General features: G+C 71.5%; 107 protein-coding genes, 2 pseudogenes and 1 riboswitch (2 of these 110 running past the window's edge). Of the genes and pseudogenes, 66 read left to right on the top strand and 43 right to left on the bottom strand.

Annotated features, from left to right (window positions below):
• The 4 genes from ftsR to CP983_RS36425 all read left to right on the top strand — a co-directional run.
• On the top strand, positions 1-135 hold the 3' end of the coding sequence (gene ftsR, locus CP983_RS36410) for a transcriptional regulator FtsR (protein WP_107912200.1). The gene continues 603 nt to the left of window position 1, outside the view; only the last 135 of its 738 coding nucleotides appear in the window; the start codon falls outside the window, past its left edge; it ends in the stop codon at positions 133-135.
• An 85-nt stretch (positions 136-220) separates the two neighbouring features.
• Positions 221-694, top strand: a complete 474-nt coding sequence (locus CP983_RS36415) for a bifunctional nuclease family protein (RefSeq protein WP_004002801.1) — start codon at positions 221-223, stop codon at positions 692-694.
• Between the two features lie 265 nt (positions 695-959).
• Positions 960-1,622, top strand: a complete 663-nt coding sequence (locus tag CP983_RS36420) for a MerR family transcriptional regulator (RefSeq protein WP_107912199.1) — start codon at positions 960-962, stop codon at positions 1,620-1,622.
• Positions 1,623-1,765: 143 nt separating this feature from the next.
• Complete coding sequence (locus tag CP983_RS36425; RefSeq protein WP_189748860.1) at positions 1,766-3,211, top strand: DNA polymerase IV; 1,446 nt, start codon at positions 1,766-1,768, stop codon at positions 3,209-3,211.
• A gap of 5 nt (positions 3,212-3,216) precedes the next feature.
• Here the strand turns inward: CP983_RS36425 and CP983_RS36430 are convergent.
• Positions 3,217-3,617: pseudogene (locus tag CP983_RS36430) on the bottom strand (PRC-barrel domain-containing protein).
• Positions 3,618-3,731: 114 nt separating this feature from the next.
• A riboswitch (glycine riboswitch) is annotated at positions 3,732-3,827 on the top strand.
• Between the two features lie 175 nt (positions 3,828-4,002).
• Between CP983_RS36430 and gcvP the strand changes: the two are divergent.
• Positions 4,003-6,888 (top strand): aminomethyl-transferring glycine dehydrogenase, encoded by a 2,886-nt coding sequence (gene gcvP, locus CP983_RS36435; RefSeq protein WP_150504308.1) that lies wholly within the window; start codon positions 4,003-4,005, stop codon positions 6,886-6,888.
• Between the two features lie 101 nt (positions 6,889-6,989).
• On the opposite strand, the gene CP983_RS36440 is transcribed toward gcvP, so the two are convergent.
• Together CP983_RS36440 and CP983_RS36445 are read right to left on the bottom strand one after the other, a co-directional pair.
• A complete protein-coding gene (locus CP983_RS36440) occupies positions 6,990-7,511 on the bottom strand; it encodes a hypothetical protein (protein ID WP_107912197.1) in 522 nt (173 codons plus the stop codon).
• A 121-nt stretch (positions 7,512-7,632) separates the two neighbouring features.
• Entirely contained in the window at positions 7,633-9,588 is a 1,956-nt protein-coding gene (locus CP983_RS36445; RefSeq protein ID WP_150504310.1) for an APC family permease, read from the bottom strand.
• Between the two features lie 405 nt (positions 9,589-9,993).
• Here CP983_RS36445 and CP983_RS36450 point away from each other — a divergent pair, with 405 nt between their 5' ends.
• The 9 genes from CP983_RS36450 (at position 9,994) to CP983_RS36485 (ending at position 22,645) form a co-directional block, all read left to right on the top strand.
• On the top strand, positions 9,994-12,459 hold the full coding sequence (locus tag CP983_RS36450) for a sensor histidine kinase (protein ID WP_150504312.1): 2,466 nt from the start codon (positions 9,994-9,996) through the stop codon (positions 12,457-12,459).
• Positions 12,460-12,650: 191 nt separating this feature from the next.
• Positions 12,651-14,492, top strand: a complete 1,842-nt coding sequence (locus tag CP983_RS36455; protein WP_150504314.1) for an APC family permease — start codon at positions 12,651-12,653, stop codon at positions 14,490-14,492.
• A 71-nt stretch (positions 14,493-14,563) separates the two neighbouring features.
• Positions 14,564-14,737, top strand: a complete 174-nt coding sequence (locus CP983_RS44170; RefSeq protein WP_167537618.1) for a hypothetical protein — start codon at positions 14,564-14,566, stop codon at positions 14,735-14,737.
• The gene (gene kdpF, locus CP983_RS36460; RefSeq protein ID WP_016434100.1) at positions 14,734-14,823 is read left to right on the top strand and encodes a K(+)-transporting ATPase subunit F; all 90 of its coding nucleotides are present in this window, start codon (positions 14,734-14,736) and stop codon (positions 14,821-14,823) included. Before CP983_RS44170 ends, kdpF begins: the two co-directional genes overlap by 4 nt.
• Positions 14,824-14,831: 8 nt before the next feature.
• Positions 14,832-16,493: a potassium-transporting ATPase subunit KdpA gene (kdpA, locus tag CP983_RS36465; protein WP_150504316.1), complete on the top strand. Its 1,662-nt coding sequence runs from the start codon at positions 14,832-14,834 to the stop codon at positions 16,491-16,493.
• Positions 16,494-16,525: 32 nt separating this feature from the next.
• Complete coding sequence (gene kdpB / locus CP983_RS36470) at positions 16,526-18,625, top strand: potassium-transporting ATPase subunit KdpB (RefSeq protein ID WP_150504318.1); 2,100 nt, start codon at positions 16,526-16,528, stop codon at positions 18,623-18,625.
• Between the two features lie 6 nt (positions 18,626-18,631).
• The gene (locus CP983_RS36475; protein WP_150504320.1) at positions 18,632-19,300 is read left to right on the top strand and encodes a potassium-transporting ATPase subunit C; all 669 of its coding nucleotides are present in this window, start codon (positions 18,632-18,634) and stop codon (positions 19,298-19,300) included.
• A 109-nt stretch (positions 19,301-19,409) separates the two neighbouring features.
• Positions 19,410-20,093 (top strand): response regulator, encoded by a 684-nt coding sequence (locus CP983_RS36480; RefSeq protein ID WP_150504322.1) that lies wholly within the window; start codon positions 19,410-19,412, stop codon positions 20,091-20,093.
• A gap of 2 nt (positions 20,094-20,095) precedes the next feature.
• The gene (locus CP983_RS36485) at positions 20,096-22,645 is read left to right on the top strand and encodes a sensor histidine kinase (protein WP_150504324.1); all 2,550 of its coding nucleotides are present in this window, start codon (positions 20,096-20,098) and stop codon (positions 22,643-22,645) included.
• 10 nt (positions 22,646-22,655) lie between these two features.
• Here the strand turns inward: CP983_RS36485 and CP983_RS36490 are convergent, their stop codons facing one another.
• Entirely contained in the window at positions 22,656-23,219 is a 564-nt protein-coding gene (locus CP983_RS36490; RefSeq protein WP_150504326.1) for a universal stress protein, read from the bottom strand.
• Positions 23,220-23,600: 381 nt separating this feature from the next.
• On the opposite strand from CP983_RS36490, the gene CP983_RS36495 reads away from it, so the two are divergent.
• The 6 genes from CP983_RS36495 (at position 23,601) to CP983_RS36520 (ending at position 29,909) form a co-directional block, all read left to right on the top strand.
• Positions 23,601-24,050: an SAV_915 family protein gene (locus CP983_RS36495; protein WP_150504328.1), complete on the top strand. Its 450-nt coding sequence runs from the start codon at positions 23,601-23,603 to the stop codon at positions 24,048-24,050.
• A 13-nt stretch (positions 24,051-24,063) separates the two neighbouring features.
• Entirely contained in the window at positions 24,064-25,398 is a 1,335-nt protein-coding gene (lysA, locus tag CP983_RS36500) for a diaminopimelate decarboxylase (RefSeq protein ID WP_150504330.1), read from the top strand.
• 287 nt (positions 25,399-25,685) lie between these two features.
• Positions 25,686-26,981 carry an extracellular solute-binding protein gene (locus CP983_RS36505; RefSeq protein WP_125528287.1) on the top strand — a complete coding sequence of 432 codons (1,296 nt, stop codon included), beginning with the start codon at positions 25,686-25,688 and terminating at the stop codon, positions 26,979-26,981.
• Positions 26,982-26,987: 6 nt separating this feature from the next.
• Positions 26,988-27,986 (top strand): carbohydrate ABC transporter permease, encoded by a 999-nt coding sequence (locus CP983_RS36510; protein WP_150504332.1) that lies wholly within the window; start codon positions 26,988-26,990, stop codon positions 27,984-27,986.
• Positions 27,983-28,813: a carbohydrate ABC transporter permease gene (locus CP983_RS36515; RefSeq protein ID WP_125529711.1), complete on the top strand. Its 831-nt coding sequence runs from the start codon at positions 27,983-27,985 to the stop codon at positions 28,811-28,813. Before CP983_RS36510 ends, CP983_RS36515 begins: the two co-directional genes overlap by 4 nt.
• 58 nt (positions 28,814-28,871) lie before the next feature.
• Positions 28,872-29,909, top strand: a complete 1,038-nt coding sequence (locus CP983_RS36520) for an endo-1,4-beta-xylanase (protein ID WP_150504334.1) — start codon at positions 28,872-28,874, stop codon at positions 29,907-29,909.
• 203 nt (positions 29,910-30,112) lie between these two features.
• On the opposite strand, the gene CP983_RS36525 is transcribed toward CP983_RS36520, so the two are convergent.
• Both CP983_RS36525 and CP983_RS36530 read right to left on the bottom strand, forming a co-directional pair.
• Positions 30,113-30,319: a DUF5999 family protein gene (locus tag CP983_RS36525; protein ID WP_030053671.1), complete on the bottom strand. Its 207-nt coding sequence runs from the start codon at positions 30,317-30,319 to the stop codon at positions 30,113-30,115.
• Between the two features lie 440 nt (positions 30,320-30,759).
• Positions 30,760-31,362 carry a hypothetical protein gene (locus CP983_RS36530; RefSeq protein ID WP_150504336.1) on the bottom strand — a complete coding sequence of 201 codons (603 nt, stop codon included), beginning with the start codon at positions 31,360-31,362 and terminating at the stop codon, positions 30,760-30,762.
• Between the two features lie 556 nt (positions 31,363-31,918).
• On the opposite strand from CP983_RS36530, the gene CP983_RS36535 reads away from it, so the two are divergent.
• Positions 31,919-33,436: a glutamate-cysteine ligase family protein gene (locus CP983_RS36535; protein WP_125529006.1), complete on the top strand. Its 1,518-nt coding sequence runs from the start codon at positions 31,919-31,921 to the stop codon at positions 33,434-33,436.
• Between the two features lie 40 nt (positions 33,437-33,476).
• Here the strand turns inward: CP983_RS36535 and CP983_RS36540 are convergent, their stop codons facing one another.
• Positions 33,477-35,252 (bottom strand): substrate-binding and VWA domain-containing protein, encoded by a 1,776-nt coding sequence (locus CP983_RS36540; RefSeq protein ID WP_150504338.1) that lies wholly within the window; start codon positions 35,250-35,252, stop codon positions 33,477-33,479.
• Positions 35,253-35,446: 194 nt separating this feature from the next.
• Here CP983_RS36540 and CP983_RS36545 point away from each other — a divergent pair, with 194 nt between their 5' ends.
• A complete protein-coding gene (locus CP983_RS36545) occupies positions 35,447-36,247 on the top strand; it encodes a CPBP family intramembrane glutamic endopeptidase (RefSeq protein ID WP_150504339.1) in 801 nt (266 codons plus the stop codon).
• Between the two features lie 22 nt (positions 36,248-36,269).
• On the opposite strand, the gene CP983_RS36550 is transcribed toward CP983_RS36545, so the two are convergent.
• Positions 36,270-37,280, bottom strand: a complete 1,011-nt coding sequence (locus CP983_RS36550; RefSeq protein ID WP_150504341.1) for a helix-turn-helix transcriptional regulator — start codon at positions 37,278-37,280, stop codon at positions 36,270-36,272.
• A gap of 93 nt (positions 37,281-37,373) precedes the next feature.
• Here CP983_RS36550 and CP983_RS36555 point away from each other — a divergent pair, with 93 nt between their 5' ends.
• Positions 37,374-37,772: a VOC family protein gene (locus tag CP983_RS36555; protein WP_107912180.1), complete on the top strand. Its 399-nt coding sequence runs from the start codon at positions 37,374-37,376 to the stop codon at positions 37,770-37,772.
• A gap of 41 nt (positions 37,773-37,813) precedes the next feature.
• Here the strand turns inward: CP983_RS36555 and CP983_RS36560 are convergent, their stop codons facing one another.
• From CP983_RS36560 to CP983_RS36570, 3 genes are all read right to left on the bottom strand, one after another.
• Positions 37,814-38,623 carry a PhzF family phenazine biosynthesis protein gene (locus CP983_RS36560; protein WP_150504342.1) on the bottom strand — a complete coding sequence of 270 codons (810 nt, stop codon included), beginning with the start codon at positions 38,621-38,623 and terminating at the stop codon, positions 37,814-37,816.
• A 92-nt stretch (positions 38,624-38,715) separates the two neighbouring features.
• Positions 38,716-39,081 carry a darcynin family protein gene (locus tag CP983_RS36565; protein ID WP_150504344.1) on the bottom strand — a complete coding sequence of 122 codons (366 nt, stop codon included), beginning with the start codon at positions 39,079-39,081 and terminating at the stop codon, positions 38,716-38,718.
• Between the two features lie 112 nt (positions 39,082-39,193).
• Positions 39,194-40,096 (bottom strand): NAD(P)H-binding protein, encoded by a 903-nt coding sequence (locus CP983_RS36570; protein WP_150504346.1) that lies wholly within the window; start codon positions 40,094-40,096, stop codon positions 39,194-39,196.
• A gap of 106 nt (positions 40,097-40,202) precedes the next feature.
• Between CP983_RS36570 and CP983_RS36575 the strand changes: the two genes are divergently transcribed.
• Positions 40,203-41,153: a LysR family transcriptional regulator gene (locus CP983_RS36575; RefSeq protein WP_150504348.1), complete on the top strand. Its 951-nt coding sequence runs from the start codon at positions 40,203-40,205 to the stop codon at positions 41,151-41,153.
• Positions 41,154-41,298: 145 nt separating this feature from the next.
• Positions 41,299-41,922, top strand: coding sequence for a PadR family transcriptional regulator (locus CP983_RS36585; protein ID WP_107912176.1), 624 nt, complete (start codon positions 41,299-41,301; stop codon positions 41,920-41,922).
• Positions 41,923-42,007: 85 nt separating this feature from the next.
• On the opposite strand, the gene CP983_RS36590 is transcribed toward CP983_RS36585, so the two are convergent.
• Together CP983_RS36590 and CP983_RS36595 are read right to left on the bottom strand one after the other, a co-directional pair.
• Positions 42,008-42,439 carry a type II toxin-antitoxin system Rv0910 family toxin gene (locus tag CP983_RS36590; protein ID WP_150504350.1) on the bottom strand — a complete coding sequence of 144 codons (432 nt, stop codon included), beginning with the start codon at positions 42,437-42,439 and terminating at the stop codon, positions 42,008-42,010.
• A gap of 127 nt (positions 42,440-42,566) precedes the next feature.
• A complete protein-coding gene (locus CP983_RS36595; protein WP_107912174.1) occupies positions 42,567-42,734 on the bottom strand; it encodes a hypothetical protein in 168 nt (55 codons plus the stop codon).
• A gap of 216 nt (positions 42,735-42,950) precedes the next feature.
• Here CP983_RS36595 and CP983_RS36600 point away from each other — a divergent pair, with 216 nt between their 5' ends.
• The 3 genes from CP983_RS36600 to CP983_RS36610 all read left to right on the top strand — a co-directional run bounded on the left by CP983_RS36600 (position 42,951) and on the right by CP983_RS36610 (position 45,831).
• Positions 42,951-43,511 (top strand): Clp protease N-terminal domain-containing protein, encoded by a 561-nt coding sequence (locus tag CP983_RS36600; RefSeq protein WP_229914859.1) that lies wholly within the window; start codon positions 42,951-42,953, stop codon positions 43,509-43,511.
• A gap of 150 nt (positions 43,512-43,661) precedes the next feature.
• Positions 43,662-44,666 carry an EamA family transporter gene (locus tag CP983_RS36605; protein ID WP_107912172.1) on the top strand — a complete coding sequence of 335 codons (1,005 nt, stop codon included), beginning with the start codon at positions 43,662-43,664 and terminating at the stop codon, positions 44,664-44,666.
• 202 nt (positions 44,667-44,868) lie between these two features.
• Positions 44,869-45,831 (top strand): DMT family transporter, encoded by a 963-nt coding sequence (locus CP983_RS36610; protein ID WP_150504353.1) that lies wholly within the window; start codon positions 44,869-44,871, stop codon positions 45,829-45,831.
• Between the two features lie 63 nt (positions 45,832-45,894).
• Here the strand turns inward: CP983_RS36610 and CP983_RS36615 are convergent, their stop codons facing one another.
• Positions 45,895-46,527, bottom strand: coding sequence for an FMN-binding negative transcriptional regulator (locus CP983_RS36615; RefSeq protein WP_150504355.1), 633 nt, complete (start codon positions 46,525-46,527; stop codon positions 45,895-45,897).
• Entirely contained in the window at positions 46,527-47,210 is a 684-nt protein-coding gene (locus CP983_RS36620) for a pyridoxamine 5'-phosphate oxidase family protein (RefSeq protein WP_107912169.1), read from the bottom strand. The genes CP983_RS36615 and CP983_RS36620 overlap by 1 nt, the downstream gene beginning before the upstream one ends.
• Before the next feature lie 35 nt (positions 47,211-47,245).
• Here CP983_RS36620 and CP983_RS36625 point away from each other — a divergent pair, with 35 nt between their 5' ends.
• A complete protein-coding gene (locus CP983_RS36625) occupies positions 47,246-48,577 on the top strand; it encodes an aminotransferase class I/II-fold pyridoxal phosphate-dependent enzyme (RefSeq protein ID WP_125528209.1) in 1,332 nt (443 codons plus the stop codon).
• A 97-nt stretch (positions 48,578-48,674) separates the two neighbouring features.
• On the opposite strand, the gene CP983_RS36630 is transcribed toward CP983_RS36625, so the two are convergent.
• Entirely contained in the window at positions 48,675-49,622 is a 948-nt protein-coding gene (locus tag CP983_RS36630) for a DMT family transporter (protein ID WP_189748856.1), read from the bottom strand.
• Positions 49,623-49,696: 74 nt separating this feature from the next.
• On the opposite strand from CP983_RS36630, the gene CP983_RS36635 reads away from it, so the two are divergent.
• Entirely contained in the window at positions 49,697-50,599 is a 903-nt protein-coding gene (locus CP983_RS36635; protein WP_150504359.1) for a LysR family transcriptional regulator, read from the top strand.
• A gap of 55 nt (positions 50,600-50,654) precedes the next feature.
• On the opposite strand, the gene CP983_RS36640 is transcribed toward CP983_RS36635, so the two are convergent.
• The gene (locus CP983_RS36640) at positions 50,655-51,119 is read right to left on the bottom strand and encodes a pyridoxamine 5'-phosphate oxidase family protein (RefSeq protein ID WP_125528206.1); all 465 of its coding nucleotides are present in this window, start codon (positions 51,117-51,119) and stop codon (positions 50,655-50,657) included.
• A gap of 160 nt (positions 51,120-51,279) precedes the next feature.
• Between CP983_RS36640 and CP983_RS36645 the strand changes: the two genes are divergently transcribed.
• On the top strand, positions 51,280-51,921 hold the full coding sequence (locus tag CP983_RS36645) for a cysteine hydrolase family protein (protein ID WP_150504361.1): 642 nt from the start codon (positions 51,280-51,282) through the stop codon (positions 51,919-51,921).
• A gap of 19 nt (positions 51,922-51,940) precedes the next feature.
• On the opposite strand, the gene CP983_RS36650 is transcribed toward CP983_RS36645, so the two are convergent.
• Positions 51,941-52,435, bottom strand: a complete 495-nt coding sequence (locus CP983_RS36650; RefSeq protein ID WP_150504363.1) for a Rieske (2Fe-2S) protein — start codon at positions 52,433-52,435, stop codon at positions 51,941-51,943.
• Positions 52,436-52,655: 220 nt separating this feature from the next.
• Between CP983_RS36650 and CP983_RS36655 the strand changes: the two genes are divergently transcribed.
• The 7 genes from CP983_RS36655 to CP983_RS36685 all read left to right on the top strand — a co-directional run bounded on the left by CP983_RS36655 (position 52,656) and on the right by CP983_RS36685 (position 58,729).
• Complete coding sequence (locus tag CP983_RS36655; protein WP_150504365.1) at positions 52,656-53,420, top strand: HipA family kinase; 765 nt, start codon at positions 52,656-52,658, stop codon at positions 53,418-53,420.
• On the top strand, positions 53,417-53,866 hold the full coding sequence (locus CP983_RS36660) for a DUF3037 domain-containing protein (RefSeq protein ID WP_126902061.1): 450 nt from the start codon (positions 53,417-53,419) through the stop codon (positions 53,864-53,866). Before CP983_RS36655 ends, CP983_RS36660 begins: the two co-directional genes overlap by 4 nt.
• 113 nt (positions 53,867-53,979) lie before the next feature.
• Positions 53,980-54,741 carry a 3-oxoacyl-ACP reductase FabG gene (gene fabG, locus CP983_RS36665; protein ID WP_107912163.1) on the top strand — a complete coding sequence of 254 codons (762 nt, stop codon included), beginning with the start codon at positions 53,980-53,982 and terminating at the stop codon, positions 54,739-54,741.
• Positions 54,742-54,769: 28 nt separating this feature from the next.
• On the top strand, positions 54,770-55,531 hold the full coding sequence (locus CP983_RS36670; protein WP_030955013.1) for an SDR family oxidoreductase: 762 nt from the start codon (positions 54,770-54,772) through the stop codon (positions 55,529-55,531).
• 207 nt (positions 55,532-55,738) lie between these two features.
• A complete protein-coding gene (locus tag CP983_RS36675; protein ID WP_107912161.1) occupies positions 55,739-57,319 on the top strand; it encodes an ABC transporter substrate-binding protein in 1,581 nt (526 codons plus the stop codon).
• Positions 57,320-57,460: 141 nt separating this feature from the next.
• The gene (gene ung / locus CP983_RS36680; protein ID WP_030955015.1) at positions 57,461-58,144 is read left to right on the top strand and encodes a uracil-DNA glycosylase; all 684 of its coding nucleotides are present in this window, start codon (positions 57,461-57,463) and stop codon (positions 58,142-58,144) included.
• A 129-nt stretch (positions 58,145-58,273) separates the two neighbouring features.
• Positions 58,274-58,729, top strand: a complete 456-nt coding sequence (locus tag CP983_RS36685; protein WP_150504367.1) for a hypothetical protein — start codon at positions 58,274-58,276, stop codon at positions 58,727-58,729.
• A 22-nt stretch (positions 58,730-58,751) separates the two neighbouring features.
• On the opposite strand, the gene CP983_RS36690 is transcribed toward CP983_RS36685, so the two are convergent.
• The 3 genes from CP983_RS36690 to CP983_RS36700 form a co-directional block, all read right to left on the bottom strand.
• Positions 58,752-59,258: a hypothetical protein gene (locus tag CP983_RS36690; protein ID WP_150504369.1), complete on the bottom strand. Its 507-nt coding sequence runs from the start codon at positions 59,256-59,258 to the stop codon at positions 58,752-58,754.
• A gap of 112 nt (positions 59,259-59,370) precedes the next feature.
• Complete coding sequence (locus CP983_RS36695) at positions 59,371-59,883, bottom strand: DinB family protein (RefSeq protein ID WP_150504371.1); 513 nt, start codon at positions 59,881-59,883, stop codon at positions 59,371-59,373.
• Between the two features lie 19 nt (positions 59,884-59,902).
• On the bottom strand, positions 59,903-60,529 hold the full coding sequence (locus CP983_RS36700) for a TetR/AcrR family transcriptional regulator (RefSeq protein WP_150504373.1): 627 nt from the start codon (positions 60,527-60,529) through the stop codon (positions 59,903-59,905).
• A gap of 84 nt (positions 60,530-60,613) precedes the next feature.
• Between CP983_RS36700 and CP983_RS36705 the strand changes: the two genes are divergently transcribed.
• The gene (locus tag CP983_RS36705; RefSeq protein WP_150504374.1) at positions 60,614-61,816 is read left to right on the top strand and encodes an FAD-dependent monooxygenase; all 1,203 of its coding nucleotides are present in this window, start codon (positions 60,614-60,616) and stop codon (positions 61,814-61,816) included.
• 13 nt (positions 61,817-61,829) lie between these two features.
• The gene (locus CP983_RS36710) at positions 61,830-62,735 is read left to right on the top strand and encodes a Gfo/Idh/MocA family protein (protein WP_107912160.1); all 906 of its coding nucleotides are present in this window, start codon (positions 61,830-61,832) and stop codon (positions 62,733-62,735) included.
• Here the strand turns inward: CP983_RS36710 and lnt are convergent.
• Positions 62,659-64,245, bottom strand: coding sequence for an apolipoprotein N-acyltransferase (lnt, locus tag CP983_RS36715; protein WP_150504377.1), 1,587 nt, complete (start codon positions 64,243-64,245; stop codon positions 62,659-62,661). The genes CP983_RS36710 and lnt overlap by 77 nt on opposite strands.
• Positions 64,246-64,318: 73 nt before the next feature.
• Positions 64,319-64,804 (bottom strand): nuclear transport factor 2 family protein, encoded by a 486-nt coding sequence (locus CP983_RS36720; protein WP_125525652.1) that lies wholly within the window; start codon positions 64,802-64,804, stop codon positions 64,319-64,321.
• A gap of 151 nt (positions 64,805-64,955) precedes the next feature.
• Here CP983_RS36720 and CP983_RS36725 point away from each other — a divergent pair, with 151 nt between their 5' ends.
• A complete protein-coding gene (locus tag CP983_RS36725; protein ID WP_150504379.1) occupies positions 64,956-65,555 on the top strand; it encodes a hypothetical protein in 600 nt (199 codons plus the stop codon).
• 108 nt (positions 65,556-65,663) lie between these two features.
• On the opposite strand, the gene CP983_RS36730 is transcribed toward CP983_RS36725, so the two are convergent.
• A complete protein-coding gene (locus CP983_RS36730) occupies positions 65,664-66,866 on the bottom strand; it encodes a hypothetical protein (protein ID WP_150504381.1) in 1,203 nt (400 codons plus the stop codon).
• Between the two features lie 154 nt (positions 66,867-67,020).
• On the opposite strand from CP983_RS36730, the gene CP983_RS36735 reads away from it, so the two are divergent.
• On the top strand, positions 67,021-68,607 hold the full coding sequence (locus CP983_RS36735) for a PQQ-binding-like beta-propeller repeat protein (RefSeq protein ID WP_150504383.1): 1,587 nt from the start codon (positions 67,021-67,023) through the stop codon (positions 68,605-68,607).
• 175 nt (positions 68,608-68,782) lie between these two features.
• On the opposite strand, the gene CP983_RS36740 is transcribed toward CP983_RS36735, so the two are convergent.
• Both CP983_RS36740 and CP983_RS36745 read right to left on the bottom strand, forming a co-directional pair.
• On the bottom strand, positions 68,783-68,962 hold the full coding sequence (locus CP983_RS36740) for a hypothetical protein (protein ID WP_030949520.1): 180 nt from the start codon (positions 68,960-68,962) through the stop codon (positions 68,783-68,785).
• 160 nt (positions 68,963-69,122) lie between these two features.
• Entirely contained in the window at positions 69,123-69,998 is an 876-nt protein-coding gene (locus CP983_RS36745) for an undecaprenyl-diphosphate phosphatase (protein ID WP_125525660.1), read from the bottom strand.
• Between the two features lie 289 nt (positions 69,999-70,287).
• Between CP983_RS36745 and CP983_RS36750 the strand changes: the two genes are divergently transcribed.
• Together CP983_RS36750 and CP983_RS36755 are read left to right on the top strand one after the other, a co-directional pair.
• A complete protein-coding gene (locus tag CP983_RS36750; protein WP_150504385.1) occupies positions 70,288-71,493 on the top strand; it encodes a Gfo/Idh/MocA family protein in 1,206 nt (401 codons plus the stop codon).
• Positions 71,490-72,416, top strand: coding sequence for a DUF6807 domain-containing protein (locus tag CP983_RS36755; protein WP_150504387.1), 927 nt, complete (start codon positions 71,490-71,492; stop codon positions 72,414-72,416). The genes CP983_RS36750 and CP983_RS36755 overlap by 4 nt, the downstream gene beginning before the upstream one ends.
• A gap of 51 nt (positions 72,417-72,467) precedes the next feature.
• Here the strand turns inward: CP983_RS36755 and CP983_RS36760 are convergent, their stop codons facing one another.
• Positions 72,468-72,938 (bottom strand): winged helix-turn-helix transcriptional regulator, encoded by a 471-nt coding sequence (locus CP983_RS36760; protein WP_107912150.1) that lies wholly within the window; start codon positions 72,936-72,938, stop codon positions 72,468-72,470.
• Positions 72,939-73,102: 164 nt separating this feature from the next.
• Here CP983_RS36760 and CP983_RS36765 point away from each other — a divergent pair, with 164 nt between their 5' ends.
• Complete coding sequence (locus CP983_RS36765; protein WP_150504389.1) at positions 73,103-74,272, top strand: thiolase family protein; 1,170 nt, start codon at positions 73,103-73,105, stop codon at positions 74,270-74,272.
• A gap of 31 nt (positions 74,273-74,303) precedes the next feature.
• Here CP983_RS36765 and CP983_RS36770 read toward each other — a convergent pair whose 3' ends face one another.
• Positions 74,304-75,086: a TVP38/TMEM64 family protein gene (locus tag CP983_RS36770; protein WP_150504391.1), complete on the bottom strand. Its 783-nt coding sequence runs from the start codon at positions 75,084-75,086 to the stop codon at positions 74,304-74,306.
• Between the two features lie 49 nt (positions 75,087-75,135).
• Between CP983_RS36770 and CP983_RS36775 the strand changes: the two genes are divergently transcribed.
• The 3 genes from CP983_RS36775 to CP983_RS36785 all read left to right on the top strand — a co-directional run bounded on the left by CP983_RS36775 (position 75,136) and on the right by CP983_RS36785 (position 78,245).
• On the top strand, positions 75,136-75,858 hold the full coding sequence (locus CP983_RS36775) for a DNA alkylation repair protein (RefSeq protein WP_150504393.1): 723 nt from the start codon (positions 75,136-75,138) through the stop codon (positions 75,856-75,858).
• 272 nt (positions 75,859-76,130) lie between these two features.
• Positions 76,131-77,300, top strand: a complete 1,170-nt coding sequence (gene tuf / locus CP983_RS36780; RefSeq protein WP_125525669.1) for an elongation factor Tu — start codon at positions 76,131-76,133, stop codon at positions 77,298-77,300.
• Positions 77,301-77,399: 99 nt separating this feature from the next.
• On the top strand, positions 77,400-78,245 hold the full coding sequence (locus tag CP983_RS36785) for a spermidine synthase (RefSeq protein ID WP_150504395.1): 846 nt from the start codon (positions 77,400-77,402) through the stop codon (positions 78,243-78,245).
• On the opposite strand, the gene CP983_RS36790 is transcribed toward CP983_RS36785, so the two are convergent.
• The gene (locus tag CP983_RS36790) at positions 78,207-79,508 is read right to left on the bottom strand and encodes an MFS transporter (protein WP_150504397.1); all 1,302 of its coding nucleotides are present in this window, start codon (positions 79,506-79,508) and stop codon (positions 78,207-78,209) included. The genes CP983_RS36785 and CP983_RS36790 overlap by 39 nt on opposite strands.
• 176 nt (positions 79,509-79,684) lie before the next feature.
• Between CP983_RS36790 and CP983_RS36795 the strand changes: the two genes are divergently transcribed.
• Complete coding sequence (locus CP983_RS36795; RefSeq protein WP_107912143.1) at positions 79,685-80,146, top strand: DUF4442 domain-containing protein; 462 nt, start codon at positions 79,685-79,687, stop codon at positions 80,144-80,146.
• Positions 80,147-80,236: 90 nt separating this feature from the next.
• Here the strand turns inward: CP983_RS36795 and galU are convergent, their stop codons facing one another.
• The gene (gene galU, locus CP983_RS36800) at positions 80,237-81,184 is read right to left on the bottom strand and encodes a UTP--glucose-1-phosphate uridylyltransferase GalU (RefSeq protein ID WP_150504399.1); all 948 of its coding nucleotides are present in this window, start codon (positions 81,182-81,184) and stop codon (positions 80,237-80,239) included.
• Positions 81,185-81,544: 360 nt separating this feature from the next.
• Here galU and CP983_RS36805 point away from each other — a divergent pair, with 360 nt between their 5' ends.
• The 3 genes from CP983_RS36805 (at position 81,545) to CP983_RS36815 (ending at position 85,894) form a co-directional block, all read left to right on the top strand.
• The gene (locus CP983_RS36805) at positions 81,545-83,416 is read left to right on the top strand and encodes a ricin-type beta-trefoil lectin domain protein (protein ID WP_229914858.1); all 1,872 of its coding nucleotides are present in this window, start codon (positions 81,545-81,547) and stop codon (positions 83,414-83,416) included.
• A 168-nt stretch (positions 83,417-83,584) separates the two neighbouring features.
• Positions 83,585-85,177, top strand: coding sequence for a carboxylesterase/lipase family protein (locus tag CP983_RS36810; RefSeq protein ID WP_229914857.1), 1,593 nt, complete (start codon positions 83,585-83,587; stop codon positions 85,175-85,177).
• 72 nt (positions 85,178-85,249) lie between these two features.
• On the top strand, positions 85,250-85,894 hold the full coding sequence (locus CP983_RS36815) for a DedA family protein (protein WP_150504401.1): 645 nt from the start codon (positions 85,250-85,252) through the stop codon (positions 85,892-85,894).
• 8 nt (positions 85,895-85,902) lie between these two features.
• Here the strand turns inward: CP983_RS36815 and CP983_RS36820 are convergent, their stop codons facing one another.
• The gene (locus CP983_RS36820) at positions 85,903-86,436 is read right to left on the bottom strand and encodes a gamma carbonic anhydrase family protein (RefSeq protein ID WP_150504403.1); all 534 of its coding nucleotides are present in this window, start codon (positions 86,434-86,436) and stop codon (positions 85,903-85,905) included.
• A 109-nt stretch (positions 86,437-86,545) separates the two neighbouring features.
• On the opposite strand from CP983_RS36820, the gene CP983_RS36825 reads away from it, so the two are divergent.
• Positions 86,546-87,364, top strand: a complete 819-nt coding sequence (locus tag CP983_RS36825) for an acyltransferase (RefSeq protein WP_150504405.1) — start codon at positions 86,546-86,548, stop codon at positions 87,362-87,364.
• 1 nt (position 87,365) lies between these two features.
• Here CP983_RS36825 and CP983_RS36830 read toward each other — a convergent pair whose 3' ends face one another.
• Positions 87,366-88,223: a DMT family transporter gene (locus CP983_RS36830; RefSeq protein WP_150504407.1), complete on the bottom strand. Its 858-nt coding sequence runs from the start codon at positions 88,221-88,223 to the stop codon at positions 87,366-87,368.
• 106 nt (positions 88,224-88,329) lie between these two features.
• On the opposite strand from CP983_RS36830, the gene CP983_RS36835 reads away from it, so the two are divergent.
• Both CP983_RS36835 and CP983_RS36840 read left to right on the top strand, forming a co-directional pair.
• Positions 88,330-88,902, top strand: a complete 573-nt coding sequence (locus CP983_RS36835) for a helix-turn-helix domain-containing protein (protein ID WP_107912139.1) — start codon at positions 88,330-88,332, stop codon at positions 88,900-88,902.
• 43 nt (positions 88,903-88,945) lie between these two features.
• Positions 88,946-89,506: a YbaK/EbsC family protein gene (locus CP983_RS36840; RefSeq protein ID WP_125525679.1), complete on the top strand. Its 561-nt coding sequence runs from the start codon at positions 88,946-88,948 to the stop codon at positions 89,504-89,506.
• Between the two features lie 5 nt (positions 89,507-89,511).
• Here CP983_RS36840 and CP983_RS36845 read toward each other — a convergent pair whose 3' ends face one another.
• The gene (locus CP983_RS36845; RefSeq protein WP_150504409.1) at positions 89,512-90,690 is read right to left on the bottom strand and encodes a cation diffusion facilitator family transporter; all 1,179 of its coding nucleotides are present in this window, start codon (positions 90,688-90,690) and stop codon (positions 89,512-89,514) included.
• A gap of 61 nt (positions 90,691-90,751) precedes the next feature.
• On the opposite strand from CP983_RS36845, the gene CP983_RS36850 reads away from it, so the two are divergent.
• Positions 90,752-91,111, top strand: coding sequence for an ArsR/SmtB family transcription factor (locus CP983_RS36850; RefSeq protein WP_167537810.1), 360 nt, complete (start codon positions 90,752-90,754; stop codon positions 91,109-91,111).
• Positions 91,112-91,142: 31 nt separating this feature from the next.
• Here CP983_RS36850 and CP983_RS36855 read toward each other — a convergent pair whose 3' ends face one another.
• A complete protein-coding gene (locus CP983_RS36855) occupies positions 91,143-92,366 on the bottom strand; it encodes a 4-hydroxybenzoate 3-monooxygenase (protein ID WP_150504413.1) in 1,224 nt (407 codons plus the stop codon).
• Positions 92,367-92,492: 126 nt separating this feature from the next.
• The gene (locus CP983_RS36860) at positions 92,493-92,900 is read right to left on the bottom strand and encodes a CoA-binding protein (RefSeq protein WP_125527233.1); all 408 of its coding nucleotides are present in this window, start codon (positions 92,898-92,900) and stop codon (positions 92,493-92,495) included.
• 314 nt (positions 92,901-93,214) lie between these two features.
• Here CP983_RS36860 and CP983_RS36865 point away from each other — a divergent pair, with 314 nt between their 5' ends.
• From CP983_RS36865 to CP983_RS36885, 5 genes are all read left to right on the top strand, one after another.
• A complete protein-coding gene (locus tag CP983_RS36865) occupies positions 93,215-93,973 on the top strand; it encodes a hypothetical protein (protein ID WP_150507070.1) in 759 nt (252 codons plus the stop codon).
• Positions 93,970-94,512: a SixA phosphatase family protein gene (locus tag CP983_RS36870; RefSeq protein ID WP_150504415.1), complete on the top strand. Its 543-nt coding sequence runs from the start codon at positions 93,970-93,972 to the stop codon at positions 94,510-94,512. Before CP983_RS36865 ends, CP983_RS36870 begins: the two co-directional genes overlap by 4 nt.
• Before the next feature lie 74 nt (positions 94,513-94,586).
• Positions 94,587-95,213 (top strand): YigZ family protein, encoded by a 627-nt coding sequence (locus CP983_RS36875; protein ID WP_150504417.1) that lies wholly within the window; start codon positions 94,587-94,589, stop codon positions 95,211-95,213.
• A 147-nt stretch (positions 95,214-95,360) separates the two neighbouring features.
• Positions 95,361-96,524, top strand: a complete 1,164-nt coding sequence (locus CP983_RS36880) for an exonuclease SbcCD subunit D (protein ID WP_150504418.1) — start codon at positions 95,361-95,363, stop codon at positions 96,522-96,524.
• Positions 96,521-99,559 carry an AAA family ATPase gene (locus CP983_RS36885; RefSeq protein WP_150504420.1) on the top strand — a complete coding sequence of 1,013 codons (3,039 nt, stop codon included), beginning with the start codon at positions 96,521-96,523 and terminating at the stop codon, positions 99,557-99,559. Before CP983_RS36880 ends, CP983_RS36885 begins: the two co-directional genes overlap by 4 nt.
• A 146-nt stretch (positions 99,560-99,705) precedes the next feature.
• On the opposite strand, the gene CP983_RS36890 is transcribed toward CP983_RS36885, so the two are convergent.
• Together CP983_RS36890 and CP983_RS45015 are read right to left on the bottom strand one after the other, a co-directional pair.
• Entirely contained in the window at positions 99,706-100,569 is an 864-nt protein-coding gene (locus CP983_RS36890; RefSeq protein ID WP_150504422.1) for a leishmanolysin-related zinc metalloendopeptidase, read from the bottom strand.
• 611 nt (positions 100,570-101,180) lie between these two features.
• Positions 101,181-101,315, bottom strand: a complete 135-nt coding sequence (locus tag CP983_RS45015; RefSeq protein ID WP_268256252.1) for a hypothetical protein — start codon at positions 101,313-101,315, stop codon at positions 101,181-101,183.
• A gap of 335 nt (positions 101,316-101,650) precedes the next feature.
• Between CP983_RS45015 and CP983_RS45285 the strand changes: the two are divergent.
• Positions 101,651-101,860, top strand: a pseudogene (locus CP983_RS45285) (SbcC/MukB-like Walker B domain-containing protein); the annotation flags it as partial.
• Here CP983_RS45285 and CP983_RS36900 read toward each other — a convergent pair.
• A complete protein-coding gene (locus CP983_RS36900; RefSeq protein ID WP_150504424.1) occupies positions 101,854-102,300 on the bottom strand; it encodes an Lrp/AsnC family transcriptional regulator in 447 nt (148 codons plus the stop codon). The pseudogene CP983_RS45285 and the gene CP983_RS36900 sit on opposite strands and share 7 nt — an antisense overlap.
• A 94-nt stretch (positions 102,301-102,394) precedes the next feature.
• Between CP983_RS36900 and CP983_RS36905 the strand changes: the two genes are divergently transcribed.
• The 3 genes from CP983_RS36905 to CP983_RS36915 all read left to right on the top strand — a co-directional run bounded on the left by CP983_RS36905 (position 102,395) and on the right by CP983_RS36915 (position 104,396).
• Positions 102,395-102,892, top strand: a complete 498-nt coding sequence (locus tag CP983_RS36905) for a rhodanese-like domain-containing protein (protein ID WP_229914856.1) — start codon at positions 102,395-102,397, stop codon at positions 102,890-102,892.
• A gap of 57 nt (positions 102,893-102,949) precedes the next feature.
• A complete protein-coding gene (locus CP983_RS36910) occupies positions 102,950-103,465 on the top strand; it encodes an immunity 21 family protein (protein ID WP_150504426.1) in 516 nt (171 codons plus the stop codon).
• A 97-nt stretch (positions 103,466-103,562) separates the two neighbouring features.
• Positions 103,563-104,396 carry an SDR family oxidoreductase gene (locus CP983_RS36915; protein WP_150504428.1) on the top strand — a complete coding sequence of 278 codons (834 nt, stop codon included), beginning with the start codon at positions 103,563-103,565 and terminating at the stop codon, positions 104,394-104,396.
• A gap of 91 nt (positions 104,397-104,487) precedes the next feature.
• Here the strand turns inward: CP983_RS36915 and CP983_RS36920 are convergent, their stop codons facing one another.
• Together CP983_RS36920 and CP983_RS36925 are read right to left on the bottom strand one after the other, a co-directional pair.
• Positions 104,488-106,176, bottom strand: coding sequence for a DUF885 domain-containing protein (locus CP983_RS36920; RefSeq protein WP_107912127.1), 1,689 nt, complete (start codon positions 106,174-106,176; stop codon positions 104,488-104,490).
• Between the two features lie 64 nt (positions 106,177-106,240).
• On the bottom strand, positions 106,241-106,747 hold the full coding sequence (locus CP983_RS36925) for an Lrp/AsnC family transcriptional regulator (protein ID WP_150504430.1): 507 nt from the start codon (positions 106,745-106,747) through the stop codon (positions 106,241-106,243).
• 60 nt (positions 106,748-106,807) lie between these two features.
• On the opposite strand from CP983_RS36925, the gene CP983_RS36930 reads away from it, so the two are divergent.
• Positions 106,808-108,037, top strand: a complete 1,230-nt coding sequence (locus CP983_RS36930) for a trans-sulfuration enzyme family protein (protein WP_150504432.1) — start codon at positions 106,808-106,810, stop codon at positions 108,035-108,037.
• Positions 108,038-108,049: 12 nt separating this feature from the next.
• Here the strand turns inward: CP983_RS36930 and CP983_RS36935 are convergent, their stop codons facing one another.
• The 3 genes from CP983_RS36935 to CP983_RS36945 form a co-directional block, all read right to left on the bottom strand.
• The gene (locus CP983_RS36935) at positions 108,050-109,480 is read right to left on the bottom strand and encodes a GNAT family N-acetyltransferase (protein ID WP_229914855.1); all 1,431 of its coding nucleotides are present in this window, start codon (positions 109,478-109,480) and stop codon (positions 108,050-108,052) included.
• Positions 109,481-109,611: 131 nt separating this feature from the next.
• Complete coding sequence (locus CP983_RS36940) at positions 109,612-112,272, bottom strand: DUF7824 domain-containing protein (protein WP_150504434.1); 2,661 nt, start codon at positions 112,270-112,272, stop codon at positions 109,612-109,614.
• Positions 112,269-113,256: the 3' portion of an SWIM zinc finger family protein gene (locus CP983_RS36945; RefSeq protein WP_150504436.1), read on the bottom strand. It continues 422 nt past the right edge of the window; 988 of the gene's 1,410 nt are visible here — the last part of the coding sequence; its start codon lies beyond the right edge, outside the window — the gene reads right to left on this strand; it ends in the stop codon at positions 112,269-112,271. The genes CP983_RS36940 and CP983_RS36945 overlap by 4 nt, the downstream gene beginning before the upstream one ends.

A 113,256-nucleotide genomic window follows, 5' to 3' on the forward strand; every position in this document is an offset into this window, starting at 1 on the left:
GTGGCGCCGCTGAAGCGGCACCGCAACCCCCAGACCAGGGCTCACGCCGAGGCGCGCGCCAAGGAACTGGCGGGTCTCACGGTCAAGCTGCACTCCGCGCTGGTGCAGACGGCTCTCGGGGTACGGCTGCCCTGAGCGGGGCAAGCACAGGAAGGCCGGATCGGCCACCCGTTCTCTGCCCGACTACCCAAACGTCCCGAGCACGGCCTAGGGTTGCTGTGTGAACGAGCTCGATGTCGTAGGTGTCCGGGTCGAAATGCCCTCCAACCAACCGATCGTGCTCCTGCGCGAAGTGGGAGGCGACCGCTACCTCCCCATCTGGATCGGGCCTGGGGAGGCGACGGCCATCGCCTTCGCCCAGCAGGGCATGGCCCCCGCGCGACCGCTGACCCACGACCTGTTCAAGGACGTGCTGGAGGCCGTCGGCCAGGAGCTCACCGAAGTACGCATCACGGATCTGCGTGAGGGCGTCTTCTACGCCGAGCTGGTCTTCGCCAGCGGCGTCGAGGTGAGCGCCCGTCCGTCCGATGCCATAGCGCTCGCCCTGCGCACCGGAACGCCGATCTACGGCAGCGACGGAGTGCTCGACGACGCCGGCATCGCGATCCCGGACGAGCAGGAGGACGAGGTGGAGAAATTCCGCGAGTTCCTCGACCAGATCTCGCCCGAGGACTTCGGCACCAGCAGCCAGTGAGACGGCGTGGGCGGGGCCGGGCGGACTTGCGGTCCGTGTCGGCTCGGCCCACAGTCGGTTACAGCTCAAATGCCGGCATTTGCCAGTGGCGAGCGAGAGCGTCCCGAGGCCCGCTCCGAAGGCATTCGGCTAGCCTTTCCCCGCGGTGGGAGACGGGAAACCACTCCTAGGGTGATTATCACTCGGCGTGCCGAGTGTGGCGATCGTTGACGCACCCCTGGTGACTGCCTACCGTCGAGAAGGCAGGTCAAGGACGGAGGTCGGCGTGAGAAGCAGCGGCGACGGTACGGCTGGGGGTGCCCCCGGGCGCAGTCTCGGGGCGAGCGGTCCGTACCCGCTTCACAGCAGCGCTGTTCAGGGCGGTGCTGCCGATCACGCTTCGCATCGGCCGACGGCCGTGCCGAGCACCGGCGGAGGGGCGGCGTCCATGGGGTCGGAAGAGATCGGCTACCGCGGTCCGACGGCATGTGCGGCCGCCGGCATCACATACCGCCAACTGGACTACTGGGCGCGCACCGGGCTCGTCGAGCCGAGCGTGCGGCCCGCGTACGGGTCCGGGACGCAGCGGTTGTACAGCTTCCGGGACGTCGTCGTCCTGAAGATCGTCAAGCGCTTCCTCGACACCGGTGTGTCGCTTCAGAACATCCGCACCGCCGTGCAGCACCTGCGGGAGCAGGGCTTCAGCGACCTGGAGCGCATGACGCTGATGAGCGACGGCGCGACCGTGTACGAGTGCAGCTCGCCGGACGAGGTGCACGCGCTGCTCCAGGGCGGGCAGGGGATCTTCGGGATCGCCGTGGGTGTGGTGTGGCGGGACGTCGAGAGCGCGCTGTCGCAGCTGCACGGGGAGCGGATCGACACCGGGGAGACGCTCGTCGGGCACAACCCGGCGGACGAGCTGGCTCGGCGGCGTAACCGGGCGGTCTGAGCGGGCTTCGGTCCCGGCTTGCGGGGCGCTTCGTGGTGGTCGGGTCGGCGCCTGGTGGGCTGTCGGCCGCTGCCGGTGGCCGGTGGCTGCAAACGTGCGGTTGCAGCGGGGCATTGTCAGTGGCGTGAGGCAGCATCGGAGATGTGAGAAACGCGCCCACGATCCTGCATCTCGACATGGATGCCTTCTACGCCTCGGTGGAGCAGGCATCCAAGCCGAGCCTGCGTGGGAAAGCCGTGATCGTGGGCGGGCTCGGGCCGCGTGGAGTCGTCGCCACCGCGTCCTATGAGGCCCGGGTGTTCGGGGTGCACTCGGCGATGCCGATGGCGCAGGCGCGGAGGCTGGCGCCGAACGCCGCGTATCTCGTGCCGCGGTTCGGGATCTACCGCGACATCAGCGAGCAGGTGATGGCGCTGCTGCGGGAGCTGTCGCCGTTGGTGGAGCCGTTGAGCCTGGACGAGGCGTTCGTGGATCTGGAGGCCGGGGGAGCGGCCTGGGACGACTCGTCGGCGCGGCTGGTGGGGGCCAAGCTGCGCGGCGACATACGGTCCGCCACGGGGCTCGCGGGATCGGTGGGGCTGGCCGCGTCCAAGATGCTCGCGAAGATCGCCTCCGAGCAGGCCAAGCCGGACGGGCTGGTGCTGATCGAGCCGGGGACCGAGCGGGCGATGCTCGGGCCGATGTCGGTGCGCACCCTGCCGGGGGTGGGGCCGGCGACGGGGGACCATCTGCGGCGGGCCGGGATCCATACGGTCGAGGAGATCGCCGAGGCCGGCGAGGACGAGCTCGTACGGCTGCTGGGCAAAGCCCATGGGCATGCGCTGTACGCGATGGCGCTGGCGCACGACGAGCGGCCCGTGGTGGCCGAGCGGGAGACGAAGTCCGTGTCCGTCGAGGACACGTACGACGTGGACATCCACGACCGGGTGCGGGTCGGTCTTGAGGTGCAGCGGCTGGCCGACCGCTGTGTGCGGCGGCTGCGGGGGGCCGGGCTGTCCGGGCGGACCATCGTGCTGAAGGTGCGGCGGTACGACTTCTCGACCCTGACGCGGTCCGAGACCTTGCGGGGGCCGACGGATGATCCGGCGGTGGTGCGGGAGGCCGCTGCTCGGCTGCTGGAGTCCGTGGACACGACGGGTGGGGTGCGGCTGCTGGGGGTCGGGGTCAGCGGGCTTGCCGACTACACGCAGGAGGATCTGTTCGCCCAGGCCGCGGGGGAGCTGGCGGAGCAGCAGCCGGTGGAGGGTGGCGAGGACGGCGCGGATGCTGTGGCCGTGGCGCGGGGGGAGGAGACGCCTAGTGAGCGGAAATGGCTTGCCGGGCAGGATGTGCGGCATGCCGAGTACGGGCACGGGTGGGTGCAGGGGAGTGGGCTCGGGCGGGTGACCGTGCGGTTCGAGACGCCTGGGTCGACGGAGCCGGGGCGGGTGCGGACGTTTCGGGTGGAGGATCCGGGCCTGGAGGCGGTGGAGCCGTTGCCGCTGGTGGAGGAGCGGCCCGGAGGGGGTGGGGGAAGCCGGGGTGCTGCGGGAGACGGGGGATCTGCCACGTCGGGGGCACCTGACGGGGCCGTGGTCGGTGGGGTCTGAGCCGGTCAGGGGTGGGGAGTCGTCGGGTCGTTGTTGTTCGGGGGTTCCGTGGGGGCCAACTTGCCGAAGTCGTGGTCGGGGGGAGGGGCGGGGCCGTCACGTCGAGGCCGTAGTGGTGGTAGAGCTGGAGTTCCTGTTCGGGGGACAGGTGGCGGCCCACTCCGAAGTCGGGGGCGTCCTTGATCAGGGCGCGGTCGAAGGGGATGCGGAGGGTGCCCTCCACCAGCTCGCTGGGCTCCAGAGGGACGAAGGCGTCGCGGGAGAACAGGCCGGTGCGTATGGCCGCCCATTCCGGCACTCCGGTCGCGTCGTCGAGATAGACCTCGTCGATCGTGCCGATCTTGGTGCCGTTGCGGTCGAAGGCCTTGCGGCCGATCAGATTGCGCGGATCGATGTCGGTCTGCACGGGCCCTCCACTGGGTCGCAACTCATCCGTAAGCACTACGAAAAGGCAGAATGGTGAGAGCGGCCACTCGAAGGTCCGTGCGTCGACCTCGCTGGTAGGCTGACTAGCGGCTGCTGACCCCGTGCGGGAGAGTCCTCCGGACAACACCGGAGGCGCCGAAGGAGCAAATCCTCCCCGGAATCTCTCAGGCTCACGTACCGCACGGACGAGGTCACTCTGGAAAGCAGAGCGGGTGTCGACGGCTTCCGCTCTCACCGACGGTGAAAGCCGACGGCCTTCGGGCGGTCCGGTGAAGCTCTCAGGTTGAGATGACAGAGGGGGAGGCCGTCCGGGTACCCGTGCCGTGGTGCCCCTCGAAGGTCGTGTCGACCAGGAGGCCTCCGCAATGACCGCCCATCGCATTCCGCTCTCCGAGCTCGAGCAGGGAATCCCCTTCGAGCAGCGTCATATCGGTCCCGATCATGAGGCCCGGGCCAAAATGCTCGCCCAGGTCGGGTACGGCTCCCTCGACGAGCTCACCGCCGCCGCGGTGCCGGACGTGATCAAGAACGCCGACTCGCTGGACCTGCCCGGGGCCCGCACCGAGGCGGAGGTGCTGGCCGAGCTGCGGTCGCTGGCCGACCGCAACCAGGTGCTGGACTCGATGATCGGGCTCGGGTACTACGGGACCTTCACCCCGCCGGTGATCCTGCGGAACGTCATGGAGAACCCCGCCTGGTACACGGCCTACACGCCGTACCAGCCCGAGATCTCCCAGGGCCGTCTCGAGGCCCTGCTGAACTTCCAGACCATGGTCGCCGAGCTGACCGGGCTGCCGACGTCCGGTGCCTCGCTGCTCGACGAGGGGACGGCCGCCGCCGAGGCCATGGCCCTGTCCCGGCGCATGGGCAAGAACAAGAAGGGCCTGTTCCTGATCGACGCGGACGTGCTTCCGCAGACCATCGCCGTGATCGAGACCCGCGCCGAGCCGACCGGCGTCGACATCGTCGTCGCCGACCTCAGCGAGGGCATTCCGGTCGAGGTCGCCTCGCGTGAGATCACCGGCGTGCTCCTCCAGTACCCGGGCGCCTCCGGTGTCGTACGGGACATCAAGCCGGTCATCGACCAGGCGCACGAGCTCGGCGCCCTCGTCACCGTCGCCGCCGACCTGCTCGCGCTGACGCTGCTGAAGTCGCCGGGTGAGCTCGGGGCGGACATCGCGATCGGTACGACGCAGCGGTTCGGCGTGCCGATGGGCTTCGGCGGGCCGCACGCCGGCTACATGGCCGTCCACGAGAAGTTCGCGCGCAGCCTGCCGGGGCGGCTCGTGGGCGTGTCCGTGGACGCCGACGGCAACAAGGCCTACCGGCTGGCGCTCCAGACCCGTGAGCAGCACATCCGTCGTGAGAAGGCCACCAGCAACATCTGTACGGCCCAGGTGCTGCTCGCCGTGATGGCCGGCATGTACGCCGTGTACCACGGGCCCGACGGGCTGCGGAGCATCGCGCGGCGGACCCACCGGTACGCCTCGATCCTCGCCGCGGGCCTCGCGGCCGGCGGTATCGAGGTCGTGCACGGCTCCTACTTCGACACGCTGACCGTGCGGGTGCCCGGGAAGGCCGCCGAAGTCGTCGCCGCCGCCCGGGAGAACGGCGTCAACCTGCGCCTCGTCGACGCCGACCAGGTCTCCGTCGCCTGCGACGAGACCACGCTGCGGGCCCAGCTGGGCGCCGTATGGACGGCGTTCGGGGTCGAGGGCGACATCGAGGCGCTGGACGCCGGCACCGAGGACGCGCTCACCGACGGGCCGCTGCGCACCGACGACTACCTCGCGCACCCCGTCTTCCACCAGTACCGCTCCGAGACGGCGATGCTGCGCTATCTGCGCCGGCTGGCCGACCGGGACTACGCCCTCGACCGCGGCATGATCCCGCTGGGCTCCTGCACGATGAAGCTCAACGCGACCACCGAGATGGAGCCGGTCACCTGGCCCGAGTTCGGGCAGCTGCACCCCTTCGCGCCCGCCGAGCAGGCGCAGGGCTACCTCACACTCATCCGCGAGCTGGAGGAACGTCTCGCCGAGGTCACCGGCTACGACAAGGTGTCCCTCCAGCCCAACGCCGGCTCCCAGGGTGAGCTGGCCGGTCTGCTCGCCGTGCGCGGCTACCACCGGGCCAACGGCGACGAACAGCGCACCATCTGCCTCATCCCGTCCTCCGCGCACGGCACGAACGCCGCCAGCGCCGTGATGGCCGGCATGAAGGTCGTCGTCGTGAAGACCGCCGAGGACGGCGAGATCGACGTCGAGGACCTGCGGGCCAAGATCGACAAGCACCGGGACGAGCTGTCCGTGCTGATGATCACGTACCCGTCGACGCACGGTGTGTTCGAGGAGCACGTCGCCGACATCTGCGCGCAGGTGCACGAGGCCGGCGGGCAGGTCTACGTCGACGGCGCGAACCTCAACGCGCTGGTGGGGCTGGCCAAGCCGGGCCACTTCGGCGGCGACGTCTCGCACCTGAACCTGCACAAGACCTTCTGCATCCCGCACGGCGGCGGCGGTCCGGGCGTCGGCCCGGTCGGTGTGCGCTCGCACCTGGCGCCGTACCTGCCGAACCACCCGCTCCAGCCGGCCGCCGGTCCGGAGACGGGCGTCGGCCCGATCTCGGCGGCGCCGTGGGGTTCCGCGGGGATCCTGCCCATCTCCTGGGCGTACGTCCGCCTCATGGGCGGCGAAGGGCTGAAGCGGGCCACGCAGGTGGCCGTGCTGTCCGCGAACTACGTCGCCAAGCGGCTGGAGCCGCACTACCCGGTGCTCTACACCGGGCCGGGCGGCCTGGTCGCGCACGAGTGCATCATCGATCTGCGCCCGCTGACCAAGGCGACCGGCGTGAGCGTCGACGACGTGGCCAAGCGCCTCATCGACTACGGCTTCCACGCGCCGACGATGTCGTTCCCCGTGGCCGGCACGCTGATGATCGAGCCGACCGAGTCCGAGGACCTGGCCGAGCTCGACCGGTTCTGCGAGGCGATGATCGCCATCCGCGCGGAGATCGAGAAGGTCGGCTCGGAGGAGTGGCCCGCCGAGGACAACCCGCTGCGCAACGCCCCGCACACCGCCGGTGCGCTGGGCGGCACGTGGGAGCACGCGTACAGCCGTGAGGAGGCCGTGTTCCCGGCCGGGGTGTCGGCCGCCGACAAGTACTGGCCGCCGGTGCGCCGCATCGACCAGGCCTTCGGCGACCGGAACCTCGTCTGCTCCTGCCCGCCGCTGGACGCCTACGACGACTGAGCCGCACCGGGCCGACGCCCACGCGGGCGACGCACACCAGCGGAAAGGGCTCCCCTTCGGCCACGCACGGCCGGAGGGGAGCCCTTTCGTGCGCCCCGACTTCAGGTGATCCCGGACGCCCTGAGCACCGCCCGCGCCTCGGCGTCGTCGATCTCGCGGCGCAGCCGCTCCAGTACGTCGACGCCCTCCAGCAGGGTTCCGCCGGCGCGTGAGCGGCGTACGCCTGTGTCCAGCTCGTGCCACAGCAGTGGGTTGGCGAGAAGGACGCGTGGGTCCAGTTCGAGGCGGCGGCCGTCCGCGTCGCGCAGGGTCAGATGGGTGCAGACGTCGCCGTGCTGCCGCACGGTCACCAGCTCGTCCGTGCGCACCGCCTGGCGGCGTACGAGGCCGCGCACCGCGAGCCAGCCCGGGCCGGCGGTCACGCGCTCGGGGAGCAGGATCGTGAACAGCAGGGAGGTCATGACCAGCCACAGCAGGGTGCGCGGCGGAGTCAGGGTGTGGGCATCCCAGTCGACCAGCAGCGTCATGCCGAAGAAGGTCACGGCGCAGCCCGCGGCGAACCGGGCACTGTTCTGCCAGTGACGGTCACCGGTCGGGGCCGGGCGCGGTCTGCTTCCGTCCACACAGCTGACGGTAGGGGCCGCCGGCGCGGGTGCGAACGGCGCTGACAGCGCTCTGACGTCTTACGGCTCATCGTTGACGCGATCCTGATGTGGCCGCGGCCGGTTCGGGCCGGTGCGGGCGTCAGCCGGTGTGGACGCGCGGTCGGCGGTCGCGGTCCGGCTCGGCCTCGCGAAGGACCTCTCGGGTGACGGGGGCGACCTCGCCCTGGCCGAAGAGGAAGAAGCGCAGGAAGTTGGCGAACGGGGTGCCCTCGGTCCACTCGAAGTAGATGTGCGGGATGCAGCCGGTCGTGTCGCGGACGTTCAGCAGCAGGGCGGCCAGCGCGTTCGGGATGGAGGAGGACTCCAGGGTGAGGACGCGGTAGCGGTTGTGCATGACCTGGCCGCGCACGATCAGGCCGGCCTCGAACTCGGACGGGTCGGTGACCGTGACCTCGACGAAGACGAAGTCCTCCTGCTCCGAGAGGTCGTTGTCGGTGCGGATCTGCTCGATCTTGTCGCGGTACTCGGCCTTGTCCCGGCTGTCGGGCTCGTTGGCGATGAACCGGATCTTGCGGCTCGCGATGTCCCTGACGAATCGTTCCGCCATATCGTCGAGCGTCACGCTCGTGACACGGAGCTCGAAGGCGCGCAGCAGCCGCGACAGCAGGGAGATCAGGATGATGCCGGCGATGAAGCAGGCGCCGATCTTCACGCCGTCGGGGCGCTCGATGACGTTCACGACCGTCGTGTACAGGAACACCACCGAGATGACCGCGAAGCCGATGAACCAGTTGCGCTGGCCTGCCTTGCGGGCCGCGATGGTCACGGCGATGGCGGCGGAGCTGATGAGCACCAGCACGCCGGTGGCGTACGCGCCGCCCTGGGCGTCGACGTCGGCGTCGAAGATCCAGGTCACCAGGAAGGCGACCAGAGTGAAGACGATGACCATCGGGCGCACCGCGCGTGCCCAGTGCGGGGCCATGCCGTAGCGGGGCAGATAGCGCGGCATCAGGTTCAGCAGGCCGGCCATGGCGGAGGCGCCGGCGAACCACAGGATGGCGATCGTCGAGACGTCGTAGACCGTGCCGAAGGCGTTGCCGAGGTACTCGTGGGCGAGGAACGCGAGCGCACGGCCGTTGGCGCTGCCGCCCGGCTCGAAGTCCTTCTCCGGGATGAGCAGGGTGGTGATGAAGCTCGTCGCGATCAGGAAGCAGCTCATGATCACCGCGGCCGTGGTGAGCAGCTTCTTGGTGTCGCGGATCCGGCCCGCGGGGTTCTCCTCGGTCTCACCGGGCTTGCCCTTGACGTGCGGCATCACGGCGACGCCGGTCTCGAAGCCGGAGAGGCCGAGCGCGAGCTTGGGGAAGACGATCAGGGCCACGCCGATCATCACGAAGATGTTGCCGTGCTCGGCGGTGAGGGCGGTGGTCCAGTCGGTGACCACGTGTCCCTCGGTGACGACGTGGTAGAGGCCGGAGACCACGACGACCGCGTTGAGCACGAGGTAGATGCCCACCAGGGCGACCGCGACGCCGATCGCCTCCAGGAAGCCCTTGAGGAACACCGCGCCGAGCAGCGCGACGAGGGCGAGGGTGATCACCATCTGCTTGTCGTGCAGCGCGCTGTTGAGGTGCGGGTTCTCGACCAGGTGGGTCGAGGCGTCGGCCGCCGACAGGGTGATGGTGATCAGGAAGTCCGTGGCCGCGAAGCCCAGCAGGGTCAGGACGAACAGCTTGCCCTTCCAGAAGGTCAGCAGCCGTTCCAGCATGGCGATCGAGCCCTGGCCGTGCGGGCTCTCCTCGGCCACCCGCCGGTAGACGGGCAGGGCGCCCGCGAGGGTGACGATCACCAGCACGATGGTGGCGATGGGCGACAGCAGACCGGCCGCGAGAGCGGCGATGCCGGGCTGGTAGCCGAGGGTCGAGAAGTAGTCGACGCCGGTGAGGCACATGACCCGGTACCAGGGCTGCCCCTCCTCCACCGGCTCCTTCTCGGCCTGCGCGCCCTTCGGAGCATGGCCCTTGCCCATGTCGGACAGGCCCTCCAGCATCCAGGCGCGCAAGCGACCGGGCGGAGGGTGTTCGGTGGTGGCCATCGGCCTGCTCCTGACGTGCGGGTCGGCATGCGATTCCGGCCATCACGCGGACGGCGGCACCAGCGTAAGCAGAGAGTGACGTCAGGGCCCACGGATCAAAGGGCTGTGGGCGTCAAGCTTCCGTTAAGACTGGCCGGGTCGGCGGTGGTCGCGCATCAAGAGGTGTGCTCCGGCACTTGTTCGTGCCCGATTGGGCTGTATGGGCGGCGAGCGGTGGGGTGAGTGAGGGCGACCACTCAGCGTGACCGCTCGGCGTCGCCGTCGAGGCGAGTAGCAGGGAGCGTCGGTGTCGTGCCCGGCCAGGGCACGCCGTTGTCAAGACAGTGTCAACGTCCATATGAGGGGCGCCAGGGATGCGTCAAGGTTCCTGCCGCGCGGGCCCGCGGAGCGGTTCGCTGAGACCTGATGAACGAAGTACCGCGCGGACGGCTGAAGGTCTACCTCGGGGCGGCCCCGGGGGTCGGCAAGTCGTACCGCATGCTCGATGAGGCGCGGCGCCGGGCCGGGCGCGGGGCCGACGTGGTGGTCGCGTTCGCCGAATGCCATGGACGCCCGCGCACGGCAGCGATGCTCGACGGCCTGGAGGTCGTGCCGCCGGTCCGATGCGCCCACCGGGGCGGGGAGTTCGAGGAACTGGACCTCGCCGCGGTGCTCGACCGACGGCCGGAGGTCGCCGTCGTCGACGACCTCGCCCACGGCAACGTCCCCGGCGGCGGGCGCAACGCCGAGCGGTGGCAGGACGTCGAGGCACTGCTCGCCGCGGGCACCGACGTCATCACGGCCGTCAACGTCCAGCAGCTGGAGTCCCTCAAGGACGTGGTCGAGAAGATCACCGGGGTGCCGCAGCACGAGACGGTGCCCGACGAGGTCGTACGCCGGGCCCGGCAGGTCGAGCTCGTCGACATCCCGCCCGAGGGGCTGCGCCGACGCATGGCGCACGGCAACATCTATCCGCCGGAGAAGATCGACGCCGCCCTCGCCAACTACTTCCGGCCCGGGAACCTGGCCGCGCTGCGCCAACTGGCGCTGCTGTGGCTGGCCGACCGGGTCGACGAGGCGCTGAACACCTATCGCGCCGAGCACGCGATCGGCGGGGTGTGGGAGACCCGGGAGCGGGTCGTGGTCGCGCTGACCGGCGGTCCGGAGGGCGACACGATCGTCCGGCGGGCCGCCCGCATCGCCGCCCGGTCGGCCGGCGGGGACCTGCTCGCCGTACACGTCACCCGCAGCGACGGCCTGGCCGCCGGGGCCTCGCACGCCTCGCTGGCCCGTCAGCGCCGGCTCGTGGAGGACCTCGGCGGCAGCTACCACCAGGTCGTCGGCGGCGAGGTCGCGAGCACCCTCGTGGAGTTCGCCCGTGCCGAGAACGCCACCCAGCTGGTGCTGGGCGCCAGTCGGCGCGGGCGGCTGGAGCGGTTCGTGACCGGCCTCGGGACGGGGGAGTCCGTCGTCGCGCTCTCCGGCGACATCGACGTCCACCGCGTCACCCACGAACGGGCCGCCAGCGGCACCCTGCTGCCGTCCCGCCGCCGTACGCTCTCCAGGGCCCGCCTGATCGCCGGACCGGTCGCCGGCCTGGTGCTTCCGGTGCTGCTCACCCTCGGCCTCGCGCAACTGCACGGCACGCTCGACCTGACCAGCGAGGCACTGCTGTTCCTGCTCGCGGTGGTGGGCGTGGCCTGCATAGGCGGCGTGGCCTCCGCGGTGATCGCCTCCGTGACCGCGTCGCTCCTCCTCAACTACTGGTTCATCCCACCGATCGGCGCCTTCACCCTCGACGACCCCAACGCCCTGCTGGCGCTCGCGGTGTTCGCGGTCGTGGCCGCGACCGTGGCCGCCGTCGTCGACCGCTCCCTGCGGCTGTCCCGCCGGGCCGCCCGGGCCACCGCCGAGGCCGAGACCATGTCGTCCCTCGCCGGCAGCATCGTGCGCGGCGGCCAGACGATACCGGCGCTGCTCGAACGCACCCGGGAGACCTTCGCGATGGAGTCGGCGGAACTGGTGGACGAGCCGCCCGACATGGCGGGCGTCACGGCCGTACCGGCGGGCTCCGGCGCCTATCTGGCGCTGCACGGGCGTGACATGTCGTCGTCCGAACGGCGTGTGCTGGCGGCGTTCGCGGCGCATGTGGGCGCGGCGGTCGAGCGGGCCCGGCTCGCCGAGGCCGTGGCCGAGGTCGAGCCGGTCAAGGCCGCCGACCGGATGCGTACGGCGCTGCTGCGGGCCGTCGGCCACGATCTGCGCACCCCGCTCGCCGCGGGCTGGGCCGCCGTGACGTCCCTGCGCAGCCGGGACGTCGAGTTCTCCGTCGAGGACCGCGACGAACTCCTCGCCACCGCCGACGAGTCCATGGCCAAGCTGAACCGGCTGGTGGAGAACCTGCTCGACCTGAGCCGCCTGGAGGCGGGCGTGCTCAGGCTGAACCTGCGGCCCACCACGCTGGAGGAGGTGCTGCCGGCCGCGCTCGCGGACACCCCGGGCATCCAGGTCGGGGACGTGGAGAAGATCCCCGAAGTGCTGGCCGACCCGCCGCTGCTGGAGCGCGTGATCGCCAACCTGGTCGCCAACGCGGCCCGGTACAGCCCGCCCGGCACGCAAGTCCTCGTGACCGCCAGTGCGTTGGGCGGCCGGGCCGAACTGCGCGTCGTCGATCGGGGGCCGGGGCTTCCGGCCACCGGGCGGGAGCGGGTGTTCGAGCCGTTCCAGCGGCTGGGGGACACCGACAACAGCACGGGGCTCGGCCTGGGACTCGCGCTGGCTCGGGGACTGACCGAGGCGATGAGCGGGACGGTCACTCCGGAGGACACGCCGGGGGGTGGGCTGACGATGGTCGTCTCGTTGCCGCTGGCGGGGAGCGCGGCGGCATCGTAGGGGCTGTCGTGGCTGGTCACGGCTCCGGTGCCCGTTGGCCGGCAGGCGCGTCAAGGTGTCGTCAAGGACGGCCGTCCGTGCGCGAAGAACACGCAAGGAGCCGTCAGGAACGGCGGGATCCGGACACAACCTGGGTCAGCCACGTGCGCCCCGTGCGTGGCCACAGGTTCGTACGAAGGAGCCCGCATCCCATGTCCGTCCTGACCACCGCGCCCGGGGCGACCCCCGCCGACGAGGAACCGCCGGACGCCGGCGAACGGCACCGGCTCACCGCCGTCACCGGCCTCGCCGCCCTGTCCCTCGACGCGATGGCGTCGGTGGCCTACGGCCCCGAGGCGATCGTCCTGGTGCTGGCCGCGGCCGGCGCCCACGGGCTCGGTTTCACCCTCCCCGTCACGCTCGCCATCGCCGCCCTGCTCGCGGTGCTGGTCGCCTCCTACCGGCAGGTCATCGCCGCCTTCCCGGACGGCGGCGGCTCCTACGCCGTGGCCAGGACGCACCTGGGGAAGCGGACCAGCCTGGTCGCCGCCGCCTCGCTGGTCCTGGACTACGTCCTCAACGTCGCCGTGGCCGTCACCGCCGGTGTCGCCGCCCTGACCTCGGCCTTCCCGGCGCTCTACGACGACCGGCTGTGGCTGTGCCTGGCCGTGCTCGCGCTCATCACCGCGGTCAACCTGCGCGGGATCGTGGAGTCGGCGAGGGCGTTCATCGTGCCGACGGTGGTGTTCGTCGGTTCGATCCTCGTGCTCATCGCCGTCGGGTTGTTCAGGTCCGAGCCGGTCAGTACTGCGACGGCCGCCGGGCACGCCTCAGCGCTCGCCGACAACGCCACCACCGTGGGCGCCCTGCTCCTGCTGAAGGCGTTCGCCTCCGGCTGCGCGGCCCTCACCGGTGTCGAGGCCATCGCCAACGCCGTCCCGTCCTTCCGCGTCCCGCGCGCCAGGCGCGCCCAGCACGCGGAGGTCGCCCTCGGCGCGGTCCTCGGCGTGATGCTGATCGGTCTGTCGGTGCTGATATCCCGCTTCCACCTCCAGCCGGTCGAGGGCGTCACCGTCCTCGCCCAGCTCGCGGACGCCTCGCTCGGCCACAACTGGGGCTTCTACGTCATCCAGTTCGCGACGATGATCCTGCTGGCCCTGTCCGCGAACACCTCCTTCGGCGGCCTCCCGGTGCTGCTGAAGCTGCTCGCCCGTGACAACTACCTGCCGCACGTGTTCGCGCTCAGGGCCGACCGGCAGGTGCACCGGCACGGCGTCCTGGCGCTGGCGGCCGTCTCCACCGTGCTGATCGTCTTCTCCGGCGGCGACACCAACACCCTCGTGCCGCTCTTCGCCATCGGCGTCTTCGTCGGCTTCACCATCGCCCAGGTCGGCATGGTGCGGCACTGGCGCACCGAGCGCGGACCCGGGTGGCGCGGCAAGGCGCTGCTCAACGGCTTCGGTGGGCTGCTGACCGGTGTCGCGGCCGTCGTCGTCACCGCGACCAAGTTCGAGGAGGGCGCCTGGCTGATCGTGATCGCGCTGCCGCTGCTGGTCGTGGCCTTCGAGGCCGTGCACCGCGCCTACGCGCGGATCGGCGAGCGCCTCGGCCTCGGCCGCATCCCCGAGCATCCGCACCGCGACCGCTCGGTGGTGATCGTGCCGGTCTCCTCGCTGTCGCGGCTCACCTCGGAGGCCCTCACCGCGGCCGCCTCGCTCGGCGACGAGGTCCGTGCGGTCACCGTCTGCCACCCCGACCCCGAGGACCGGGCCGCGCTGCACGTCCTGGAGCGCTCCTGGGCCGAGTGGGACCCCGGCGTGCCCCTGGTCCGGCTCAGCAGTGAGCGGCGCGCGCTGGGCCGCCCCATCGCCGCGTACGTCCGTGACGTCATGGCCTCGGAGCCGGCCGCCCGGGTGACCGTGCTGATCCCGGAGACCGAGCCGGAGCGGCTATGGCAACGGCTGCTCCAGAACCAGCGGGGAGCCGTCGTCGCGCATGCCGTCCGCAAGGAGACGGACGCCGTGATCTGCCGGTTGAGGTTCCGCTTGTTCTGACCCCGGCGCGCCTGCGACCTGCGGTGATCGTGTTGCCGTAAGAGAACCGTCAAAGGCGTGCGGCGGGCCGTATGGGAGCCGTCAACGGCGCTCGAATCCGGCCACAAAGGCTGTTTCCTCGAATCGTCACTGTCCGACCGAACCTCATTCAGGAGTCCACGATGGCCGATCTGGCCTTCGTCGTCATCACGATCGCGTCCTTCGCGCTGGTGGCTCTCGTCGCCAAGGGGGTGACGAAGCTGTGACCGCCGAGAACATCGTCGGCCTCGTCGTGGCCGTCGCCCTGCTGGGCTATCTCGTCCTCGCCCTGATCTTCCCGGAGAGGTTCTGAGACAAGGCATGGGTCCCGTACTTGCCGGCGTGCTCCAGCTGCTCGCCCTGATCGCAGCTCTGGCGCTCGCCTACATCCCGCTTGGCAACTACATGGCCAAGGTCTACTCCTCCGACAAGCACTGGCGTGTCGAGAAGTGGATCTACAAGGCCATCGGTGCCAACCCCGACACCGAGATGCGCTGGACCGCGTACCTGCGCGGCGTCCTCGCCTTCTCCGTGGTCGGCGTCCTGTTCCTCTACCTGCTCCAGCGGCTGCAAGGTGTGCTGCCGGGTTCGCTCGGGTTCAAGTCCATCGACCCGGACCAGGCGTTCAACACCGCCGTGTCGTTCGTGACCAACACCAACTGGCAGTCGTACTACGGCGAGCAGGCCATGGGCCACGTCGTGCAGACCGCCGGCCTTGCCGTGCAGAACTTCGTCTCCGCCGCCGTCGGCATCGCCGTCGCCGTGGCGCTCGTGCGCGGGTTCGCCCGCTCCCGCACCGGTGAGCTGGGCAACTTCTGGTCCGACCTGGTGCGCGGCACCGTCCGCATCCTGGTGCCGATCGCCACGATCGGCGCGATCGTCCTCGTCGCGTGCGGCGCCATCCAGAACTTCTCCGGCATCCACGAGGTCGGCCAGTTCATGGGCGGCCACCAGCAGTGGAACGGCGGCGCGGTCGCCTCTCAGGAAGCCATCAAGGAGCTCGGCACCAACGGGGGCGGCTACTTCAACGCCAACAGCGCCCACCCGTTCGAGAACCCCACTCCGTTCTCGAACCTGTGGGAGATCTTCCTGATCCTGCTGATCCCGTTCGCGCTGACCCGCACCTTCGGCCTGATGGTCGGCAGCGTGAAGCAGGGCTACGCGATCCTCGCCACCATGGCCACCATCTGGCTCGGCTTCACCGCGCTGATGATGTGGACCGAGTTCGCCCACCACGGCCCGGCGTTCCAGATCGCGGGCGGGGCGTACGAGGGCAAGGAGGTCCGCTTCGGCGTCGGCGGCTCGTCGATCTTCGCCGTGGCGACCACGCTCACCTCGACCGGCGCGGTCGACTCCTTCCACTCCTCCTTCACCGGCCTCGGCGGCGGCATCACCATGCTGGGGATGATGCTGGGCGAGATCGCGCCCGGTGGCACCGGCTCCGGCCTCTACGGCATGCTGATCATGGCGATCATCGCGGTGTTCATCGCCGGTCTCATGGTCGGCCGCACCCCCGAGTACCTGGGCAAGAAGATCGGCTCCCGCGAGATCAAGCTGGCGGCCTGCTACATCCTGGTCACCCCGGCGCTGGTGCTCGTCTTCACCGCGTTCGCGATGGCCCTGCCCACCCCGGGCAACTCGATGACCAACAGCGGGGCGCACGGCTTCTCCGAGATCCTGTACGCCTACACGTCCGCCTCCAACAACAACGGCTCGGCCTTCGCCGGACTGAACGCGGACACGCAGTGGTTCAACACCACGCTCGGCCTGTGCATGCTGCTCGGCCGCTTCGTACCGATGATCTTCGTGCTGGCCCTGGCCGGCTCGCTCGCCGAGCAGAAGCCGGTCCCGGCCACCGCGGGCACCCTGCGCACCGACAAGCCGCTGTACGCCGGTCTGCTCGTCGGCACGATCATCATCATCACCGGTCTGACGTACTTCCCGGCCCTCGCGCTCGGGCCGCTGGCCGAGGGGCTGGCGTGATGACCACTCGCATACAGAAGCAAGAGGACTCCATGTCCACAGCCACCCCGACCCGGGCGCCGCACAGCGACGTTCCCACCGGGCGCAAGTCCCCCGAGGGCCGTGTCGGCGCGGGCCTCTTCGACCCCGCGCAGCTCCTCAAGTCGCTGCCGGACGCCTTCCGCAAGCTCGACCCGCGGGTGATGGTCAAGTCCCCCGTGATGTTCGTGGTGTGGATCGGCTCCGTCCTGACCACCGCCTTCTCCTTCGCGGACCCGGGCGACTGGTTCGGCTGGACCATCAGCGCCTGGCTGTGGCTCACGGTGATCTTCGCCAACCTGGCCGAGGCCGTCGCCGAGGGCCGCGGCAAGGCGCAGGCCGACACCCTGCGCAAGGCCAAGACCGACACGGTGGCCCGCCGGCTCACCGGTTCCGTCGAAGAGCGGGTACCGGGCACCGAGTTGAGGATCGGTGACCTGGTCGTCTGCGAGGCCGGCGACATCATCCCCGGTGACGGCGACGTCATCGAGGGTGTCGCCTCCGTCGACGAGTCGGCCATCACCGGCGAGTCGGCCCCGGTCATCCGCGAGTCCGGCGGCGACCGCTCGGCCGTCACCGGCGGCACCAAGGTCCTCTCCGACCGCATCGTCATCAAAATCACGACGAAGCCCGGCGAGACCTTCATCGACCGGATGATCAACCTGGTCGAGGGCGCGGCCCGGCAGAAGACGCCGAACGAGATCGCGCTGAACATCCTGCTCGCGTCACTGACGATTGTCTTCCTGCTGGCCTGCGCCACGCTGCCGCCGCTGGCGGACTACGCGGGCACGCATCTGACGATGGTCGTGCTGGTCGCCCTGCTGGTCTGTCTCATCCCGACGACCATCGGCGCCCTGCTCTCCGCGATCGGCATCGCCGGCATGGACCGGCTCGTGCAGCGCAACGTGCTCGCCATGTCCGGCCGAGCGGTCGAGGCCGCCGGTGACGTCTCCACGCTGCTGCTCGACAAGACCGGCACCATCACCCTCGGCAACCGCCGGGCCGCCGAGTTCGTCCCGGTCGCCGGTCTCACCGAGGCCGAGGTCGCGGACGCCGCCCAGCTGTCGTCGCTGGCCGACGAGACGCCCGAGGGCCGCTCCGTCGTCGTACTGGCGAAGGAGAAGTACGGCCTGCGCGAGCGGCACCAGGGCGAGCTGGCGGGTGCCGAGTGGATCGCCTTCACCGCCCAGACCCGGATGTCGGGCGTGGATGTCGACGGGCGCAAGATCCGCAAGGGCGCGGCCGGTTCGGTCATCGCCTGGGTGCGGGAGCAGGGCGGCACGGTCGCGGGGGACGCGGACACCGTCGCCAACCGCATCTCCGAAGCCGGCGGCACCCCGCTGCTGGTCGCCGTCGAGGACGCGGACGGAGCGCGGGTCCTGGGCGTCATCCACCTCAAGGACGTCGTCAAGGACGGCATGCGCGAACGGTTCGAGGAACTGCGCCGCATGGGCATCAAGACCGTCATGATCACCGGCGACAACCCGCTGACCGCCAAGGCGATCGCCGAGGAGGCGGGCGTCGACGACTTCCTCGCGGAGGCCACTCCCGAGGACAAGATGGCGCTCATCAAGCGTGAGCAGGCCGGCGGCAAGCTGGTCGCGATGACCGGCGACGGCACCAACGACGCCCCGGCGCTCGCGCAGGCCGACGTCGGTGTGGCCATGAACACCGGTACGTCGGCCGCCAAGGAGGCCGGCAACATGGTCGACCTCGACTCCGACCCGACCAAGCTGATCGAGATCGTCGAGATCGGCAAGCAGTTGCTGATCACCCGCGGTGCGCTGACCACGTTCTCCATCGCCAACGACGTCGCGAAGTACTTCGCGATCATCCCGGCGCTGTTCGCGGTCGTCTACCCGGGCCTGGACAAACTCAACATCATGGGCCTGTCGTCGCCGGACTCCGCGATCCTGTCCGCGGTCGTCTTCAACGCGCTGGTCATCATCGCCCTGGTGCCGCTGTCCCTGAAGGGCGTGCGGTACCGGCCGGTCAGCGCCGACCGGCTGCTGCGCCGCAACCTGACGATCTACGGTCTGGGCGGCCTGATCGCGCCCTTCATCGGCATCAAGATCATCGACCTGCTCATCTCTCTCATCCCCGGGATCGGTTGATCCATCATGAACAACTCCGTATCGAACACGGCCCGGTTGCTTGGGGCCGGCCTGCGCGCCCTCCTCGTGCTGACCCTGGTGACCGGCGTCATCTACCCGCTGGTCGTCACCGGCATCGCTCAGGGGCTGTTCAACGACAAGGCGAACGGCTCCGAGATCAAGGTGGACGGCAAGGTCGTCGGGTCGTCCCTGATCGGGCAGGCCTACAACCTGCCGCTGAAGAAGGGCGAGGAGACTCCGGCGCCCGACCTGAAGTGGTTCCAGGGCCGTCCGCAGAACGGCCTCGGCACCAACAGCGTCAACACCCAGTACAAGCTCATCCTGTCCGGCGCGACCAACCGGTCCGGCGACAACGAAGAGCTCATCCAGTGGGTGAAGGACGCCAAGGCCGCCGTCGTCAAGGACAACTCGACGCCGGACTACAAGGTCAAGCCGTCCGAGGTGCCCGCCGACGCGGTCACGTCCTCCGGTTCCGGCCTGGACCCGGCCATCTCCCCGCAGTACGCGGACATCCAGGTCCACCGGGTCGCCGAGAAGAACGGCCTGCCCGTCGCCCAGGTGCAGAAGCTGGTCGACGAGCACACCGAGGGCCGGACCCTCGGCTTCATGGGCGAACCGCGGGTCAACGTCCTCGAGTTGAACATCGCGCTCAAGGACCTCGTGGCCAAGAGCTGATGGCGTTACGCGATCCGCGCGGGAGTCGGCGGCCGGGCACCTCCGGTTCCGCCGACTCCCGCCGCCATGAAGCCCTTTGCCCAGGTGCAGGACAGGAAGGCGTACACCCATGACCAGGGTGTTGGTGGTGGAGGACGACCCGCAGCTGGTGCGGGCCCTCGTGATCAACATGCAGGCGCGCAGGTACGGCGTGGACGCGGCCACCGACGGTGCCACGGCGCTCAGACTCGCGGCCGCACGCCAGCCCGACGTCGTCATGCTCGACCTGGGACTGCCCGACATGGACGGCGTCGACGTCATCAGGGCCCTGCGCGGCTGGACCCGCGTCCCGATCCTGGTGCTGTCGGCGCGCCGGGCGTCCGAGGAGAAGGTCGTCGCGCTCGACGCCGGCGCCGACGACTACGTCACCAAGCCGTTCAGCATGGACGAGCTGATGGCCCGGCTGAGGGCCGCCGTCCGCCGAACCGAGGACTCTCCGCTCGCCCCCGAGACGACCCTCGTGGAGACGGACGAGTTCGTCATCGACCTGCGGGCCAAGAAGGTCGCCCGCGGCGACCGCGAGGTACGGCTCACCCCGACGGAGTGGCACCTGCTGGAGATCCTGGTCACCAACCCGGGCCGGCTCGTCACCCAGAAGTACCTGCTCCAGGAGGTCTGGGGGGTCTCCCGGAGCGGCAAGACCAACTATCTGCGGGTCTACATGGCGCAGTTGCGCCGCAAGCTGGAAGCGGACCCCGCGCACCCCCGCTATCTCGTCACCGAACCCGGCATGGGTTACCGCTTCGAAGGGTGAACATGGCACGCGGCAAACTTCGGATCTACCTCGGTGCGGCACCCGGCGTCGGCAAGACGTACGCCATGCTCTCCGAGGCGCACCGGCGGGTCGAACGCGGCACCGACTGCGTGGTGGCGTTCGTGGAGCACCACGACCGGCCGCGCACCGAGGTGATGCTGCACGGCCTGGAGCAGATCCGACGCAAGGATCTGGAGTACCGGGACACCTCCTTCACCGAGATGGACATCGACGCCGTCCTGGCCCGGCGCCCCAAGGTGGTGCTGGTCGACGAGCTGGCCCACACCAACATCCCCGGCTCCCGCAACGCCAAGCGCTGGCAGGACGTGGAGGAGCTGCTGGCGGCCGGCATCGACGTCATCTCGACGGTCAACATCCAGCACCTGGAGTCGCTGGGCGATGTCGTGGAGTCCATCACCGGGGTACGGCAGCAGGAGACCGTCCCCGACGAGGTCGTTCGCCGCGCCGACCAGGTAGAGCTCGTCGACATGTCGCCGCAGGCGCTCCGGCGGCGCATGGCGCACGGCAACATCTACAAGCCGGACAAGGTCGACGCGGCGCTCTCGAACTACTTCCGCCCTGGAAACCTCACCGCGCTGCGGGAGTTGGCCCTGCTGTGGGTGGCCGACCGGGTCGACGAGTACCTCAACGCCTACCGCAGCGAGCACGAGGTCTCGACGATCTGGGGCTCGCGCGAGCGGATCGTCGTGGGGCTGACCGGCGGACCGGAAGGGCGGACGCTGATCCGCCGGGCCGCGCGGCTCGCCGAGAAGGGCGCAGGCGGTGAGGTGCTCGCCGTCTACATAGCCCGCACCGACGGGCTGACCTCGTCCTCGCCCAAGGAACTGGCCGTGCAGCGCGGGCTGGTCGAGGACCTCGGCGGCACCTTCCACCACGTCGTCGGCGACGACATCCCGGCGGCGCTGCTGGCCTTCGCGCGCGGCGTCAACGCCACCCAGATCGTGCTCGGTGTCTCCCGCCGCAAGAGCTGGCAGTACGTCTTCGGCCCTGGGGTCGGCGCCACGGTCGCCCGGGACTCCGGACCCGACCTAGACGTCCACCTGATCACGCACGACGAGGCGGGCAAGGGGCGCGCTCTCCCCATCCCCCGCGGCGCGCGCCTCGGCCGGACGCGGATCATCTGGGGCTGGCTGGTGGGTGCGCTCGGCCCGGCCGTCCTCACCGTGCTGCTGACGCATGTCGCCCCCGAAGTCGGCCTCGCCAACGACATGTTGCTGTACCTGTCGCTGACCGTGGCGGCGGCTCTCCTCGGCGGCCTGCTGCCGGCCCTGGCGTCGGCCGTGGTCGGTTCGATGCTGCTGAACTGGTTCTTCACCCCGCCCGTCCACACGCTGACCATCGCCGACCCGAAGAACGTGGTCGCCATCGTGATCTTCATCGGGGTGGCGGTGTCGGTGGCCTCCGTGGTCGACCTCGCGGCCCGTCGCACCCACCAGGCGAACCGCCTGCGTGCCGAGTCGGAGATCCTGTCCTTCCTCGCCGGGAACGTGCTGCGCGGCGAGACCAGCCTGGAGGCGCTGCTCGAACGCGTCCGTGAGACCTTCGGCATGGTGTCCGTGGCCTTGCTGGAGCGGGAGAGCGAAGTCGACCCGTGGACCTGCGCGGGCAGTGTGGGCTCCCGACCCTGCCAGGACCCCGACGACGCCGACGTGGGCGTTCCGGTCGGCGACCACATGGCGCTCGCGCTGACCGGCCGGGTGCTGCCCGCCGAGGACCGCCGGGTACTGGCCGCGTTCGCCGTGCAGTCCGCGGTCGTCCTGGACCGGCAGCGGCTCCGGCGCGAGGCCGACCAGGCCAAAGAGCTGGCGGAGGGCAACCGCATTCGTACGGCACTGCTGGCCGCTGTCAGCCACGACCTGCGCACGCCTCTCGCCGGCATAAAGGCATCGGTCACCTCGCTGCGGTCCGACGACGTGGCCTGGTCGGAGGAGGACGAGGCCGAACTCCTCCAGGCGATCGAGGAGGGCGCTGACCGGCTCGACCTGCTGGTCGGGAACCTGCTGGACATGTCCCGTCTCCAGACCGGCACGGTCACGCCGTTGATCCGGGAGATCGACCTGGACGAAGTGGTGCCGATGGCGCTGGGCGGGGTGCCGGAGGGCAGCGTGGAGCTGGACATCCCGGAGACCCTGCCCATGGTCAGCGTGGACAAGGGTCTGTTGGAGCGGGTCGTCGCCAACGTCGTCGAGAACGCCGTCAAGTACAGCCCTGTGGACGAGCCCGTGCTGGTCTCCGCGAGCGCCATCGCCGACCGGGTCGAGGTCCGGGTGGTCGACCGCGGACGAGGTGTCCCCGACGAGGCCAAGGAACGCATTTTCGAGCCCTTCCAGCGCTACGGCGACGCCCCGCGCGGCGCCGGCGTAGGGCTCGGCCTCGCCGTCGCACGCGGCTTCGCCGAGGCGATGGGCGGCACGATCAGCGCGGAGGACACGCCCGGCGGCGGTCTCACGATGGTGCTGAGCCTGCGGGTGGCGGCCGGGGGAGCGGGCGACGACGGTGACGTCAGGAAGGCGGCGGCCGGATCGTCGTAGGCGCGTCCCTTCACGACCCTTCCGGCGGCACCGCCTCACGCGCCAAGTCCCGTACGTCCAGCCGCAGTCGCCAGGCGTTGCGGCGGTGCACGGCCGTCAGCTCCGACTCCAGCGGTGACGGCGGCACCGCGAGCACCGGACACCTCGCGTGGGCGACGCAGTAACGCGTGACCGAGCGGCAGCACGCCCGGTGCCAGAGGCTGCGGCGGCCCGCGCCGACGACGAGGACGTCGGTCTCACGGTCGGCGATCTCCACCAGGGCCAGGCCCGGGCTGCCCTGCGCGACCAGGGCGTACATCCAGACGCCGGGGCCGGAGGCGCCGAAGACGTCCGTCAGGACGCCGACCAGCCGCTCACGTGCCAGACGCTGCCACTCGGCGGCCGGCAGGCCCGCCCCGGGGCCGCGCCGGGCGGCGACTTCCCCGCCCGGCGGCTGCCAGGCCAGCACCGGCCACAGCTCGCCGCCGCGCCGCCGGGCCTCCTCGGCACCCCGGCCGAGGGCGGTGAGGCTGCCCAGCGAGCCGCTGACACCCACCACGACCCGAGGCCGCACCGGGCCGTCGGAACCAGACATGAGTTCACCGTTCCACTTCTCGTCGCGGTTCTTCGCCCCGCGAGGGAGACCCACGGGGAGGCCAGCGGGGAGACCCACGAGGGAGTCCCGCGCGGACACCCGCAGGGGTCCCTTCCATGACACCTCCGCCGGGCCCCTCCAGCCACATCGGTCGGCCCTTCTTGGCGCACCTCTGACGGCGTCCCGCACGGCCTGCCGGGCCAGGTGTCAGCATCGCGTCAGCGTCAGGCGGAAACCCGTCAGCATCCCGTCATGAGGCGTCCTGACCCCCGGGTCACCGGGCATAGCGTCAGAGCAAGCCCCGGCCCGCCTCCCCGCGTCCGGGGCGTCAAACACTCGAAGTACGACTCCGATCCACCTCGGATCTCCCGGAGGCAGCCCATGGCAGACCACCTGTCCGACGAAGACCCGGAGCCCTCTGAACGGTTCCCGGCCGGCCCTCTGTTCGTTCCGGTCCGGCCGGGACACGCCGCCTGTGCGGCCCGCCTCTTCCGTACGCCCCTCGGGGACCGCACGGCCGTGGGCTTCACCTCGCAGCGGCAGCTGACCGCCACCCTCGGCCCCGACCAGCCGTGGATCCGGCTCGCCGAACCCGCCCTGCGCTCCCTGACCGCGCCGCTCGGCGTCACCACCGTCACGGTCGACCCGCAGTTCTGCGCGCCGGCCCCGGCCCCGACCGCCCCGGCCCCGAACGCATCGGCCGTCCCGGAACACGCCCGGCACTCCGGCCCCCGGTTCCGTGAGGGCGCCTGGGATCCCCAAGCCGTCGGAGCGCTGCGCGTGACCGGTGCCGCCGCGCTCATCTCCGCGTTGACCATGTGGATCGGTTGAGGGGGACCGCACGATGACCACCGTTCACGAACCCGCGGTGACCACCGCGGCCGACGCCCTCTCCGTGTGGCCGGCCTCGGCCGTCGAGCCCCGCGAGGGCGAACTCACCGTCGGCGGCGTACCGCTGGCCGAGGTCGCCGACCGTTTCGGCACCCCCGTCTACGTCATCGACGAGGACGAGGTCCGCGAGCGCTGCCGTACCTACCGGCACGCCTTCCCCGACGCCGAAGTCCTGTACGCGGCCAAGGCGTTCCTGTGCCGGGCCATGGTCCACTGGATGGCCGAGGAGGGCCTGGGCCTGGACGTCTGCTCGGCCGGTGAGCTGGAGCTCGCGGTCACCACCGGCTTCCCGCCGGAGCGGATCGTCCTGCACGGCAACGCCAAGTCCCCGCGCGACCTCGACACGGCCCTGCGCCTCGGGGTCGGCCGCATCGTCATCGACAGCCCCTCCGAGATCGCCCGGCTGGCGGCGGCGGTCGGGCCCGACGGCCACCAGAAGGTGATGGTCCGCGTCGTGCCCGGGATCGGCGCCGGCGGCCACGAGAAGATCCGCACCGGCACCGAGGACCAGAAGTTCGGCCTGTCCATCTCGGACGGCTACGCCCAGCACGCCATCGCCCGGATACTGGACCAGCCGCAGCTCGAACTCACCGGCCTGCACTGCCACCTGGGCTCGCAGATCACCAGCGTCAAGCCGTACCTGGCCGCCGTACGCCGCATGGTCGGCCTCATGGCCCGGCTCCACGAGCAGCACGGCCTGGTGCTGCGCGAACTCGACCTGGGCGGCGGCCACGGCATCGCCTACCGCCCCGGCGAACCCGCCCTCGACCTCACCGCGCTGGCCCGCAAGGTCCGCGCCGAACTCACCGAGGCCTGCACGGCGGCCGGGCTCACCGTGCCCCGGCTCATCATCGAACCGGGGCGGGCCATCGCAGGCCCGGCGGGCATCGCGCTCTACCACGTCCTCTCCGTCAAGCGGACCGGCGCGCACACCTACGTCGCCGTGGACGGCGGCATGAGCGACAACCCGCGTCCCGCGCTGTACGGGGTGCGGTACGCGCCCCGCCTGGTCGGCCGGCACAGCACCGCCGCCCCGGCACCGGTGACCGTGGTGGGCCGGCACTGCGAGGCGGGAGACATCGTCGCCGCCGACGTCGAACTCCCCGACGACATCCGCCCCGGGGACCTGCTCGCCGTCCCGGCGGCCGGCGCCTATCACCTGTCCATGGCCTCCGGCTACAACCTGGTCGGCCGCCCGCCGGTGGTCGCCGTGGACGACGGCCGCGCCCGCCTGCTGATCCGCCGCGAGTCCCTGGAGGACATCCGCAGCCGGGACGTGGGCCTGTAGTCGAGGCCCGCCGATCCGGCCGTTCCGTAATGTTCGTCAGTTGTGCCGAATGTTTCGACTCTCCGGAGGGCTGACTCGGTCGCCGACCCTGAGGGTGTGGGTCTCCAACTCTTCAAGCGCCGCCTGCGTCGTGGCCGTTGGCGGCAGATTCACCGTGTACAAGGGGTTGCCACCGTTTGGGGGCTGTCCCTAGGGTGCGGCAGCAACGAAGGTTTCTGGATCTCCTCCGAAACTTTCGATCGTGTGGACGGTCGACGACGGACCGTCCCGTACCCAAGGAGCGGATCATGGGCGACCCGGGACTGTCCCGCCGCGGCTTCCTCGCGGCCTCCGCCGCGGCCGGCGTGGGCATGACGGCACTGAGCGGCTGCGGTGGCGACTCGGACGGAGGGTCGTCGGACGGCACGACCACCATCGAGTGGTGGAACATCTCCACCACCGAGCCGACCAAGGGCGTCTGGGCCGCGCTGGCCAAGAAGTTCGAGGCCCAGAACCCCAAGGTCAAGGTGAAGATCGTCCAGCTGGAGAACGACGCCTACAAGTCGAAGATGACGGCGCTGACCGCCTCCGGGAAGCTCCCCGACATCTTCCACACCTGGGGCGGCGGCGTCCTCAGGCAACAGGTCGACGCCGGTCTCGTCGAGGACCTCACCGACCGCACCAAGGACTTCGCCGAGGGCCTGCTGCCGGTCGCGAAGGAGCCGTACCTCCTCGACGAGAAGGTGTACGGCATACCGTTCGACATCGGCATGATCGGCTTCTGGTACAACAAGGCGCTCTTCAAGGACGCCGGCGTCGCCGAGCCCCCCACCACCTGGGCCGACTTCCTCGACGCCGTACGGAAGCTGAAGGCGAAGGACATCACCCCGCTCGCCCTCGCGGGCAAGGAGAAGTGGCCCGGCATGTACTACTGGGCCTACCTCTCGATGCGCACCGCCGGCGCCTCCGCCCTCCAGAAGGCCTACGACGACCAGGACTTCACCGGCGATCCGTTCGTCCAGGCCGGACAGCACCTCCAGGAGCTCGTCGACCTCCAGCCGTTCCAGAAGGGCTTCCTCGGCGCCGCCTACTCCAGCCCCACCGGCCAGGCCGCGACCGTCGGCAACGGCAAGGCCGCGATGGAGCTCATGGGCCAGTGGGCCCCGGTCGTCCAGGCCGACGCGGGCAAGGGCCTCGGCGACGACCTCGGCTTCTTCGCGTTCCCCGCGGTCGAGGGCGGCAAGGGCACCATCACCGAGGTGTTCGGCGGAGGCGGCGGACACGCCCTGCGCAGCGGAGCCCCGCAGGAGGCCGTGGACTTCCTGAAGTTCTTCGCCTCCGAGGCGACCGACGTGGAGCTGGTCAAGAAGACCGGCGTCCTCCCGGTCGTCCCGGCCGCCGAGAGCGCCATCACCGACCCCAACATCAAGGCCGTCCAGGCCCAGTTGAAGGCCGCCACCGGCTTCCAGCTCTACCTCGACCAAGCCTACGCCCCCGCCGTCGGCCAGGAGGTCAACGACAGCGTCGGCGCGCTCATCGCCGGGTCAAAGTCCCCGCAGCAGGTCGCCGAGTCGATCACGAAGACCGCGAAGGAAGAGCAGTAGCCGGCGATGACCTCCACGTTCCTGCCGGACAAGCGCACCCGCCCCGGCGTCGAACCCGCGCCCCCGTCGGCAGATCACGCCCGGGGGCGGGCCCGGCGGCGCCTGCTGCACTGGCTCACCGCGGTCGCCTTCCAGGTGCCCGCGCTGGTGCTGTTCCTCGTCCTGGTGCTGCTGCCGATGCTGTTCGCGCTGTACGCGGCCTTCTTCCGCTGGGGCGGCTTCGGGATGCCGTCCGACTACATCGGCGGCGACAACTTCACCCGCCTCTTCGAGGACCCCGTCTTCCTCGGGGACCTGTGGCGCTGTCTGCTCCTCGTCGTGCTGTCGCTCGCGATCCAGTTGCCGTTCGCGCTCGCCATGGCCGTTCTGCTCAACCAGAAGCTGCGCGGCCGGGCCTTCTACCGGATGCTGTTCTTCGGGCCGTACGTCCTGTCGGAGGCCATCACCGGCGTCCTGTTCGGCATGATCTTCGCGCCCGACGACGGCCTCGCCGACCAGATCCTCGGCGGCATCGGCCTCGACGGGCTCGGCGGCGAGTGGTTCGCCGACCCGTCGAACGTCATGGCCACCCTCTTCCTGGTCATGACCTGGAAGTACTTCGGCTTCCACATGATGCTCTACCTGGCCGGACTCCAGTCCATCCCGGCCGAGTTGACCGAGGCCGCGCTCATCGACGGCGCGAACGCCTGGCAGCGCTTCCGCAGCGTCACCCTGCCGCTGCTCGCGCCCACCCTCAGGATCAGCGTGTTCCTCTCCGTGATCGGTGCGATCCAGCTCTTCGACCTGGTCTGGGTGACCACCGCGGGCGGCCCCGACCATCACTCCGAGACGATGGCCGTGACCATGTTCCAGTACGGCTTCAAGCGCTACCAGGTCGGCTACGCCAGCGCGATCAGCGTGGTCATGTTCGGCATCAGCCTCGTCTTCGCCCTCGCCTACCAGCGGTTCGTGCTCCGCCGCGATCTCCAGGGAGCCACCACGACGATGCGGGGAGTCGCCAAGTGACGGCCAGGTCCGGCAGGAAGAACCTGCCGACGCATGTGATCCTCGTCGTGGTCGGCGCCGTGATGGTCGTGCCGCTGCTGTACGCCGTGCTGTCCGGCTTCAAGTCCACCGACGAACTCTCCCGCAACCCCGTCGGGCTGCCGGAGTCCTGGGTGGCCGGCAACTACACGGACATCCTCGGCTCCGGGGACTTCTGGCGGCTGATCGGCAACAGCACCCTGATCGCGGTCGGTACGACCGTCCTGATCGTCGCCGTCTCCGCGCTGTCGGCGTTCTCCTTCGCGCGCTTCGCCTTCCGCGGCCGGGAGGGCCTGTTCACCCTGTTCACCATGGGGCTGATGTTCCCCTTCGCGGTGGCCGCCCTGCCCCTGTTCCTGCTGCTGCGATCCATGGGCCTGCTGGACAACCCGCTCGGCGTGATCCTCCCGCAGGCGGCCTTCGGGCTGCCGATGACCATCATCATCCTGCGCGGCTTCTTCCGGGAGATCCCCGGCGAGCTGGAGGAGGCGGCCACACTCGACGGCTGCAGCCCCTTCGGGTTCTTCTGGCGGGTGCTGCTGCCCATGGCACGGCCGGCGCTGGGCACCGTCTCGGTCCTCGCCGTCGTCACCAGCTGGAACAACTTCTTCCTGCCGCTGCTGGTGTTCACCGACTCCACGTGGTGGACCATTCCGATCGGCGTCCAGCAGTTCCAGGGCCAGTACTCCGCGGACTACGCCCGCGTCTTCGCCTACCTGGTGCTGGCCATGGTCCCCGCCCTCGCCTTCTACTCGGTCGCCGAACGCCAGCTCGTCGGCGGCCTCACCGCCGGCGCGACCAAGGGATGACGCGCGCGGGCGGACGTACGGCTCACCCACACATCCGAGCAACGTGAGGAGTCGCACCATGCGCACCAACCGTCTCAGACTCATCGGCGCCCTCGCGGCCGTCCTGGTCGCGGCGACCGTGCCGGCCGCCCAGGCCCATGACGGCCGGCCGCCCACCCTCGCCGACCTCGCCGAGCGTCACGGCCGCTACTTCGGCAGTGCCACCGACAACCCCGAACTCGTCGACGAGCCGTACACGGCGCTCCTGGGCAGTGAGTTCGACCAGATCACGCCCGGCAACGGGATGAAGTGGTACGCCACCGAACCCCAGCAGGGCGTCTTCGACTTCACCAAGGGCGACGAGATCGTGGCCCTCGCACGCGCCAACCACCAGAAAGTGCGCGGCCACACCCTCGTCTGGCACAGCCAGCTGCCGGGCTGGCTCACCGGCCGCGAGTGGACGGCGACCGAGCTGCGGGCCGTGCTGAAGAAGCACATCCAGACCGAGGTGCGGCACTACCGCGGCAAGATCTACGCCTGGGACGTCGTCAACGAGGCGTTCAACGAGGACGGCACGTACCGCGAGACGGTCTTCTACAAGACGCTCGGCTCCGGCTACATCGCCGACGCCCTGCGCTGGGCCCACCAGGCCGACCCGAAGGCCAGGCTGTACCTCAACGACTACAACGTCGAGGCGACCGGCCCGAAGAGCGACGCGTACTACGAGCTGGCCAGGGAGCTGAGGGCTCAGGGCGTCCCGCTGCACGGCTTCGGCCTCCAGACCCATCTGGCGCTCCAGTACGGCTATCCGGCCACGCTGGAGGACAACCTGCGCCGCTTCGCCCGGCTCGGCCTGGACACGGCCCTCACCGAGGTAGACGTACGGATGCAGCTGCCCGTCACCGAGGAGAAGCTGAACCGGCAGGCCGAGTGGTACCGGGACATGACCGAGGCGTGCCTGGCGGTGCGCCGATGTGTGGGGATCACGGTCTGGGACTACACGGACAAGTATTCCTGGATCCCGGCGTTCTTCCCGGGCGAGGGCGCGGCCCTGCCCTGGGACGAGGAACTGCGGCCCAAGCCCGCCTACTTCGCGCTGCGAGAGGCGCTGAGGTAGGCGACCGCCGCCGTCGTGGCCCGGGCGTCGGTACGAGGGTTGCCCGGGACACACGGTGAACTACCGTGTGTGACCGCCCCCGGACACACGTCGGGGCCGGCTCGCAGTCAGGGTCTGCGACCGGCCCCTGGGAGTACGCCGGGCGTCCGTCGTGCCGCCCGGTGGTGCGGGTCCTCACCGGCGTCTAACGCCGGCGGGGGGTACTACGCCGCGGTCATCACCTTGCCGGTGCCCAGCGGACGGTGCGGGGCGATGATCTGGCCGTCGGGCAGGAGCTCACCGGTGTCCTCGAAGAGCAGAACGCCGTTGCACAGCAGGCTCCATCCCTGCTCCGGGTGGTGCGCCACGAGTCGGGCGGATTCCCGGTCGGCGGAGTCGGCTGAGGGGCACGGTGGCTGGTGCTGGCACATGGATGGGATCTCTCGGTCTGTTGTGATCTGTGAGATGGCTGTTTTGTCTGTCTCGCGGCGTGAAGCTTCGTTCATGGCCGCTCCCCCGTTGTGATAAGTCGGTCGGAACCCAGTGTTGCCCCACGGGCGTCAATCCGCAGGGATTTCGCAGCACCGCTTTCTCACAGGTTGATGACGCTTCACCCGCGCGGATGGTTCATCCCAACTGCACTGTCACTTCGGGTGGTTCGCAGTGGTCGGATGGGGCTAGTCCGTATGGGCCGGAGCGCCCACGGGGCTCATTCGAGCGCTTTATTGCTCGTACGAGTTATTCACGGCTCGTACGTGCGTGACTCGTGTTTCCAGTTGTCCGGTACGAGCCTAGACCCACCCCGGAAAACACGCGTACCCCGCCACCCGGAATGGGCGGCGGGGTACGCGGGCGCTCGCGCTGGGTGCCGTCAGGCGGGGGAGCCGAGCAGTGGAGGCAGCGGCGGCAGCGGGGCCGGGGTCGCGCGAAGGGTGAGCACCGGGAGCAGTTCGGCGACCCGGTGCGGCACATGGGCCGCGATGCCGGGCGGCGCCGGGGCCAGCGGCACGAGGATGTCCGCGGCGTCCGGATGGCCGGTGGCGCCGTCCGCCGCGCAGTCGCCGTGCAGCCACAGCGCGAGCATGTAGAGGCTCGGGATCGACAGCAGCCGCGGCTGGCAGGGCTGCGGGATCGTCTCCGCCTGGCGAAGTGCCCGTTCGGTCGAGGCGATGTAGGGGCCCTCGAAGAAGTGCGAAAAGGCCCAGCCGTCCGGGGTCAGCCGGGTCTCGGCCGCGGCCACCGCGCGTTCCCCGCACCGGATCAGGAAGCGCCAGCCGGCCAGCCGTGTCGCGGACACACCCGCCGGGGTGATCTCGTCCAGCACGTGGACGGGCAACGGCAGTTCGGGTGTGGCGGGCCCCTGGGCGGCGCGCAGCGAGGGCGTTCGGGCCTCGCGGACGGCGGTGGGTGAGCCGAGTGCGGTGAGGACGGAGCGAAGTGCGGGCGCGGGAGCCGGGGGGACATGCAGGGGCATGGTGGGTCGCCTCTCATTCGACAGGCACAGTGGCGCGAGGGCGGGGCGGGGGCGGACGGCGCTGTCAGCTCACGAGGTCAGAGAGGCGGGGGCCGGGTCAGGGAGCCAAGGGGGATGGGTGAGGCCTGCCGCACGTCACCTGGACGGCAGGACCGGGACCGCGGGCGCCAACCCTCTGCCTTGATTGCGGAGTTTATACGACGAGTGTTCAGACGCTGTTTCGTCTAACCGCTTTCGGTGCACTCGGCAAGGAGTCAATCGGCCGCTGATTTGTGGGAATCATCCCGATTCCCGGCGGGTGTGCGGGCGGTGACCTCGAAAAATGTCGCGGGTGCGGACGGCCAATTCTCGTCGGCGTTTTTCACGAGTTCGTGAGCCGTCCGAAACTGCACAGTGCACCATGCCCGCCGAATGTGCCACCGGTCACATCCGACAGAGTAGCGGGCGCAGGGTTCGCGTGGGACGTTATCGATCGCTTCGGCTGGGCACACTCTCACCTGACCCGGGAGACCGGCGGCCGGATCTTCGGCCCGCCCATCCGAGGAGGGACGCTTCGATGGGGGAGAAGGTCGTGGCAGGTCGCTTCGATCTGTCCGATCGCCAGCACTACCGCGAGAAGCTGCGGCGGTGTCTGACGGGCCTGGAGCGACTGCTGGCGGAGAAGCGGTTCGACCGCCCCAAGAACCTGATGGGGCTGGAGATCGAATTGAACCTCGCCGGCGCCGACGGCATGCCGAAAATGTTGAATGGGCAGGTACTGGAGCGGATCGCCAGCCGCGATTTCCAAACAGAACTCGCCATGTTCAATCTGGAAGTGAACATAGCCCCACACCGATTGCAGGGGCGGGTATTCGATCGGCTGGCGGAGGAACTCCGTACGTCACTGGCATATGCCGACCGAAAAGCGGGCGAGGTCGACGCGGGAATCGTGATGATCGGCATTCTGCCGACGCTCGACCGGGACGACCTGGTCTCCTCGAACCTCTCCGACGTGGACCGCTACGCCCTGCTCAACGATCAGATCGTGGCCGCCCGCGGCGAGGACTTCATGCTCGACATCGACGGCGTCGAGCGTCTGACGTGCACGTCGAAGTCCATCGCCCCCGAGGCCGCCTGCACCTCCGTGCAACTGCACCTCCAGGTCACGCCGGGGCGGTTCGCCGACGTCTGGAACGCGGCCCAGGCGGTCGCCGCCGTCCAGGTCGCCATCGGTGCCAACTCGCCCTTCCTGTTCGGGCGTGAGCTGTGGCGCGAGTCGCGCCCGCCGCTGTTCCAGCAGTCCACCGACACCCGCCCGCCCGAACTCCAGGCCCAGGGCGTGCGACCGCGCACCTGGTTCGGGGAGCGGTGGGTCACCTCGGCGTACGACCTCTTCGAGGAGAACCTGCGCTACTTCCCGGCCCTGCTGCCGATCTGCGACGAGGAGGACCCGCTCGACGTCCTCGACTCCGGCGGGGTCCCCAAGCTCGCCGAACTCGTCCTGCACAACGGCACCGTGTACCGCTGGAACCGGCCCGTCTACGGCATCGCCGACGGCGTCCCGCACCTGCGCGTGGAGAACCGCGTGCTGCCCGCCGGACCGACCGTCACGGACGTCATCGCCAACGCCGCCTTCTACTACGGCGTCGTCCGCGCCCTCGCCGAGGAGTCGCGCCCGGTGTGGACCCGGATGCCCTTCGAGGCGGCGGCCGCCAACTTCGACGCGGCCTGCGAGCACGGCATCGACGCCCGGCTGAACTGGCCCCGGCGCGGACGGTACGGCGGGACGGCCGAGGTCGACGCGGTGAGCCTCGTACGCGACGAACTGCTGCCGCTCGCCGAGGCGGGCCTCGACGCGTGGGGGGTGGAGCCGGCCGACCGGGACCTCTACCTCGGTGTCATCGAGGAGCGCTGCCGCAGGCGCATGAACGGCGCCTCCTGGCAGGCGGCCACGTTCCACCGCGCGCTGGAGGCGGGCATGTCCCGGGACGCGGCGCTGGCCGCCACGACACGGCGCTACCGCGAGCTGATGCACCGCGGGGAGCCGGTGCACACCTGGCCGGTGGGGTTGCTGGAGCCGGTGCCGCTCGGGTGACGGTTGCGGGGGACGGTGCGAGCCGTCCCCGTCGGCTGCGTCAGCCCCGTCGGTCCGGTGACGCCGCGTTGACGATCGCCTTGAGGATCACCGTCTGGATCTGCGCCGGGTCCGTCACCTCGTGGCCCGACCCGCCCGTGGCCGCGGCGATGCGGTTGGCCTCCTCGCGGTCGGCGTCGGGGCCGACCGCGATCATGATCAGCGGCACCGGGCGCTGCGGGTCGGCGAGCCGCTCCAGGCGTGCGAGGAGGTCGGCGCGCGAGATGCTGCCGGGATCCTCGTTCACGCCGTCGGTGAGGACGACCAGCGCGTTGAACTTGCCCTCGGCGTAGGAGCCGGTCGCGGCCCGGTACGCGGCGAGCGTGGTGTCGTACAGGCCCGTCGCGCCGTCCGGCACCGGCTCCAGGTCGCCGAACGCCGCCGACAGCCGCTCGCGCTGGGTGCCGGTGCCCTCGCGGTCGCCGAGCCGCTGGGTGGGCACACGGACGCGGTAGTCCTTGTCGCCGTCCAGCTTGGTCGAGAAGTCCCAGAGCCCGATCTCGTCCTCGGCCGTGAAGGTGGACAGCGCCTGGAGCAGGGCCGCCTTGGTCACGTCCATCCGGGACCGCCCGGTGCCCGGCACCGTCTCGGACATCGAGGCGGAGGCGTCCACGACCGTGGTGATCCGCGCGCTCTGCACGGTGATCGTCCACACCCCGAGGGTCTCCTGGAGCGCCACCGCCGAGGCCGGCCGGGCCGGGGCCTTCGTGTACGGCTGCGGGCTGCTGCCACCGGCGCGGGTCACCAGCGCGTCCGACACCTCCTCCTCGGAGGTCCGGAAGCCGTGCCGCTCCAGCAGCCGCAGCTGCCGTGCGTCACGCAGATAGCTCATGAACCGGATCGCGGCCCGGCTCTCGTCGGTCGTCAGCCCGGTCTGGGTGAGCAGGGTGTACGGGTAGTCCAGCCGGGGCGAGCCGTCCTTCGGGTAGAAGAAGTCCAGGCCGTCGCCCTCGCCGTCCGCCGCGGAGTTGTACACGTGCGCCGTCTGCTCGCTGACGACCAGCGCCTGATTGCGCTTCGGGTTGCCCTGCTCGGTGCCCGAGGAGTCACGCGGCAGGGTGTCCAGGACCTGGCCGTCGCTGTCGGTGACGCGCTGCGAGAGCGCCTTCATCATCCCCGCGGCCTGCGTGTCCCCGCCCTCGATCCCGGCGGAGGCCGCGCTGAGCCGGGTGAGCGCGAGCAGCCCGGTCGCGCTGCGCGCGGGGTCCGCCGCGCCGAGCCGCAGTGAGTCGTCGCGCAGGGCGGCACCGGTCAGCTCCAGCCAGGCGTACGACTTCTCCGGCCACCCCAGCGACTTCGCGGCCGTCGGCACCATCGCCACACCCACCGGGGTGGAGGCGACATGGCCGACCGTGGAGACGTCGGCCGTGTCGCCGTCCGTGCTGAGGCGCTCCAGCCACACCTCCGAGTCCGGCACCCACACCTGCGCGCCGGGGTTCTCGCCCGCGAGAAGGGCGTCGGCGACCTTGTACGACTCGCGTGGGCTGACGGTGACCGCGACGCACCGTCCGTCAGAGGTGAGGTCGTCGTCCCGGGCCTGTGCGGCGGCGGTCTCCAGGGCGGGGGCCAGGTCGGGGGAGACGGCCAGGGTCAGCCGCACCGGGTCGTCCTGGCAGGAGGAGCCGAAGGAGAGCAGTCCGCCCCTGACGGCGGCGGCCGTACCGCCGGCGACGGCCAGGACGAGGACCGTGGCGATGGCCACCGTGCGGCGTCGTGCGCGTCGACGGGGGTCGCTGCCGCCCGCCCCATACTGATCGGGCAAGCTGTGACGTCCCATGTCGGTCGTGCCCCTCCCTGTTGCCCTGCTGAACCACACGCCGGATTCCGGCCGTATGGCAGGCAGAGGGGCGGTACGCCCCGTACGGCGCCCGTCCCCCCAACGGCCTGTCGCGCACGGTCTTCGTAATTGCTTTCGAGACCCTAGCGGGGCAGCGATGTGGATGAGGCGGGATTACTCAACTGGAGGCAGGAGTGCAGGGCGAGGCAGGCCCCGTGGCCGATTCTTTTCCTCATGAGCGGCTCTCACGACGGATTTTCCGGGACGAGACGCTGCTCGTTCTGGGGCTTTCGCTCGGTGCGAGCGGTGTGTCCGCCCTGATCAGTTTTGTCGGCTCGGTCACCAAACCGGGCGGCCTCAAGGACCAGGCCGCCACCCTCAACGCCTCGGCCGCGCCGGGACGTCCCTGGCTGGATCTCGCCTGGCAGCTCTTCGGGATCACGACCGCTCTGGTGCCCGTCGCGCTGGTCGCGCACTTCCTGATGCGCGAGGGCCGGAGCCTGCGCACCATCGGCTTCGACCGCACCCGCCCCTGGCCCGACCTCGGTCGCGGGGCGGCCATCGCGGCGGTGATCGGCAGCACCGGGATCGCCTTCTACCTGGCCGCCCGCGGACTCGGCTTCAACCTCACCGTCGTCCCCGAGGCGCTGCCCGACGTGTGGTGGAAGTACCCCGTACTGATCCTCTCGGCACTGCAGAACGCGATCCTGGAAGAGGTCATCGTCGTCGGCTATCTGCTGCGCCGCCTGGGCCAGTTGGGCTGGACACCCGGCACCGCGCTGGTGGCCAGTTCCGTACTGCGCGGCTCGTACCACCTCTACCAGGGCATCGGCGGCTTCATCGGCAACATGGCGATGGGCGTGGTGTTCGTCTACCTGTACCGGCGATGGGGCCGGGTGGGACCGCTGGTCGTGGCGCATTCCCTGCTCGACATAGGAGCATTCGTCGGTTACGCGCTGCTGGCCGGGAGGGTGGACTGGCTGCCGACGGCGTGAGCTGCGCCGCCGGTGCGCCCTCTCATGACGTCGGCTCCTCGCGGTCGGGCTCGGCGGCGCAGGACGTGAGGCGATCGGCGAGCGCGATGACGAGGTCGCGGAGTTCATCGGGACGCTCGATGACGAACGGCCGGTCGAGCGAGGCGAGTACCGGAGGCAACCAGTCGAGTCGCTCCGCCCGTAGCTCGACGCGCAGCCAGCGCTCCGTCGCACGGTCCTCGCCGGACACGGACTCGTGCTCCTCCAGGTTCGCGACGCCGGCGGGAAGGCGGGCGCGGATCTGCTCGACCGTCCCGTGGATCCGCAACGTCACCTCATGCCGGTACTCGGCCGTGGCGAATCCCGACAGCACGCGCTGGGCCGCATCGGGACCCACGGGCGTTTCGAATGAGCCGGGCAGGGTCCTCGCGTCGGCGATGCGGTCGAGCCGGAAGGTTCGGTCCTCGCCGATCCGGGCGTCCCTGCCCGTGACGTACCACCGGCCCGCATGGGCGACGATCCCGTACGCGTGCAGCGTGCGTTCGCTGCGCTGTCCGTCGCGGTCGGTGTAGCGGATCGAGACCGGCCGGTGGTGACGCACCGCATCGGCGATCGTGAGCAGGACCGCGGTGTCCGGGGTGTCGAACTCGCCGGGCTGATCAGTGAAGGCGAGAGCTTCCAGGACTGTGTCGAGCCGGCGGGCGATGTGCTTGGGCAGCACCCGCCGGATCTTCGCCGATGCCGTCTCGTTCGCCGTGGCCTCCGTCGTCGTCAGCCCCGCTCGACGGCCGGCGACGAGGCCGAGCAGTACGGCCAGCGCCTCGTCGTCGCTGAGCATGAGCGGAGGCAAGCGGTAGCCGGGGGCGAGCCGGTACCCGCCGTAGCGGCCGCGCACCGATTCCACGGGCACGTCGAGGTCGATCAGATGGTCCACGTACCGGCGCACGGTGCGGCCTTCGACGCCGAGCCGGTCGGCGAGTTCGGCCACCGTCCGGGTGCCGCCCGACTGCAGCAGTTCCAGCAGTGTCAGCACGCGGCCGGTGGGTCGAGCCATGGCCGCAGTCTAAGGCGAATACAGGACCGATTCTGTCCTCTATTTCTCCTAGCCTGCGACGTGCACGCCTCCAGCACAGCCAAGGAGATTCCCATGGACTTCGTCTCGATCCGCATCATCACCGGCGACGTAGCGCGCCTCGTCGAGTTCTACGAGCGAGCCACAGGGGCGCGGGCCACGTGGGCCACCGAGGACTTCGCCGAACTCAGGACCGCGGGCGCCACCCTCGCGATCGCCGGCACCCGCACGGTCCCCCTGTTCGCTCCGGGCTCCGCCCGCCCTGCGGACAACCACAGCGTGATCACCGAGTTCCTCGTCGACGACGTGGACCGCGTGCACCGGAACCTGACCGGCTTCGTCACCGACTTCGTGAACGAGCCCACCACGATGCCCTGGGGCAACCGGTCGCTGCTGTTCCGCGACCCCGACGGCAACCTCGTCAACTTCTTCACCCCCGTCACCCCGGCTGCTGTCGAAAAGTTCGCACGCTGACGCCAGGCACTGCCGCTCATGCGGGCCCTGAGACGCCACACCTAGGCGATCAGCTCCCCCTCGATGACCGTCACCGCCCGGCCGCTCAGCAGGGTGCGGTCGCCGCGGACCTCCGTGCGGACGCGGCCGGAGCGACGGGAGGCCTGGAGGCCGGTGAGGCCGGTCCGGCCGAGGCGCTCGGACCAGTAGAGCGCGAGGGCCGTGTGGGCGCTGCCGGTGACCGGGTCCTCGTCGATGCCGACGTTCGGGAAGAAGCAACGGGAGACGAAGTCGTAGCCCCGCTCGGGGTCCTCGGCGCGGGCGGTGGCGATGATGCCGCGCGACGAGTGGGCGCCGAGCGCCTTGAGGTCCGGCGTCAGGCCCAGGACCGTCTTCTCGTCGGCGAGTTCCAGGAGCAGGTCGCCGATGTTCGGGCCGGTGTCGAAGGCGCTGAGCGGCTCGGCACCGAGAGCTTCGGCGACGCCCTCCGGGGCCTCGACCCGGGTGAGCGGGGCGGTCGGGAAGTCCAGCGTGATCGACCCGTCCGCGCCGGGCGTGGCGACGAGTACGCCGCTGAGGGTGTCGAACCGCACGGGCCCTTCGTGGGCGCCGGTGCTGTGCAGCACATGGGCCGTGGCGAGCGTGGCGTGCCCGCACATCGTCACCTCGGTGACCGGTGTGAACCACCGCAGCGCCCAGTCGGCCTCGCCGCCCTCGGGCAGCGGGTGCGCGAACGCCGTCTCGGCGTGGTTGACCTCCATGGCCACGTTCTGGAGCCAGTCGTCCTCCGGGAACGCGTCGAGAAGGAGCACCCCCGCCGGGTTGCCGGCGAAGGGACGGTCGGAGAAGGCGTCGACGATTCGAATCCGCATGACGCCGACCGTAGGGGGTGCCCCGACGCTACGGCCAAGGCCAATTCGGGGGTGCTGGACCGATCTCGCGCGCCCCGTGCTCGACCGGTGGGTCAGGTGTTGATGGTGGTGACCGGGTCGACGCCGTAGGTCCGGGCGTAGCCGTTCTCGGTGCCGACGAGGAGGTCGACGACCTCGAAGTAGCGGTCCCAGAACGGGGTTTCGCGCAGCGCGTCGATCAGGAGCTGGTACGCGCCGTGGTCGTCCGCCTCCCAGACCCAGATGTCGGTGACGCGCGTGGAGTAGAACTCCGTGTCGTAGAAGCGGGACCGGACACCGGACGTCCTGGACTTGATCGTGGGGACGACCTGGGTGGTGAAGGCCTCCACCCGTTCCTGGACGGTCAGGGCCAGCCATTCGGGTGTGGTCTTGACGAGCATGAACGCCGTGACCGGCGTCTTGGTTGCCTCGACGGGCATGGGAGTGCCTTTCTCGGAATGTCGGAACAGGGCCCGGCACTTGGGCGCCGGGTCCGGATGACGGCCCGGAGCGGTGTCCGGAGCGGGGGCAGAAGCGGTGTCAGGAGCTGGGTCAGGTGAGCACTGCCGGCTTGAGCACCTGGACGCACCACTGCTCGAAGGTCGTGGGGGAGGAGGACTCGTCGGTGCGGGGCACTCCGGCGTCCAGTCCGTCGTCCAGTCCGTCGTCCTTGGCCCGCTTCATGTCCACGATGCCCTGGACGAAGGCCGCGTCGAGGCCGTGGCCGACGAGGGCGGCGTACAGGTCGTCGTGGGACTGGCGCTCGTAGCGGACGGGCCGTCCGAGCTGCTCGGTCATGATGCGGGCCAGGTCGGCGGGGGACAGGTCCCGCGGTCCGAGGACGGGGACGCTGCCGGCGCCGGTCCAGGTGCGGTCCAGGAGCAGGGCCGCGGCCGCGGCGGCGATGTCGGCGACGGCCACCATCGGCGCCCTGCGGTCCGCGTCGACCAGGTCGGTGAAGACGCCGTTCTCCCGGATCGAGTCGGCCTCCTCCAGGAGGTTCTCGAAGAACGACGGGCAGGCCAGGGCTCGGTGGGCCACACCGGTGGAGGCGATGAGGTCGTCCATCGCGAGGGACGCGGTCACGAGACCGGCGCGGTCGGCGACCGGTGTGCCACGGCCGAGCGCGGAGACCCCCACGACGTGGCCGACGCCGTGAGCGGCGAGTGCCTGCGCGGCGGGACGGGTGAAACCGCTGTAGGCCGCCTCAGGGGTCAGGGAGGAGTCCGGGGGGACGAGCCAGAAGACGGCGTCCGCGCCCGCGAAGGCACGGTCGACGACCTCGGGGTCGCCGTGCGAGCCGGTGATCACCTCGACGCGTTCTCGTACTTCGTCGGGGAGCCGTGCCGGATCGCGCACGACCACGCGCAGGCCCTCCTCGGCCGGAGCGGATCGAAGGAGCCGGGAAAGCAGGTGGCTGCCGATGTTCCCGGTGGGTGCAGTGATGACGATCATGAAGACCTCTCGGACGGGGCCGGATCGGAACACCCACATCCTGCGAAGCCGCCGGACATTGCCACAATGGGAACTTCAGCACCCAATCATTGCCCGAGGTGGAATTATGCAGCTCAAAGGCGGTTCGGAGCCGGTTCTCGACGCCAATCTCGCCATCGCGCTGGACGCTCTGCTGGCCGAGGAGAGCGTCACGCGTGCCGCCGCCCGCCTGCACACGTCCCCGGCGGCCATGAGCCGCACCCTCGGCCGCCTCCGGCGCATCCTCGGGGACCCGCTCCTGGTCCGGGCCGGACAGGCGATGGTCCCCACCCCGCGGGCCCTGGCCCTGCGCGAGGAAGCCGCCGCGGTGGTCCGCCGCATCACGGTGCTGCTCACTCCCGACACCGCGGTCGACCCGGCCACCCTGAACCGCACCTTCACCGTTCAGGCCGCCGATCTGGTCGGCGCCGCGCTGGCCCCCGCACTGCTCGAACTGGCCCGTCGGGAGGCGCCGGGCGTCTCTCTGCGGATGCGGGCCGAGGAGCTGGAGGCGGGGCCCGCGCTCCGTGACGGCCGGATCGACCTGGAGATCGGATCCATCGACCATGCCGACCCCGAGACCCACGTCGAGGAACTGGTGTCTCTGCGGATGGCGGCGGCCGTCCGCCCCGGCCACCCTCTGACCCGGAAGCCCCTGACGCCGGCCCGGCTCGCTGCCGCCGAACATGTGGTGGTCAGCCGCCGTGGCCGTTTCACCGGCCCGCTGGACACCGCACTGGCCGAACAGGGCCTGGAACGACGCGTGAGTGCCGTCCTTCCGAGCCACCTGGCCGCGATGACCCTCGCGGCCGTCAGCGACGTCGTCTGCCTCGTCCCCGCGGCCCCCGACGGAGCGGCCCCCTCACCCCTGACCGCCCCCGCCTCCGTCTTCGGCCTGCACCTGCTCGACATCCCCCTGCCCCTGCCGCCCCTGACCATCGGCATGGCCTGGCACCCCCGCCACGCGGCCGACGGCGCCCACCACTGGCTCCGCACAGCGGTCCGCCGGATCCTCCGCACACCCGGGAACCCGGCCTGACAGCACGGGCGGATCCGGCTCCGCCCGGACGGTCGGGCTCTTGGCGTGCGAGTTCGTCCGAGTTCGGCCGGGCCTTGTCATCCGATCGGTTCCGATATATCGTTGACGCATCGCGACAGATCAACGATGGAATGGAGTGATTGCGATGCGTTCCCATGGATTCGAGCGTGGGCATGGTGGACACGGTCATCACGGCGGGCGGGGCGGCTTCGAGCAGCTGCGCGGCGCCTTCGGGCCCTTCGGTCCGGGTGGCGGTGGCCCCGGTTTCGGTGGACCTGGATTCGGTCCCGGTCCCTGGGGGCCGCGGGGTCGAGGAGGGCCTCGAGGGAGGGCGCGGCGCGGTGACGTACGGGCATCGATCCTCGCCCTGCTGAAGGACCGCCCCATGCACGGCTACGAGATGATCCAGGAGATCGCCGAGCGCAGCGGCGGGGCGTGGAAGCCCAGCCCCGGCTCGGTGTACCCCACCCTCCAGCTGCTGGAGGACGAGGGGCTGATCGCCAGTGAGACCGAGGGCGGCAAGAAGCTGTTCTCGCTCACCGAGGCGGGCCGCGAGGCGGCCGAGGCCGGCCCCGAAGCGCCCTGGGAGGAAGCCTCCCGCGGCGTCGACTGGGAAGCCCTCGGCGAGATCCGTCAGGCCGGATTCGGACTGATGGAAGCCTTCGGGCAGGTCTGGAAGACAGGCAGCAAGGACCAGCGCGACAAGGCGCTGACCGTCATCAACGACGCCCGCAAGAAGCTGTACCTGATCCTCGCCGACGAGGACTGAGAAGCACCGGCGGCCTCCCCGCCGTAGGTGAAGGCGCCCCGTGGAGCGATCCGCGGGGCGCCTTCGTGCGTGTGGGCAAGGCCGCTCAGGTCACCAGGCCCGCCAGCTTGCGCAGCGACTCGTCCAGCGCCGCCGTCGCCGAGTCCTTCAGCTTGCCCGCCATCAACGACACCGCCGCGCCCGTGAACTCCCCGTCGATGCGGACCGTCGTCGCGGCGTCGCCGTCCGGGGTGAGGGTGTAGCGCGTGGCCACGGTCACCGCCATCGGGCCCTTGCCGCGGATCGCGAGCACCCGCGCCGGCTCCAGTTCCTCGATGGTCCACTCGACCTCGGCCGGGAACCCCATCAGCTTCATGTTCTCCTGGAAGGTCCCGCCTACTTCGAGGGCCGCCGGGCCGCCGCTCGGGAAGCTGGTGTGGGTCGCGTTCCACTGGCCGTACGCCGACCAGTCCGTCAGCTGTGCCCAGACCTTCTCGGCCGGCGCCTCGATACGTGCCTCCGCGCTGACTTCGGCCATGCGACCACCCCTTCGTCTCGGGCTACGGTGTCGCGGAACGTAGCCGTGGGGGCCCGAACATTCAATACTGATGAACCGTCAGGAATTGTGGAGGTGCGGTCCTGTTCCGGGCGCGGGCCGCGCGGGCTCAGCTCACGAGCCGTATCACCGCCGCGTCGAACAGGTCCCACGCCCGCGGCAGCGCGCTCTCCTCGTGGCAGTGCCACGCCTCCCAGAACAGGTCGGCGAGCAGGGCGTCCTCCGGGGCGTACACCCGGTAGACGTACTGTCTGCCGTCGACGGCAGACAGCGCCACCAGCCAGCACCTCTCCATGTCCCTGTGGGACGTGGCACGGAGCGCCCCGGTTGCGTGCAGGGCGCACTGCAAGGCGGCGCGCGCCCCCGACGGCTTTTCGGCGTGATCTCATCCGTAAGGAGGAGATTTCGGCCGTCGGAGTCCACTCTGTGTGGGACGCGAAAATGCTTCCCCTCGGCGATGACTCGGCTCGATGTGGCTGATGGGGTAGGAGACGTGCAACCCCGTATCCCCCGGCAGTCGGCCCAGGAACAGGACTGTCGGCGCCCGGACACCCCGGCGGACGGTGCCAGGCTCAGCGACGAACTGGCAGCGGTGGTCTCCGGTGCCCGTCGCCGGGCGCTCAGGGACGGGGACCGGCAGATCGACTCGGCTCATCTGCTGCACTCGCTGCTGGAACACGACCCGGACGTGTACGCCGTCTTCGGCGAGGGACCCCAGATCGCCCGGCTGCTCGGCTATCTCGTGCAGCGCAGCATCGGCTACGGCCTGCGCTGGCAGGGCGCTGTCGAGGACTCCGGCGCCGTCCCCGTCGTACTGCACGGCGAGGGCTTCTCCCCGCTGGCCGCGGCCGCGATGGAGCACGCCTGCCGACGCGCCGCCCTGCGCGGCGACAACCAGGCCCGCGGCATCGACCTGCTCGCGGCGATCGTCGTCGACCCCCAGGCCCGCGCCGTCGAGGTGCTCGACCGCGCCGGCGTCGACGCGACCGCCCTGCGCGCCCGCATCGACGGACACCGCGACGAGTACGTCGGCGGCGGCGACACCAGCCGTTAGCGCGACCCGCGACCCTGAAACCCCCACCCCGGTTCCGGAACCGGGGTGAGTCATGCCCATTTCCCCGCCGCCCCCGCCCCACCCGTCGACCGTCCATACCGCGAGACAGGTGTCAACGGGGGTGACGCTGCTGTCATCGCCTGTCATCATGTGCCGGTGCGTAAGTCTCAGAGCGGCCAGGTGGGCCGTGGCAAGGGTTTCGGGCTCGGTCTGGCGGTCATATCCGCGTTCGCCTTCGGAGGTTCCGGTGTCGCGGCCAAGCCGCTGATCGAGGCAGGGCTCGATCCGCTTCACGTGGTGTGGCTGCGCGTGGCCGGCGCCGCGCTGGTCATGCTGCCGCTCGCCGTGCGCCACCGCGCGCTGCTGCGGGAACGCCCCGCCCTGCTCGCCGGGTTCGGCCTGCTCGGCGTGGCCGGTGTGCAGGCGTTCTACTTCGCCTCGATCTCCCGCATCCCGGTCGGCGTCGCCCTGCTCGTCGAGTACCTCGCGCCCGCCCTGGTCCTCGGCTGGGTGCGATTCGTGCAGCGGCGGCCGGTGACCCGTGCAGCCGCCGTCGGCGTGATCCTCGCGGTCGGCGGCCTGGCCTGCGTCGTCGAGGTGTGGGCGGGCCTGAGCTTCGACGCCCTCGGACTGCTCCTCGCGCTCGGCGCGGCCTGCTGCCAGGTCGGCTACTTCGTCCTGTCCGACCAGGGCAGCGACTCCGGCGAGCGGGCACCCGACCCGCTCGGCGTCATCGCGTACGGCCTGCTGGTCGGCGCCGCCGTCCTGACCGTGGTGGCCCGCCCCTGGAAGATGGACTGGGCGGTCCTCGCGGGCACCGCCGACATGGACGGTACCCCGGTCTCGGCCGGCCTGCTGCTGGCCTGGATCGTGCTCGTCGCCACGGTCGTCGCGTACGTCACCGGCGTGGTCTCGGTGCGGCGGCTGTCGCCGCAGGTCGCCGGCGTCGTCGCGTGCCTCGAAGCGGTGGTGGCCACCGTCCTCGCCTGGTTCCTGCTCGGCGAGCACCTCTCGGCGCCGCAGATCGTCGGCGGCGCGGTCGTCCTCGCCGGGGCGTTCATCGCGCAGTCGTCGGCACCCGCCAAGACCTCGGTCGAACCGGTGGCCAGTGGTGGACCCGAGCGCGAGTTGTCCGCCCGCGGAAACGTCGCCTAGGCTGCGCAATCATGCCTTCGACACTCGTTCTTCCGCCTCCGGCCGCCTGAGGCGGGCCTCCGGAAAAGCCGAGCCTCGGTGCCCGACGGGAACTGAACCCCGCGCACCGCACGGCGCAACGGTGCTGCCCGCGGACGAAGTCCATGGACCCCGCTGAACCGGGCTCCTCCCTGCGCTTCTGCATGTCTGCGGAGAAACACTCGTGTCGAACACACCACTCTCCGGCCTGCCCATCGGGCGAGGCCTCATCTACCTGATCATCGCCGGTGCCGCCTGGGGCACCGCGGGCGCCGCCGCCTCCCTGGTCTACCGGACCAGCGACATGGGGCCGATCGCCCTCTCCTTCTGGCGCTGCGCGGTCGGCTTCGTGCTGCTGCTCGCCGTGCGCCTGCTGCGGCCCCGTCCCCGGCGCGCCGTCGCCGAGCCACTCGCCCGCAAGGCGCTGCGGGCCGGTGCCACCGGCATCGGGCTCGCCGTGTTCCAGACGGCCTACTTCGCGGCCGTGGAGGCCACCGGACTCGCCGTGGGCACGGTCGTCACCCTCGGCGCCGGCCCCGTCTTCATCGCGCTGGGCGCCCGGCTGACGCTGGGGGAGCGGCTCGGCCGCGGAGGTGTCGCGGCGGTGGCCGGCGCGCTCACCGGGCTCGCCGTGCTCGCACTCGGCGGCGAGGGCGCGACCGTACGGCCGTGGGGCGTGTTCCTGGCCCTGGTGGCCGCGGCCGGGTACTCCGTGATGACGCTGCTGACCCGCAAGTGGGGCCGCGACGGCGGGGCTGACGCCGCCGAGACGTCCGTGTGGGCCTTCGCGGTCACCAGCCTGTGCCTGCTGCCGCTCGCCCTCGTCGAGGGGCTCCTGCCGCACACCGCCGACCCGATCAGGCTGGTCTGGCTGCTCGCGTACATCGCGGCCGTTCCCACCGCTCTGGCGTACGCCCTCTACTTCGCGGGCGCGGCCGCCGTACGGTCGGCCACCGTCTCCGTGATCATGCTGCTGGAGCCGGTCAGCGCTGCGGTGCTGGCCGTCGTCCTGCTCGGCGAGCATCTGACCGTCCCGACCCTCGTCGGCACGTTGCTGATGCTCGGCTCCGTCGCGGGCCTGGCGGTGGCGGAGACTCGCGGCGCGCGGCGGGAGAGGGAGCGGGAGCGCGAACCGATGCCTGCCTGACGCCGAGGGGTCCCGCACCTCACCGGTGCGGGGCCCTTGGCCACCTTGCTTCAGGGACTCCCCTCAAGCGGGGCGCCGCCGCAGCATGTGCTCACGTGCCGCCGCGTCACGCGGACCGCCGCGCCCGGCCAGATTGCCCGCGATCCGGTCCTGGACCTCCGCCGTCCGCCGGCCCCCGAACTTGAACTTCGCGCGCACGCCGGTGACCTCCAGCCGCAGCCCCCGGATGCCGGACAACAGCCTGCCGTACGGTGCCAGGCCGACCCCCACCTCCGCCGAACCGCCCTCCGGCTGGAAGTGACCGACCTGGCGGTTGAGGAGCTCGGCCTTCGCGGCCGGGTCGTCCACGACACGCGCCCGGCACCGGAGCTGGACCGCCGCGTAGAAGCTGGTGGGTTCGCCGTGCTCGGTCGGCTGCTCGGGAGCCGCCTGCCAGGGCCCCGGCACGTAGACGTAGTCGTCGACCACGCTCAGCACGACCTCGGGGTTCGCCAGCAGCGCCGGCCACATCGGGTTGGGTCGCGCCAGATGCGTGACGACCTCGCCGCTCCCGGCGTCGAACGCGAAGTGGAGCGGCTGGACGTGCGGCGGCTCGCCGTCGAGGCCGTTGACCACGAGCTGCCCGAAGTCGTGGTCGGCAAGCCACCGCTGCCACTCGGTGTCGTCGTGGGGCGCGTCCCAGGGGTGGATCAGCATCACAGGTCCGCGAGGTAGGCGGGGACTTCGGTGCCGGGGGCCAGGTCGGGGTCGCTGATCGGCGCGTCGTAGCCCTTGCGCAGCGGGACGACGCCGGCCCAGTGGGCGAGCGCGAGGTCCTCGGGCTCGTCGTTCACGCCGCCGGTGCGCAGCTTGGCGGAGACCTCGTTCAGGTCGAGGCGGATCACGGCGGTGGCGGCGAGCTCCTTCTTGTTGGCGGGCCGGGAGTCACGGGACCGGCCCGCCACCACGTGCTCGACGAGCGCGTCGAGGGCGGTCCGCTTCTCCTCCGGGTCCGTCACGTCGTACGCGGTGCCGTGCACCACCACGGACCGGTAGTTGATCGAGTGGTGGAAGGCCGAGCGGGCCAGGATCAGCGCGTCGACATGCGTCACGGTCAGGCACACCGGAAGGCCGGGGTCCGCCTGGCCGGTCATGCGCAGCGGGCGCGAGCCGGTGGAGCCGTGGACGTAGAGCGTCTCGCCGACGCGGCCGAACAGCGTGGGCAGCACGACGGGCGCGCCGTCGCGGACGAAGCCGAGGTGGCAGACATAGGCCTCGTCGAGTATCGCGTGCACCAGTTCCTTGTCGTATGCCGCGCGCTCCGCGGAGCGGGTGGGGACGGTGCGGTCGGTCGGCGTGTAGGCGGCGGCTTGCGACGTCGGTTCCTCGGTCCCCTGCATTGCGCTCTCCATTGCACTAGTACATAATGTGGTTTGTGCTAGAAGGTTATCGGATCGAAGGGCGTCGCGCAGCCGAGATCGCGGCCAGCGTCGAGCGCGCGGTCGGCTCGGGCGACTTGGAGCCCGGCCAACTGCTGCCGCCCATGCGGGAGTTGGCGACCGACCTGGGAGTGAACCCCAACACGGTCGCCGCCGCCTATCGCGTCCTGCGTGAGCGCGGAGTGATCGAGACCGCCGGCCGGCGGGGCAGCCGGGTGCGGCCGAGGCCCGCCACGACCGGGCGTGAGTCCGTCCGGGTGGACGTGCCCGAGGGCGTCCGGAACGTGGCGAGCGGCAACCCGGACCCCGCTCTGCTGCCGTCCCTGGCGAAGGCGTTCGCGGCCGCTGCCGAGCTCGCCGACCGGGAACCGGTGCTGTACGGCGACGACCCCGTGGAACCGGAGCTGGCGCGCATCGCCCGCGCCCGCCTGGACGCCGACGGGGTGCCGGAAGGACCGCTCGCCGTCGCCTCGGGCTCGCTCGACGCCATCGAGCGCGTGCTCGGGGTCCATCTCAAACCGGGGGACACGGTCGCCGTCGAGGACCCCGGCTGGGGCAGCCTGCTCGACCTGATCCCGGCACTCGGCCTGCGCACGGTCCCCGTCGGGGTCGACGACGAGGGTCCGCTGCCCGACGACGTACGGCGGGCCCTCGACTCCGGCGCCCGCGCCCTGATCGTGACCGACCGCGTGCAGAACCCCACCGGAGCCGTGGTGAGTTCCACGCGCGCGCGTGCCCTGCGCTCAGTGCTGCGGCAGCACCCGGAGATCCTGCTGATCGAGGACGACCACGGCTACGGCATCGTCGACCTCCCCGTGCACCCGCTCGCCGGCACCACCCGCCACTGGGCCTTCGTCCGCTCGGTCGCCAAGGCGTACGGCCCCGACCTGCGGCTCGCCGTGCTCACCGGGGACGAGGTCACGGTCGACCGGGTGCGCGGCCGGCAGCGCCTCGGTGCCGGCTGGGTCAGCCGGCTGATGCAGCGGGCCGTGGTGCGGCTGTGGAGCGACGGCGCGGTCGACCCGGCGGCGGTGGCGGCGGCCTACGCCGTACGCCGCGACCTGCTGATCCGGGCACTGGCCGAGCACGGCGTCCGGGCCCACGGCCGCAGCGGCCTCAACGTCTGGATCCCTGTCCCCGACGAGACGGGTGCCGTGGCCCGCCTGCTCCACGCCGGCTGGGCGGTGTCCCCCGGGGCCCGCTTCCGCACGAGCTCACCCCCCGGAATCCGCGTCACCACCTCGACCCTCACGGACGCGGAGGCCGCCCCCTTGGCAGCCGCGGTGGCAACGGCGGTGGGCCCGGGCCCGACACGGAGTTACGTGTAAGGCCCGAGGACGACAGCCAACCTCGAAGGGGCGCGGGGAACTGCGCGACCAGCCACATCCGACCCGCAGCCGCCCACGATCCTCGCGCCCCCTCCCGTCAGGCGCTCCGTCTCACTTGGGTGAGCGCCGCACCCGCCAGCACGATCACCGCCCCCACCGGCGTCGACCAGGCGAGGGACTCACCGAGCACGGCAACCCCCGCAGCCGTGGCGATGACCGGAATGAAGTAGGTGACCATCTGAGCCGTGGTCGGCCCCACTTCCGCGACCAGCCCGTACTGAAGCAGCACGGCGAGCCCGGTCCCGAGGGCACCCAGTGCCACGATCGCCAACAGCGGGACAAGAGAGAACGACGTCGGCACGGACGTGAACAACGGGGTGACAACGGCCAGTTGAACCGTCGCCAGCAACAACTGCGCCCCCGTCAGCGACAGATGCGACTCCCCGGCCCCGGCGAGCGTCCGCCGGACGTAGATCCAGCCGATCGGATAGCTCAACGACGCCAGCAGCGCCATCGCCGTACCCGTGGCGTCCAGCCCGTGGAAGCCCTGCCAGGCTCCGAGCACCGTCAGCACCCCGATGAACCCGATGCCGAGCCCGGCCACCCGGACCCGCGTCGGCCGGTCCTCCGACAGCGCGACCATCGACAGGGCCATGCCCCACAGCGGCGACGTCGCGTTGCAGATGCCCGCCAGTGTGGACGGGATGGTCAGCTCGGAGTACGCGAACAGGGAGAACGGCAGCGCGTTCAGCAGGAACGCGGCCACCGTCAGATGCCCCCACGTGCGCGCCCCGCGCGGCAGCCGCTCCCGCTTCACCGCCATCGCGGCCGCCAGCACCGCCGTACCGAACAGCAGCCGCCCCAGGGTGACCTGGAAAGGCGCGTACCCGTCGGTGCCGACCTTGATGAGCAGGAAGCTGAAACCCCAGATCAGGGAGAGGGCGGCGAAGCGCAGCCGCCAGTCGAGGCGGCCACGGGAGCGAGGTGGGACGGAGGACGCGGACGCGGGCCCGGCCGCGTCGCGCGAGGCGGTGACGGTGGTCATGGCAGCAACCTTGCCGTCATCGACCTTGTAGCACAATCGAGATTTCGCGCACGATATCTCGTAGCATTGCTTACATGTTGAACCTGGAGCGCCTGCGCACCCTCGACGCCCTGGCCCGGCACGGCTCCGTCAGCGCCGCCGCCGAGGGGCTGCACATCACGACGTCGGCCGTCTCGCAGCAGATGTCGAAGCTGGAGCGGGAGGTCGGCCAACAGCTCCTGGCCAAGAACGGCCGGGGCGTACGGCTCACCGATGCCGGGCGGCTGCTCGCCGACCACGCGGCACGCATCCTGTCGCAGGTCGAGCTCGCCCAGGCCGATCTGGAGGCGCAGCGTGGGCAGGTGGTGGGGGAGCTGCGGCTGGTCGCCTTCCCGACCGCCCTGCGAGGGCTGTTCCCCGCCGCGCTCACCGCGCTGCGCACCGACCATCCGGCGCTGCGCCTGACGACGCGCGAGCTGGAGCCCGAGTACGGGGTCGCCGCAGTGATGCGGGGCGACGCCGACCTGGCCGTCGTCCTCGACTGGTACAACAAGCCGCTGCCCATGCCGGAGGGGCTCGCCAAGGCGCCGATCCTCGACGACCGCGTGGAGATCGCGATGCCCGAAGGGCACCCGCTCGCCGACCGGAGCGAGGTCGACCTGGCGGACTTCGCGGGCGACGAGTGGGTCGCCTGGCCCGAGGGCGAGTTCTGTCACGAGTGGCTGCTCTACACCCTGCGGACCAAGGGGATCGAGCCGCGGATCGCCCACCGCGCGGAGGAACACCACACCCAACTCGCCCTGGTCGCAGCCGGGTTGGGGGTGTGCGTGGCTCCCAGGCTCGGCCGTGACCCGATGCCGCTGGGCGTGCGCGCCGTGCCGGTGCGCAACCGCGTCCACCGCTACATCTACGCGGTGTGGCGCGCCGACGCCGACCGCCGCCCGTCGATCCGGGCGGCGGTCCAGGCACTGCGGACGGCGGCCGAGAAGGTCGGCTGAATCCCGGCCTCGGCCGAGCCGAGCCCGACCCCGTTCGCGTGGAACCCGCCCCTTGCTAGGACCCCAGCTTCCGGAAGTCCCAGGACACGATCTTCTCGGGAGTCAGCCGTATCCAGGCGTGCCGGCCGTCGTGCGGCATCTCGTCGAGGCCGAAGTTCTTGCGGGCGAACAGCGTCTCGGGCACGTCGAGTTCGGCGCGCAGCTCGCCCACGCGCGGCGCCTCGCCCACGAAGTCGACGGTGCCGGACAGCTCGACGCCGCGCAGCTGCTCGTACTCCTCACCCGTGTCGATCACGATCGCGACCCGCGGATCGCGCCGCAGATCCGTCCACCGCTTGCTGCGGACGACCGAGTACAGCCACAGCGAGTCGCCGTCCCAGGCGAACCACAGGGCGCTGACATGCGGAAAGCCGTCGGTGGACACGGTGGCGACCCGGCAGGTGCGCTGCTCGGTGAGGAACTCGTCCAGCTCACCGGGCGTCATCATGATCTTCCGGCCCCGGCGCTGAGTGACGGTCATACGTCCCCCTCTTCTCTCACGTCGTGCCAGAGGAGAGATCCTCTGACATCACGTCAGAAAAGGATGAGTCGTCTTCCGTCCACGCGCAATGGTGGTTCCGTCCTTGCGCGTTGATGGCTACGCTCGCCGGCCACGCCGCCGTCGGGCACAGGGGGACCCCATGCCGTCGAACGACCGACTCAGCGCACTGCTCGACCCCGCCACCACCGTCCTGATCACCGTCGAATGCCAGCAAGGCGTCGTCGGACCGGACAGCGCCCTGCCCGAACTCGCCAAGGAGGCAAGGGACTCGGGCGTCCTCGCCAACGTCGCCAGGCTGGTGACCGCGGCCCGCGCGAGGGGCGTCCAGGTGATCCACGCGATCGCCGAACGCCGCCCCGACGGCCGCGGCGCCAACCGCAACGCCCGCCTCTTCCGCGCCGCCGAACGGCTCCCCGTCCAACAGCTGACCGGCACCGACGCGGTACGCGTGGCGGAGCCGATCGAGGTCGCCGAGGAGGACCTCGTCGTACGGCGGTTGCACGGGCTGTCGCCGATCCAGGGCACCGATGTCGACGCGCTGCTGCGCAACCTGGGCTGCCGCACGCTCGTGATCACCGGAGTCTCGGCCAACGTCGCGATCCCAAACGCCGTGTTCGACGCCGTCAACCGCGGCTACACGGCCGTCGTGCCCACGGACGCCATCGCGGGAGTGCCCTCCGACTACACCCCCGCGATGATCAGCCACACCCTCGCATTGGTCGCCACGGTCGCGACCACGGACGAGGTGCTGGGCTGTTTCGCGCGTCCGAGCGGGGCCTGAGCCCGTCCGGTGCCGCCGGTCAGGCCAGCGTGATCGAGTCGCCCGACACGCTGATCTGCTTGGCGGCCAGCGGCTGCGTCGCCGGCCCCTTCTTCACGCTGCCGTCGAGCACGGAGAACTGACTGCCGTGACAGGCGCAGGAGAGGGTGTCCTCCTTCAGGTCCGTCATCGGGCAGTTCTGGTGGGTGCAGATCGTCGAGAAGGCCTTGAAGTCGCCGGCCGCGGGCTGCGACACGACCACCTTCTCGTCGCTGAAGACCTTGCCCGAGCCCTCCGGGATGTCGGCGGTCTTCGCGAGCGCCGCGCCACCCGCGCCGGCGTCGGCCGAGGAGCCGCCGCCCGACTCGGTGGTCGCGCCGCCGCCGGCGGCGGCACCCTGTTCGGTCGAGGAGTCGGACGCTCCGTCGTCCGATCCGCACGCGGTCAGCGCAGCGGCGAGCCCGGCCGCGCCGACCGCCGCCACGACGGTACGGCGGCTCGGTCGCGACACCGGCTGAACGAATTCGCTGGTCATGCTGACGTTCCTTCCCGTCATTCGTGATCTGCCGAGAGGTACGGTCCTTTGGGACCGGCTGTTCAGACGATGTCGAAATCCTGACCCGGTCCGGCCGGGAGATGGGTAAAGCGGAGCTGTCGGTTCACTGTCCGGAGCTGTCGATCCGCTGTCGACGCCGACGCACCGCCGCCCGCCGGGGCCGCCCCCGACGCCCTCCCCGCGCCAGTAACCTGGGGCGATGCTCAAGGAAGTCATCGCGACCCGCTACATCACGCCCCTGCGTGAGGGCGGCTCACTGCCGGGACTCGTCGAAGCCGACGACTTCGGGACGTACGTCATGAAGTTCACCGGCGCCGGACAGGGCCGCAAGACGCTGATCGCCGAGATCGTCGTCGGCGAACTCGCCCGCAGGCTCGGGTTCCGGGTGCCCCGGCTGGTGACCGTGGAGCTCGACCCGGTGCTGGGGCTCGGCGAACCCGACCAGCAGGTGCAGGACCTGCTCCGGTCCAGCGGCGGCACCAACCTCGGGATGGACTTCCTCTCCGGCGCGCTCGGCTTCGACCCCCTCGCCTTCGAGGTGAGCGCCGAGGAGGCCGGCCGGATCGTGTGGTTCGACGCGCTGGTGAACAACGTCGACCGCTCCTGGCGCAACCCCAACCTGCTGATGTGGCGGCGCGATCTGTGGCTCATCGACCACGGCGCCACCATGATCTGGCATCACAACTGGCCCGGGGCGCAGGCCTCGGCGGAGCGCGCCTACGACGCCTCCGACCATGCCCTCGCCTCCTTCGCGCCCGAAGTGCGCGCCGCCGCCGCCGAGTTGGCGCCGCTGGTCACCGAGGAACTGCTCGCCGAGGTGACCGCCGAGGTCCCGGACGCCTGGCTGGCCGAGGAGCCCGGCTTCGACACCCCGGACGACCTCCGCCGGGCCTACGCGGGACTGCTGCTGGCCCGCGCCGCCGGCATCCATGAGCGCGTCACCGGAATCGAGGAGAGCAAGTGAGCGAGCGACACATTCACATGGCCGGCCATGTGGTCGAGCGCCACATCATCCGCGGCAGCGAGTCGAACGACCGGGACGTCTTCGAGTACGTCCTCCTGCGCGTCGTGCCCCGCGTCGAACGCGGCGAGTGCATCAACGCGGGCGTACTGGTGTACTGCCGGCCCCAGGGCTACGTCGGTGCCCGCACCCATCTGGACGAGGCGCGGCTGCTCGCCCTCGACCCGGACGCCGACGTGGCCGGCATCCGGGCCGCACTCGGGGCGGTCGAGCGGGTCTGCGGCGGCAGTGAGGAGGCGGGGCAGGCGGCCGGTGACGACGCCGGGCGGCGCTTTCGCTGGCTCATCGCGCCCCGCTCGACGGTCGTGCAGCCGGGCCCCGTGCACACCGGGCTCACCTCCGATCCGGCGGCCGAGGCCGAACGGCTGCTGGAGCTGTTGGTGAAGTGACGGATCAGGTAATGGATCACATGCGCGCGGCCACCGTTGACACCGCGTGCCAGGACTTCTAGCGTCACGTCCATCGAAGGTACTAAGCGGTCGCTCACCGAGGAGAGTCTCTGATGTCCACCACTGATCAGCGGGTCGCCGTAGTCACCGGCGGAGCGCGCGGGATCGGCGCCGCCACCGCCGTACGGCTGGCCGCCGAGGGGCGCGCGGTCGCCGTGATCGACCTCGACGAGGCCGCCTGCAAGGACACCGTGGAGAAGATCACCGCGGCCGGCGGCAAGGCCATCGCGGTCGGCTGCGACGTCTCCGACGAGGCGCAGGTCGAGGCCGCCGTCGCGCGGATCGCCGAGGAGCTCGGTGCCCCGACGATCCTGGTCAACAACGCGGGCGTGCTGCGCGACAACCTGCTGTTCAAGATGAGCGTCGCCGACTGGGACACCGTCATGAACGTCCACCTGCGCGGCGCCTTCCTGATGTCCAAGGCCTGCCAGAAGCACATGGTGGACGCGGGCTTCGGCCGGATCGTCAACCTCTCCTCGTCCTCCGCGCTCGGCAACCGCGGCCAGGTCAACTACTCCGCCGCCAAGGCCGGCCTCCAGGGCTTCACCAAGACCCTCGCCAAGGAGCTCGGCAAGTTCGGCGTCACCGCCAACGCCGTCGCCCCGGGCTTCATCGCCACCGAGATGACCAAGGCCACCGCCGACCGCGTCGGCATGGGCTTCGAGGACTTCAAGGCCGCCGCCGCCACCCAGATCCCGGTGGCCCGCGTGGGCGAGCCCGACGACATCGCCAACGCCATCGCCTTCTTCACTGGCGAGGCGGCCGGGTTCGTCTCCGGCCAGGTGCTGTACGTCGCCGGCGGACCGCTCGACTAGGGATCAGGGATACGCGGAAATGACAGACATGACTGAACTGCCTGCACTCTCCGGCAAGGTCGCCCTGGTCACGGGTGCCAGCCGCGGCATCGGCTACGGCGTCGCCGAGGCGCTCGTCGCGCGCGGCGACCGCGTCGTCATCACCGGCCGGGGCGAGGACGCCCTCAAGGAAGCCGTCGAGCAGCTCGGCGCCGAGCGCGCCGTCTACGTGGCCGGCAAGGCCCACGACGAGGCCCACCAGGCCGTCGCCGTCGAGCGCGCCATGGAGGCCTTCGGCCGGGTCGACTACCTGGTCAACAACGCCGGTACCAACCCGGTGTTCGGGCCGCTCGCCGACCTCGACCTGAACGTGGCCCGCAAGGTCTTCGAGACCAACGTGATCTCGGCCCTGGGCTTCGCCCAGAAGACCTGGCACGCCTGGCAGAAGGACAACGGCGGCGCGATCGTCAACATCGCCTCCGTCGCGGGCATCGCGCCCTCGCCGTTCATCGCCGCCTACGGCGTGAGCAAGGCCGCGATGATCAACCTCACCCAGCAGATGGCGCACGAGTTCGCGCCCAAGGTGCGGGTCAACGCCATCGCCCCGGCCGTGGTGAAGACCAAGTTCGCCCAGGCCCTGTACGAGGGCCGGGAGGCGGAGGCCGCCGCGTCCTACCCGCTGGGCCGGCTCGGCGTCCCCTCGGACATCGGCGGCGCCGCCGCGTTCCTCACCTCGGACCAGTCCGACTGGGTCACCGGACAGACGCTCGTCGTCGACGGCGGCATCTTCCTCAACGCGGGCGTCGGCTGACCCGCGGGACACCACTTCCGACACCACTCGACACGGGCGCCGCTGGACATCAGCGGCGCCCGTGTCGACGTACCGGAAGATCACTAAACATTGACAACGTAGTCATCAAAATAACGAACAAGTGCACTACGAGACAGGAGGTCCAACGGCCGGAACACTGCGGTATCGTCTGCCGACCCTTGGTATGGCAGATCGAGGAGCGTGCGCGTGTTCAACCGGATCCGACGCCTGCGGCAGGTGGCGGCCATCGCGTCCATATCGTCCCTGGTGGCAGGTTGTGGTGTCCTTTCGTCCGACTCGACGGAGGACCAGGGACCGATCATGGTGGGGACGACGGCAGCCCCCAGCACCCTTGATCCCGCCGCGTCGTGGGACAGCTCCTGGGAATTGTTCCGCAACATTTATCAGACACTGCTGAGCTATCCCTCGGGCGCCAGCGCCCCCGAGCCGGATGCCGCGGAGAGCTGCCGGTTCACCGACAACTCGAACACGAAGTACCAGTGCGAGCTGCGTGAGGGACTGACCTTCTCCGACGGGCACACGCTCGACGCCAAGGCGGTCAAGTACTCGATCGACCGGATCCGGAAGATCAACGTCAACGGCGGTCCCGCCGGTCTGCTGGGCAGCCTCGAACGCGTCCAGGTGCTGAACGACCGCGAGATCGTCTTCCACCTCAACAAGGCCGACGCGACCTTCCCGTTCGTGCTCGCCACCCCGGCGATGTCGATCGTCGACCCCGAGGACTACCCCGCGGACAAGCTCCGTGAGGACGGCACGATCGTCGGCTCCGGGCCGTACACCCTGTCCTCGTACGACGACGGCAAGACGGCCGAACTCTCCAAGAACGACCGCTACAACGGCCTCGCCGAGCGCAAGAACAGCGCCGTGACGATCCGGTACTACCAGGACTCGCCCACCATGGTGAGCGCGCTGCGCGACAAGAAGCTCGACGTCGCCTTCCGAGGCCTCGCCGCCGACGACGTCGTCGACATCCAGGCCGACGACGATGACGAGCTCCAGATGATCGAGGGCTCCGGCACCGAGATCAACTACCTGGTGTTCAACCCCAAGGACCCGATGGCCGGCAAGGCCGCGGTCCGCAAGGCCGTAGCCCAGGTCGTCGACCGCCCGGCCATCGCCCACAAGGTCTACCGGGACACCGTCGAGCCGCTGTACTCGATGGTCCCCAAGGGCCTGACGGGACACACCACGGGCTTCTTCGACGACTACGGCGACCCGAGCGCGACCAAGGCCCGCAAGATCCTCACCGAGGCGGGCATCTCCACCCCCGTCAAGCTCAAGTTCTGGTACACCAGCGACCGCTACGGCTCCGCCACCAAGGCGGAGTTCGAGGAGCTGAAGAGCCAGCTGGAGGACTCCGGCCTCTTCCAGATCACCCTGAAGAGCCGTCCCTGGAAGGACTACGTCACCGGCTACCAGAAGGGCGAGTACCCGGTGTTCGGGCGTGGCTGGTTCCCCGACTTCCCGGACGCGGACAACTTCATCGCCCCGTTCGTCGGCGAGCAGAACGCGCTCGGCACGCCCTACGTGACGCCCAGGATCACCGAGGACCTGCTGCCCAACTCCCGCGCCCAGAGCGACCGGGCCAACGTCGTGAAGGACTTCGAGGACGCCCAGCGCATCCTCGTCGACGACGCACGGCTGCTGCCGCTGTGGCAGGGCCGGCAGTACGTGGCCGCGAGCGCCGAGATCTCCGGCGCGGAGCGGGCGCTGGACCCGTCGACGATCATGATGATGGGCGAGCTGTCCCGCAAGACCAGCTGGTAGGAAGCTCCCTCCGGGGGGTGGCAGACCGGGATGTGCGGTCCACGGGGCGATTGTCAGTGGCCGCCTGTAGGTTCTGATGCCTGGACGCGACCGCTGGTCGTGGACCGCACATCGTCTGCCGTACACCGTGAGGAAGTTGACGTGACCGACATCGCCATGCTGCCCGAGTCCTGGCGCGGGGTTCTGGGCGACGAGCTTCAGCAGCCCTACTTCAAGGAGCTGACGGAGTTCGTCGAGGAGGAGCGGGCGAAGGGTCCCGTCTACCCGCCGCGCGACGAGGTCTTCGCGGCGCTGGACGCGACGCCGTACGACAAGGTGAAGGTCCTGATCCTCGGCCAGGACCCGTACCACGGCGAGGGCCAGGGCCACGGCCTGTGCTTCTCGGTCCGCCCCGGGGTGAAGACGCCGCCCTCGCTGCGCAACATCTACAAGGAGATGCAGGAGGAGCTCGGCCACCCCGTCCCGGACAACGGCTATCTGATGCCGTGGGCCGAGCAGGGCGTCCTGCTGCTCAACGCGGTGCTGACGGTCCGCTCCGGCGAGGCGAACTCGCACAAGGGCAAGGGCTGGGAGAAGTTCACCGACGCGGTGATCAAGGCCGTCGCGGGCCGGCCGGACCCGGCCGTGTTCGTGCTGTGGGGCAACTACGCCCAGAAGAAGCTCCCGCTGATCGACGAGACCCGGCACGTGGTGGTGAAGGGGGCGCACCCCTCGCCGCTGTCGGCGAAGAAGTTCTTCGGGTCCCGCCCGTTCACCCAGATCGACGAGGCGGTGGCCCAGCAGGGCCACGAGCCGATCGACTGGCGCATCCCGAACCTGGGCTGACCGGCCTCCCGCCCGCCGGGCCGGTCGGTCGAGGGGTCGGCCCGGTGCCGTACGGAGCCGCCTGACCGGGAATGCCGGTGGGGGCGGCTAGCGTCGGGTGGGACCAGCCGACGAGGGCCGGAGGACGCGGTGGCGGAGCGACAGGGGCAGACGGCGCCGGACGCGGTGCTGACGCGGATCGGGCAGGTCGTGATGCTCCTGCACGCCGGGGACCGCGAGGAGGCCCGGCGCCGTCTGCTGGACCTGTGGGCGGAGCTCGGCGAGGGCGCCGACCCGCTGCACCGGTGCACGCTGGCCCACTACCTGGCCGACACCCAGGACGACCCCCTGGACGAACTGGCCTGGGATCTGCGGGCGTTGGCGGCGGCGGAGGGGGCCGGCGGCGCGGTCGCCGTACGCGCGCTGTACCCCTCGCTGCATCTGAACCTGGCGGCCGACTACGTGAAGCTCGAACGCAAGGAGACGGCCATCGCCCATCTGCGTCGGGCACGGGGAGCGGCGGGGGTGCTGGGGGACGACAGCTACGGGGACGGGGTGCGGGCGCGGCTCCTGCGGCTGGAGGGGCGACTGGGGGAGGGCGTCTAGCGGGCGCCGGCCCGAGGCGCCCTCAGCGTCCGTACGTCTTGTCGCAGATCTGCGACTCCGGGCTGTCCGGCCGCCAGCCGCCGTACTTCCTGCCCAGCTCGCAGATCTCCCCGTTGCCCCGGACCTCCTCGGGCAGCGACTGCGACAGGTCCGGGACCGGGGCGGCCGGCCGTTTTGGGCCGCGGTCGTCGGAGTGCGGGCGGCCGGGTTCCCGTCGGTCCTGGTGGTCTTCGGGGGAGTGCGTGCGAGGGGGCGGGGGCGTCGGCCGTGCCGGGGGAGTGGGGGACGCGGTGTGTGCGTCGGACGGCGCGGCTTCGGGGCTCCGGGACGGGTCGACGAGGGTCAGGGCCTCGCGGGCCGGGGCCTGCACGACCTTCGGCTCGGTATGGACGCCCGCACCCGGAACCGGCGGCCGGGACGGCGCCGACGGTGCCCCGGGAGCCGTCGGCTGCTGGACCGTCGTGCAGCCGCCGAGGGCCGAGACGGCCACGGTGACCAGGAGCGTTGCGGTGGTCGTCGTTCGATGCACGCGCGCAACTCTGATGGGTCGTCCGCCCGTTGGGACAGCGGACAAGCAGAGGTTGGTCCACACGGGTGATCTCCGGCCCCGTACGGGCGGCGCGGGCCCGCCCCGGCTGACGTCAGTCGCCGGTCGCGCCGTCGAGGCGCTCGCGGATCAGGTCGGCGTGCCCGTTGTGACGGGCGTACTCCTCGATCATGTGGGTGTAGATCCAGCGCAGGTTGAACTGCTCTCCGCTGCGCCGGCTGCGGCCCTTGGAGAGGTCGGCGAGACCGAATCCGGCGGCGTTGCGCCGGGCGATGTCGATCTCGGCCTGCCAGGTGGAGTACGCCTCCTGCCAGGTGTCCGCCTCGGTGAGATGGAACTCGCCGTCCGGGTCCTCCTCCGTGCCGTAGATCGGTCCGGCGTCGTCGGTCATGAGCACCTGGCGGAACCAGCCGCGCTCCACCTCCGCCATGTGCCGCACCAGTCCCATCAGGGACAGCTCGGACGGCTCCACGGACGCGGTCCTGAGCTGGGCGTCGGTCAGGCCCTCGCACTTCCACGCGAGCGTCCGGCGGTGGTAGTCCAGCCAGCCCTCCAGCATCGTGCGCTCGTCGGCGGTGGTCGCGGGCTCGTGGCGTTCTGTCGTCATGCCCGCATCGTCGCTCAACTCACCCTGGCTCACCAGCAGTTTTCGCGGGCGCGGAGGCGTCGTCGAACATCCCGCCGAGCAGTTCCCGCAGCCCCGCCCGCACTTCGTCCAGGCTCGGCACCTCCGCGTTGAAGGACCCGGCCACGCAGTTGAACATCAGCCCGTCCGCCCACGCGACCAGCGACAGCACGTGCCGGGCCGGGGCCGTCGAGCCCAGGGCGGTCACCAGGGCCGAGAGCTGGTCGCGGAAACGGGCGCCGGTCGCGTCGAAGTAGGCGCGCAGCTCGGGGCGGCGCGTGGCCTCCAGGGCGAGTTCGTAACGGGCGAGGGTCAGTTCGCGGTTGCGGGTCAGGGAGCGGTGCGTGGCCAGCGCCAGCCCGTCCACCAGCGCGTCCGGGCCGCCGCGCGGGTCCGGCATCTCCTCCAGCGCCAGAACCTTCGCCTCGCGGTCTGCGAGCCTGCGCACGGTCAGCTCCAGCAGCGCCTGCCGGGTGCGCACCACGTTCGACGTCGAGCCCTGCGGCAGCCCGGCCGTCTCGTCGACCGCCCGGTGCGTGAGTCCCCGCATCCCGCGCTCGGCGAGCAGCGCGAGGGCGGTGTCGGCGACGAGATCGGCGCGCGAGGCGCCCGTGGTGCGTTCGGGCATGGAGATCAACCTACTCCTCTCACTACGCCTGTAGTACAGTCGGCATCTGAAGGTACTACACCTGTAGTCTGCTCAGGAGGAGCCATGGCACAGTCGAGGCGGGCCGTCGTCATCGGCGGCGGCATCGGAGGCCTGACCGCGGCGGTCGCACTGCGCGGCAGCGGCTGGGACGTCACCGTGCTGGAGCGCGCGCCGTCCCTGGAACCGGTCGGCGCGGCCATCTCCCTCGCACCGAACTCCCTGCGCGCACTGGACGTCATCGACGTCGGCGACGAGATCCGTGACCTCGCGGCCTGGCAGGGCGACGGAGGGCTGCGCACCCCGTCCGGACGCTGGCTCTCCCGCACGGACGCCGACGCCGTCGCCGCCCGCTTCGGCGGCCCTCTCGTCCTGCTGCACCGGGCCACCCTCATCAACAGCCTCGCCGCCCGGCTCCCGTCCGAGGCCGTCCGCACCGGGGTCGACGCGAGCCTCGCCGACCCGGGCGACGCCGATCGTCCCGCGCGCGTGAACACACCGGACGGCGAACTGGAGGCCGACCTAGTGGTGGCCGCCGACGGCATCCGGTCCGCCGTACGGCGGGCGCTGTTCCCGCACCACCCCGGGGCCGTCTACTCAGGGTTCACCACCTGGCGGGTCGTCATACCCGTGCCCGGCGCGCGGTTCGCCTCGCACGAGACCTGGGGCCGGGGCCGCATCTGGGGCTCGCACCCGCTCAAGGACGGCCGCGTCTACGCCTACGCCGCGGCCGTCACGCCCGCCGGAGAGCACGCCCCCGACGACGAGAGGGCCGAACTGCTGCGCCGGTACGGCGACTGGCACGACCCGATCCCCGCGATCCTCGCCGCCGCCCGCCCCGAGGACGTCCTGCGCCACGACGTCCACCACATCGCCGACCCGCTGCCCGCATACCACCGCGGCCGGGTCGCCCTGATCGGGGACGCCGCGCACGCGATGCCGCCGACGCTCGGGCAGGGCGGCAACCAGGCCATCGAGGACGCCGTCGTCCTGGCGCACCACGGCGCCGACCTCGCCGGCTACACCGCGGCCCGCCTGCCGCGTACGACCGCCGTCGCACGCCAGGCCGTCCGCGTCGGCCGGCTGAACATGATGACCGGCCGCGCCGGGATCGCCGTACGGAACTCGGCGCTGGCCGCGGTGTCCAAGGCCGCGCCGCTGCTGTTCCTGCGGGGCTTCGAGGGCATCGCCGACTGGCGGCCGCCGCAGGCGCCGTATGCTGCCGGGAAGACCCGGCAGGCAACCGCCGGCCCGTCCGGCAACAGCTAGAGGAGACAACCCCGTGAAGGTCGGCTGCATCGGACTCGGCGACATCGCGCAGAAGGCATACCTGCCGGTGCTGGGCGGCCTCCCCGGGGTCGAACTGCACCTTCAGACCCGTACGCCCGCGACGCTCGCCCGGGTCGCCGACGGCCTTCACCTGCCCGCCGCGCAGCGCCACGAGGACCTCGACTCACTGCTCGCCCAGGACCTCGACGCCGCGTTCGTGCACGCGCCCACCGGCGCCCACCCGGAGATCGTGACCCGGCTGCTGGAGGCCGGCGTGGCGGTGTACGTCGACAAGCCGCTGGCCTACCGGCTCGCCGACTCCGAGCGGCTGGTGGCCCTCGCCGAGCAGCGGAACGTGAGCCTCGCCGTCGGCTTCAACCGGCGCTACGCGCCCGGCTACGCGCAGTGCGCCGACCATCCGCGCGAGCTGATCCTGATGCAGAAGAACCGGATCGGGCTGCCGGAAGAGCCGCGCACGATGATCCTGGACGACTTCATCCACGTCGTGGACACCCTGCGCTTCCTCGCGCCCGGCCCGGTCGACGACGTGACCGTGCGCGCCCGCGTCGTGGACGGGCTGCTGCACCACGTCGTGCTCCAGCTCGCCGGGGACGGCTTCACCGCGCTCGGCGTGATGAACCGGCTCAGCGGCTCGGCCGAGGAGATCCTCGAGGTCTCCGGGCAGGACACCAAGCGTCAGGTCCTCAACCTCTCCGAGGTCGTCGACCACAAGGGCCAGCCGACCGTGCGACGGCGCGGGGACTGGGTGCCGGTGGCCCGGCAGCGCGGCATCGAGCAGGTGTCGCTCGCCTTCCTCGACGCCGTGCGCGCGGGCAAGGTGCTCAGTGCCCGGGACGCGCTGGCGACCCATGAGCTGTGCGAGCGGGTCGTGCGTGCGGTTCAGGAGCGGACCGCCTGAACCGGGGCCGCTGCGTCCGGACGCCCTCGCTCACGCACCAGGCGGCCATGATCAGCAGTGCCGCATACACCGGCCAGTCGCCGAAGCGGACGTACGGCGTGACACCGGTGGACAGCGGCACCTCGTAGACCGCGCTCGTGCTAGCGCTGGTCCCCAGCCAGGGGCCTATGCGCTGCCCGCCCGGGCCGTACACGGCGGAGACGCCGGTCAGCGTCGCGTGCACCATCGGCCGGCCGGTCTCGGCGGCGCGCAGCGCGGCCAGCGAGGCATGCTGCTCAGGGGCCCAGCTCTGCTGGAACGTCGACGTCGCCGACTGGGCGACCAGCACCTCGGCACCATGGTCGGCGAGGTTGCGGCTCATGTCGGAGAACGCCGACTCGAAGCACACCATCGGGCCGATCCGCAGCCCGTGCCCGGCGTCCATCACGACCTGACGCGTGCCGCGCCTGCGGTCCTCGTCGGCCGCCCTGCCCACGGACGTCGCCCAGCCCAGCATCGAGCGCATCGGTATGTACTCCCCGAAGGGGACCAGCCGCATCTTGTCGTAGCGGGCGCCGGTCGGGCCGTCCGGGCCGATGAGGATGGAGCTCTTGTAGATGCCGGGCTTGTCGGAGCGCCGGGCGTCCACGTTGACCAGGATGTTCACCCCGGTCTCCCGCGAGAGCGCCGCGAGGCGCCGGGCGAGGTCGGGCCGCTCGCCGAGGTCGAAGCCGACGCTGCTCTCGCCCCACACGATCAGGTCGACGTCCTGTCCCGCCAGCTCACGGGTGAGCTGCTCCTCGCGGTCGAAGCGCCGGTCGGGGCCGTCCGTGCCGCCCTGGATGACTCCGGGCTGCACCACGGCGATCCGGACCCGGTCGTGGACGTCGGGGCGCGGGGACCACACCCAGGCGGCCGAGGTGGCCACGGCCGTGGCGGCGAGTCCGGCCACCGCGGGGACCCGGGACGTGCGCACCGTCACCAGCACGGCGACCGCGACGTTCACGCACACCACCAGGAAGCTGATCAGCCACACCCCGCCGACCGAGGCGAGCCGCAGCGCGGGCTCCACCTGCCACTGGCTGGAGCCCAGCACGCCCCACGGGCCGCCGAGCCCCTGCCAGGAGCGGACGAGCTCGATCATGAGCCAGCCGGACGGCAGGACGGCGAGTGCCGCCGCAACCCGGCCGGGGGAGGGGCTGGGCGCGCCCAGGAAGCGGCGCACCAGCCAGGCCCAGGGTGCCCACAGGGCGCCGAGCAGGCCGGCGATGACGAACGTGAAGACGTGCAGGTTGGGAATGAGCCAGTGGTGCATCGCCAGCATGAAGCCGAAGCCGCCCCACCACCCGTCGCGCAGCGCCCGCTTCCCGGTCGGCGCCGTGCGGATGAGGGCGATCCACGGGACGAGGGCGACGTAGGCGAACCACCACAGCGACGGTTGCGGGAAGGCGAGCACGGGCAGCGCACCGGCGAGGACGGCGGCGGTGGAGCGCCGCCAGGGTGAGGCGAGCCAGTCGCTGATCGTCTTCATGCGGCCTCCCTACCCACCTCGTCGTGCTTCCAGTGTGCTCACAGGCACTGACAGTGGGACAGTGGGCGCCCGCTCAGTCGATCACCGCCGGGGCGGTCCGCTCGGGCAGCCGGCGCCATTTCTCCTGGACGACGACCTCGCGCAGCCGCCAGCCGTCGTCCGTGCGCAGCAGCCCGAAGGCGTACCGGCCGCCGCACACGAAGTCGGGCGCCGCGGAGCCCTCGCCGTCCGCCGCGAACCGCATCGGATTGACGTAGTCCGCCTGCACCCGGGCAGTGTCGCCGGTGTCCTGCTCCAGGGTTCCGAAGCGGACCCGGCGGTTGACGATGAGGTGCTGGCGCATCGAGAACAACTGCAGGCTCTCCGCGAGCCATGCGGCGATACTGCCGGCGTCCCCCTCGATGCCGCCGGCCGAGCGGTAGTCCGCGCGCCCGTCGGGGGTGAACAGGCTCCGGTACAACGACCAGTCGCCGTCGTCCACGGCCACCGCGTAGTCGGTGATCACTTCGTCGACCGCCAACCGATCCCTCAGGGTGGCTAGTTCCACACGCTGCGTCATCGGCTCAGTGTTGGGCATGAGGTGGACGGTTCCAAGAGGGCGGACGGCGATATTCAGTGGATGTGGGCGGGAGGTGGGGCGAGGCTGGTGCGCGTGAACGATCAGAACGACCAGCGGGTCGACCTCGTCCGGTCCTGCTCCGGGCAGGCAAATGGAGCGTGAGCCCGAGCTCTCGGCGTATCAGCAGGCGATGCGGGACCGGTTGCTCGCGGCCCCGGTGGTGCCGGCGCCCGAGCCCTGGCGGCGCGTTGCCTTCGAACCGGTCGGCGGACTCCTCGGGATCGGCTTCGCGTCGCATCCGGACAGCGGCCGTGACCTGGTGATGGTCGTCTCCCACGACGGTCACGGGCTCTTCGACGCCGTCACGGGGGAGAAGATCGCCAGGAATCGCGACCCCGATCCCGTGGACAGCACGCCCGACGCCGTCGCCGATCTCTCCTGCCCCGGGCTGGGACCGGTCGTCGGAAGTCGTGTACGCATCGCCGGGCTCTTCGGCGGCGGGCTTCACACCACCACCGAGGACGGCTGGACCCTCGAAGTCGTCGCCCCGGCCTGGCCGAACGAGCGAGTCCTGCTGTCGGGAGACGGCGGGTTGCCCCACCCCGGCCCACACGGCGAGCGGTGGTGGCACATCTTCCACTCGAACTGCTCCGAACTCCGCGCAGCCGGCTTCTCGCCCTCAGGCCGGACCATCGCCGTGGCGACCAGCAGCGACCTTTCGCTCTGGACAACCGAGGTCCCCTCACCCTGAGAAGGCATGACGATGGACGAAGACGAGCGCCGGGCCGCCGATCAAGGCAGCGCGGAGGTCCCGGGCCCGCGGCCCGGAGTGGGATCCGACGCTCGCATCGGACGGTCGTCAGTTCAGGCGCTGGGCCCGGCGGCGGCGCACCATGACGAGCATGCCCGCACCCGTGACCACCGCCGCCGCGGCAGCCACACCCGTGATCGGCAACGCCGAGGACCCGGTCTCTGCCAGGTGGCCGCCATTCGCCGTGGTCCCGTCGCCGCCGGTCGACGACGCCCCACCGGCCGCTCCGCCGGACGATCCGCCTGAGCCGCTGGTGGAGCCACCCGGCGAGCCGGCCGACCCCCCGCCCATGACGTCCAGCGTGATCTCGGCCTTGTCGTTGGACTTGTCGGGGTCGAACGGCCGCGCCTCGGTGCTGAGCGCCACCGAACCCTTGGCGTGCGCCACCGGCTTGTCGATCTTCAGCTGGAAGCCGTAGGTCTCTCGGCCGCCCTCGTTGAGAGCCCGCTGACTCATGCCGCACTCGTACGCATCACCCTTGGCCCTGCAGAACCCTGGGGTCTTGACGACCGACGTTCCGGCGGGCGGCGTGATCACGACCCTTACGGTCGGTTCCCCCACCTTGGCCATGAACCAGGCCGGCCCGGCGTTGGTGAACTCCAGCTTCATAGGCACTGTTTCACCGACGCGCCCCTTCAACGCGGCACCCGTCACCTGGTAGTCGGCCGTGTTGACGGAGGTGACGGGCAGGATGACGACTCGTGCGGATCCTTCCTCCCCGGCCGGTGCTTCGACCAGTTTCACCGCCGGTGCGGTTCCTGCCACCGGCGGATAGCCGTTCTCGTCCGCCCCTGGATCGTTCTCCTCGACGCGCAGAAGCAGCTCGTCGTTGAACGCGCGGTCCAGGGCTTTGACACGAAGTGGCCTCTCGGGCGTGTAGACGACGCCCGGCTTCACCGCCTGGTCGAACCCGCACGCCACGGTCCACCTCTCGGGCATCTCGTCGTAGGACCGGACCTGCTGTGCCCGGCAGTTGGAGGGAACTTCCGCGAAATCGAGTCCCCGGGTGACGCCGTAGGTGACCCACACCTTCTCGGCGGCTCCGGTGCCCTTGTTCGCCACGGTGACCGGCAGCTCGAAGGTGGTCCCCGGTCGCACTCCGTCGATCGGCTCGATGCCTCCGACGACCAGTTCCGGTGCGGTTTCATCGGCGAAGGCGGCGGGGGCCGCGGCCAGCGCGATCAGGCCGGCGGCGCCGAGGGCGACAACGGCGGTACGGGAGGAGCGACGGTTGTGCGGGGGCATCGGCATGGGGGACCTCTGTCGGAACGCAGGGAAACGGACGGTGTCTTGAGGGAGAACAGCGCTTCGATCACTAGACTCCTGCCGGTCCCGAACAGTTGCACGTCCGGTGCCTCACCCGCCCTGCTGCCGTCAACACACAGCGCGACCTGGGGAGATCGTCATGCCGGATCAGCTGACCGTTCGCCGGATACTCGGGGACCAGCCGTTCGCCGAGATCGGCCGGCCCGTGTGGGCGGTGACCGACGAGCGTCACGGCTGTGTCATCGCGGCCGGTGACCTCGGGCACGTCATGTGGCGCGGTACGGGCCACTGGCTGGCCCACCGGATCGGCGTGTACGAGGCCGACACCCTCCGTCCGCGCCACGTCGTCGCCTCCCGCTACTCCGTATGCGCCATTGAGCCCCACCCCGAGCTACCGCTCGTCGCCGTCGGCACCGGCCGCTACGACGGCTCGTGGGATTTCGAGGGTCAACTGCTCCTGCTGCACCTGGAGACCGGGTGCGTGACGAACCTGCTGAGCAAGACCCGCCAAGTGCGCCACCTGCGCTGGCTGGAGGACGGCAGGCTCGCGATGCTGCTCTCTCCCGAGGACAAGGACGGCGGCTTCCGCAAGGGCTTCGAGCTGGCCGTCGCGGTGGATGACTGGCTGTCCGCTCCGGGCGGTCTGGTCGACCCCGACGAGGCACGCCATCCGATGGTCGAGAGCGGGCTCCTGTACGACCCCCATGTGCGGGACACCCTCGCGCGGCTGACCGAGGACCGGTGGCGGCGACGGGCGGAGGTGCGGGACCTGGCGGTGCCGGCCGACGGCCGGGTGCTCGCCACCGGGCGGCACACGGACCTCGAATGCTGGGATCCGTCGGGCACGCTGAGGTGGACGCTTCCCGCCGACGGGGAGGGGAGTGTCCGGGTCGAGGCGGCGCCTGACGGCGAGTCGGCGTGGGTGACGTACCAGGGCTACCGGCGCGACGAGGTGACGGGACGACTGGTCGACCGCGCGACCACGGTTCAGCGGATATCGACGGCGGACGGCGGTGTGGTGGACAGCGTGGACGTGCCGTCGGCCCCGGCGCTGTGCGCAGCGGACGAAGGCTGGCGCGCCCTGCGCCCGCAAGGGCGCGACCCGCACGCCACGCTGCTGTTCGCCCCGACGCACCAGGAGGCAGCACGCCTCGACCTCGCTCCCGGCCGCTCCAACTCCCCTGCGCTGCGCGTCAGACACAGCACCCGTCTGCTGTACGTGGACGGACCCGGCCCCGACGACTCGCCGTGGATCCACACGATCGATCCTCCCGACGCCCGCGGCCCCGCCACCTTGCGCCCGCTCTTCCCTCTGCGCTGGGACCCGGCGTCCACACTCCAGCCCTGGTACGGCCCCGCCGTCGAGCTGACGGCCACCCTCATCCACGCGGGCCGGACGTACGAACCGGGCGCCACCTACGCGGAGGGCCGAGAGGGCACGTACGTCGTGAGCCGCCGACTGCCGGACGGAGAGGCGCGCTGGGTGCACCGCACCGACAAGCCGCTCGCCGATCTCGACGGCGACGAGCGGAGGACGTACGTCGTGTATCTCACCGGCGAGGTGGAGATCCTGGACTCGGCGACGGGCGAAGTGCGAGCCCGGCACACCCTGCGCGCACACGGCCACCCGGTCACGCCGTTGTCCGCCGCGTTCAGCGCCGAGCAACAGCGGCTGATCGTGGGGACGGTGGACGGGCGGATCCTGGACTGCTCGGTCCTGGACTGACCGGATCGGTACTGGAGCGTGCGGCCGGGCTGTTGCCGTGGGAATGGCGGTATCCGGTGGAGGACGAGGTCCTCGCGCATCTGCGCGCTAGTGGTGGCGGCCGAGCGCCCTCAAGCGGGGCTGCTGCAACCGCGGCCCGGCGTCAACTGGGGTTGTCCTTCTCAGGATCCCCTCTTCAAGCGGCTTCGATGACGTCGCCGCGGATGGCGGCGGCCCACTCGACCACCAACAGCTCGTACTCCGCGCGCTCCTGAGCGGACAGCGAACCGCCCGCACGCAACCACAGGGCACGAATGGCCTCGTTCACCTCGGTGGCAGACCGCACGGAACCAGGGCCTAAGGAATCGGGGGACATGCCGACAAGCCTAGGGGCAAGAACTGACGGTCCGCTACCGGACGGCTACGCGCAACGTATGTGATTGGTCACGGATTTCAGCCGGACCGCTATTACTGACCAGTGAGTCAGCAGGCCCGAGGCTCGAACACGGCCCCGGAGCCTGCCGTTACGGGGCTCGTCAGCCCGCCGACTCCGCTGCGTGGGGGCTCAGGACGCCCGCCGTCACCAGGGCGATGATGATGATGCCGAGGGCGATGCGGTACCAGACGAACGGCATGAAGCTCTTCGTGGAGATGTACTTCATGAACCAGGCGATGACCGCGTAGCCGGTCACGAAGGCGATGATCGTGGCGAAGATCGTCGGGCCCCAGGAGACGTGGTCGCTCTCCATCGCGTCCTTGAGCTCGAAGAGGCCCGAGGCGAGGACCGCCGGGATCGCGAGGAGGAAGGAGTAGCGGGCCGCGGCCTCGCGCTGGTAGCCCATGAAGAGGCCGCCGCTGATGGTCGCGCCGGAGCGGGAGACGCCGGGGATGAGGGCCGCGGACTGGCAGAGGCCGAAGATCAGGCCGTCCTTGACGTTCAGGCTCTCCAGCGACTTGCGCTGCTTGGCCGCGCGGTGCCGCCCGCCCGTCTCGTCACGGGCCGCCAGCCGGTCCGCGATGCCGATGACGATGCCGACGACGATCAGCATCGTCGCGGTGATCCGCAGATCGCGGAAGGGCCCCTCGATCTGGTCCTTGAGCGTCAGACCCAGCACACCGATCGGGATCGAGCCGACGATCACCAGCCAGCCCATCTGGGCGTCGTGGTCCTGGCGCATCTCCTTGTTGGTCAGCGACCGCAGCCACGCCGAGATGATCCGCCCGATGTCCTTGCGGAAGTAGATCAGCACCGCGGCCTCCGTGCCGATCTGAGTGATCGCGGTGAAGGCCGCACCGGGGTCCTCCCAGCCCGAGAACGCCGCGGTCAGCCGCAGGTGCGCGCTGGAGGACACGGGGAGGAACTCGGTCAGCCCCTGGACGAGTCCGAGGATGAGTGATTCGAACCAAGACATGAAAGTAGGGAGTCCAAGTGCTGATTGCGGCAAGGGCGATGAGGGACACGCGTCGGCGGCGCAGTGATCGCGAGTGTCGAGGGGCAGCGTAGCGTCCCGCGATGACAGCTCCGGCACAGGGGCCGGGGCAGGCACTCGCCACCCGCGCGTAAACCGGTGTTGACCTGCTGCGGGGCCGCCGCTTACGTTGCAGCGAGCGGAAAGCGCTTGCTGCACCCCTGTCGGATTCCTGCAGCACGCGAAGCCGGTCGCCCGTCGTTCGTCGTCCCGGAGGAGTCTGATCACGCCCATGGCAACATCCGAGGCCGCTTCCGGTTCCGGCACGCACCGGCCCCATCCCGCTCCGCTCGCCGGCCGCCGTGTCAGGGTCGCCGTGATCGGCACCGGCGCCATCGCACGCGACTCGCACCTCCCCGCGCTGGCCATGCTCGCCGAGGAGGGCGAGACGGAGCTCGTCGCCGCCGTCGACATCGACGCGGCCTCGGTGGAGTCGTTCCGCGCCGTCGCGGGCGTAGACCTCCACGGCTACACCGACCTCGACCGGATGCTCCGGGAGCAGCGGCCCGACCTGGTCGTCATCTGCACCCCGCCCACGCTCCACCGCGACCAGACCGTCGCCGCCCTGCGCGCCGGGGCGTGGGTGTGGTGCGAGAAGCCTCCGGTGCCGAGCCTCGCCGACTTCGACGCCGTGGAGGCCGAGGAGGGCCGGGACGGCGGCCCCTACGCCTCGATCGTCTTCCAGCACCGCTTCGGATCCGGCACCCGGCACGTACGCCGCCTGCTGGCCGAGCGCGCCATGGGCCGCCCGTTGGTCGCGCACTGCCAGACCACCTGGTACCGCGACACCGCGTACTACGCCGTGCCCTGGCGCGGCCGCTGGGGGACCGAGGGCGGGGGCCCGGCGATGGGCCACGGCATCCATCAGATGGATCTGCTGCTCGACCTGCTCGGACCGTGGAGCGAGGTGCGGGCCATGGCCGGCCGGCTGGTGCACGACGTGGAGACGGAGGACGTATCGACCGCCCTGGTGCGCTTCGCGAACGGTGCGATGGCGACCGTGGTGAACAGCGTGCTGAGCCCCGACGAGGTCAGCCGCATCCGCATCGACTGCGAACGCGCCACCGTCGAACTGACCCATCTCTACGGCCATCGCAACGACGACTGGCGCATCACACCGGCCCGCGGTGTGCCGGCCGCCGAGGCCACCACCTGGCAGGACTTCGGTGCGGACGTGCCCAGTTCGCATCTTGAGCAGCTGCGGGAACTGGTCGCGAGCATGCGCGCAGGACAGCGGCCGCGCAGCAGCGGCGAGGACGGGCGCACGAGCCTCGAGCTGATCGCCGCCCTGTACAAGTCGGCGTTCACGGACGCGACGGTCCGGGCGGGGGAGATCGGCCCCGGCGACCCCTTCCACTCGGCGATGCACGGAGGCGCGCCGGGCTGGGCGCCCGCCCAGGACGACCGGCCGGCCGCCGCCGAGGAGGCCGCCGCGTGACCGGGCTGCGCATCGTCCACTCCTACGGCGACCGCATCACCGTCACCGACCCCGTCACCGGCGTCGAACTGCTCGCCTACGTCTACCGCGCGGAGGCGGCCTGGGAGGCGCCCAAGCCGTACGTCCACCCGCTGCGGACGCTGGCCGGCGACGTCGTCACCGACTACCGCCCCAACGACCACCGCTGGCACAAGGGCCTGTCGCTGACCGCGTCGCATCTGTCGGGGGCGAACCTGTGGGGCGGCAACAGCTACGTCCACGGGCAGGGGTACCTCGAACTCCCCGAGCGCGTCGGGTCGATGGCCCACGCCGGCTTCGACGAGGTCTCCTCGGCGGACGGCCGGGTCGTCATCGCCGAGCGGCTGACCTGGCATCCGTACGGCGGTGAGCTGTGGGCCGACGAGCGGCGCCGGATCGAGGTGCACGACGTCGAGCCGGAGTCCGGCTCATGGGCCCTGACCTGGACGACCGCCGTCACGAACCGGCGTGCGGAGCCGCTGCGGTTCGGCAGCCCCACGACCGCCGGGCGGGAGATGGCCGGTTACACGGGCCTGTTCTGGCGCGGCCCGCGTGCGTTCCAGGGCGGCCGGATCACCACCCCGGACGGGGAGGGTCCGGGCCTGATGGGCGCGCAGGCCCCCTGGCTCGCGTACTCCGGCGAGCACGACGGCGCCGACGGTCACGCGACCCTCGTGTTCGCGCACGCCCCCGAGAACGACCATGCCGGCGAGCGGGGCGCCCACCCCGCCCACTGGTTCGTACGCGGCGAGCCCTTCGCCGGTGCCGCCCCGTCCTGGGCCTTCCACGACGAGCTGGAACTCGCGCCCGGCGACACCCTCACCCGTCGCTATCGGGTCGTCGTGGCCGACGGGGTGTGGGAGCGCCAGGAGATCACCAAGTACCTGGAGACGCATCCCTGGTGAGCGTCGCGGTGGCCGGTCCGGCTGGTCCGACTCGTGCCGCCGAAGTCCGGTTCACGCCGCCGAAGGTCCCGCCACCGTCCATCCCGGCACCTGGGGATGGGCGGTGAGGTCCTCGTGGTGGACCGGGTCGCCGCAGGCCCGGCAGGTGACGACCGGGACGAGTTCGTTGCCGCAGACGTGCTCGATCACCATGGGGCGGTCCTCGTCGTGCCGCAGATGGCGGTCGCCCCACGCCATGAGGGTCATCAGGACCGGCTCCAGCTCCAGGCCGGCCTGCGTGGGCCGGTACTCGAAACGCTGAGGGCGCTCGCTGTAGGCCCGCTTGGTGAGGATCCCGGCGTCCACGAGGCGGCGCAGCCGGGTGGCCAGGATGTCGCGCGGGGCGCCGATGTTGCGTACGAGCTGGTCGAAGCGGCCGTTGCCCAGGCACACCTCGCGCAGCACGAGCAGGGAGTACTTCTCGCCGACGAGGGCCAGGGCGTCTGCGATGGAACAGGGGCGCGGATCTTTGGTGGCGGCCATGCCGCTCAGTCTAAGGGGCGAGTTCGACTTTCCAACCGTATGGGTTTGATTTTCCAACCCTCCGGGCTATGGTGAGTTCGGATTTCCTACTCACCGGTAATCGCGCCGGTCACCACACCGGCCCACGCGCTGATCACCGCCCGGCGGCCAAGGAGGCCCGCACCATGCGTGACGCAGTCATCGTCGAAGCCGTACGCACTCCCATAGGCAAGGGCAAGCTGAACGGCTCCCTCGCACACGTCCACCCCGTCCAGCTCCTCGCCCACACCCTGCGCACTCTCGTCGAGCGCTCGGGCGTCGACCCGGCGCTGATCGACGACGTCATCGGCGGCACCGTCGACCAGGTCGGCGAGCAGGCCATGAACACCACCCGGTACGCCGCTCTGTCCGCGGGCTTCCCGGAGACCGTCCCGGCGACCACCGTGGACCGCCAGTGCGGCTCCTCCCAGCAGGCCGTTCACTTCGCCGCGCAAGGCGTCATCTCGGGGGCGTACGACATCGTCGTCGCCTGCGGCGTCGAGTCGATGAGCCGGGTGCCGATGTGGTCGAACGTGCCGCCCGGCAAGGACCCCTTCGGCCCCGGCATCGCCGAGCGCTACCCGGAGGGCCTCGTCCCGCAGGGCATCAGCGCGGAACTGATCTCCGCGAAGTGGTCGATCACCCGGGAGCAGATGGACGAGTTCGCCGTCTCCTCGCACCGGAAGGCGGCCGCCGCCTGGGAGCAGGGCCTGTTCGACGCCGAGGTGGCGCCCCTGGACGGTGTCTCGCGCGACGAGTGCGTACGGCCCGGCAGCACCACCGAGATCCTCGGCGGCCTCAAGCCCGCCTACCACGACCCGGCGTTCGCCGAGCGCTTCCCGCAGATCGAATGGAACGTCACCGCCGGCAACGCCAGCCCCATCAACGACGGCGCCTCCGCCGTCCTCATCACCTCCAGCGAGACGGCGGCCCGGCTCGGCCTGCGCCCCCTCGCCCGGCTGCACAGCTTCGCCGTCACCGGTTCCGACCCGCTGCTGATGCTCACGGGAGTCATCCCGGCGACCGAGAAGGTGCTGCGCAGGGCATCGCTGTCGCTCGGCGACATCGACCTCTTTGAGGTCAACGAGGCGTTCTCCAGCGTCGTCCTGGCCTGGCAGCAGGAGACCGGCGCCGACCTCGCCAAGGTCAACGTGCACGGCGGCGCGATCGCCCTGGGCCACCCGCTCGGCGCGAGCGGCACCCGGCTGACGACGACCCTGGTCCACGCGATGCGCGAGCGCGGCGCCCGCTACGCGCTCCAGACGATGTGCGAGGCGGGCGGCCTCGCCAACGCGATGATCGTCGAGTCGGTCTGACGGCCGGGCCGTCGAGCGGCCGGGAGACGGCTCAGCGACTGCGCAGGTGGTGGCGCTTGCGCCAGGCCACCACCGCGCCCGCGAGCGCCGGCAGCGCGATGGCGGCCACCGCGATCAGGAACACCGGGGACGTGGGCTGCGAGGCCCGTGCGCCGGCGACGACGTACGCGCCGATGTTGGGGATCGAACCGAGCGCCGTGGCCAGCAGGAAGGGCACGTACCCCATGCGGGAGACGGCGGCGGCGTAGTTCGCGGCCCAGAACGGCACACCGGGGAACAGCCGCACCGCCAGCATCGAGCGGAAACCGTGCCTGCTGAACTGCTTGTCCGCCGCCTTCAGCAACCGCCCGCGCAACAGCGGGCGCAGCGCGTCCTGGCCGAGCATCCGGCCGAGCGCGAAGGAGATCGCGGCACCGATCACGGTGCCGGCCATGGCGGCGCCCATGCCCAGAGCCGAGCCGAAGAGCGCGCCCGCCGCCAGGTTCAGCAGCGGCCGCGGCACGAACGCCACGGTGATCAGGCCGTACCCCACGGCGAACAGCACCACCGCGACCGGCCCGCCGACCTGCGGCGGCCAGCCGTGGGCCAGGAGCTTGTGCGGCTCGAAGAGCAGCACGGACGCGGCGGCGGCCGCGAGCAGCACCAGGAGCAGGGACAGCCGCGACCAGGGCGAGAGCAGCGCTCTCCCGCAGCGCGCGGCCAAGCCCGCGGCTACGGGCGCCGGCACGGGTGCGGTGACGGCGAGTTCGCTGGCGGCGGCCGACGGCGAGGCGGTGGCGGTGCCCCCAGAGCGGGTGGTGGCATCGTCGAGCATTCGGCGACAGTAACCGACGAAGATGTTTGATCGCCGTATGGTTCGTCTCATGGGCGTCACAGGTACGGGAACACTGGAAGTTCCGAGCAGTGCCCTGGCCGACACGGTGCTGGCGCGGCTCCTCCCCGCTTACGCCGAGGCGGCCGACCCGGAACGTGCCGTGGCCATGCGGGCGTACATGAAGGACGTCGCCCCCTTCCTCGGCCTCACGACGCCGGTGCGCCGCGCCCTGACCCGCACCGTTCTCCAGGGCACAGCCCGCCCCGCCGAGGCCGACTGTGTCGCGGTCGCCCTGCGGTGCTGGGAGCTGCCCGAGCGTGAGTACCACTACTTCGCCGTCGACTATCTGCGCCGGCACGTGGCGCGCTGCTCCTCCGGTCTCCTCCCGGTCGCCCGGCACCTGATCGCGACCGTCTCCTGGTGGGACACCGTCGACCTGCTCGCCGCCCATGTCGTCGGCGGACTCGTCACCGCCGATCCGAAGCTCACGGCCGACATGGACGCCTGGATCGCGGACGACGACATGTGGGTCGCGCGTACGGCCCTGCTCCACCAGCTGCGCTACAAGGAACGCACCGACACCGACCGCCTCTTCGCCTACTGCCTGCGCCAGTCGGGGCACCCGGACTTCTTCATCCGCAAGGCGATCGGCTGGTGCCTGCGCGAATACGCCAAGACCGACCCGGAGGCCGTACGGGAGTTCCTGGCACGCGAACGCGGCCGGTTCGCGCCGCTGTCGGTGCGGGAGGCACTGAAGAACATCGGGGCGTAGGGCACGAACTCCCCATCCGCGGAAAACCATTCGACGTCGGGCAACGCGTCGACGATGATCGACCTCATGTTCCGGCACGCCTTCGTCCTCGCAGCATCCGCAGTCGCGGATGCTCCGAAGGCTGCCGTTCCGGTCCTCCTGGCCGCAGCCGACGGCGCCCGAAGCTGACCCTCTCCGGAAAGTCCGGCGGACCCCGCAGGGGGAGGGTCGGCAAGTCCTTGGGGTCCCTCTCTCCTTCGCGGAGACTTCTGCAGAGACTTCGAGGTACAGCCATGTCCAAGACCGCGTACGTGCGCACCAAGCCGCATCTCAACATCGGCACCATGGGCCATGTCGACCACGGCAAGACCACCCTGACCGCCGCGATCACCAAGGTCCTCGCCGAGCGCGGTTCCGGCACCTTCGTGCCCTTCGACCGCATCGACCGGGCGCCGGAGGAGGCCGCGCGCGGCATCACCATCAACATCGCGCACGTCGAGTACGAGACCGACACCCGTCATTACGCGCATGTCGACATGCCGGGCCACGCCGACTACGTCAAGAACATGGTCACCGGCGCCGCGCAGCTGGACGGGGCGATCCTCGTCGTGTCCGCGCTCGACGGGATCATGCCGCAGACCGCCGAACACGTCCTGCTCGCCCGGCAGGTGGGCGTCGACCACATCGTCGTCGCCCTCAACAAGGCCGACGCCGGGGACGAGGAGCTCATCGACCTCGTCGAGCTTGAGGTCCGCGACCTGCTCTCGCAGCACGGCTACGGCGGCGACACCGCGCCCGTCGTACGGGTCTCGGGACTGAAGGCGCTGGAGGGGGACCCCCAGTGGACGGCGTCCATCGAGGCGCTGCTCGACGCGGTGGACACCTACGTCCCGATGCCGGAGCGGTACGTGGACGCGCCGTTCCTGCTGTCCGTCGAGAACGTGCTCACCATCACCGGCCGCGGGACCGTGGTCACCGGGGCCGTCGAGCGGGGCACCGTGCGGGTGGGCGACCGGGTCGAAGTGCTCGGCGCCGGGCTGGAGACCGTGGTCACCGGCCTGGAGACCTTCGGCAAGCCGATGGAGGACGCGCAGGCCGGGGACAACGTGGCGCTGCTGCTGCGCGGCGTGCCACGGGACGCCGTCCGACGGGGGCACGTGGTCGCGGCGCCGGGCAGCGTGACGCCGCGCAGCCGGTTCACCGCGCAGGTGTACGTCCTCTCGGCCCGCGAGGGCGGGCGTACGACTCCTGTCGTCACGGGGTACCGGCCGCAGTTCTACATCCGTACGGCGGATGTGGTGGGCGACGTCGACCTCGGCGAGGTGGGGGTCGCACGGCCCGGGGAGACGGTCGCGATGACCGTCGAACTGGGGCGTGAGATGCCTTTGGAGCCTGGTCTCGGGTTCGCCATTCGTGAGGGTGGCAGGACCGTGGGGGCGGGGACCGTTACCGCCGTCTCGTAGGGGGGTGTTGCCGGGTGCGTGGGGGACTGCGGGGCCGTCGTGGCCGGTCGCGCAGTTCCCCGCGCCCCTGAGGCCCGCACTCTCACCGACAATGGAGGAGTGAACGACTCGATACCCGTCTCCCGGACCACGGACCACGGCTTCACCAAGCTCATGCCCGACGTCGATCGGAAGCGGGCCTGGTTGCTCACCGTCGACGGGGCGCCTCAGTCGTACGTCGATCTTGACGATCCGGAGTACCTGGAATTCGAGTACACCCGCCGGCTCGGACACGTCCTGGACACCGCCGCGGAGGCGGGGCGTGCACTGGACGTGGTGCATCTCGGCGGCGGGGCGCTGACCCTGCCCAGGTACGTGGCGGCCACCCGGCCCGGTTCCCGGCAGGACGTCGTCGAGGCGGATCGGGGGCTGCTGGAGCTGGTCGTCGAGTATCTGCCGCTGCCCGCGGGGGCCGGTGTCGCGCTGCACGCCGCCGACGCGCGGGCCTGGCTGGAAGCGGCTCCCGCGGGCTCTGCGGACATCCTCGTCGCCGACGTGTTCGGTGGCTCCCGGGTGCCCGCCCATCTGACGTCCGTCGAGTACGCCCGGCACGCCGCACGGGTGCTCAGGAGCGACGGGGTCTACCTTGCCAATCTCGCCGATGCCGCGCCGTTCGCCTTCCTGCGGTCCCAACTCGCCAACTTCGCCGCCGTGTTCGAGGAGCTCGCCCTGATCGCCGAACCCGGCGTGCTGCGCGGGCGGCGGTTCGGGAACGCGGTGCTGGTGGCCGCGCACCGGCCGCTCGACACGGCGGCCCTCGCCCGGCTCATGGCCGGCGACGCCTTCCCGGCCCGGGTCGAACACGGCGCCGCCCTGCGGCAGTTCATCGGTGGGGCGAGGCCGGTGCGGGACGAGGACGCCGTGCCCTCACCCGAGCCCCCCGACGGCGCTTTCAGCATCGGCTGAGCCGACCCGGTCGCTCGCGGACACGTGCTTGGTACGGCGGCGGAGGTCGCGCACGTCCGGCACGCACAGCACCGCCGCCGTGACCACGACCACCAGCGCGGCGCAGCCCCACAGCGCCGACGTGCGCCCGAACGCCGTCTCCGCCGGGCCGGCCAGGGCCGTCGCCAGCGGCACCAGCGCGACCGAGCCGAACCAGTCGTAGGCGGCGACCCGGGACAGCTTGTCCTCCGGTATCTCCTGATGGAGCGCCGTCATCCAGGACACGCCGAACACCTCCAGCGTCACGCCGGTCAGGAACATCACCGCGCAGAGCACGGAGATCGGCGCCGGTACCGCCAGCGCGGCGGAGGGCAGGGCGAGCGGGAAGACGCACAGGGTGCCGGCGAGCAGGAGGCGACGCGGCTTCCAGCGGGTCATCAGCAGGGCGCCCGCGACGGTGCCCGCTCCGAAGAAGCCGAGGGCGAGACCCCAGGGACCGGCCCCGCCCAGATGGTCCCGGGCGACCAGGGGGCCGTAGACGGCGTCGGCCGCGCCCACGACCGCGTTCGCGATGGAGAACTGCACGACGATGCCCCACAGCCACGGCCGCCCGGCGAACTCCCGCCAGCCCTCGCGCAGATCGGCGAGCATCCCGCCGCCCCGCACCCGCTGCGGTATGTGACCGACGTCCAGGAACGCACGCATCGACCCGGCGACCGCGAAGGCCGCCGCGTCCGCCGCCAGCACCCAGCCGGGCCCGATCGCGGCCACCATGGCACCGCCCAGCGCGGCACCGCCGACCGCCGCGCCCTGCATCGCCATCCGGAACACCGCGAACGCCCTGCTCGCCTGCTCGCCCTCGACCGACGACAGCAGCATGCCCTCGGCCGCCGGGCTGAAGAACGCCTGACCGGTGCCCCCGAGGGCCGTGAGCAGCATCATCTGCCACAGCTCGGCCTCCCCGGACAGCACCAGTACGGCGAAGGCGGCCTGCGAGAGACAGTTCAGGGCGTTGGCCGCGACCATCACCCGGTGCCGGGGGAGGCGGTCCGCGACGGCGCCGCCGATCAGCAGGAACAGCACCAGCGGCAGGGTGCGGGCGGCGGCCACCAGGCCCACGTCGCCACCGTCGCCGCCGGCCTCCAGCACCGCGAACGCCGCGGCGATCAGCGCGCCGTGGCTGCCGAGGTTCGTGACGAACGCGGCGGCGGTCAGGAGGCTGTAGTTGCGGCCCGCCCAGGCGGGGCGGCGGGAACGACGGCGGAGGTCGACGGGGGAGGTCACCGGCAGACTATCCCCGCCCCGGCCCCGATCTGCCAAGCCGACCGCAGGTCAGGGGCGCGATGAGCGCCGCTCCGGCCGCCCGCGTGCCGCCCTGACGGGGTCGTGGGACGGCTGCGCGGATACGACGCTCGTCACATCGTGCGCAGCCTGTTCCCAAATTCCTACTCATGGGTAACATGGCCGTCATGAGCGCAGACCAGATGTCCATCGGCGAGATGCTCGCCGCCACCGTGCCCATGGCCCGGACCCTGAACCTCCAGTTCCTGGAGACCACGCCGGACAAGGCCGTGGTGGCTCTGCCGGACCAGAGCGACTACCACAACCACGTGGGCGGGCCGCACGCCGGCGCGATGTTCACGCTCGGCGAGTCCGCCAGCGGCGCGATCGTGCTGGCCGCGTTCGGTGACCAGCTCTCGCGGGCCGTGCCGCTCGCCGTCAGCGCCGAGATCGCCTACAAGAAGCTCGCCATGGGTGCCGTCACCGCCACCGCGACGCTGGGCCGCCCGGCCGCCGAGGTCGTCGCGGAGCTGGACGCGGGGGAGCGCCCCGAGTTCCCGGTGACGATCGAGATCCAGCGTGGGGACGGTGCCGTCACCGGCGTCATGACCGTCGTGTGGACCCTGCGTCCTAACAGCTGAGTTCCGGCAGGACGGCAGCACGGCAGCACGGCATCGCAGTGAGCAGGGGCCCCGCGCGGGCCCCTGTGCTTTTCGTCCCGGGCCGCTCCCTCAGGCCGCGAGCCGCTTTCGTTCGGCTCCGCCGTCCGCCAGGCCCGCCACGAACTCCTTCAGCCAGGCCGTGAACTCCGGTCCCAGGTCCGGCCGTTCGCACGCCAGCCGCACCACCGTGCGCAGATAGTCGACCTTGTCGCCGGTGTCGTAGCGCAGGCCGTCGAACACGACGCCGTGGACCGTGCCGCCCGCCGCCAGGTCCTGAAGGGCGTCGGTGAGCTGGATCTCGCCGCCGCGGCCGGGCGGGGTGCGCTCCAGGACGCCGAACACGGCCGGGTCGAGGACATAGCGGCCGATGACGGCGTAATGGCTCGGCGCGTCCTCGCGTGACGGCTTCTCCACCAGGCCGGTGACCCGGACCACGCCGTCCTCGCCGGTCGGTTCGGCGGCCGCGCAGCCGTAGAGGTGGATCTGCTCCGGCGGGACCTCCATCAGGGCGATCACGCTGCCCTCGCGGCGGTCGCGCACCTCCAGCATCCGGCTCAGCAGGGTTTCGCGCGGGTCGATGAGGTCGTCGCCCAGCAGCACGGCGAACGGCTGGTCGCCGACGTGATGGCGGGCGCACAGCACCGCGTGGCCGAGGCCGAGCGGGTCGCCCTGGCGGATGTGGTGGATGTCGGCGAGCCGGGCAGGGTCGCGCACCGCGTCCAGCCGTACGGAATCACCCTTGGCCGCGAGGGCCTGCTCCAGCTCGAAGGCGTTGTCGAAGTGGTCCTCGATGGCCCGCTTGTGCCGGCCGGTGATCATCAGCACGTCGTCGAGACCGGCCGCCGCGGCCTCCTCGACGACGTACTGGATGGCCGGCTTGTCGACGACCGGCAGCATCTCCTTGGGCGTCGCCTTCGTCGCGGGCAGGAAGCGGGTCCCGAGGCCCGCGGCGGGGATCACGGCCTTGCGGACCGTGCGGGGTGAAGCGGGGGCGGGTGTCGTGTGGGGGACGATCATGCGGCCCATGCTGCGGCACCCGGATGAGAGCGGGCCGGGAGAAACCTCGGAGCTTGCTGTGCGGTATGCGGAGTTGAAGATTCCGTGAATCGATGTTCCTTGTGTGCACACAACTTGACGGTCAGTCCGGTTGTGATTTCGAAAGCCGGTACGGATACCGGCGGTAACTCCTTTTGAATTTCTCGCTTTTTGAACGTCGGTCACCGAACTTCTTGTTTCCTGTGCGTAGCTTGTGCGAAAGTGAGCGACCCGAAAGCCGGTCAACTGATGACCGGCCTAGGTATGCACCAATCAGGCGCCTGCTTTTCCGAAGGACGTGCAATCCCCGTGCCGTCCTGCGGCTGGGAAGGAAATGGTTCAGTGCAATCCCCCTACCCCCCACGACCGCCGTACCCGCCACGGCCCGGGGCGAGCCCCGGTGAGTCCGACCGCGATCTCGTCGCGAGCCTGGGCGAGGGCGGTACGGACTCCCGCGCCGTCGCGCTGCTGATGGCGCGGCACTGGCGTGCGACCCACGACTACGCGGCCATCTGCCTCGCCACCACGGAGAGTTCGGCCCCCATGGTGGCCGCCGCCGCGTTCCGACGCGTGCTGCGCCGGCCGGCCCCCGGCGCGCTGCGCCCGCAACTCCTCGTCGCCGTACGGGACATGGTGAAGGAGTGGGCGGCCGACGACGGAATTTCCGCTCTGCTGCCGGAACTCGGCAAACCGACCGGCGGGCGTGGGCTGCGCGCCGCGAGGCCCACGACGCCCGAAAGGCGGCAAATCGCCGAGCGCGCGTTCCGGGCCCTTTCGGGCGCTTCGCAATGCCTCCTCTGGCACACCGAGGTCGAAGCGGAACCGATAACCATACCCGCCGGTCTGCTGGGGGTCGACACGCCCACGGCGTCGGCCGCTCTGGAGGGAGTGCGCGAGCAATTCCGCAGGGGTTGCGTCCGCGCCCACGGCGAACTCGCGCCCAGCCGGGAATGCCGCTACTACAACCGCCTCCTCGACGTCCCCATTCGCCGCGGCGGCGCACTGCTGCCCGATGTCCAGCAGCATCTGATGGAGTGCCGCTACTGCCGGCATGCCGCCGAGCAGCTCAGCCATTTCGAGGGCGGCCTGGAGGTACTGCTCGCCGAGACCGTGCTCGGCTGGGGCGCCCGCCGCTATCTCGACTCCCGGCCCGGCCGGGGCGGCTCCTCGGCATGCGACCGTCGCCGGCGGGGCGGACGCCACCGCCCGGAACGCCTCGCCCCACCGCGGACACGCGGCAGGGCGGTCGCCGTGGGCGTCGGTCTGACCTCCCTCGTCCTGCTCGTGACCGTGCTCACCGCCAAGGGCTGGTCCGACGAGAACGGCGTCCCTGAGGCACGCGCCACCTGGGGCGTGGCCAGCGGCAGGACCGTCGACCCCGGCACCGTGTCCGAGCCCTCGTCCGGTGGCACCCCGTCCGCCGCCTCGGCCGAGGACCCCGTCGAGATCGCCCAGGGCAGGCTCCGCAACCTCGACGGAGGACTCTGCCTCGACCTCCGCGCCGGCCGGGTCCGCACCGGAGCGCCGGCGGAACTGACGGAGTGCTCGAACGCCGCGTCCCAGCAGTGGTCGTACCAGGACGACGGCGTGCTGCGCAGCGCGGTCGACCCGACCCTCTGCCTCGACTCCGACGAGGACAGGGTCGTCCTGGCGAACTGCCTCGCCCACGCCGGCGAGACGCGCTACGACCTCACGGTCCACGGCGAGCTGCTTTTGCGCGGGGCCGAGCGGCTCGCGGTCGCGCACGGCAAGGACGGCAGCGTGATCGTCGCCGAACGCGACGGCTCCGAGGCCCAGCGCTGGATGCTCGACGGCGGCCTGGCGGACGTCGGCGGAAAGGAGACACGGGACAAGGGCCTCCGGCAGGGCGACGACGACGGGCGGGGCGACAAGCAGGGTGACGAAGAAGGACACGGCGGCAAGAAGGGCGGCGAAGAGGGGCGCGGCGACAACAAGGAACAGGACATCGCGCCCGTCGAGCCCGACCGTGGGTCCCCGCACGACCCCATCCCCGAACCGCCCGGCGCCGAGCCCACGCAGGAGGGGCCGGATCAACCGGCCGAGCCCGCGCCGTCGCGGTACGAGACGCGGTACGTCCAGGCCGACTCCGGGGACGGGGCTGCGGCCGTCGCGCCCCTTCCCGCCCAGGTGACGGACATGGCGTCCACGGCTGTGGGTGCCGCCGCGACGCCGCTCGACTCCGTCCTCCCGTAGGCGGAATCCGGTACCAGGGGCCGCTCCGCCGGAGTGGCCCCTGCCCCGGCTTCGCTTCCTGACGTCATTCGGCCGTTTCTCGTTCACATCATTGACACGAGTCACCGTGGTTCATAGTTTTCCCGCCGCGCCAGTGCAGTCCCATGCTCACCAAGCGGAGGTGGACCGGTGATACGTCGTTCGTCCGTCGCACTGTTGGCCCTGGCGGCCGCGCTCGTCACGCCCGTGCCGGCGCAGGCAGCCGGCCCACCACTCGTCCGTACCGACGCGGGCTGGGTGCGGGGCGAAGACACCGCGGAGGGGCGGCAGTTCCTCGGCATCCCCTTCGCGGAGCCGCCCGTCGGCGGACTCCGCTGGCGGGAGCCGCGTCCCGTGCGGCCCTGGCAAGGTGTGCGGGGCGCCGGGGACTTCGGCAACAAGTGTGTGCAGAGCGCGAGTTGGGACCCCGGCTATGAGCAGCCGAGCCACACCGAGGACTGCCTCGACCTCAATGTGTACGCCCCCGAGGGCGCCGCCAAGCGTGCGGTCCTGGTCTGGTTCCACGGTGGCGGGCTCACCGCCGGCGCCGGTCAGGACGTCGTCCCCGACACCTTCGCGCGCCGCACCGGCACCGTGGTCGTGACCGCCAACTACCGCCTCGGCGCCATGGGCTTCCTCGCCACCGACGGCCTCGACGGCGAGGCCCGCGACGGGGTCTCCGGCAACTTCGGCATGCTCGACCAGCAGGCCGCGCTGCGCTGGGTACGGGCCAACATCGCACGCTTCGGCGGTGACCCGGGCCGCGTCACCATCGCGGGCGAGTCGGCGGGCGGCCGCTCCGTCTGCACCCAGCTCGCCTCACCGACGGCGAAGGGCCTCTTCCGCGCCGGGATCATCCAGAGCGGGGTGTACGGCGACTGCGGTGCCCGCACCCACGGGACGGCCGTGGCCCAGGGTGCCGCCTTCGCGCAGAAGCTCGGCTGCGCGGACCCGGCGGACCAGGTCGGCCGGGCGGTCACGGCGGACCTCGCCTGTCTGCGCGCCAAGCCGGCCGCCGAGATCCTGGCCGCGCAGAACGGGTTCGACTGGGCGCCGGTGGCCGGCGGCGCCTTCCTGCCGCGCCAGCCGGAGGAGGCGTTCGCGCGAGGGGCCGCGGCCGGCGTTCCTGTCATGAACGGCGCCAACCAGGACGAGGGCCGGCTGTTCGCCTTCGCCCGGTTCGACCTGAACGGCACCCCGCTCACCGCCGAGCAGTACCCGGCCGTGATGCGCTCGGACTTCGGCGACGAGGCCCTCGCGGCCTACCCGCTGTCGGCCCACCCCTCACCGACCATCGCCCACGCCACCGCCCAGGGCGACCAGCTCTTCGCCTGCCCGGCGCTCCGCCTCGACGGCACGCTCGCCGGACGCGGCAAGGTCTACGCGTACGAGTTCGCCGACCGCACATCGCCGCCCTTCGCCTCGCTGCGGAACCTCGGCACCGACTTCGACTTCGGCGCGACCCACGTCAACGAGGTGCAGTACCTCTTCAAGCACTTCGGCCTGCGGACCCCGCTGAACGCCGAGCAGCGGACGCTGGCCCGGCAGATGATCCAGTACTGGGGCTCCTTCGTGCGGGACGGGGTGCCGCGCGCGGCGGGCGAGCCCGCGATGCCCGCCGGGTCCGGCACGGTGCTGGTCCTGCGCACCTCGTCCGCCGGCGGGAACGTGCCGAGCGCCACCGTGCACAGTGAGCATCGGTGCAACCTCTGGGACGCCGAGACCGTCACACAGAGCGGGTAGGCTTCCCCGGCGCACGCTCGCGTTCGAGCGTGCGCCGGGAACACAGGGTCCAGCACACGAGAGGAAGCGGCGTTGCACGTCCAGGAATGGCTCGAAACGGTGCCCCCGCTGGCGATCTATCTGCTGGTCGGCCTGGTCATCGGCCTGGAGAGCCTGGGCATCCCGCTGCCCGGCGAGATCATCCTGGTCTCCTCGGCGCTGCTCGCCTCGCAGCACGGTGAGATCGACCCCTTCGTGCTCGGCGCCTGCGCCAGCGCGGGAGCGATCATCGGCGACTCCATCGGCTACGCCATCGGCCGCAAGGGCGGTCGCCCCCTGCTGGCCTGGCTGGGCTCCAAGTTCCCCAGACACTTCAGCGAGGCCCACATCGCGACGGCCGAGCGCTCCTTCCAGAAGTGGGGCATGTGGGCCGTCTTCTTCGGCCGCTTCGTCGCCCTGCTGCGCATCTTCGCCGGCCCGCTCGCGGGTGTGCTGCGGATGCCGTACTGGAAGTTCCTCACCGCCAACGTCCTCGGCGGCATCGTCTGGGCGGGCGGCACCACGGCCGTCATCTACTACGTCGGAGTGGTGGCCGAGTCCTGGCTGAAGCGCTTCTCGTGGCTGGGCCTGGTGGCGGCGGTCCTGGTCGGCCTGACGTCGATGCTGATCCTCAAGCGCAGGGCGAAGAAGACGCAGCTCGCCCACCAGGAGCCGGAACCGGTGGCCGCCGCGGACTGAAGCGCCCCTCAGGCGCGCGGGGCTGCTTCCTGGTGCGCCTTGGCCAGCTCCGCGTACAGCGTGCCGTTCAGCGTCACGCCCTGACGCTCTTCCTCGGTCAGCTCCCGCTTCACCTTCGCAGGCACTCCCGCGACGAGCGACCCGGGCGGCACCTGCATCCCCTGCGGCACAAGGGCCTGGGCGGCGACGAGGGAACCCGCCCCGATCACCGCACCGTTCAGCACGGTCGCGCCCATGCCGATCAGGCAGTCGTCCCCGACGGTCGCCCCGTGCACCACGGCGTTGTGACCGACCGACACCCGCTCCCCGATGCTCACGGGAAAGCCGGGGTCGGCGTGGAGCGTGCAGTTGTCCTGGATGTTCGACTGCGCGCCGACGGAGATCCGCTCCACGTCACCCCGCACCACCGCGCCGTACCAGACGCTCGCCCCCGCCTCCAGCGTCACATCCCCGATCACCGACGAGGTCGGCGCCACGAACGCGGCCTCGTCGATCTTCGGTTCCCGGCCCCCGATACCCATGACCAGCGCGCTCTGCGTCATCGCCCTCTCCTGTCACCGACGTGGTAGACGAACCGTACGCCACCCGTTGGGGCGAAGATCACAGCCCCTCGACGTCATAAGGGCGCCGCGCGCTCAGTACGGTGAGGCGGTGCCCAAGCGCAAGAACACGTTCTCATCCTGGCGACGCCGACTGGCGCAGCGCGCCGTCCACGCGGGCTGGGCCTGGGCGCAGCGCACGGGTTCGGTGACGGCCGAGCACCCCGGCCGCCTCCGCTTCGGCTCCATCGGCGAGGCCACCCGACTGGCCTTCCCGCTGGGCACGGTCTTCGGCGAACCCTGGATCCACCTCGGCTCCCACTGCATCGTCGGCGAGCAGGTGACACTGACGGCCGGTCTGATGCCGGACCTCGACCTCGGCCCCGAACCGATCCTGCGCATCGGGAACGGCGTCGTGCTGGGCCGCGGCAGCCATGTCATCGCCGACACCACGGTCACCATCGGCAGCGACTGCTACTTCGGGCCCTACGTCTACGTCACCTCCACGAACCACTCCTACGACGATCCCCACGAGCCCATCGGCAAGCAGTGGCCGCGCATGGAGCCCGTCGAGATCGGCCCCGGGTGCTGGATCGGCACCGGGGCCGTGATCCTGCCGGGCGCCCGGATCGGACGGAACGTCGTCGTGGCGGCCGGCGCGGTGGTCCGCGGCACGGTGCCCGACCACGCCGTCGTCGCGGGGGCGCCCGCGCGGGTCGTACGGCGCTGGACGCCCGACGAGGGCTGGCAGCCGCCGCTGCGCACGCCGGCACCGCAGCCGATACCCGACGGGGTCACCCCGGAGCAGCTCCAGGCGCTGGCCGAGCTGGACGAGGAGACGGTGGCGAAGCTGGCGGAGCTGGACGAGAAGGTCGCGGGGCAGGCCGGGAGCGCGACCGGGCGGCTCGCCGAGGTGGACGCGGAGTCCTGAGTCAGCCGGTCGCCAGCAGCAGCGTGCCGACCAGCGCGAGCCCGGCGCCCGCCGCCTGGACCGCGCGCAGCCGCTCCCGCAGGATGCCGCGCGCGGCCAGGGCGGTCACGACCGGATAGAGCGAGGCGAGCACGGCGGCCACGGTCACCGGGCCGTGATGCGCGGCGACCACATAGGTGCCGTTCGCCGCGACATCGGCGAGACCGACGAAGCCGAGCGCCGGCAGCGTCCGCCAGGGGAAGCCGCCCTCGGGGAGGGTCGCGACGCCCCGCCGCGAGGAGGCGTACAGGGCGAGGCCGCCCGCGCCCACGTTCACCACGCGCTGGACGAAGAGCGCCAGGAACAGCCCGGTGGTGGTGGTCGACGCCTCCGCGATCAGCGCGAACACCGTGCCGAAGCCGAAGGCCGCGATCAGCGTGAGCAGGATCGCCTGCCGCTGCACGGGCGCGCCCCGCAGCTGCGGCCCGCCCGCCAGCACCACCCCGAGTACGGCGACCGCGATGCCCGCGACCTGCATGAGGCCCGGTCGCTCGCCGAGGAAGAGGCCCACCCCGACCGGGACGGCCACACCCACGGTGCCCAGCGGGGAGACCACGCCCATCGGGCCGAGCGCGAGTGCCTTGTAGAAACAGATCAGGGCGATCGGGCCCACCACGCCGGCGGCGGCCGCGAACCACAGCTGGTCGCCCGCCTCGCTCCAGGCGCCGGTGAACACCACGATCACACCGAGCACCACCGCCGCGATCGCCTGCGAGACGACCACCACCGTCAGTGCCGGGGTACGCCGGGTCAGCAGTCCGCCGCCGAAGTCGGCCAGGCCCCACAGCAGGCTGGTGGCCAGGGCGAAGAGTGCTGTCACGGAGGCCTCGCAGTACAGTTCGGTGCACGATCGGGTGCACCCCACCGTAGTGCAGTCGGGTAAACCCTGTCATCCAGAATATTGGACTCCGCAATTTGGACGGAATGTGTCGGACCTCGACCTGCTGACCCAGTCCCTGGCGCGCAACGTCAAACACTGGCGCGCGGTGCGCGGCTTCACGCTGGACGTGCTCGCCGCCCGGGCGGGTGTCAGCCGCGGCATGCTCATCCAGATCGAGCAGGCCCGCACCAACCCCAGCCTCGGCACCGTGATCAAGATCGGTGACGCGCTCGGGGTCAGCATCACCACCCTGCTCGACTACGAGCAGGGGCCCAAGGTCCGGATCGTCCCCGCCGACCAGGTCGTACGCCTGTGGCACACCGACGCGGGCAGCCACAGCCGGCTCCTCGCCGGGACCGAGGCGCCCGGCCCGCTGGAGATGTGGCACTGGCGGGTGATGCCGGGCGAGAGCAGCACCTCGGACCCGCATCCCGTCGGCACCGTGGAGATCGTCCACGTCACGGCCGGCGAGCTGACGCTCACCGTCGACGGCACGGACTACCTCGTACCGGCCGGCGCGAGCGCCACCTTCGAGGCCGACGCCCCGCACATGTACGCCAATCAGGGCGACGTCCCCACGGAGTGGATGCTCGCCGTCTCGGTGCCGCCCGCCCGCTGAGACATCGGCCCGACGGCCTCGGCGGTCCTGTTAGCGTGCGCGCATGGACGCACCCATCGGACACTTCGACGAAGCCACCCCCGCCCCCAACTGCCTCGACGAGCTGATCGGCCCGGTCGCCGACGCCGTACGCGACTGGCCCGGCAGCGTCCCCGCCGACCAGATCATCTACGTCGAGACGGACCCGCAGTGGGCCGACACCGCCGTCTTCGTCGAGCACTACGGCCGGGAGCTGCTCGAACAGTCCGCGAACTGCGTGGTCGTCGCCGGCAAGCGCGGCGGCGAGACGACACTGGCCGCCTGTGTCGTGCTGTCCACCACCCGGGTCGACGTGAACGGCGTCGTTCGCCGCCAACTCGGCGCCCGCAAGGCGTCGTTCGCCGCGATGGACACGGCGACCGGCGAGACCGGCATGGAGTACGGCGGCATCACCCCGCTCGGACTGCCCGGTGACTGGCCGGTGCTGGTGGACTCGGCCGTCGTCGACCTGCCCTATGTCCTGGTCGGCAGCGGACGCCGGCGCGGCAAGCTGCTGGTGCCGGGGAAGGCGTTCGCCGAGATTCCCGGGGCCGTCGTCCTGGAAGGGCTCGGCGTCGCGGTCTGATCGCCTCAGGCGGCCGTGGTGTGGTGCGCGAGCGCCAGATGCGGATCCGCCTCGCCCGGCGCCGGCGCCGGATCCGCGTGCACCAGGGCCGCCGTGAGCCGGGGCACGGCGTGCAGCAGGGCGTGTTCGGCCTCGACGGCGATGGCGTGGGCCTCCCGCACCGTCGCCTCGCCGTCCACGACGACCGCCACCTCGGCGCGCAGCCGGTGCCCGATCCAGCGCAGCCGCAGCTCGCCGACCTCGCGCACGCCCGCGACCTCCCGCAGCGCCCGCTCGGCCGCGTCCACCAACTCGGGGTCCACGGCGTCCATCACACGCCGGAACACCTCGCGCGCCGCGTCCCGCAGCACCAGCACGATGGCCGCCGTGATCGCCAACCCCACGATCGGGTCCGCGAGTTGCCAGCCCAGTGCCGCACCCCCGGCGCTCAACAGGACGGCCAGTGAGGTGAATCCGTCCGTCCGGGCGTGCAGACCGTCCGCGACCAGGGCCGCCGAGCCGATGGACCGGCCCACCCGGATCCGGTACCTGGCCACCCACTCGTTCCCCGCGAACCCGACGAGCGCCGCCACGGCCACCGCCGGGATCTGCGCCATGGGCCGCGGGTCGAGCAGCCGGTCGACGGCCGTCCACGCCGCGAAGGCCGCGGACGCGGCGATCGTCAGCACGATGGCGATGCCCGCGAGGTCCTCGGCCCGCCCGTAGCCGTAGGTGAAGCGGCGCGTCGCCGCGCGCCGGCCCAGTACGAAGGCGATACCCAGCGGTACGGCGGTCAGCGCGTCCGCCGTGTTGTGCACGGTGTCGCCGAGCAGCGCCACCGACCCCGAGGCGACGACCACGACCGCCTGCGCGAGAGCCGTCACACCGAGCACCGCCAGCGACACCCACAGGGCCCGCATGCCACGGGCCGAGGACTCCAGGGCGGAGTCCAGCTTGTCGGCCGTCTCGTGGGAGTGCGGCTTGAGGAGATGGGTGAGGCGGTGGCGCAGTCCGGTGCCGGTGCCGGTGCCGGTGGGGGAGTGGGAGTGCGTGTGGGGCGCGTGGGTGTGGTGGGGGTGGTCGTGCGAGGGGGCCGTGGGGTGCGGGTGGCTGTGCGGGGGGTGGGCGCTGTGCGGGTGCCTGTGCGGGTGCTCCCCGTCGTGCGCGTGCCCATGGTGGTGCTCGTGCTGGTGCCGGTCGCTCACGGGGATGCCCTTCCGGTGCGCGGGAGTGGACGCGGACCGTCCATCACGCCATTATGTGCGTATGAGCGCACGCATGCACCTATCACCTGCGCACGATGCGCATCCGCGCACCCCGGGCGACGAACAGTTCGCGCTCGCCGCCGAACTTCTCGCCCTGCTCGGCGACCGCACCCGCCTCACGCTGCTGCACGCCCTGACGGCCGGCGAGGCCGACGTCACGACGCTCACGGAGGCGTGCGGCGCGGCCCGCCCGGCCGTCAGCCAGCACCTGGCGCGGCTGCGGCTCGCCGGTCTGGTGAACACGCGCAAGGAGGGGCGCCGGGTGATCTACTCCCTCGGCGACGGCCATCTGCGCCGCCTGGTCGACGAGGCGCTGAACGTGGCCGACCACCGGCTCAGCGACCGGCCGCTGCACGACTGAACCCGGCGGTCCGTGTCCCGCGCCTCGATGCTCAGCCCTCGGTGTGCCTGCCCAGGTACTGCTCCGCGAAGGCCCTGGCGGCCGTGGGGGAGTCGAAGATGCGGCGGAGGCGGGCGAGGGTGGTGCCCGCGCGGTACGGGTCGCCCGACGACGTGCCGTGGTACACCTCGGAGAGCCAGTGGGAGAACTCCTGGCAGTCCCACACCCGGTTCAGACAGGCCGCCGAATAGCCGTCGAGACCGGTGCCGTCGCCCTTCGTGAGGTGGGCGACGAGGCCGTCGCCGAGCAGGAAGGCGTCGTGCAGCGCGAGGTTCATGCCCTTGGCGGCGATGGGCGCGGTCAGATGGGCGGCGTCGCCGGCCAGGAAGAGACGGCCGAACACCATGGGCTCGACGACGTAGTTGTGCATGTCGAGGACGCGCTTCTCGATCAGCCGCCCCTCGGTCAGCGGCGGTACGCCGTTCGCGCCGAGCCGCTGCTGCAACTCCGTCCACACCCGGTCCTCCGACCAGTTCTCCGGGTCGTCGCCGGGCGGGCACTCGAGGTAGTAGCGGGTCACCTCGGCGCTGCGCGGCATATGGCCGGCGAACCCGCGCGGATGCATGCCGAACAGGACGCAGTCGGAGGACGGCGGCGCCTGAGCGAGCAGCGCCAGCCAGCCGATGCCGTAGTCGCTGCGGGCGATGCGGGCACGACCGGCGGGCAGCGCGGCGCGCGTGGCACCGCGCGCACCGTCGCAGCCGGCGACGAAGTCGCAGTGCACGAACTGCCGTTGACCCGTGTCGGGGCAGGTGTACGACACCGAGGGGCGGTCGGTGTCGAGGTCGTGCAGCTCCACGTCCTGGACGCCGAAGCGTATGGCGCCGCCGCGCACGTCCGCGTACTCGCGCACCAGGTCCGTCACCAGCAACTGCTGTGGATAGACCCAGTGGTGAACCCCCGTCAGCTCGGCGTACTCGAGCCGGTACCGCTCCCCGTCGAACCGGAACTCGCACTCCGTGTGCCGCTGCGCCCGCGCCAGCAGATTGTCGGCGAGGCCGCGCCGCTGGAGTCCGCGCACCGCCCCCTCCTCGAGCACTCCGGCGCGCGGCCGCTGCTCGATGAACTCGCGTGTCTCGATCTCAAGGACCAGACAGTCGACGGACGCCGCCCGCAGGATGTTGCCGATGGTGAGACCGGCCGGGCCGGCGCCCACGACGACTACCGGAAAGCGCTGCGCGGGGCTGGAGTTGTGGTGGGGGGAGGTGGAAGTCACCCGAGCATTATGCGGGCGGCCGACCCGGCAGGGGAGGGCTCCGGAGCCGGGCGGGTGGCGGGAGGTTCGATGCCGCGTGGGTGGCAGTTGGTTTCGGCGCCGCGCGGGTGGAGGGTGGGGGCCCGGCTAGCCCAGGCGGGGTATCTCGATCGCCGGGCAGCGGTCCATGACCATCTCCACGCCCGCCGCGCGCGTGCGGTCGTAGGCCGCCTCGTCGATGACGTCCAGCTGGAACCAGACGGCCTTCGCGCCCTTGGCGACCGCCTCGTCGGCGACCGCGCCCGCGAGATCGCTGTTCACGAAGACGTCCACGACGTCCACGTCGAACGGGATGTCCGCCAGAGAGGCGTAGCCCTGCTCGCCGTGGACCGTCTCCGCCTTCGGGTGGACGGGCACGATGCGCTTGCCGTAGCGCTGGAGTACGTCGGCGACCCCGTAGGCCGCACGTCGCTGGTTCGACGACAGGCCCACGATCGCCCACGTGTCGCCCAGCTCGGTGAGGATCTTGCGAACCGCCGCCTCGTCGCCGTACACCACTGGCCTCCTCGTGCTTCGTCGAAGCGTCGTCTGCCGTCGCTCGTCTGCTGTCGGTCGTCCGCTCTCGGCCGGCCGTTCTCGGCCGGCCGTTCTCGTGAGCCACAACGGACGACGGGCGGCGAGGATTCCCAGTACTCGCGATGCGATGTTCTCGGCGGCCCTTTCGCGTGACGGCTGTCCGGTCGGGCCGGTGCGCAGTACCGTTCCGGCAGTGCGCACCGCAGGGGGTGGCGATGTCCGGGTACGACACGGACGACCAGCGGACTCCCGACCCGACCGACTCCCGCCACGCGGCACGGAAAGCGGGCCGGATGGCTGCGTTCGACCGCGTGTGCGCCTACGCTCGCTCCGTGCTGCGCATCATCGACGCCCGAACCGGCGAACCCGTCGACGCCGCGCCCGCCCGCCGGGGCCTGACCCGCATCGAGGCGCACCCCGGAGGCTTCGACATCACCGCACTGCGGGTGCTGCTGGCCGCGGACCTCCTCGTGCGCGCCCTGGAGCTCGGCGGCACCCCGGTCTGGGCGCTGCTCGACGCCGAGCGAGAGCAGGCCGAACTCAGGACCGGCGCCGCGGCGCTCGGCATCCGCCCCTTCGAGGACGGCCGCGACGCCGCCTCGGGCCTGGGCGAGGCTCAGGTCATCCATGTCGTGCGGGAGGGCGGCGCGGAACCCGACGGTGTACGGGTCGCCGTCGCGCCGGCGCACTCGGAGGCGCCCTCCGGGGACGCCGACCCCGCCGCGCTGCGTCTCGCGCTGCTCGCCCGGCGCAGGAGCGTGCCCCTGCAGCTCGACGCGGCCGCTCTCGCCGACGCCCAGGACACCCTGGTGCGCTGGCGCCGCGCCGTCGCGGGCTGGGCGCGGCAGCCGTCGCGGCCCATCCCGGACGAGGTGCGCGCGGAACTGCGCACGGCATGGGAGGACGACCTCGACCTGCCCGGGGTGCTCGGGGTGCTGCGCTGGGTGGAGAGCGCGCCGGACCTGCCGGACGGTGCCCGCTTCGAGACCTACGCCTACGCCGACCGCCTCCTCGGCCTCGACCTCACCCACGACCTGGGAGCCCTGCCGTGACCGCGCACTTCGGAGCGGGCCCGTTGCGCCGGCTGGTCGTCCTGCGGCACGCCAAGTCGGCCTGGCCGGACGGTGTCGCCGACCACGAAAGGCCCCTCGGCCCGCGCGGCCGGCGTGACGCCCCCGTCGCGGGCCGGATGATCGCCGACGCCGACTGCCTGCCCGACCTCGCCATCTGCTCCACCGCCGTGCGCACCCGGCAGACCTGGGAACTGGCCTCCGCCGAATGGGGCACACCGCCGCCGGTGCGCCACGACCCGCGCGTGTACGCCGCCGACGTCTCCGAGCTGCTCGAGGTCGTGCACGAGGCGCCGCCCGAGGTCGGGACCCTGCTCCTGATCGGGCACAACCCCGGCCTGGAGGACCTCGTCCTCGAACTCGCCGGGGACGGCCTCGACGACGCCCTGGACGAGGTCCGCACGAAGTTCCCCACATCGGCGATCGCCGTCCTCGCCTGGCACGGCACCACCTGGCGGGCGCTCGCCCCCGGCACGGCGCTGCTGACGGGCCTGATGGTGCCGCGCGGCAAGAAGGGGTGAGCCGGCGGCGGGCACGCGTGTGTGCCCGCACCTCCCGCGCGGGCGGCCGCGCACGCTGCGCATAGGCTGGCCGGATGCAGGACGAGTACCGCACAGTCGCCCACGCGGGCGTGCACGAGACCGAGGTCAACCGCTCACGCTTCATCTGCGCGCTCGCCCCGGCGGCCACCGAACAGGAGGCCCAGGACTTCCTCGCTGCCGTCCGCAAGGAGCACGCGGACGCCACCCACAACTGCTGGGCCTACGTCATCGGCGCCGACGCCGCCGTCCAGAAGGCGAGCGACGACGGCGAACCGGGCGGCACGGCCGGCGTCCCCATGCTCCAGATGCTGCTGCGCCGCGACATGCGGTACGTCGTCGCCGTCGTCACCCGCTACTACGGCGGCGTCAAGCTCGGCGCGGGCGGACTGATCCGGGCCTACGGCGGAGCGGTCGGCGAGGCACTGGACACCCTCGGCACGATCACCCGGCGCCGCTTCCGGCTGGCCACCGTCACCGTCGACCACCAGCGCGCCGGCAAGGTGCAGAACGACCTGCGGTCGACCGGGCGCGAGGTGCGGGACGTGCGCTACGCGGAGGAGGTCACCATCGAGATCGGCCTGCCGGACGCCGACGTGGAGGCGTTCCGGGCCTGGCTCGCGGACGTGACGGCGGGGGCGGCCGGGTTCGAGCTCGGGGGAGAGGCGTACGGGGACGCGTGAGGGGGCCCAGGCGTACGAGGCCGCGTGAACGGACGCGGTGAGGTTGAGGTGAAATGTCCGTAACGGGCTTATATCTCACCAGTCATGACGGGGCGATACGGGAGTAACCGTCCGTGCTGTCAGACCCGGCCGTTAGTCTCGGGGATCATGAGACTGCTGCACACTTCCGACTGGCATCTCGGCAGGGCGTTCCACCGGGTCAACATGCTCGGCGCCCAGGCCGGATTCATCGGCCACCTCGTCACGACCGTGCGTGAGCGCGGCGTCGACGCGGTGGTCGTGTCGGGAGACGTGTACGACCGCGCGGTGCCGCCGCTCGCCGCGGTCGAGCTGTTCGACGACGCCCTGCACCGGCTCGCCGACCTCGGCGTGCCGACGGTGATGATCTCCGGCAACCACGACTCGGCACGCCGGCTCGGCGTGGGCGCCGGCCTGATCGGGCGCGCGGGCATCCATCTGCGGACCGACCCTACGGCGTGCGGCACACCGGTCGTGCTCAAGGACGACTTCGGCGACGTGGCCTTCTACGGCCTGCCCTACCTCGAACCCGCCCTGGTGAAGGACGAGTTCGGAGTCGAGAAGCCCGGACACGAGGCGGTCCTGGCAGCCGCCATGGACCGCGTGCGCGCCGACCTCGCCTCACGCGCGCATGGCACCCGGTCGGTCGTCCTCGCGCACGCCTTCGTCACCGGAGGCGAGGCCAGCGACAGCGAGCGCGACATCACCGTCGGCGGAGTGGCGGCGGTCCCCGCCGGGGTCTTCGACGGCGTCGACTACGCCGCGCTGGGCCATCTGCACGGCTGCCAGACCATCACCGAGCGCGTCCGCTACTCCGGCTCGCCGCTGCCGTACTCCTTCTCGGAGGCCGACCACCGCAAGAGCATGTGGCTCGTCGACCTGGACGCCGGCGGAGCGGTCACGGCCGAGCGCGTCGACTGCCCGGTGCCGCGTGCGCTGGCCAGGATCCGCGGGACGCTGGAGGAACTGCTCGCCGATCCCGGGCTCGCCCGGCACGAGGAGGCGTGGATCGAGGCGACGCTCACGGACGCGGTGCGCCCGGCCGACCCCATGGCCCGCCTCGCCGAACGCTTCCCGCACACGCTCAGCCTCGCCTTCGCCCCCGAACGGGCACCCGAGGACCCCGACGTGTCCTACGCCCAGCGGCTCGCGGACCGCAGCGACCAGGAGATCGCGGAGGACTTCGTGGCCCATGTGCGCGGAGCCGGACCCGACGAGCACGAACAGGGCGTACTGCGCGACGCTTTCGACGCGGTGCGGGCCGACGAGGCCGTACGGGAGGTGGCGCGATGAGGCTGCACCGCCTCGACATGACGGCGTTCGGACCCTTCGGCGGCTCCCAGACCGTCGACTTCGACGCACTGTCGCTCGCCGGTCTGTTCCTGCTCCACGGCCCCACCGGCGCCGGCAAGACCTCCGTCCTGGACGCCGTCTGCTACGCGCTCTACGGCTCCGTGCCGGGCGCCCGACAGAGCGGCCAGGGCATGACCCTGCGCAGCGACCACGCCGCGGCCGGCACCCGCACCGAGGTCCGCCTGGAACTGACCGTCGCCGGACGCCGGTTGGAGGTCACCCGGCAGCCGCCCTGGGAGCGCCCGAAGAAGCGCGGCTCGGGCACCACCCTCGACAAGGCACAGACCTGGCTGCGCGAGCACGACGCACAGGCCGGGACCTGGAAGGACCTCAGCCGCTCGCACCAGGAGATCGGCGAGGAGGTCACCCAGCTGCTCGGCATGAGCCGCGAGCAGTTCTGCCAGGTGGTACTGCTGCCCCAGGGCGACTTCGCCCGCTTCCTGCGAGCCGACGCAGAAGCCCGCGGCAAGCTGCTCGGGCGCCTCTTCGACACGCACCGTTTCGCCGAGGTCGAGAAGCGTCTAGCCGAGCGCCGGCGGGCCGCCGAGGCCCAGGTGCGCGAGGGCGACGCGGCGCTGCTGGCCGACGCACACCGTATGCAGCAGGCCGCCGGAGACGCGATGCGGCTGCCCGAGCTCACGCCCGGCGAACCGGGCCTCGCCGAGGCCGTCCTGGGGGCCGCGGCCGTGGCCCGCAGCACCGCCCGTGAGCAGCTCACCGTCGCCCATTGCGGCCTCCTGGCCGCCGAGTCCGCCGAGGCCGCGGCCGACCGCGCCCTGGGTGACGTACGCGAAGTGGCCCGGTTGCAGCGCAGGTTCGCCGAGGCGCGGGAGCGGGCCCGGATGCTGGACGAGCGGGCCGACGCGTACCGCGAGGCGCAGGCGCGCATGGAGCGGTCCCGCAAGGCCGAGACGGTGGCACCCGCACTGGAGCTGCGGGACGCGGCCGACGCGGAGCACCGGCAGGCGGCCACGGCATACTCACGCGCGCGTGCGCTGCTGCCGGGGGCCTTCGGGGACGTACTGCCGGGCGGGGGCGCGGAGGCAGGCTCGCCGGCCGAGGCCGGGGCCGCCGGGCTCGCCGCCGCCGCGCGCCGGGTCGCCGAGGAGCTGGGCGGGCTCGAATCGGCCCGCCGCGGTGAACGCCGACTGGCCGAACTCATCGACGAACGCACGCAGTTGGACCGACAGGAGCGGGCCGACGACGACGTACGGCTCGACGCGGAAGCCTGGCTCGCCGGGTGGGAGGAGACCCGGGCCGGGCTGCAGACGCGCATCGAGTCCGCGCAGGACGCCGCGAACCGCGCCGAGAGCCTGGCCGTGCAGCGCGAGCCCGCGCGGCAGCGACTCGGCGCCGCGCGGATGCGGGACCAGCTGGGCGGCGACACGGACACGGCCGCCCGGTACGCGGCCGACACCCAGCAGCAGGCCCTCGAGGCCAAGGCGCACTGGCTGGACATCAAGGAACAGCGCCTGAACGGCATCGCCGCCGAACTCGCCGCGCAACTCCGGGACGGCGAACCCTGCGCCGTCTGCGGGGCCGTCGACCACCCCGCACCGGCCCGCAAGGACGCCGGCCACGTCGACCGGGAGGCGGAGGAGCGCGCACAGGCCGCTTACCAGCAGGCGGAGGAGCGGCACGCGGAGGCCGAACGGCGCCTGGGCGTCGTACGGGAAGCCCTGGCCGCGGCCACCGCGGAGGCCGGTGACATGCCGACAAGTCGACTCGCCCAGGCGGCCGACGAGTTGGAGCAGCAGTACACGAAGGCCCGCCGGGACGCTTCCGCGCTGCACTCCGCCCACGAGGAGCTGCGGCGGGCCGAGGCGGAACACGAGCGGCGCACCACCGCCCACCAGCAGGCGGAGGTCCGGGCTGCCTCCCGGGTCGGTCACCGCGAGCGGCTCGATCGCGAGAAGGCCGCCCTGGAGACGGAGTTGGCCGAGGCACGCGGCACCGCCGACAGTGTCACCGCGCGTGCCACGCAACTGGAGCGCCAGGTCGCCCTGCTCACCGAGGCCGCCGACACCGCGCGGGCCGCCGAGGACACCGCCCAGCGCCTCAAGGACGCCGACGCCCGCCTCGCCGACGCCGCCTTCCGCGCCGGCTTCGATACCCCGCAGGCCGCGGCAGCCGCACTCCTCGACGACGCCGCGCACCGCGACCTGCAACGACGGCTGGACGCCTGGCAGTCCGAGGAGGCCGCCGTACGCGCGGTGCTCGCCGAGGCCGACACGGCGAACGCCGCCCAGCAGCCGCCCGCCGACCTCATGACCGCCGAGAGCACCGCCTCGGCCGCCGCCCGGCGCACCCGCGCCGCTGCCTCCACCCGCGACGCGGCCGCCCGACGCTGCACCGAACTCGACCGGCTCTCCACGCGCGCGGCCACCGCCGTACGCCAACTCGCCCCGCTGCGCACGGAGTACGACCGCGTGGCCCGCCTCTCCGCGCTCACCGCGGGCACCTCTGCGGACAACGAACGCAAGATGCGCCTGGAGTCGTACGTGCTGGCGGCCCGCCTGGAGCAGGTCGCGGCCGCCGCGACCGTACGGCTGCAACGGATGTCGTCCGGCCGCTACACCCTCGTCCACTCCGACGACCGCACCGGTCGTGGCCGCAGCGGCCTCGGGCTGCACGTCGTCGACGCCTGGACCGGCCGCGAGCGCGACACTGCGACCCTCTCAGGCGGCGAGACCTTCTTCGCCTCCCTCGCCCTCGCCCTCGGACTCGCGGACGTCGTCACCGACGAGGCCGGCGGCGTCCGCCTGGACACCCTCTTCATCGACGAGGGCTTCGGCAGCCTCGACGACCAGACCCTCGACGAGGTCCTCGACGTCCTCGACTCGCTCCGCGAACGCGACCGCAGCGTCGGCATCGTCAGCCACGTCGCCGACCTGCGACGACGGATCCATGCGCAGCTGGAAGTGGTCAAGGGACGGGCAGGGTCGGTCATCCGCCAGCGGGGAGCCGGCGACTGACCCGCTGGTGCATGGCGGCCGTGAGGATGGATTCCTTCCCTGTTTTGCGTGCTCTGTCCGAGCCGCCGGTGCTCGTGAGCTGCGGATCGCAGTATTTGGCGAGCGGGTACCCGCGAGCTGGCGCCGAACGGTCGGCGGTCGGCCGCTTAGGGTGTCGCGGCGGGGAGCCGGGTGGGGACAACGGGCAGCATGATGCCGTCGCCGATCGGCGCGACGTGCGGCACCAGCATGCCTTCCTTGGCGACTTGGAGCAGGTTCGGCAGCATGTACCGTTCGGCGCCCTCGAGGTCGACCTGGTAGCCCAGATCACCCAGGCTCGCCGCGGTCATCCTGCTCAGTGGGTTGTCGCTGCCTGAGATGAACGGCGACATGAGCTCATTCACGAACACCGACTCACGCCAGTGGCTGCCCTCGGTGCCGGGGCCACCGAAGTTGGCGACCGGTACCGGCTCCGGTTCCTCCTGACCGAGGAGCGCGGCAAACTCGGCCATGGCGCGGGGGCCCCGGAAGGTTGGATTCTGGGTGCCGGCGCCTTTGAGGAGGCCGAAGAACTTCCATAGCGTGCCGATGCCCAGGACGTGCCCCATCTCGTGCGTGATGACGTCGATGAGGGTGTTGTTCGCCTCCATAGCCGCCAGGTCGGAGGTGTCGAACCTCATCAGGCCCTTCGCCGGTAGGTGGGCGCCGAACTCCGCGGTCTCGTCGCGGAAGTCGGTGGGTCCGGCCATGCCCAGGACGCCCGAGGGGCCGTCGATGTCGACGCCCTCCGCGTCGATCAGCAGGTCGTCGATGATGTCGGCCCCGACGAGGGCGGTGTCCAGGTCCCCGACGATGACCCGGGACCAGCGTTCGGCTGCGGCCGCGAAGGCGTCCTGCTGATTCTGAGTCAGTCCACCGAGGAAGCGGACTTCGATGATGAACGGCGACGTGGTGTTGGCGATTGCCTTGGCCCGCTCGAAGCTGGCCACGGCCCGGTACGTCTTGAAGGTGCCGGTGGTGACGGTGCCCATCGTGGATCTCCTCTGGCCATAGACCTCATGGAGTCGCCCCCGCAACCCAAACTAGGCCAAATGAGGCATATGCTCTTGTTGGTGAATCAACCACCAGGGCATGAGGCCGTGCTCGTCGGTTGAGCGGGAAATCAACGACGACGCGTCCGCCGCAGGCGATGCCGAACCGCACCCTGGGTCACCGGTCCGAGGTCCAAGTAGCCCCCTCCGCACTGGCCACGCCCCGACCCGGCGCCGGGAGCGATGCCGTGGGAGGCGTTCCGCACTTCCCTGGGCTGGAGAGCAACCGGCCCCGCCCCGAACGAAGTAACGCCCCACGTCCCGTGTTACCCGTTCCCACACGATCCGCCCTCACCTGGTCGAGGGAGGGCTATAGGTAGGGGCTGGCTCCGCGTCGTGGGCTGCCTGCTCCTCCGCTTCAGCAGTAGCCAGCGCCGGGGCAACGGCGCGGCGAGGGCGGATCGCGACAGCTCGTACGCCTGGTCCACCTTCGTCTTCAGGAGGCTACGCGGGCACTCTCGGGAAGATCCTCCTCCTGCTCATCGTGGCCGAAACGCAGAACTGACTCCCACGCCAAGACAGTCGAGGGAGCAAGCGGCGGACGCTAAGCGTCAGCGGAACCGGGCCTCCTGCAGTTGGGTCGACGAGATCAGCGGCGCGGCCGAGTAGCCGGTACGTAGCGGCAGGACGAGCGAGTCGCCGGTTGCCGTGCATTCCGAGGTCCCGTCGTACGTAATCCGGTACATGCGGCCGTCCTCGGCGTCGAGTCGATGTGCGCCCACTGGCCGAGCCGCTCGCGCAGGGCTTGGGCGGCGTCGTACGCCTCCTGGCTGCGGCCCTGGTCGGGCAGGGCTTCGAAGCGGGCGTGCGTCAGGAGGCTCCGGTGCTGGTGTGGGCGGTTTCGGCGAGGTTGCGGAGCTACTCCGCGGTGCGCCATTGGTCGTCTGTGAGGTAGTCGCAGAGGCTGTCGGCGAGGCGAGCGATCTCGTCCAGGGCCTGCTCTGGCGGCAAGGCCGTGTCCGGGGGTGTGCTCTGGTCGCGGGCCGGCGCGGTGCGTGCGGGCGCGGCCGTGCGATAAGAGCGGTTCGCGTCGCTCTTCTTCGACGAGGGCTTCGGCAGCCTCGACGACCAGACCCTCGACGAGGTCCTCGACGTCCTCGACTCGCTCCGCGAACGCGACCGCAGCGTCGGCATCGTCAGCCACGTCGCCGACCTGCGACGACGGATCCATGCGCAGCTGGAGGTCGTGAAGGGGAGATCGGGGTCGGTGCTGCGGCAACGGGGTCACTGACCGAGCGGGCGGCGGGGCAGTGGTGAGGAGTACACGACGCTCGTCGTGACCGAGCCCAGGGTGCCGATCTTGCCGGAGACCTCCTCCAGGTGGCGCATCGAGCGGGCCGCGACCTTGATGACGAAGCAGTCGTCGCCCGTGACGTGGTGGGCCTCGAGGATCTCGGGCGTGGTGGCGACCAGGTCGTGGAAGGGCTTGTAGTTGCCGTTCGGGTAGCGCAGGCGCACGAAGGCCAGGATCGGCAGGCCGAGCCGGTCGGGGTCGACCACGGCGGCGTAGCCCTGGATGACGCCCGCCTCCTCCAGCCGCCGCACCCGCTCCGTCACCGCGCTCGGGGACATGGACACGGCTCGGGCCAGCTCGGCGAAGCTGGCGCGGCCCTCGCGCTGGAGGACGTCGAGGATGCGCCAGTCGGTGGCGTCCGGGGAAAACGCGGTCATGCGTGAGAGATAGCAGGGGAATCACCGGCAGATCAAGGGGAGGGCCGGGGATCGACACTTCAGGGAAGGGTGCGCCGACCATAGTTTTGTGGGCATGACGAACCCCATGGCCACCGCCACCGCCACCGCCGCCAACTCCGTCCTGCGCGTCGCGCCCGCCTCACCCGCCGAGGCCGCCGCTCACTTCCGGGCGAGCCTCGCCTTCCACGCCGACGTGTCCGATGTCGCCGCCGCGCTCGCGGCCGGTGGTGATCCCGGGTTCGTCGTCGTGGACTCCCGGTCCACCGAGTCCTGGGACCAGGGCCACATCGCGGGCGCGATCCACCTGCCGACCGCCCTCATCCCGGAGCAGGCCGAGCAGCTCCTCGACAAGTCCGTGCCCGTGGTGACGTACTGCTGGGGCCCAGGCTGCAACGGCGCGACCCGTGCCGCCCTCGCCCTCGCGGAACTCGGCTACCGGGTCAAGGAGATGCTCGGCGGGTTCGAGTACTGGGCGCGTGAGGGGTTCGAGTTCGAGACGTGGCAGGGGCGTGAGCGCCGTGTGCCCGACCCGTTGACGGCGCCGGTCGACGCGGACAACTGCGGCTGCTGAGACGCCAGTTGGACACCGTGGACTTGTGGGGCCGCTGTGCGTGTAGGTTCTGCTGCCATGGTGAGATACGCGGAGCCGGGCACGGTGGAGTGGATCGAGTCGGGCGGCGGCCCCCTGATAGCCGTGCCGGAGACGGTGCTGCCGTTCTGGGCCGGCGCCGACGGCGACGAGACGGCCTCGGACTACGACCGGGCCTGCGAGGTCGACGGGTTCGTCGGACTGCTGCCCGTGGGCGACAGCGCCGCGCTGGTCTTCGGTGACGAGCCCGCCTCGACCTCCTATCTGCCGGACCACGGCATCTTCGTACGGTGGTGCGCGGCCGACTCCGAGGCCGAGCTGCTCGCCCGGGTTCCGGCCGCGCTGGCCATCGCCGACTGGGGGCACGAGGTGCGCTGGAAGGTCCCGGGGACTGTGGTGCTGTTCGACTCGGCCTGGCCGGGGCGGGACACGGAACGCACCGAGCATCTGCGGGTCGCCCTGGAGCCGGGCGCGTACGCGGTCCGTGCCGCCCAGGTGCAGCCAGGACCCGAGACCTGGCTCGGGCTCGTCCAGCTCCGCCGGCTGCCGAACTGACCCGCGGGGCGCAGGAACAGCCGTAATAACCGGGTGCGGCGGAACAGCCGTGATAACCGGGTGCGCCGGAACCGGCCGTTCACCATCATGATCTGCCATGCCACGATTCCCGCACCCCGCACCCGAAGACCTGCGCCGCGACCCCCTGCCCCTGCGTGGCCGGACCGCTCTGGTCACGGGGGCCAGCAGACGTGCCGGCATCGGCCATGCCGTGGCCCGGCGGCTCGCCGCGTACGGCGCGAGCGTCTATCTGCATCACCATGTGCCGCACGACGACGCCATGCCGTGGGGAGCCGACCGGCCCGAGGAGGTCGTCGACTCCGTGCGGGAGGCGCTCGGCGACCCCGAGGCGCAGGTCCTCGCAGGTCCCGGTGACCTCTCCGACCCGGCCGCGCCCGCCGAACTGATCGCCACGGCGGCCGCCGCGCTCGGCGGACGGCTCGACATCCTGATCGCCAACCACGCGGTCAGCGGCTCCGACGGCACCCTCGACGAGATCGACGCCGCCATGCTCGACACGCACTGGGCGGTCGACACCCGTGCCGTACTGCTGCTGGTGCAGGCCCACGCCCGGCTGAGGCCGGCCGGGCCCGGCGGCCGCGTGGTGATGATGACCTCCGGCCAGGACATCGCCGGCGGTATGCCCGGCGAGATCGCCTACGCCCTCCAGAAGGGCGCCCTCGCCTCCGTCACCCGCTCCCTGTCCACGACGCTCGTCGAGCAGGGCATCACCGTGAACACCGTCAACCCCGGGCCCGTGGACACGGGCTACCTGTCCGGCGAGGCGTACGAGGACGTGGCGGCACAGTTCCCGGCCGGCCGCTGGGGCATGCCCGACGACCCCGCCCGCCTCATCGCCTGGCTGACGACGGACGAGGCGGGCTGGATCACCGGTCAGGTCATCGACTCCGAGGGCGGATTCCGGCGCTGACCAGAGCGCGGAGCGCGACGAGCCGCTCCGCGCCCGGGTCGGGCCCGCAGAGCGCGGATCACGATGAGTCGGTCCGCGCCCGGTCCTTGCCTCAGAGCGCGGACAGCTCGTCCACCAGGTCGTCCAGGCCCAGCGACCCCTGCGACAGGGCCGCCATGTGCCACGCCTTGAGGTCGAACGCGTCGCCGTGCCGCTCGCGCGCCTTCTCCCGGCCCAGCAGCCAGGCCCGCTCGCCGAGCTTGTAGCCGATGGCCTGGCCCGGGATCGTCAGATAGCGGGTCAGCTCGCTCTCCACGAAGTCCGCCGGACGGCTGCTGTGCGACCCGAAGAACTCCTGCGCCAGCTCCGGAGTCCAGCGCTCGCCCGGGTGGAAGGGGGAGTCCGCCGGGATCTCCAGCTCCAGGTGCATGCCGATGTCGACGATGACGCGGGCCGCCCGCATCATCTGCGCGTCGAGGTAACCGAGCCGGTGCTCCGGGTCGGTCAGGAACCCGAGCTCGTCCATGAGGCGCTCCGCGTACAGCGCCCAGCCCTCGGCGTTGGCGCTGACCCCGCCGATGGTGGCCTGGTAGCGGGAGAGGTTCCCGGCGACGTACGTCCACTGCGCGAGCTGGAGGTGATGGCCCGGCACGCCCTCGTGGTACCAGGTCGAGACCAGGTCGTAGACCGGGAACCGGGTCTGGCCCATCGTCGGCAGCCAGGTGCGGCCGGGGCGCGAGAAGTCCTCCGAGGGGGCGGTGTAGTACGGGGCCGCCGCGCCGCCGGGCGGGGCGATGCACGACTCCACCTTCCGCACCGGCTCGGCGAGTTCGAAGTGCGTGCCGTCCAGCTTCTCGATCGCCTCGTCCATCAGGCCCTGGAGCCAGTCGCGGACCTCGTCGACACCCTCGATGTGCTTGCCGTGCTCGTCGAGGTGCGCCAGCGCCACCCACGGCGTCGCGGCACCCGGGAGGACCTTCTCGGCCTCCTTCTTCATCTCGCCGAGCAGGCGGTGGTACTCCGCCCAGCCGTACGCGTACGCCTCGTCCAGGTCCAGGTCGATGCCGTTGAAGTAGCGCGCAAAGCGGGCGTAGCGCTCCCGGCCCACCGTGTTCGCGGCACCTTCGATCGCGGGCGTGTACACGTCGCGCATCCAGTCGCGCAGCTCCACCACGGCCGCCGTCGCGGTGCGGGCGGCTTCGTCCAGCTCGGCGCGCAGTGCCTCGGGGCCGGCCGAGGCGAAGTCCTCGAACCAGCCGCGCCCCTCACCGGTGTCCGACCACTCGGTGAGCTGCTCGACGAACGTGGCGGTCGGGCGCGGAGCCGCGTAGAGCTTGCGCTCCAGGCCGAGTTCGAGGGCCTCGCGGTAGCCCGCGTAGGCGGTCGGCACCGCGCGCAGCCGCTCGGCGATCGCCGCCCAGTCCTCGTCGGTCTCGGTCGGCGTGACCGTGAAGATCTCGCGCACCGAGTGCGCGGGCGTCGCCATGTTGCCGACCGAGCGCAGACCCTCCTCGGCGTCGTGCACGGCCAGTTCGGCGGTCAGCCGCTCGCGCAGCAGGCGCGCGCACCGGCGCTCGATGTCACTGTCCGCGCCGGGCCGGCGTTCGGCCTCGTCGAGCCGGGCGAGCGTGTCCCGCCCGAGCTGCGCGAGCGCCTCCTGGCCCGCGGGCGAGAGGTCGGGGAGCTTTCCCGAGCTCTCCTTCACGCCGAGATACGTACCGGTGACCGGGTCGAGGGCGATGAGTTCGTCGACATACGCGTCGGCGACCTCGCGGGGAAGCGGGCTGTTGGTCTCAGACATGCGGTCCATCCTCATACGGCGACCACTGCCGCGTCAGCCCGGTTTCACCGGCCCTTGTACCGAGTCAGCCCGATTTCGCTGAGGGCGTGTTTCCCGGCGCGTCGGTCGGCAGCAGCGGTCCGCAGTCCCACTCCTGGAAGATCAGCCGCGTCTCGACGCGCGCCACCTCCCGCCGGGAGGTGAACTCGTCCAGCACCAGCCGCTGGAGATCGGCCATGTCCGTCACCGCGACATGGACGAGATAGTCGTCCGGCCCGGTGAGATGGAAGACGGTCAGCGACTCCGGCAGCGCCCGGATCCGCTCCACGAACGGCCCCACCAGCTCCCGCCGATGTGGTCTGACCTGCACCGACAGCAGCGCCTGAAGTCCCCGGCCCAGCTTGGCCGGGTCAAGCCTGAGCCGGTGGCCGAGAATCACGCCGGAGCGGCGCAGCCGCGTCACCCGGTCCAGACACGTCGACGGCGCGACCCCGACCTGGGCGGCGAGGTCGCGATAAGTGGTCCGGGCGTCGTTCTGCAACAGCCGCAGCAGATGCAGATCGACCGGATCCAGTACGACAGATTCGGCCATTGGCCGAACGTAACACGGGATTCGCACACCTGATCCCGGTCACTGTTCACTCTTCCGGCCATGGACTCAGCGATCAGGGAGGCGAACGACCGCATGCCCGGGTACGACGAAGCGCGCATCGCACCGAGAGCACTCGCCACCGAGGCCGTGCACGCCGGCCGTGACGACCTCGCCCGGCAGGGCCTGCACGCCCCGCCGATCGACCTGTCGACCACCTATCCCTCCTACGACAGTCGCGGCGAGGCCGCCCGCATCGACGCCTTCGCCACGACCGGCGCCGAGCCGGACGGCCCGCCCGTCTACGGCCGCCTGGGCAACCCGACCGTCGCCCGCTTCGAGACCGCCCTGGCCCGCCTGGAGGGCACCGAGGCCGCGGTCGCCTTCGCCAGCGGGATGGCGGCGCTGAGCGCGGTGCTTCTCGTACGGGCCTCGATGGGCCTGCGCCACGTCGTCGCCGTACGCCCCCTGTACGGATGCAGCGACCATCTGCTCACCGCCGGTCTGCTCGGCTCCGAGGTGACCTGGACCGACCCGGCCGGCATCGAGGAGGCGCTGCGCCCGGACACCGGCCTGGTGATGGTGGAGTCCCCGGCGAACCCGACGCTCGCCGAGCTGGATCTGCGGGCCGTGGCCCATGCCTGTGGCTCCGTGCCGCTGCTCGCGGACAACACCTTCGCCACGCCCGTGCTCCAGCGCCCCGCCGAACAGGGCGCCCGCCTCGTGCTGCACAGCGCCACCAAGTACCTCGGCGGGCACGGCGATGTGATGGCGGGTGTCGTGGCCTGCGACGAGGAGTTCGCAGGCCGGCTGCGGCAGGTGCGGTTCGCCACGGGCGGTGTCCTGCATCCGCTGGCCGGCTATCTGCTGCTGCGCGGCCTGTCGACGCTGCCCGTCCGGGTGCGGGCGGCGTCGGCGACCGCCGCCGAACTCGCCGGCCGCCTCGCCGCCGACCCGCGGGTGGCCCGGGTCCACTATCCGCGCATCGGCGGCGCCATGATCGCCTTCGAGGTGCACGGCGACCCGCACGAGGTCATCGCCGGCGTCGACCTGATCACCCCCGCCGTCAGCCTGGGCAGCGTCGACACCCTCATCCAGCACCCGGCGTCCATCAGCCACCGCATCGTGGACGCCGACGACCGCCGTGGCGCCGGGGTCAGCGACCGGTTGCTGCGGATGTCGGTGGGCCTGGAGGACGTCGAGGACCTGTGGGCGGACCTGGACGCCGCGCTGGAGAGGGCTCAAGGGGCCACGGCCGGCCGCGGCGCACCCGCAGCCGCCGTCGGGCACTGAGCCTCACGGCACTCAGGCCTTCCCCCACTCACCCCCGCTCGTGAGCCGCTCCGCGACCGGCTCCTCCCGCGGACCGTCCAGCCGAGCCGTGATGACCAGGGTCCCCTCCTCGATCTGATAGTCGAGGGGGAGGCCCAGGCCGCGCATCGCGGCGACCATCCCGGTGTTCGAGGCCTGCGTCACCGCGTACACACTCGCGCACCCGGCCTCGATCGCCATCGACACCAACCTGCGCAGCAGCTCCGCGCCGATGCCGCACCGCTGCCACGCGTCCTCCACGAGCAGCGCGACCTCCGTCTCGTCACCGTCCCACAGCAGGTGGCCGAGGCCGACGATCCGCCCCGACGCGGTCCCCACGGCGAGAGTGCGGCCGAAGCGGGGGCTCAGCAGGTGCTTCAGATAGCGGTCCGCGTCCCCTATCGGGCCGTGGTACCGCATCCCGAGCGTGCGCGCCGAGCACCGCTCGTGCATCTCCTTCGCGGCCCCCACATCACCGGTGTCCGCGCGGCGCACGGTGATGTCGCTGCCCTTCGGCAGCGTCAGCACGTCCTGGCTGCGCGGCACGCGCGGGCCGAGCCGGGCGTCCAGTTCCACCAGTGCCCTCGCCCGCGCGAACTCGGTCGGCGTGAACGGCAGATACGGCCGCTCCACAGTGATCACTCCGCCTTCCGGCGCCCGCAGCCGCATCACCGTGTCCTCCAGAGCCCCTTCCACCGGCACCGGCTCCGGTCGCCGGCTGCCCACGGCGGGCACCGCGGGCAGCGACCGGATCGTGCACCGGCCCAGCAACTGCCGCAGAGCCAGCGGCAGTTCCGCCGCGTCCAGGGCGGTGCGCGTGGCCAGGCCCAGCACCCGGGTCGGCGCGTCCACCAGATCGTGGGCGTCGGCCCGCTCGATCCATGTGCCGGTACCGCCGGCCGCCGCGACCGCGCCGCTTATCTCGTCCGCCGCTGTGGCGCCGGGTGCGCGGAGCAGGAACTCGTCCACCGTGCCCTCGGCCAGCGGATGCGTCTGGAGGCTCAGGATGTCCACCCGCAGCGCGGCGAGCGCCGCGCACAGCGCTGCCAGTGAGCCCGGTTCGTCCTTCACCGTCGTCCGCATCCGCCACAGTGCCCCTTCCCGGGACCCCGGCGCGGCCGTCTCCCGTGCCTGCTCCGACGGCCCGGCCCGCTCCTCGGAGCTCGGCCGGGCATCGGTATCGCTCGTCGGAGGTGCGTGACCGTGGCGGCGTGACCGCCATGCGCGCAGGCCCGCGCCGGCGACCAGCAGGGCCGCCGCGGCCGACAGCACCGGTCCGTCGGGTCCGAACCCGTCGCGGTTCGCGGCGGCCTCGGCCACCGCCACCGCCGTCAGGACGGCGGCGAGTTCGACCGCGTTCCGCCGCCAGTGGTGCACCGGACGTCCGTGTTTCGCGCGCGTCACATCAGATATGTCTCGACTCATACACCCACTGTGAAGGAACGGTGTTGCGTGATCACGAACGCATTGTGACCGGGCGGTAAAGAGCCACTATGCCGGTTTTGTGACTTATTCAACTGTGTGGGATGCGACGACCCGGACAGCGGCCCGCCCCGTCAGGCGGCCATGCCCTCCGCCAGCGCGCTGTGCAGCCGCCGGGCCTGCGTCACGAGCCTCGACGATCCACGGCGCTCCGCCGTCCCCGCCAGATGCGGGAGTTCCTCGCGTGCCCCCGTTCGCTCCGCGCATTCCGCGGCGACGGACAGGAGATCCGCGAGCCCGCGTGCCGGAGCGGCCGTCTCACCGGTCGCGAGGTCCGCGAGCAGGATCGGCAGCACGTGCCGGAGCACCGACCACACGGTGGCGTTCGCCCCCGTGGCAGCCGCCGTCCGTACCGAATCCACCAGCCGCGACGGCTTCACCGCGCCCCGTCGCACCAACTGCCCCAGATCCGCGCCCAGCCGGTCCGCGTCGAGCTGCCCCCGCGCCGCCAGCACCAACAGCGCGTCCACGGCGGCGAGCCGGTCCTCCGGATGCCGGGCGCCGAGCCCGTACGCCACGCACAGGTGCACCGCCTCACCCGCGGCGCCGTCCGATTCGGCGAGTTGGGGGAGTATCGCCGCCTCACCTCGTGAGTCGTCGACGGCGACCGTCGAGAGATCGCCCACCATCCTGACCGCCACCAGCTCACGCTGCTCGGGCAGCACAGCGAGCCAGTGCGGCCGCATGCCCTCGCTCCAGTGGTAGCAGTGCCACCGGTCCTTGAAGACGCTCACGGCCTGCCCCAACGGGCGTGTCCCGGGCGGGAAGTCCGCCTGGAGCCCGGCGATCTCGCCGGCCTCGACGAGTATGCGGTTGCCCGAGGTCCGCCGCCGGAACGCCGGCGCCGCGAAACCCCCGGCGCGCAGCCACTCGGCGAGACGCGTCCCCTCCGCCGTGCCGAGCGCCGCGGCACGCTCCGCCGCCCCCTCGGCCTCCGCACGCTCGGCGCACCGCACCCGCAGCAGCGCCTGCGCGAAGTCTGCCGCCGACACCCGTGCGCCGAGCCGCCGGTACTCGGCGAGACGTGCCACCAGCTCGTCCGGCGCCAGCAGTCCCGTGCCCCACGTGGGCGTGGACAGCAGGAACGGCAGCGGCTCGGTGCGGATCCGGTACGCCACCTCCCAGAGGCGGGTCTCGAAGGCCCGGGTGAGCGGGCTGTGACCGCACTCGTTGGTGGCCGTCCCGTGCTGGAGGGCGCGATGCAGCGTGTCGGTGCGCACCTTCCCCCGCAGCGTGGCCAGCAGGAGCTCAAGACCCTGGCCCGGGTTGATCAGACCGTGGTACCGGGTGAAGTAGTCGTCCGCCGTCGACGCGAACCGCGGTTCCGGCTCCGCCCACCAGCGCTGCGCGATGACGGGCTCCAGTGCCTCCAGCAGAGCGTCCGGGGCGCCGTACGCATGACGCACGAGCCCGTCCAGCGCACGCTCGAACGCCGCGACGTCACCGTCGGAGACGAGCAACGCCCCGACCTCCTCCGCGACTTCCACCGCCGACTCGGGAGCGGGCGCCAGCCACACCGGCTGCGGTGCGGGCGGCAGCACCTCCTCGTAGACCACCGGCTCCAGGAGTATGGGGGAGCCGCCCAGGCTCCCGGCCGCCCGCTTGCGGAGCGTCGGGATCAACTGGTCGGCGGCAAGCGCGAGTTCCACCTGGGTCTCGGCGGTGTCGGCCTTCTTCAGGTGGCGCTCCACGAGCTTGAGCGCCCGCTCCTGCACCTCCGAGTCCGCGTGCCCGAAGGCCTGGGCGACGGCGGGCAGCAGTTCCCCGGCGGTGCCCGGATCACGGGTGATCGCTTTGCCGAGCAGGACCAACTGGGCGCGCACGAGCTTCTTCTCGGTGCGGAACAGGACGGCGCCCGACATCTCGGCCAGCTGACGCGCGGTCACCTCACCGTCCAGGGCCAGCGAAGCCAGCACCGACTGCGCGTGCGCGGCCACCACGGACGCGGCGTCGGCGGCGAGCGCCAGCCAGTCGGCGATGTGCTCCCGCCGCTCCTCCCGGGTCAGGTCGAGCGCCTGGAGCATGCGCAGGAACACCCGGTGGTCGGCGGCCGGACCGCCCCGCAGCAGCCGGGCCAGACAGGCGTCCACGGTCGCCTTCCGGTCCAGCACGCCCTCGGTGGTGAGCTGGGCGATCGCCTCGTTCCAGCTGTTCGGGCCCTCGCCGGCGGTCCAGGCCAGACGGCCGCCGATGTCGTTCGTCTCGAACAGCGCCGCCGTCAGCCGGGCGAGGTGCGGGTCCTTGCGCAGCCGGGCCAGGACCGTGTCACCGCGCTGCCAGACATGGCCGATGTGCTCCACCCAGCCGTGGACGTAGGCCTCCGTCGTCGGCACCTGGCAGCCGGAGAGCCGGACCAGCCCCGCCATCAGCTCGTACGGCACCCGCGCGGTCGGCGGACGCTCCGCGATCCGGTGCGCCACGTCGCCGAGCCAGGCCGGCGCCCGGTCGCCCAGGACGTCGATCAGCACACCCGGCGACGCCGGCCACCAGCGCATGTCGGCGGCCGCCAGCCAGCTCGCCACACCTGCCGCACCCGTCTGGCAGGCGGCCCCCGCCGCATGCAGGGCCGGGTAGGCGCGGCGGGACTCGGAGGTCCACTGGTCCGCCCGCAGCTCCTTGCGCAGCGCCCTCAACTCCGGGAAGAAAGCGCGCCGTTCGGCGTCCGTCATCCCGTCCAGGAGGCTGACCACCTCGGCCGTCCGTCCCGCCCGCACCGCGTCCATCAGTGAAGTCATCGTGCATCCGCCTCGACTCGTGCCATGTCCCGCTCCGCCGCGGCGTCGCCCCGCCGCACCATCCGCACCGCCAGCGCGTGCTTGCAGGGACCGCGCCCGCCCCGGTACTTCGCCCACCACAGACAGCTGCAGCTGAGCACCCCCGCCTCGTCACGCACCCGGTGCACATGTCCGTCCTCGGCCGTCACCGTCCCCAGGGCGCCGTCCAGCGCGACCGCGCCCGCCGCCACCAGCGCCCGCGCCGAGCGCAACCGGGGGTTGTGGCGCTCCACCCGCTCGGCGTCGTACGGCAGCTCCCGGTGGAAGTAGGCCGCCTCCGCCGTGTCGTACCCGACCCGGCCCGACGTGCCGAGGCGGATCAGGGCCGCCCGGACCCGCTCGGGTGTGAGGCCCGAGGCCGACGCCAGGTCGGCGACGTCGACGCGGGGCTCCCACGCGAGGAGCACCGAGATCAGCTCCGCGTCCTCGGCGGCCTCGTCGGTGGCGAGCGCGTCGAGGACGCCGCCCTCGCCGGAGAAGCCGCGTGAGGAGTCCGGCGACAGCGTCAGCGTCAGCCGCATGCCCGGCAGGACCACCTCCCAGGCACTCGCCGTGGCGGCCGCGCCGCCGGTGACCGCGGGGCCGTACACCCGAAGGGCCGTGGCATGCCGCAGCACCCGCTGGAGCGCGATCAGCCGCTCCGGACCCGGCAGGCAGACCGCGCCGGGCACCGCCCGCGTCGTGGGCCGCAGCGTGTTCCCCGACGGCACCACCCACCGCGGGCCGGTCGAGGCGGCGCGCGCCCCGCCGCGCGGCAGCGCCCGCAGGAACCGCACCGCGTCGGCCGCCGGCAGCTCGGCCCGCAGATCGAAGCCGGCCGCTATCACCTGCGCCTCGGCGAAGCCCCGCAGCCAGCGGTCCGGGAGCGGCACCTTCTTCTCCACGACCGGCCCGTCCAGCGTGGTCACCGCCAGCTCCTCCGGGCCCACCCGCAGATGCAGCGGG

It is taken from the genome of Streptomyces chartreusis, from assembly GCF_008704715.1.
Classification (GTDB): Bacteria; Actinomycetota; Actinomycetes; order Streptomycetales; family Streptomycetaceae; genus Streptomyces; species Streptomyces chartreusis.

Bases quoted from the DNA above. Each gene is read 5' to 3' on its own strand.
- CP983_RS36475 (WP_150504320.1), top strand. From the start codon at position 18,632: ATGAACAACTCCGTATCGAACACGGCCCGGTTGCTTGGGGCCGGCCTG.
- CP983_RS36575 (WP_150504348.1), top strand. From the start codon at position 40,203: ATGCAGCTCAAAGGCGGTTCGGAGCCGGTTCTCGACGCCAATCTCGCC.
- CP983_RS36480 (WP_150504322.1), top strand. From the start codon at position 19,410: ATGACCAGGGTGTTGGTGGTGGAGGACGACCCGCAGCTGGTGCGGGCC.
- CP983_RS36570 (WP_150504346.1), bottom strand. From the start codon at position 40,096: ATGATCGTCATCACTGCACCCACCGGGAACATCGGCAGCCACCTGCTT.
- CP983_RS36905 (WP_229914856.1), top strand. From the start codon at position 102,395: ATGACGAACCCCATGGCCACCGCCACCGCCACCGCCGCCAACTCCGTC.
- CP983_RS36940 (WP_150504434.1), bottom strand. From the start codon at position 112,272: ATGACTTCACTGATGGACGCGGTGCGGGCGGGACGGACGGCCGAGGTG.
- CP983_RS36585 (WP_107912176.1), top strand. From the start codon at position 41,299: ATGCGTTCCCATGGATTCGAGCGTGGGCATGGTGGACACGGTCATCAC.
- CP983_RS36620 (WP_107912169.1), bottom strand. From the start codon at position 47,210: ATGCAGGGGACCGAGGAACCGACGTCGCAAGCCGCCGCCTACACGCCG.
- CP983_RS36645 (WP_150504361.1), top strand. From the start codon at position 51,280: ATGCCGTCGAACGACCGACTCAGCGCACTGCTCGACCCCGCCACCACC.
- CP983_RS36730 (WP_150504381.1), bottom strand. From the start codon at position 66,866: ATGCCGATGCCCCCGCACAACCGTCGCTCCTCCCGTACCGCCGTTGTC.
- CP983_RS36560 (WP_150504342.1), bottom strand. From the start codon at position 38,623: ATGCGGATTCGAATCGTCGACGCCTTCTCCGACCGTCCCTTCGCCGGC.
- CP983_RS36820 (WP_150504403.1), bottom strand. From the start codon at position 86,436: ATGACGCAGAGCGCGCTGGTCATGGGTATCGGGGGCCGGGAACCGAAG.
- CP983_RS36775 (WP_150504393.1), top strand. From the start codon at position 75,136: ATGGGCGTCACAGGTACGGGAACACTGGAAGTTCCGAGCAGTGCCCTG.
- CP983_RS36875 (WP_150504417.1), top strand. From the start codon at position 94,587: ATGCAGGACGAGTACCGCACAGTCGCCCACGCGGGCGTGCACGAGACC.
- CP983_RS44170 (WP_167537618.1), top strand. From the start codon at position 14,564: ATGGGAGCCGTCAACGGCGCTCGAATCCGGCCACAAAGGCTGTTTCCT.
- CP983_RS36530 (WP_150504336.1), bottom strand. From the start codon at position 31,362: ATGCCCCTGCATGTCCCCCCGGCTCCCGCGCCCGCACTTCGCTCCGTC.
- CP983_RS36925 (WP_150504430.1), bottom strand. From the start codon at position 106,747: ATGGCCGAATCTGTCGTACTGGATCCGGTCGATCTGCATCTGCTGCGG.
- CP983_RS36735 (WP_150504383.1), top strand. From the start codon at position 67,021: ATGCCGGATCAGCTGACCGTTCGCCGGATACTCGGGGACCAGCCGTTC.
- CP983_RS36485 (WP_150504324.1), top strand. From the start codon at position 20,096: ATGGCACGCGGCAAACTTCGGATCTACCTCGGTGCGGCACCCGGCGTC.
- CP983_RS36795 (WP_107912143.1), top strand. From the start codon at position 79,685: ATGGCCGTCATGAGCGCAGACCAGATGTCCATCGGCGAGATGCTCGCC.
- CP983_RS36615 (WP_150504355.1), bottom strand. From the start codon at position 46,527: ATGCTGATCCACCCCTGGGACGCGCCCCACGACGACACCGAGTGGCAG.
- CP983_RS36720 (WP_125525652.1), bottom strand. From the start codon at position 64,804: ATGACGCAGCGTGTGGAACTAGCCACCCTGAGGGATCGGTTGGCGGTC.
- CP983_RS36765 (WP_150504389.1), top strand. From the start codon at position 73,103: ATGCGTGACGCAGTCATCGTCGAAGCCGTACGCACTCCCATAGGCAAG.
- CP983_RS36495 (WP_150504328.1), top strand. From the start codon at position 23,601: ATGGCAGACCACCTGTCCGACGAAGACCCGGAGCCCTCTGAACGGTTC.
- CP983_RS36635 (WP_150504359.1), top strand. From the start codon at position 49,697: ATGTTGAACCTGGAGCGCCTGCGCACCCTCGACGCCCTGGCCCGGCAC.
- lnt (WP_150504377.1), bottom strand. From the start codon at position 64,245: ATGAAGACGATCAGCGACTGGCTCGCCTCACCCTGGCGGCGCTCCACC.
- CP983_RS36700 (WP_150504373.1), bottom strand. From the start codon at position 60,529: ATGCCCGAACGCACCACGGGCGCCTCGCGCGCCGATCTCGTCGCCGAC.
- CP983_RS36750 (WP_150504385.1), top strand. From the start codon at position 70,288: ATGGCAACATCCGAGGCCGCTTCCGGTTCCGGCACGCACCGGCCCCAT.
- CP983_RS36920 (WP_107912127.1), bottom strand. From the start codon at position 106,176: ATGTCTGAGACCAACAGCCCGCTTCCCCGCGAGGTCGCCGACGCGTAT.
- kdpA (WP_150504316.1), top strand. From the start codon at position 14,832: ATGGGTCCCGTACTTGCCGGCGTGCTCCAGCTGCTCGCCCTGATCGCA.
- lysA (WP_150504330.1), top strand. From the start codon at position 24,064: ATGACCACCGTTCACGAACCCGCGGTGACCACCGCGGCCGACGCCCTC.
- CP983_RS36550 (WP_150504341.1), bottom strand. From the start codon at position 37,280: ATGGCTCGACCCACCGGCCGCGTGCTGACACTGCTGGAACTGCTGCAG.
- CP983_RS36445 (WP_150504310.1), bottom strand. From the start codon at position 9,588: ATGGCCACCACCGAACACCCTCCGCCCGGTCGCTTGCGCGCCTGGATG.
- CP983_RS36705 (WP_150504374.1), top strand. From the start codon at position 60,614: ATGGCACAGTCGAGGCGGGCCGTCGTCATCGGCGGCGGCATCGGAGGC.
- CP983_RS36725 (WP_150504379.1), top strand. From the start codon at position 64,956: ATGGAGCGTGAGCCCGAGCTCTCGGCGTATCAGCAGGCGATGCGGGAC.
- CP983_RS36695 (WP_150504371.1), bottom strand. From the start codon at position 59,883: ATGACGACAGAACGCCACGAGCCCGCGACCACCGCCGACGAGCGCACG.
- CP983_RS36565 (WP_150504344.1), bottom strand. From the start codon at position 39,081: ATGCCCGTCGAGGCAACCAAGACGCCGGTCACGGCGTTCATGCTCGTC.
- CP983_RS36935 (WP_229914855.1), bottom strand. From the start codon at position 109,480: ATGAGTCGAGACATATCTGATGTGACGCGCGCGAAACACGGACGTCCG.
- CP983_RS36740 (WP_030949520.1), bottom strand. From the start codon at position 68,962: ATGTCCCCCGATTCCTTAGGCCCTGGTTCCGTGCGGTCTGCCACCGAG.
- CP983_RS36650 (WP_150504363.1), bottom strand. From the start codon at position 52,435: ATGACCAGCGAATTCGTTCAGCCGGTGTCGCGACCGAGCCGCCGTACC.
- kdpB (WP_150504318.1), top strand. From the start codon at position 16,526: ATGTCCACAGCCACCCCGACCCGGGCGCCGCACAGCGACGTTCCCACC.
- CP983_RS36900 (WP_150504424.1), bottom strand. From the start codon at position 102,300: ATGACCGCGTTTTCCCCGGACGCCACCGACTGGCGCATCCTCGACGTC.
- CP983_RS36850 (WP_167537810.1), top strand. From the start codon at position 90,752: ATGAGCGCACGCATGCACCTATCACCTGCGCACGATGCGCATCCGCGC.
- CP983_RS36455 (WP_150504314.1), top strand. From the start codon at position 12,651: ATGTCCGTCCTGACCACCGCGCCCGGGGCGACCCCCGCCGACGAGGAA.
- CP983_RS36885 (WP_150504420.1), top strand. From the start codon at position 96,521: ATGAGGCTGCACCGCCTCGACATGACGGCGTTCGGACCCTTCGGCGGC.
- CP983_RS36555 (WP_107912180.1), top strand. From the start codon at position 37,374: ATGGACTTCGTCTCGATCCGCATCATCACCGGCGACGTAGCGCGCCTC.
- CP983_RS36760 (WP_107912150.1), bottom strand. From the start codon at position 72,938: ATGGCCGCCACCAAAGATCCGCGCCCCTGTTCCATCGCAGACGCCCTG.
- CP983_RS36910 (WP_150504426.1), top strand. From the start codon at position 102,950: ATGGTGAGATACGCGGAGCCGGGCACGGTGGAGTGGATCGAGTCGGGC.
- CP983_RS36590 (WP_150504350.1), bottom strand. From the start codon at position 42,439: ATGGCCGAAGTCAGCGCGGAGGCACGTATCGAGGCGCCGGCCGAGAAG.
- CP983_RS36670 (WP_030955013.1), top strand. From the start codon at position 54,770: ATGACTGAACTGCCTGCACTCTCCGGCAAGGTCGCCCTGGTCACGGGT.
- CP983_RS36540 (WP_150504338.1), bottom strand. From the start codon at position 35,252: ATGGGACGTCACAGCTTGCCCGATCAGTATGGGGCGGGCGGCAGCGAC.
- CP983_RS36915 (WP_150504428.1), top strand. From the start codon at position 103,563: ATGCCACGATTCCCGCACCCCGCACCCGAAGACCTGCGCCGCGACCCC.
- CP983_RS36655 (WP_150504365.1), top strand. From the start codon at position 52,656: ATGCTCAAGGAAGTCATCGCGACCCGCTACATCACGCCCCTGCGTGAG.
- CP983_RS36640 (WP_125528206.1), bottom strand. From the start codon at position 51,119: ATGACCGTCACTCAGCGCCGGGGCCGGAAGATCATGATGACGCCCGGT.
- tuf (WP_125525669.1), top strand. From the start codon at position 76,131: ATGTCCAAGACCGCGTACGTGCGCACCAAGCCGCATCTCAACATCGGC.
- CP983_RS36890 (WP_150504422.1), bottom strand. From the start codon at position 100,569: ATGGGCACCGTCACCACCGGCACCTTCAAGACGTACCGGGCCGTGGCC.
- CP983_RS45015 (WP_268256252.1), bottom strand. From the start codon at position 101,315: ATGTACCGGATTACGTACGACGGGACCTCGGAATGCACGGCAACCGGC.
- CP983_RS36770 (WP_150504391.1), bottom strand. From the start codon at position 75,086: ATGCTCGACGATGCCACCACCCGCTCTGGGGGCACCGCCACCGCCTCG.
- CP983_RS36510 (WP_150504332.1), top strand. From the start codon at position 26,988: ATGACCTCCACGTTCCTGCCGGACAAGCGCACCCGCCCCGGCGTCGAA.
- CP983_RS36535 (WP_125529006.1), top strand. From the start codon at position 31,919: ATGGGGGAGAAGGTCGTGGCAGGTCGCTTCGATCTGTCCGATCGCCAG.
- CP983_RS36450 (WP_150504312.1), top strand. From the start codon at position 9,994: ATGAACGAAGTACCGCGCGGACGGCTGAAGGTCTACCTCGGGGCGGCC.
- CP983_RS36930 (WP_150504432.1), top strand. From the start codon at position 106,808: ATGGACTCAGCGATCAGGGAGGCGAACGACCGCATGCCCGGGTACGAC.
- CP983_RS36525 (WP_030053671.1), bottom strand. From the start codon at position 30,319: ATGTGCCAGCACCAGCCACCGTGCCCCTCAGCCGACTCCGCCGACCGG.
- CP983_RS36490 (WP_150504326.1), bottom strand. From the start codon at position 23,219: ATGTCTGGTTCCGACGGCCCGGTGCGGCCTCGGGTCGTGGTGGGTGTC.
- galU (WP_150504399.1), bottom strand. From the start codon at position 81,184: ATGATCGTCCCCCACACGACACCCGCCCCCGCTTCACCCCGCACGGTC.
- CP983_RS36745 (WP_125525660.1), bottom strand. From the start codon at position 69,998: ATGTCTTGGTTCGAATCACTCATCCTCGGACTCGTCCAGGGGCTGACC.
- CP983_RS36505 (WP_125528287.1), top strand. From the start codon at position 25,686: ATGGGCGACCCGGGACTGTCCCGCCGCGGCTTCCTCGCGGCCTCCGCC.
- gcvP (WP_150504308.1), top strand. From the start codon at position 4,003: ATGACCGCCCATCGCATTCCGCTCTCCGAGCTCGAGCAGGGAATCCCC.
- fabG (WP_107912163.1), top strand. From the start codon at position 53,980: ATGTCCACCACTGATCAGCGGGTCGCCGTAGTCACCGGCGGAGCGCGC.
- CP983_RS36880 (WP_150504418.1), top strand. From the start codon at position 95,361: ATGAGACTGCTGCACACTTCCGACTGGCATCTCGGCAGGGCGTTCCAC.
- CP983_RS36630 (WP_189748856.1), bottom strand. From the start codon at position 49,622: ATGACCACCGTCACCGCCTCGCGCGACGCGGCCGGGCCCGCGTCCGCG.
- CP983_RS36520 (WP_150504334.1), top strand. From the start codon at position 28,872: ATGCGCACCAACCGTCTCAGACTCATCGGCGCCCTCGCGGCCGTCCTG.
- CP983_RS36840 (WP_125525679.1), top strand. From the start codon at position 88,946: ATGGACGCACCCATCGGACACTTCGACGAAGCCACCCCCGCCCCCAAC.
- CP983_RS36865 (WP_150507070.1), top strand. From the start codon at position 93,215: ATGGCTGCGTTCGACCGCGTGTGCGCCTACGCTCGCTCCGTGCTGCGC.